The organism is uncultured Desulfovibrio sp. (assembly GCF_944324505.1).
Classification (GTDB): Bacteria; Desulfobacterota; Desulfovibrionia; order Desulfovibrionales; family Desulfovibrionaceae; genus Desulfovibrio.
Genome location: NZ_CALUWO010000001.1, coordinates 57672 through 168997, shown reverse-complemented (window position 1 = coordinate 168997; position 111326 = coordinate 57672). Strand labels below are relative to the sequence as shown.

The window sequence follows — 111326 nt, the reverse complement described above, 5'->3', positions numbered from 1 at the left end:
ACGACAACGATAAAGTCACCAAGATCCATGTGAGGGGCAAACTCGGGCTTGTGTTTGCCGCGCAGGCGATGGGCGATCTGGCTGGCCAGGCGACCCAGCACCTGATCCTGAGCATCGACCACATACCACTGGCGGTTGATGTCTTTGGGGGTAGGGCTGAACGTCTTCATGGGGATGAACTCCTCTGCAAATATCAGATGCCATAATGCGGCGGAAAATCCGTCATGCGACGTGCCGCCTAACGGGGATGACGACAGTATCGCTGTAAAGAGAAGGTTTTCTAGCCTATGGCGCGCAACATGTCAAGCGAGCCTTCCGGGAGGAAAACACGCCGGCGCTCCGCGCGCCTTGAGCTTTACCCCAGCTCGCCATATAATGCCAGCACTTTTTTGTTCATTCCGTCTCATGCAGCGGCGTGCCGCGGGGGCGCGACCGGGCGGGGCGGCGTCTTTGCTGCGCAGGGTGCCCGGCGCAGCGTGGGAGCTGTATGCCATCCATCCGCAAGAGTCTTCTGCAACTCACCTTTTCCGGCGCCTATCTGCTGCGCTGGAACGACAAGCTGCGGCCCGCCGAACTGGTGGAAATCGACAAGCAGGCCCACAAGATGCTGGTGGCCTGCGTGCTCTGGCACGAAAACAGCCGCCGCCTTCCCGAGGAACAACGGCTGGCCCTGGGCCAGGAGATCATCGAGGGCGGCCTGTTCGACTATTACTACCGCCTGATCATTACGGACATCAAGCCGCCGGTCTTTTATCGCATCAAGGAAAACCGCGAGCATTACCGGCAGCTTACCGAGCATGTCATGAAGCGCCTGGAGCCGGCCCTTGCCCCGCTGGGGGACTTCTGGCAGCGCATGCGGGCATGGCATGCCAGCGATACGGACAGCCTGGCCCGGCGTATCCTCAATGCGGCGCATTTGTATGCCTCGCAGTGGGAATTCCGCCTTATCCGACCCCTCAACGGCTTTGACGAGGAGATGGAGGACATTGCGCAGTCCTTCCGGGACCGCCTGAACAGCTTTCAGGATGTGAAGGGCATGCGCGACATCGTGGCCGGCCATACGGCGCTGGCCCGTTTGGCCAATATCTGCGGGCAGCTGCGCTTTCAGATCCGCTGGACGCAGGCCCCGCGCATTCCGGCCACTTCGGTGCTGGGGCATATGTTCATCGTGGCCACCTATGCCTATTTCTTCAGTCAGACCATCGGAGCCTGCCGGGCGCGGGCCATCAACAACTTTTTCTGCGGGCTGCTGCACGATCTGCCGGAGCTGCTCACGCGGGACATCATCTCGCCGGTAAAGCAGTCCGTGGAATGCCTGCCCGAAATTCTCCGCGAATACGAGGAACAGGAGCTGGAGCGCCGCATCTTTGCCCCGCTGCGCAGCGATGGCCTGGAAGACCTGGTGGGGCTGCTGTCCTATTATCTGGGCATGGAAACCGGCTCGGAATTCCATGAGACCGTGCGGGAAAACGGGCATGCCCGCCGAATCGCAGATTTTGACGCCCTGCACAGCCGCTGCAACGCCGATGCGCTCCAGCCCAAGGACGGCCGCCTCATCAAGGAATGCGACAAACTGGCCGCCTTCATGGAGGCCCACAGCTCCATCCGCAACGGGGTGTCCTCGCCGCACCTCCAGGAGGCGCAGGCCCGCCTCAGGACAGACCTGAGCCAGAGTCCCCTGGGCTGCCTGCATCTGGATGCCCTGCTGGCTGACTTTGACTGAACGCCACGCCGGAAAAGTCCCGGATACAGGCCCGGATACAGGTGCGGCGTCAGGCCCGGCGGCAGTCCCGGATACCGGCCCGGCGGGTGGTGCCGGTGCGGCCCTGCGGGCAATCCTGGCCGCTCAGCTGTCCTGTGGCTTCTGCGTGTCCGGGGCGTCATGCTCCAGATAGTTCTGGATAAGATCGGAAATGACCTCCACCAGCGGCGAGGGCTGACGGCCGCGATGCTCCACGCGATAGAAGGTTCTGCCGATGCGTATGTCCGACAGGGGCACTTCCCACAGCTCCTGGGCTTCCAGTTCCCGCTGCACGATGAAGCGGGAAACGCAGGCCAGCGTGCCCGGCTTGTGCAGCAGAATCTTGATGGGATCATAGTGATTGAATTCCAGAAAGTCCCTGGGCCGGATGCCCAGTGGCGTAATGGCGGCCAGAAAGGCCTCCCGCGCGCCGGACCCCTGCTCGCGCAGCAGCCAGCGCCGCTGCATGAGTTCGCGGATGGATACCGGCCCGGCCGCCGCGCTTTCCCTGTCGCCGGAAACCACCAGCAGGCGCTCCTGGGCCAGGGGGCGCACATTGAGGGCCAGGCTGCGTACCTGCCCTTCCACAAAGCCCACATCCAGCAGGCCGTTTTCCACATCGCGCAGAATGTCGTGCGTATTGCCCGATTCGCAGCGTATGCGCACATTGGGATGCGTGCTGTGAAAGTCGTAGAGAATGACGGGCAGCACAAAGTCTGCCAGGGTGGTGGAGGCGCCGATGGTCAGCCTGCCTGCCAGCGTGGCATAGGTGGTGAGGTCCAGCACGTTTCTGAGTTCGGCATAGATGGGCGCCAGGCGTTTTTCCAGCAGGCGCCCCTTTTCGTTGAGCAGCAGGCCGCGCCCGGCCCGCACGAAGAGCTGGCTGCCCAGCTCGTCCTCGAAGCCCCGCAGGGCGGAAGAGACCGCCGCCTGGGACACACAGAGCAGCTCGGCCACCTCCCGCATGTTGGGATTGCGGGCCAGTGCCAGGAAGACTTCCATATGCCGCAGCGTCATGCCGCCCCCTCACCGATAAGAAAAAGTTGTTGATGCCAAAAAGGATTTCCGTTTGTACGCCTGTGCGCACGGTGCTACCCCAGAATCACGAAGTTCAGCATTTTTAGCAAGGGGAGTTCACCATGTTTTCCATTCAGGCCCTTCGTAACGAACGCAATGTGCAGCTGCTCAACGGCCTTGTCTTTGTTGCCCTTTTTGCCAGTGTGGCCTTTCATCTGGTGGAGCTTCCCTTTCTGACTGCCCTGGGCATCAGTCCGCTCATCGTGGGTATTGTGGTGGGCATGTGCTACGGCAATACCCTGCATGTGCATATGCCGGCCTATCTCAAGCCCGGCATTCTCTTTTCCTCCAAATCGCTGCTGCGGCTGGCCATCATCCTTTACGGCTTTCGCCTCACCTTCCAGGACCTGGCGCAGGTGGGCCTGCGGGGTGCGGCCCTGGCGGCCTGCATGCTCTGTTCCACCTTTCTGCTGGGGTCCTGGCTGGGCATTCGCGTGTTTCGCCTGCCCCGCCGTCTGGCCCTGCTGACGGCTGCCGGCAGCTCCATCTGCGGGGCGGCCGCCGTGCTGGCCGTGGAACCCGTGGTCAAGGCCGAAAATCACGAAAGCAGCATCGCCGTGGGCACTGTGGTGGTCTACGGTACGCTGGCCATGCTGCTGTATCCGCTGCTGTTCAGCCACGGGCTGCTGCCCATGTCTGCCGAGGTCTATGGTGCCTTTGCCGGAGCCACCCTGCATGAAGTGGCCCATGCCGTGGCCGCCGGGCAGGCCGTTTCCGCCGATGCGGGCAATACGGCCGTCATCGTGAAGATGATGCGGGTCATCATGCTGGCGCCCCTGCTGGTGGTGCTGGGCTTCTGGCTGCGCCGGGCTGCCGGTGCCGCTGCCCGCACCGGCGACAGCAGCACTCCCATGAAGAGCTTTCCCTGGTTTGCCGTGCTCTTTGTGGTGACCATCGGCATCAATTCCCTGGGCATCATTCCTGCGGCAGTGGTCAATGCCATCAACGCCTTTGATGTCTTTCTGCTGACCATGGCCATGTGTGCCCTGGGCATGGAAACCAGTCTGGAAAAAGTGCGCAAGGTGGGTCCCCGGCCCTTCCTGCTGGCCGGCATTCTGGCCGTCTGGCTTGGGGTGGGCGGCTACTTTGCGGCCGGCTTCTTCATGGGGTAGAGGAGCGGCAGCACGCCGTCAGGGGACAGGGGGCCGATGGCCTTCTGTCCCCTTTGTTGTGGCATGGCTGAAGATGGGGACAGGGCGGGAAGATTCCCGGCTGCCGGTGGTGCGGGGGGCGGGGACGGCCTGCTGCCTAGCCTTTGGGCCGCAGCGGGAAGAACCAGCGGCCGTCCTTCTGAAAGGGCTGGGCGGCAAAGACGTATTCGCCGTCGTAGGCATTGTCCCGGAAGAGAAAGATGCGCCGTTTCCGGTTTTCGTAGCAGGTGTACAGGGTCCTGTTGCCATAGATGAGCCGCTGGGGGCCTTCACCGGTATTCTGCCCCTGATAGTACAGGATGCCGCGCCGCTCCTCGTTGTGATAGGGACCGGAACTGCGCAGGCAGAGCACCACGTTGCCGTCCCGCAGCTCGTTGATGCCGTAGATGCGCTCATTCACGAAGGGAAAGACGGCCCGTTTCTGCCGGTCGTTGCAGACCTGCCCCTTTTGCAGGGGAATGTCCGTTTCTGCCGTACTCCGGCCAAAAAGGCTGAAATGCCGCTCCGGCCGGCGTTCGGGCAGGTCCCGGCACAGGCGCCGGGCCTCGGTGGTCAGCTGCTCATAGAGATCGGGACAGTCCTGCTGCGTAAAATAGAGGCCCAGTTCGTCGTTATTGGTCTGGCTGTAGTCGTAGAGATTCATGCTGCCCAGCAGGGCGGCCTGTTCGGTCAGAAAGCACTTGGCGTGCAGGTTCTGCCGCCGGAAGACGGCCGTGGGCAGGCGGTATTCCGCAAAGTACTCGCGGTGCACCACCGTAATGGTGACGCCCGCGGCCTTCTTTTCTTCCAGCAGGTCACGCAGGCGCATGCCCAGCCGGATGTAGGGCGAGATGATGCAGATCCATTGCCGCGCCTGCTTGAACATGGTTTCCAGGCGAAAGTTGATGCCTTCGGTGGTGACCAGTTCCGGGCCGCTGCCCGCTTTTTCAAACAGTCCCAAAAATCCCATGGCAGTCTCCGGCGGCAAGAAAGGCGGCCCGCCGCAGGGTATCGGAAGGAGAATCAGCCCTGCTGCTGGATTTCTCCGTCCAGCACGCCGGCGATTTCCACATCTTCCTTGCTGGCCTTGTTGTAGATGGTGCCCATGACGGTGCCTGCCACATACATGCGCGAGGTGGCATCCACATAGACGTTGCCCGCCACCATGCCCTTGACGATGAAGGTGGTGTCGTTGCGCAGATGCACATCACCGTGAATCATGCCGTCCAGCTCGAAATATTCGTTGTCAAGAACCACGGTGCCTTCGTGCATGCCGTTGGAATTGGCGAAGATGGTTTTGGGCGAAATCATGCAGACTCCTTTGCGTGCGCAGGGGGAGAGACGATAGCGCTTATATAAAATGGCGGGGGCGGGGGCGTCAAGGCGGCCGGCGCGGGCAGGGCTTGAAGGGACCATGGGCGTGGACTATGCTCTGGGCAGCGCCGGGAGAGGGCGCGCAGCCAAGGAGGAAGCCATGCGCAACGTGCTGCAACGTATCCACGTGGTGGAAGGGGATATTACCAGGGAGCAGGTGGACGCCATTGTCAATGCTGCCAATGAAGGCCTGCTGGGAGGCGGCGGCGTGGACGGCGCCATCCACCGGGCTGCGGGGCCTGAGCTGCTGGCAGCCTGCCGTCTGCTGGGCGGCTGCCCCACGGGCGGCGCCTGCATCACGCCGGGCTTCCGGCTGCCGGCCCGCTATGTCATCCATACGGTGGGGCCTGTCTGGCATGGCGGTTTTCAGGGAGAACCCGGCCTGCTGGCTTCCGCCTATCGCTCCTCGCTGCTGACGGCCGGGGACAATGCCTGCCGCACGGTGGCCTTTCCGGCCATTTCCACGGGGGTCTACGGCTATCCGGCGGACATGGCGGCCCAGATTGCCGTCAAGACCATTGCTACCTTTCTGGCCGAACAGCCCGACGACGGCTTCCCGCAGGAGGTTCGCCTGGTGGCCTTTTCCGCCTCTTCCCGCCAGGTGCTGGAAGAGGCCCTGCACGCCCTGGCGCGGCAGGAGGGACCGTGGCAGGCCTAGGACCTGATGCCGGCATGCTCTGTCCTGCCGCCGGCAGAACGGACCTGGCCGTGCTCATCCCGGCTGCGGGCGAAGCCCGGCGCATGGGGCGCTGCAAGGCTGTCCTGCCGCTGGGCAGCGGGCAGAATGCCGGGTCAGCGCTGGACCGCCTGGCCCGCCTCTGGGCCGGGGGACCGTACAGGCTGGTGGTCACGGGCTTTCATGCGCCGCTGGTGGAGGCGGCCTGTGCCGCCAGCGGACTGGGAACGGTGCGCAATGCCGCGCCGGAACAGGGCATGTTTTCCTCTGTGCGGACCGGGCTGGAGGCCATCCTGCGCCAGGCGCCCCGGGTGGTGGGCATTCTGGTGCATCCCGTGGACGTGCCGCTGGTGCGCCCGCTGACGGTGCGGGCCGTGCTGGAGGCTGCGCAGGCGCAGGACGAGGCCGTGCTGGTGCCTGTTTTTGCGGGCCGGGAGGGGCACCCCGTTTTTCTGCCCGCCAGCGTGGCCCGTCAGGTGCTGACCTTTGCGGGCGATGGGGGGCTGCGTGCCGCACTGCGGCCCTTTCCGCTGCGGCATGTGCCGGTGGCGGATGCCCTTATGCTGCATGACATGGATACGCCGCAGGACCATGAGCGACTGAGCGCGCTGGCCCGGCGGGCCGACTGCCTGCTGCCCGGGGAGGCGCAGGAGCTGCTGCGTCTGCATGCCGTTCCGGACCGGGGGATGCGCCATGGCTTGGCTGTGGGCTGCGTGGCCCGGGCCTTGTGCGCGGCGCTGAACCGGGCGCGGTCCCGCCTGCCGGGGGCAGATCTGCCGGTGCTGGACGAGGAACTGGCCCTGGTGTGCGGCATGGTGCATGACATCTGCAAGAGCCAGCCGGAGCACGAAAGGGCCGGCGGACGCCTGCTGCGGGAGCTTTTTTTGCCGCGCATGGGAAGGATCATTGCCACGCATCGGGATATGGCGCCCGTGCCGGCCCGCTGCATGACGGAGCGGGAACTGGTGTTTCTGGCGGACAAGTACTGCCGGGGCAGCATGTGGGTCAGTGTGGCGCAGCGTTTTGAGGACAAGCTGGAGGCCTATGCGGCGGATGCGGTGACCTGTGCGGCCATTGTAGGGCGCAAGAGCAGAGCTTTGCGCATGGAAGCCCTGCTGGCGGCCGGTCTGGCAGAAGGCGGGGAAATGACTCCCCCGGCGGAGCTGGCCCGGCAGGCTGTGGCAGAAGCGGCTGCCCTGGCGGCGGCCGGAGGATGGGCGGCCTGCGGTGACGGCCGGGCAGGGGGAGATGCCTGATGCCGGAAGACGCGGGCATCTGGCTCATGCGGCACGGGGCCGTGGACGATCATTGGCAGCGTCGCCTGCTGGGACGCCTGGATGTGCCCCTGAGTGCGGCGGGGGAACGGCAGGTGCGCCGGGCGGCCCGTGCCCTGTGGCAGGACGCGCCGTGCGCACGGCAGCCTTCGCTGCTGGTGGTGTCTCCCCTGTGGCGCTGCCGGCGCAGTGCCGAGGTGCTGCGGGAGATGCTGGAGCCGCTGGCGGCACGGATGCTGCCTGTGCGCGTGGAAGAGGGATTGACGGAAATTGCCCTGGGGGCGTGGGATGGTCTGCCTGCCGCCGAGATACGGCAGCGGTATCCCCGGCAGTGGGCTGCCCGGGGCCGGGACCCTGCCCGGCAGGCCCCGCCGGGGGGCGAAAGTTTTGCCGCAGTGCAGCAGCGAGCGCTGGCGGTGGTGCGGCATCTGGTGCAGGCGGGGACAACGACCGCTGACGTCCCCCTGCTGCTGTGTCATGCGGGCGTTATCCGCGCGCTGCTGGCCGGGGCCATGGCGCTGCCGCTGGAACAGGTGCTGCGTCTGTCCGTGCCCTATGCCGCGTTGGTCTGGCTGCCGCTGTCGGCCCTGCCGCCCTGCTGAGGCCATGCGCCACAGAAGTCCCGTGGCCTGGGAAAGGGGGCGCGGCTTTGCGGGCTTATTTGCCGGCCTTCCTGACCTTTTTGTCGGGGCGGGGCTGGTCGGCGGCATCCACATAGAACCACAGGCCGCTGCCCAGGCGCAGGGGGCAGGCCGTGCCGTCAGGCCCCTTGAGGGGCGTGCCCGGCATTTCGGCCATGCAGCACCACCAGCCGGGGCGCGGCAGCACCAGTCCGAACTGTCCCCGCTCATCGGTGCGCACCACCAGTTCCTCGTGCCAGCGGGTGGGCACCTTCTGGCCGTCCGTATTGATGCGGCTGGCCCGTACTATCACGCCGGGGCGGGGCTGCCCGTGCTCCACCACCCGCCCGCTGAAGTAGCAGGGCGCCGTCAGGCCGAAGGGACGGCTCAGGGGCAGGATTTCCACCGGCAGCCCGGCGGCTTCATACCAGCCGTCCTCCACATCATAGACGGGCAGAAAACTCTTGATATAGTGCTGTTCGTAGCGCTGCGCCGCAGCATCCCACCACGGGCGCGTTTCGATGATGAACTGATACAGGCCGGGCTTGTTCAGGGCCACATTGGCGGCCCAGGCCTGCTTGTCCAGATAGGTGATCTCCTCCACATCGCCAAGCAGATCCATGCGTTCGGGCTGCGGCACATCGTTCTTGCGCGGCGTCTGGGCGTCAAAGCGCAGTACGGCAAACAGCTGCGGCATGCTCATGGCCTGTCCCTGCTGATGAAAGGGATCCATGCGGGTGATGAGCAGGTCCACTTCCTCGTCAATGGCCGGAGCGGCGGGCGTTTCCGCCGGCTGGGGGGCGTCCTTTTTTGCTGTGCCGGCCGCCGTGTCCGATGCGTTCTTCGGGGCCGCCGGGGCCTTGCCGGCATCGGCCTGTGGCGTGGCCGGGGCTTCGATGCTGATTTTTTCCGGGACCAGCAGGGTGACATCGGCCAGGGCGGGCGTGGCCGCAAACAGCGTGGCGCCAAGGGCGGCAAGGGCCAGCAGAGACGTACAGCGCGACATGATTTCCTCCTGAAGCGCAGCCAAGGTAGTATAAAAGCGGGATATTGTCATCTTGATGTGGTGCCGCTTCCCGGCGTTGCCGCATCCGCGGCGACATGGGGCGGCGTTCTGGCCGCCACCAGCAGGTCCACGGCGGCAGCGCCGGCGTCCAGCAGGGCGGTGCAGGCTTCCCGGGCCGTGCTGCCCGTGGTCATGACATCGTCCACCAGCCAGCAGCGCCGGCCTTCCAGGCGGCAGGGGCGCAGCGCAAAGGACTTGTGCACATTGGCCTGACGCTGCCGGGCATTCAGGCCGGCCTGCGAGGGTGTGGGCCGGGTTCGGTAAAGCAGAAAACCTTCCAGGGGCAGAGCGCACATGCGGCACAGGGCCGCGGCCAGCTCGTGGGCCTGATTGTAGCCGCGCCGGCGCAGATGGGCAGCATGCTGTGGCATGGGCAGCACCAGGTCCGGGACAGGCAGGGGGGAAGGCTGGCGGCGGAGCTGCTCTCGCAGCAGGCCGGCCAGCACTCCGGCCAGGGCCAGCTCGCCGCCGAACTTGAAGCGCAGCACCAGATCGCGTAGCGCTCCCGCATAGGGACCGCAGAACACAAGGTGCTGCCACGGGGGCGGACTGGTCAGGCACTGTCCGCAGGGCACGGCACTGAGCGCCTCGTCCGGCGGCAGGGCAGAGGGCAGGCCGCAGCGCGGGCAGAAGGGACTGTGCGGCGGGGCCAGCAGGGGGGCGCAGTCTGGACAGAAGAAGGCATTCTCCTGCCCCGGGTCAGGGCGGAAGGGACGCAGGCAATGGGCGCAGCGCTGCTCGTCCAGACCCAGCAGGCCGACGACCTGACGCAGGAGACGGCGCAGCGGAGCACGTGCGGGCGTTACCGCACGGCTGGTCCGGGCTGGTGCCGGATGAGCAGGGAGCAGCGGGGTGAAAGGACTGGGCATGTCAGGCGTGCACAGGGAGCGGCTGCGGCTGGAGCAGGCGCGCGGCCCACAGGGCGCCCCACTGGCGCAGCTCTTCGGCAGCGGGGCTGCGCAGCAGGTCTTCCGGCCGGTCCATGCCGCGCCAGTGGCGGGATTCCACAAGACGGCGGCCTAGGGCGGCAAAGAAGTATCTGAGGCCCAGTTCACTGCCCGAAAAGAGCTGCTCGCCACGGGGGCGCCCGGCGACCATGGCCGAAAGGGCCGGCGGCCGGGACCGGTCATCCGCGGCACGGGGGCGCTGCCAGCGGCTCTGGGCGCGATCCACCAGCGCCTTGGCCAGGGCAGGCAGGCCATAGAAATAGACAGGCCCGCAAAAAAGCACCAGCGGCGCACGTTCCAGCGCCTCCAGAATGCCCTCCGCCTCGTCGTCCGGGGCGAGGCGGCAGGCATGGGGCGGCCGGTCGCAGGCGCCGCAGTGGCAGCAGGGCCGGATGCGCTTCTGGCGCAGGGCCAGCAGCTGCACGGGCAGCCCCTCGCGGGCAGCGCCTTCGGCAAAGAGGCGGGCCAGCGTGTCGGATGTGCCGCCGGCACGCGGGCTGCCCAGAACGGCCAGGGCCGGCGCTGTCAGCACAGGTCCCCGCAGAAGGGATTTTCCCGGCGTTCGTCGCCAATGGTCGTGGATGGCCCGTGCCCCGGATAGACGCTTGTCTCGTCAGGCAGGGTGAAGAGCTGCTCGCGGATTCCGCGCAGCAGGGCGGCCTGATCCCCGCCGGGAAAGTCCGTCCGGCCGATGGAGCGGTAGAACAGGGCATCACCGGTGAAGACCGCATGTTCCGCCGGGTAGTAGAGGGAAATGCCGCCGGGGGTATGGCCCGGGGTTTCGCGGATGTCGAAATCCATGCCGCCCAGGGTCTGCGGTCCGGGGGGAAGGTCGGTGCAGCTGTAGTCCGGTACCGGAGGAAAGCCCCAGATACCGCCCTTGACGGCTTCCGTATTTTCCAGGCAGGCCTCGTGACGGGAGGCATAGACCGGCGCGCCCGTGACACGTGCCAGCTGGGCCACTCCGTAGGCATGGTCGAAGTGCCGGTGGGTCAGGCAGATGGCTGCCAGGGTAAGCCGATGTTCCGTGAGGTGCGCCAGCATGGGCGCGGGATCACCGCCCACGTCGATGGCAATGGCCTGATTGCCGGCATGCACGATATAGCAGTTCGTTTCCAGAGGGCCGAGAGCAAAGCGAGTGATGGGCATAGCGCTGGCATTCCTTTTTTTTTCGCACGATACGTTGCCTGCGCCTCGAGGGCAAGCAGGCTTTTTTGTAGATTTTTTCTAGACAAGCCGGCGGCGCGGAGAATATAGAGGAAGGATGAACGAAGATTCCTCCCTGCCCAGACTGCACCGCAGTGACCTTGTGGAAATGGATGCGCAGCTTTTTGCCGAGTTGCGGCGTTTTGTGCCCTGCACGGGCTATGCGCTGTATTTTCCCACCGGCGAGGTGGCGCCGGAACCGGAGCTGCTGGCCCGCGAGCATCGTCTGCTGCTGCCCCTGTTCCGGGACGGGGAGGCGCTGGCCGTGGCCATGCTGCATGGCGTCCGGGTGCGGGAGGCGCGGCGCGCTCTGCCGCTGCTGCCTGCCGTGGCCGCGCTGACCCTGGACATGCTGGCGCGCATCAAGGCCCAGCGCACCGATGCCGTGACCGGTCTGGCCACGGAGGACATCCTGTACGCCCGCATGGAGAGCGAGGCCGCCCGCGTGCGGGAACAGCTGACCCATCCCGCGCCGGAGGAGAGCCGCAATGCCCCTCTGCACCGCCTGTGCATGGGGCTGGTGATGCTGCGCATGACCAACGGCCGGGAACTGGCCGATCTGTACGGCTTCACCTTTACGGACCGCCTGCTGTGCCGGGTGGCGCAGGCGCTGCGGAAGGACATGGCCTCCGACGTTCTGGCTGCCCGCGTGGGCCGTTTTGGCATGGCCCTGCTGCTGCCGGCCATCAGCGGGCGCAAGGCCTGCCAGAAGGTGGCGGAAAGCGCCCTGCACCGCATGGAGCAGGTGGAGCAGGTCTATCGTGTGTCGCGGCAGGTGGTGCGGCCGCGCCTGTGCGCCGGGCATGCCATCTATCCGCAGGATATGGAGGGGCCGGAATTTTCCCTGAGCATGTATGAACAGTCGCGGCGTCTCATGGAACGCGCCCGCCTGGCCTCCCGCGAGGCGGCGCGCAGCGGTGAGGCCTCGCTGGTCATGCCCTTTGCCCGCATCCTGCAGGACGGGGGCGTCATTCTGGAAGGGCAGCGTCAGGGCCGGGTGCGCATCAGCCTGGGCAGACGGGCCAAGGCCAGGGAAGGGCAGCGTTTTGCCGTCTGGGAACGCCTGGCAGACGGCAGCCGCTACCGGGGCGAAATTGTGCTGTTGCAGGTGCGGGAGCATGATGCTGTGGCCGAAACCCTGCATCTGGCTGACGCCGCCTCCCCCCTTGTGCCGGGGCAGCGCCTGTCGCTGCTGGGAGATGATGCCAGCCGGGACTGGGGAGACGAAGAGGCCATGACCGATGCCCTGCTGGCGGCGCCTGAGGAACCGGCGGCAGCGGAGGTGACTGCCCCGGCAGGGAAGACGGATACCCCGGCCGGCAGGGACGACGGTGCCCCGGCAGAGGGCCGCGAAGCCTCTGGGCAGATTGTGACGGGGGAAATCTCCGGCCCTGCGCCAGCGGGTGAACGGGATGCGGTCAGCGCCGACAGACCGGTCCCGCTGGAACGGGGGCCGTTGCGCGGCTTCCACGGGCACGGGGACTTTGTGCGTCTGTTTGCGCAGCAGCGGGAGGCCTGTGCCCAGTTTGCCCTGGCGCTGCTGCGGCTGGATGTGGGCGACATGGCGGATCCGGCCCGGCAGCGCAATGATCTTGGGCATGCGGCGCAGCTCTGGAGGGCGCGCTTCGGCGAGGTTGCGGCGTCGTCCGTGCTGGCCGGCCTGTACGGGGGTAACAGTCTCATCTTTTTCCATCCCGCGGCAGAGGCCGCTGCCCTGCTGCCGGCCTACGCTGCCCTGTGTCAGGAGCTGGAGCAGGGCGGGCAGGGAGCGGCCTGCGGTCTGGCGGCCTATCCTTTTCTCCAGTTCCGCAAGGGGGAAATGCTGGAATGCGCCCTCAAGGCGCTGGACTATTCGCTGCTGCTGCCGTCCCCGCATGCGGGCCTGTGCAATTCCCTGGCCCTCAATATCAGTGCCGATCGGCGCTACAGCCTGGGGGATGTGTTCGGAGCTGTGGACGAGTACAAGCTGGCCCTGCTGGCCGATGACAATAACGTGCTGGCCCGCAATTCCCTGGGGGTCTGCATGGCCGCCATGGGGCGGCACCACGAGGCCCGGCGCCATTTTCTGGAAGCCTTGCGCCGCTGCCGTGATGCGGCCCAGACCGCCCAGACGCGCTACAATCTGGGAACGGTCTGCCAGCATCTGGGCGAGCGCCGGGCTGCTGCGCGCTATTATCGGCAGTGCCTTGCTGCGGTGCCGGACCATCTGTATGCCCATTTGCGCCTGGGGCAGCTGTGCGAAGAGGGCGGGCGACGCGCCGAGGCCCGCCGCCACTACGAAGAAGCCACCCGCATCGAGGATGCCCGCCAGGCGGCCGGCAGCAGTGCGGGCAGTCCCAGCGTGGCCCGGCGCTATCTGGCCCGCGTTGCCGTGCGCCAGCGGCGGGGCGGCGAGGCGCGGGAACTGCTGCACGAGGCCCTGTTGCGCGATCCCGAGGATGCCTCCTCCATGCTGCTCATGGCCAAGCTCTATCTGGATGGCAATGAAGACCCCGCCGTGGCCGAACTGCTGGCCCGCAAGAGCGTGCGCCTGCGGGATACGGCCGAGGGCTGGTGTGTACTGGCCCGTGCCCTGCGTGCCCAGAAGCGGGAAAATGAGGCCCGGCTGGCCGAAGCACGCGCCTTGCGTTCCTAAAAGGAGGCTTGTCTGCCTGCGGCAGGGCGGGGCTTTTGTACAGCGTGCCGGCAGGGCAGCGACGGTGCGACATGCCGACGTTGCCGGCGAAGAAATGCCGCGATTCGCGAAGGGCGCGCATCTGTGCGTCTGCCCTTGGGATGCGCGGATAACAGCTCGTTTCAGGGGGAAGGCCGCGGCCTTTTTCCGTTCCCGGCGCAGTTCGCCGGGAGAAGACGGTTGTGCGGGACCTGGGTGTGGTGTCCGGCAAGGGAGGGACGCTGCTGCCGCGTGCGGGGAGGCTGGCTTGCGTGCGCTGTCCTCCTGTCGCGGCCGCCCAACAGCGCCGGGACGAAACAGGTTTTTCACAATGGCAGAACCGGCAGCAGGTCGTCATGGCCTGCTGCCGGTTTTGCTATGTTTTCGCGTTTGTGTGGCGGGCCGCTTCTTCCCGCAGGATGTCCAGAAGCCGTGCTGCCAGGCGTTCGTCATCTTCCGTGCGGCGTCCGCTGACGCCCACGGCCAGCTGCACGCCCGTCTCACAGCACAGGGGCAGCCCGCCGCGCATGGCCGTAAGGCCCGGATCGCAGAAGTCCGCCAGCGTCAGCTCCTCGTCTTTCAGGCGTCGGGCCAGGGCTGCCGTGGGAGTCCCCATGCGTGCGGCCGTATAGGCCTTGCCCTGGGCAATGGCAATGACGCGCGCAGGCGCTCCGTCCATGCGCGAGAAGTGCAGCAGCTCCCCGTGCGCATTGCAGACAGCCAGGCAGACAGGGGGCAGGCCATCCTGCCGGGCTTCTGCCTCAAGCCGGGAGATTGCGCGGAAAATGACCGACATGGTGAAGGGGCATTGGGCAGGCATGACAGCATCCTAGAGCAGGCAGAGGGATATCTGCGGGATGTAGGTGATGGCCAGCAGGACAAGCAGCATGGCCACAAGGAAGGGAATGGCGGCACGGGATACCCGGGAAATCTTTTCCCCGGTGATGCCGCAGGCCACAAAGAGGTTGACGCCCACAGGCGGCGTCACGAAGCCGATGGCCAGATTCACCACCATGATGACGCCGAAGTGAATGGGATCCACCCCCACCTTGAGTGCCAGCGGCAGCAGAATGGGCGTCAGGATGACAATGGCCGCCAGGGCTTCCATGAAGGTGCCCACCCAGAGCAGCAGCAGGTTCACCAGCAGCAGGATGGCCAGCTTGTTCTGCGTAAGGGCCATGATGGCCGTGGCAATGCGCTCCGGAACATTTTCCAGGGTCATGACGTTGCCGAAAATGCTGGCCATGGCCATAAGCACGATGATGACCGCTGATGTGGAGGCAGATTCGCGGCAGCAGGAGCAGATGCTGCTGAAGGTCAGTTCCCGGTAGACGAAGATGCCCACGAGCAGCCCGTACAGGGCGGCAATGGCCGCTGCTTCCGTGGGCGTCATGATGCCGCCGTAGATGCCGCCAAGCACGATGACAGGTACCAGCAGTGCCCACTTTGCCTGCCAGGTGGCCGCCAGGACATTCTGGAGCCAGTGCTCCTTGCGCTCGCCGCGCCAGCCGTGGCGGCGGGCGATGAAGTAGGTGGTCAGCATGAGCACCAGACCCGTCAGGATGCCGGGAACGATGCCCGCCAGAAAGAGCTTGCCCACCGAGGCCTGTCCGGCGATGCCATAGACCACAAAGGGATTGCTGGGCGGAATCATGACGCCGATGGCACCGGCTGCGGCCACCACGGCCGCGGCAAAGAGGCGGTCATAGCCGCGTGCCACCATGGCCGGGATGGTCAGGGTGCCGATGGCCGCCACCGTGGCCGGACCGGAACCGCTGATGGCGGCAAAGAACATGCACGTGGCAATGGCGGCCAGAGCCATGCCGCCGGGAAGACCGCCCACCAGGGCATCCGCCAGCTTGAGCAGGCGTTCCGAAAGGCCGCCAGCCCCCATGAAGACCCCGGCCGCAATGAAGAAGGGGATGGCCATGATGGGGAAATTGTCGATGGAGGTAAAGGCCACGGAGGCCAGATAGTCTGCCGGCAGGGTATCGGCCCCCACGACGGTCATGAGGCCGGCCAGACCGAGGCTGAAGGCAATGGGCACGCCGATGGCCAGCAGGATGATGAAATAGCCGAACAGCAGCACAATGGCATTGCCGTCTTCCATGAGCATGGGCGGCAGAAAGAGCAGGACGGTCAGCCCCACGGCGCAGAGACTGTCCAGCAGGCCGCAGAGGCGCATCTGCTGTACAAGGTTCTGCACGGCGCGCAGGGCCATAAGGCCGAAGCCCACCGGCAGGATGAGATAGGGAATGTAATAGGGCAGGTGCAGGGCTGCCGTTATCTGCGGCATCTCTATCTGCATCTGCACATAGGAAGCGCCTTCGCGCAGCATGAACAGGCTGAGCAGCAGCAGGCACAGGTCCACCACAATCCAGCTTGCGGCCTTCAGGCGGTCGTTCAGGTGATCCACCAGCACGTCCACCCGGATATTGTTGCGCTGGCGGATGGCCAGCGGTATGGCCAGATAGGAAATCCAGATGAAGATGTAGCGGGCGCTTTCCTCGGTCCAGACGGCCCGCCCGATCAGGGTACCGGCATGTTCCCGCAGGGAAGAAAGGTCAACAATGTTGCCGAGCAGCCCCATGAAGAAGCCGGGATTTTCCAGCGCGGCGATGATGTGGGTAACGCTGTAGCGATAGATGGTCTGATAGGAGATGATGAAGATCATCAGCAGAAGGCCGATGACAAGAAAGGGCTTTTCGAGATTCTGGTCAAGACGGCGCAGCAGGCCGGGCTTTTCACTGGACATACCGACATCCTTCTGCAAGCACGGGGTGCCGTCCGCCGGAACGGACGGCACCCGGGAAGACTACTTCTGGGTATCAAGCACCATCTGCACGAGGTCGTCAGGAAGAACGTTCTTGAACTTGTCCCAGACGGGGCGCGTGGCCTTGCGGAACTCGTCAAGCTGTTCATCCGTCAGGTCAACGATGGTGATCCCTGCCTTGAGGAAGCCTTCGCGGGCTTCGCGTTCGTTCTTGGGATAGAGCACATCGCGCTGATACTGCAGAGCCTCGGCGGCCGCTTCACGGATGACCTTCTGCACGGAAGCGGGCTGCTTGTCCCACCACTTCTTGTTGGCCATCATGACCTGCATGCAGTAGTTATGATAGGTGGTGGCCGCATACTTGAGCACTTCGTGATGCTTGGCGCCGTACATGTGCGGGAAGGTATTGCCCTCGCCGTCCACGGTGCCCTGCTGCAGGGCGGTGTAGGTTTCGCCCCAGGCCACGGGGGTGGGGTTCATCTTGAGGATCTTGGCCACTTCCACTTCCACCGTGGAGTCGGTGGTGCGCATCTTCAGGCCGGCCAGGTCGGCAACCCCGCGGATGGGGCGCTTGATGCTCACAAAGTTGCGGTAGCCGTATTCGGCATACATGATGGGTTCCAGGCCGATATCATTGGCCACCTTGTGGAAGTAGTCCGCCAGCGGTCCCTTGTCGATGGCGGCATAGAACTGCTGCTGCTTGTCGGGGCTGGTGATGTAGGGCAGGTCAAACACCTGATAGAGCGGAGAAAAATTGGCCATATTGGGCGTGGAGCTGACGGCCATTTCCAGGCTGCCCTTCTGGGCGCCTTCCATGAGCACCCGGTCGCTGCCCAGGATGGCATTGGGGAAGATCTGCACCTTGATCTTGCCGTCGCTCTTCTGTTCCACCAGTTCCTTGAACTTCTCAAAGGCCAGGGTGATGTGGTTGCCGGGCGGCGTGGTATGTGCCACCCGGAACTTCAGCTTGGGGCCGTCATAAGCCGCCTGTGCGGGGCTGGCATGCCCCAATGTGCACAGACCGAGCAGGGCCAGCGCCATGGTCAGAACAAAAATCCTCTTCATAATGTTCCTCCGGGGTTTCCTGTTGCGGGAAGAAGGGAAACGTTTGTTCAAATATGCACAATTTCCGGGGAAAGGCCATCACTCCGGGAAGTATTTTGCGTTTCTTCTGGCTGCCTGATGCCCTCGTATGGCGTACCTCAAAGAGGTATTTGTTTGTAACAATTTGAAATAATACATAATATGTCTTCATATCGTTCGGCCGGTGCGGCTTGAAAAAGGAAGGAAGTCCGCGTACCCTGAAAAAAATTATTTTCGTCATGCAACGTACTCTATCCGTTTTTCCTCGCATTCTGCCCGTAATGGTACGCTGGGGGGCGCTGGCGGTCTGGTTCTGGCTCATGATTGGCGCAGAAACCTGCTTTGCCGACTACATGCGGGACAGACCGGCCGGCCAGATGGCGGGGCTGTTGCCGTTTGCAGCGGGCATGCTGGTGCTGCTGGGAAGCTGCCGGCGTCTGTATGGCAGGCTGTGTGCTCCGGGGCTGATGTGTGTGCTGCCGGCGCTGGGCATGCTGGCCGGGCTGGTGCCTCTGCTGTGGCCGGGGGCGGTGGCCGCTGCCGGCATATGGCCCTGTTGTCTGCTGGCCGGGGCGGGAAGCGGGCTGGCCCTGGCGGGACGGATACGGGAGCTGAAGGAGCTGTCGCCCCCGCTGTGTGCTGCCGTTGTGGGCGGGGGAATGCTGGGAGCCTGGCTGCTCGTCAACAGCATCCCGCAGGTGGCGCCGGGGACGCTGCTGTGCCTCTGGGCCGCTGCGGCACTGGTGGCCGGCATCACCGTCGGTTGTCCGCCGGAAAGCGCCCCTCCCCCGTCTGGCACGGCGGGGTATGGCTGGCTGGCGCTGGCCCTGTTCTGCTGCGTGATCAGCGGGCTGGGCATGGGGATATATGCCGCCCTGTGGGAAACCTTTGCTCCCCTTCTGGAGCTGACGGCGGGAGAGTGCGCGGTTTCCCTGCTGGTGGCCGCGGCCCCGGTGCTGGCGCTGCTGCCCGCATGGCGCAATGGCCCGCTGCTGCTTACCACGCTGCCCTTTGCCGTGGTGGCCTATACGGCCTGGCCCCTGTTCCACAGGGAATCGCCAGCCCTGTCGCTGCAAAGTCTGCATGTCTCCTATTTCCTGCTGCTTATCTGGATGCTTTCGCTGCTGGCCCCCCTGGGAAGGCGCCTGCCCGGCTGGCCGCGTCCTGCCCTGCTCGGCGCGGCAGCGGCCCTGACGGGGGGCATGCTGGGCAAGCTGATGCAGCCGCTGGTGGAGCAGTGTCTTATGCAGGGAACGGAGGTGAATGTTCTTTTTCTGCTGCTGGCTGTCCTGGCCCTGGTCTGCGTGGTGCTTTGGGGATATCTGTGGCAGACGCCAGCCGCTGCCCGGCAGGACATGCCGGAAAAGGAAGCGGAGGGAGAGGACAGGGAACATGCCGTGCCGCAGGACCTGGAAGCCTGCCGGCAGATTTTTCGTCAGCTGGGCCTGACGCCGCAACAGGCCCTCATTGCCGCCATGCTGGCCCATAAACGCAGTGATGCGGACATCTGCCTGCATCTCAGCATTTCGCCTGCCACGCTGAAAACGCACATTCGCAATATTCTGCGGCGCACCGGTATTAACAGCCGGCATGAACTGCCCTGGCTGCTCCTTTCCGTGCGTTCTGCTCAACATTCTGCCGACGAGCAGGGGACCGGCGCTCTACCAGGCCGTCTTTGCCGGGGACGGGATGTCTGATAGACGCAGAGCGCATGCACAAGCTGCTCACAAACACGTGCTGCCGTGCGGGAAGGCTGGTTTTTCCGGCTTTTCCGTGCTCCGAGTGCGTAGCGTTCACGAGATACGCCGGGGCCTTGCGCGGGTGTCTTCCCGCGTGCTTTGTCCTGGGGAGGCGCGGGATGCGGCAGGCAGCGCGAAACACGGAGAACGGGCACGGGTGCCGTCCGGCGGCGGGACGCAGACAGGGGCCCTTGGACTGTCGTGACGCATAGATGGATGAGAGGAAAGGCGAATGAGAAAAGGCCGGGAGTCATACTCCCGGCCTTTTGGCGTACAGGGGGGCCGGCGTGTCTGGCTGCGCCGCACGGCCGGATGTTCCGTGGGTGACGCAGGCAGCAGCGGCATGCGGGCAAGCGGGGCAGCCATGGGCAGCAACGCACGGGTAATGTCCGTTTTTTTGCGGGAGAGGGGAAACGTGGCTGCCCGGAGAAAAAAGAAGGGTCTGTGGTATGCCACAGACCCGTTCTTTCTGGTACCGGGAGCGAGACTTGAACTCGCAAGGTGTTGCCACCGGCGGATTTTGAGTCCGCTGCGTTTACCAATTCCACCATCCCGGCGCGTTTCCTGTTCAGACAGAGCCTTTTTTTCTTACGCCAAACCTGCGGTGAGCGTCAAGCCGGGGACCGGTTATTCGGTGGATTTGTCCAGAGAAAGCAGCAGAACGGCGCCCAGCACCAGGGCACTGCCCAGCCAGCCCATGGGTGTGAACTGCTCCTGCCAGAACAGCCAGACCCACAGGGTGCTGAGCACAGGCTCCAGATAGCAGGTGACGGCGGCCCGGACAAGGCCGATGCGCTTCAGGGCCAGTCCGTAGCAGAGATAGGCAAAATAGCTGGTGCATGCCCCGAGAATGAGCAGGCAGAACCAGATGCGCGGGGAGTGGTTCAGATGCACGGGCGAGACCATGCCCAGGGCCAGCAGGCCACCCAGAAGGGAATAGAAGTAGATGGTGGCGGCACTGTAGCGCTGCTGCCACCAGCGATAGAAGGGATAGTGCGAGGCATAGGTCAGGCCGATGATGATGCCGCAGGCTATGCCCACCCAGGAGCGTTGCCCCGGCAGGCTGCCGCCGGACAGGCAGACCAGCACCGTGCCGCCCAGGGCCACACCGATGGCCAGCATCTTGCGCGTCGTGATGTGCTCGCGAAAGAGCAGGTGTGAAAAGAGGGCAACCCAGATGGGGGCCGTATACATGAGAATGACCGACATGGCCGCGCCGCTGAGCTTGATGGCATACTGCGTGACGGAATAGAAGACGCCGATGCCCCAGATGCCGAAAAGAAAGAAGGAACCTGCCGCCCTGGGCGGGACCAGCAGCTCGTGATGCAGCAGGGTATGCAGCAGAAAAAGGACCAGTCCGAAGGCGGCGCGCCAGAAGGCCACCTCCAGCGGCTGCATGCCTTCGGCCATGCACTCCTTGGAGATAACGCCCACCAGGGACCAGAAGAAGGCCGTGAGCAGAATCCAGAAATAGCCGCTTTTCTGAACAAGCGGGGCAGCGGGGGTATTCATGGGCAGGAAACAGGGGGTATAAAAGAGCGTGAGCGGAAAAGGGGCCTACCAGTCTCCCCGGGCCGCCGGACCGTGTTCCGGGCGGCGGGGAAAGGCCAGCGCCGGGGCCTCGGCCCGGAGCTGCGATGCCGTGCAGCCCTGTACCGGGAAGGTGTCGCGCAGCCAGGTGAGAAACTGGCGGATGCGGCGCAGCACGGCATCGGCGGCGGCCTGGTCGGGCACATGGGGCGAGCCGCCGGGCAGCATTTCCGAGGAATGCCAGAACAGGCTGAGCACCCGGCCGCCGCGGGCACGGTGCAGGCGTACGGCCATGCGCATGGCGCGCGGCCCGTGCCAGAAGGGATTGGCACTCAGCGCGCCGAAAAAGTGAAAGCTGTCCAGCCAGGTCCGGGGGGCATGCCCGTACCACTGCCGGGCCAGGAAGGGCCACAGGGGCACCTGCGTAATGGGTACCTCCAGCAGAGGCGTCTGCCCGCTGCCTTCCACCCAGTAGGGATCGGCCGGGGCCAGGAAGTGGTCGGCGCCGCCGGCAAAGGCCCGCAGGGGGCAGACGGAGCTGTCCAGCGTAATACCCGCTTCGGCCAGCAGGGGGCGCACGCTGTTCTTGAGGTCCCAGCGCCCCATGCGAAAGCTGGTCAGCGGCGCGCTGTTGAAATCCTCGCCTTCGCGCAGCAGCGTCAGCAGGCGGCGGCGCAGCAGGTCCCGCGGCAGGGTGTCCGTGCGTGCGGGCTGTCCGGTGCTGTCCCCCTCGTCATCCAGGGGCGGCGTGCTCCAGTGATGCAGGTGGGCGCCAATTTCTGCCCCGTGGCGGTCGCGCATGACTTCCAGCGTCCGCCGGGCGGCGCCGTCGGCAAAGACGCTGTGGGCGCAGAAAAGCGTCAGCGGAAAGCCCAGCTCATGAGACAGGGGCGCAAGGCGCGGCAGCAGGGAGATATTGCGCACCCCGCAGCCGCTGCGGGCATAGTGGCCGGAAAACAGGCCCTCTTCTTCAACATCCAGACTGACGATGACGCGCAGGGGGGCCTCAGGACCGGAGGAAGGGACAGATACGGACATGCCGGCACCATAGCGCCTTTCCCGCCGGCTGGCAATGCGCCCTCTTGCCAAACGGCGCGGAATGCTGGAAAATACTCCCCATGTCCACAATTCTGCGCGTTCTCTTTCTTATGGAAGACCTTTGCTATGGCGGTACGCAGCGCCAGATGCTGGAACTGGCCAGACGGCTTGACCGCAGCCGCTTTGCGCCGGTCATGCTTACCCTGACCGGGCCCACGGACCTGGACGGGCTGGCCCGCGAGGCCGGCATCGAGGTGCAGCATCTGGGCCGTGACCGCCGCCTGGCGCCCTTCTTTTTCTGGCGTCTGCGTGCGGCGCTGCTGCGGCTGAGGCCCCAGGTGCTGGTGCCGTGCACGGCGCTGCCCAATATCTGGGGGCGCATCTGGGGGCGCTGGCTGGGATTGCCCGTGGTGGGCACGGTGCGCGGCGGGGGCGGCCCCCGGCGGCAGCATGAGCGATGGCTCTGGCGTCTGACGGAGCATATGATCTGCAATTCGGAAGCCCTGTATCAGGTGCTGACGGGGCTTGGCGTGCCCGCCGGCCATTTGACCTATATTGCCAACGGGGTGGATACGGCCCTGTATGCGCCGCCGCAGGCGCCCGTCTCGTCCCGGCCGCCGCAGCTGCTTTGCGTGTCCCGCCTTGCGGGAGACAAGGATCACCTCACCCTGTTTCGGGCATTTGCCCGGGTGCGCGCCCGCCATCCCGAGGTGCGCCTGTGTCTGGTGGGGGACGGTCCCGAGGAGGCCCGCCTCAAGGACTGGGCCGCGCGTCATCCCGAAGGGGCCGGGATAGACTTTTTCCCCGGCCGACCGGACGTGCGGCATTTCTATGCCCAGGCCCGTATCTTTGTGCTTTCCTCGGTGCGGGAGGGGCAGCCCAATGTGCTGCTGGAAGCCATGTCCAGCGGCCTGCCCGTCTGCGCTACGGCGGTGGGAGGCATTCCCCGTCTGGTGCGCGACGGCGAGAGCGGGCTGCTGTGCCCGGCCGGGGATGATGCCGCGCTGGCGGCGCATATCCTGCGCCTGCTGGACGATCCTGCCCTGGGCGATGGCATGGGGCAGGCGGGGCGCCGCCGGGCCGAGGCGGACTTTTCCTTTGCCGCCATGGTGGACGCCCATGAGGCCGTCTTGTCGGCCGTGGCGGCCCGGAGGCGGCCATGAACCTGCGGCAGGTCGCGGGCGTCTGCCTGCTGGGCGGGCTGCTTGCCCTGCCCGGAGTCGTCATGGCGGGCACCACCGGCAAGGTGGCTGTGCCTCCCAGACCCGGCGAGGTAACGGAAATGTGGGAAGGCGCGGTGCTGGGGTCCCGTTTCCGGGTGACCTTCTGCATCAACAGCCGGGGCGGAGTCCGCGGCGCAAGCCTGCTGCGCACCCGCAGCGGCCAGGTGGATGTCTATCACCTCAACGGAACGGTGAAAGACGGCTACCTTGAGGCAACGCATACTTCCGGCCACCGCTTTGCCGGGCAGCTGCGGGGCGACAGGGTAGAGGGATCGCTGCGCCTGCATAATGGCATGACATTCAACATTACCTCACGGCGCACGCGCAACGTGCCCGTGACAGAAGACTGCGCCCCGGTCCCTGAGGACGGCTGGCGCCTGAGCGAGGAATGATATGTGGGGACTTTTTCTGCTTCTGGCCATTGCCCAGGGGGTGCTGCTCTGGTGGCTCGGCCGGGTTGGTGAACGCCTTGCCCGTGAGGAAAAGGAAGAACTCATCGGACCTGCCACCGAGGCGGACTGGCCGCGCGCGGCGCTGATCATTCCGGCGGCGGGCAGTCATCCGCGCATGGAAGAGGCGCTGACTTCCCTGCTGGAACAGGACTATCCCGCCCTGCTGCCCGTGGTGGTGACGGCCACGGAGACGGAACCGGCGGCAGAGCTGGTGCAGCGCCTGCAAAAGACCCATCCCTCCCTGCGCCACGTGGTGGCAGGGGAGGCCAGGGGCTGCGGCCAGAAGAACCACAACAGCCTGAAGGCGGTGGAAGCGGTGGGCGATGCGGCCGATGTCTATGTTTTTTGTGACAGCACCCACATTGCCCGCCCCGACTTTGTGCGGCAGCTGGTGGGGCCGGTGGCCGTGGGCGTGGCATCGGTGACCACGGGCTATCATGAGGTCCGCCCGTATGATCAGGGGCTTGTGACCATGGCCTATGCCCTGTGCGTGCAGCTCATGCGCTATCTGCAGGGCCTGTCCCGCTTTACCCAGCCCTGGGGCGGTGCCATGTGCATGAGCCGGGAAAGTTTTGCCCGCTACAAGGTGCGCGAACTGTGGGAAGCCAATGTGGTGGACGACTGTTCGCTGGCCGGCGTGCTGCTGCGCGAGGGCGTGAGCGTGCGTCTGTGCCCCGGCGCCCTGCTGCGCACGGAGGCGGAGCAGCATCCCCTGGCCGTCTGGCAGGCCTGGATGGACAGGCAGGTGCTTTTTCTCAAGTTCTGCGTGCGTCAGCAGTGGTATCTGCTGGGCGGGCTGTGCGCCGTCATGGCCCTGCCGCCGCTGCTGACCGTGCTTTCGCTGCTGGCCCTGCTGCTGGGCGGGGGGGGCCTGGGCTGGACCACCGTGTCCTTTCTCTACCTCATTACCCTGGCGGCGGCCATGGGCCAGTGGCGCGGCCTGCTGGGCAACAGCTTTGCCCTGTGGCGCTGGATGCTGGCCTTTGGCGTCAGCGCCGCCATGTTTGCCCGCGTGTACGTGAACAGCCTGCGGGCCAGCGGCATTCTGTGGCATGGCATCTGGTATGAGGTGGGGCCGGGCGGCAGCGTGCGGGGCATGCGGCGCTAGCGGCGGACGGCGTTCCCCTTTGACAGTTTTTGGTGCGCAAGCTAAGTATCGCAGGACGTTTTTCCGGGAGGTACAGGCAAATTCATGATAGCCATGTCCGATCTCTGCCGCATCAGTGTGCGCCAGGTCGTGCGCCAGCGCGGCTTTGGTGTCATTCTGTCCATTGCGCTGGGCATAACGGCCTTCATTGCCCTTTCCGTGCTCGGCCAGGAGATTCGCTATAAGGTGGGGCAGGACATGGTGCTCATGGGCGGGGTCAATATTGTCCGCGTCTATATGGATGATGACCAGTATCCCGGCCAGCCCCTGCGGACCTTCTATCCCGAAACGGTGGAGGCCATACGCAACATTCCCGGCGTGGGCCTGGTCAGCCAGAATGTGCGCGGCAACATTGTCTTTAGCCTGCGGGGCATGCAGGAACGCACCATCCGCACGTCCTTTATCGGCGTGGACGAATACTTTGCGCCGGCCTACTCGCTGGAGCTGCTGGCCGGGCGCCTGCTTACCGTGGATGACGTGAAGCAGCGCAACCGCGTGTGCATGCTGGGCCGCGAGGGGGCCGAGGCCCTCTACGGGGATCCGGCCAAGGCCGTGGGCAAGCTGCTGGTGCTGGGCCGCGATGTTTTCGAGGTGGTGGGCGTGGTCACCGGCGTCATGCTGGGCAGCTGGAGCGAAGGCGGCTTCATGCCCTATACGGTCATGGTGGACCGCAACTGGGGCGGCGATGGCGTGACCCGCCTGTTTGTGCGCTGCATCGGCTGGGAAGACGTGGCTGGCGTGGTGCGCAAGCTGCCCGGTGTGGTACGGGCGCACCAGGATGCGCCCTATCTTGTCTGCGCCACCCAGGATGACCAGCTGGACCGCATCAAGATCACCTTCATGTGGGTGGAAGCCCTGCTCTGGCTGGGTATTGCGGCTTCGCTCATGCTGGGGGGCTTCGGCATCTGGTACGGCACCTTTGCCGCCGTGCGCGCCCGCACCCGTGAAGTGGGCCTGAAAAAGGCCATGGGCGGTTCCGATGTGGACATTCTGGCCCAGTTCCTGGCCGAGGCCCTGGTCAAGTCCGTGGCAGGGGGCCTGCTGGGTATCATCGTGGGGACCATTTGCGTGGAGCTGGGCGCGTGGGCGCTGGACACCGCCATTTCCTATCCGCTGCTGCTGGCCAGCAGTCTGGGCAGTATCTTCTTTTCCGCCGTCATCGGCGTGGCCGGCGGTCTGTATCCCGCCATCCAGGCCAGTCGCATGGATGTGGTCACGGCGCTGCGTTTCGAGTAGGTGCGTATGCCTCCGGTCATTATCGCCAAGGGTTTGTACAAGTGTTACGCAGGGTTTTCGCCGGTCCTGCGCGGGGTGAACATCGAGGTGGAGCCGGGAGAGCTGGTGGCCATCATGGGGCCGTCCGGCTGCGGCAAGTCCACCATGCTGCACGTGCTGGGCATGCTCCATGCGCCGGACGCGGGCACGCTGGAAATCCTGGGGCAGAATGTCCTTGCCTTTGACCGGGAGCAGACAGCGGCCTTCCGCCGGGGCAATATGGGCTTTGTCATGCAGGCCAGCAACCTTTTTGAGCATTCCACGGTTTTTGAAAACGTGGAATTTCCCCTCATCTACGAAAAGGTGCCGCCGTCGGAGCGCTGGGCGCGGGTCATCCGCGCGCTGGACCTGGTGCGCCTGTCCGCGCGCGTTCACTACCGCAGCAATCGTCTGTCCGGCGGGGAGCAGCAGCGCGTGGCCATTGCCCGGGCCATGGTCAACAATCCTCGCATTCTGCTGGCCGACGAACCCACCGGCGCCCTGGATGCCAAGACCAGCCGCGTCATCATGAACAACTTCCGCACGCTCTGCCATTCTGGCGGCGTTGCCATGATCATGGTTACCCATGACCCGGCCATGGCCGAATTCTGCGACAGCGTGTATACCCTGGATGACGGCATTCTCAACTGCCGCCGACGCGATTTTTCGCCCGACGAGGTCAACCTGGGCGGCAATCTGCTGGCCGGCGTGGCGCCGGTGGTGCGGGGCGCGCTGCTGGCCGAGACCTTTCCCGAGCCGTCGGGCCGCAGCCTCATGGAAAGCGCGCACACTATGCACGCGGCGGGGCTGCTGTCCCGCATCTATGCCCTGCGCGGCGGCAGCCTGCTGGGCAGCGAGGATCAGGGATATGCCCTGCCGTTGCCGGTGCGGCGTGTGGGGCGCTGGCGTCTGCCGTCCGTCATGGCGGCCGTGCAGCACTACCGCCGGCGCAATGACCCCCCGTGGGAAGAGCTGCGCCGTACCCTGAGCCGCACCCCGGGGCAGCGCTTTCGCCATCTCTGGGCCATGGATTGCGGGGCCATGCTGGCCCGCTGGGGCGAGGAGGATGACATAGAATTCTTCTACGCCTCCGGCGCACACGGTCCGGCCACGGCCGCCTGGATTGCCTCGCGCCTGCTGCGCATTCCCTTTGCCGTGGGGGTGCGCACCGCCGACATGGTGCGCCCCGGCAGGGACTGGGCGGTGAAGCTGGCCGATGCCGCCTTTCTGGCCTGTGATACCGAGGCCACGCGGCGCGCCCTGCATGAGCTGCTGCCGGCCATTCCCCTGAATCGCCTTGTGCTGCTGCGCGATCCCCTGACCCTCAGCCCGCCGGATGAGGACATCAGCCTGCCGCCCACCTCGACCCCGCAGCCCCTGCGGCTGCTGACGGTGGGGACCCTCTGTCCCCGCAAGGGGGTGGATGTGCTGCTGCGGGCCTGCACCCGCCTGGTGCAGCAGAATGTGGACTTCGAACTGCGCGTGGTGGGCAACGGGCCGTTGCGGCGGCGCCTCAAGTGGCTGGCCTTCCGTCTGGGGCTGCGTCGCAGGGTGGTGTTTACGGGGCACATTCCGCACGAAAACATGTCTGATCTGTACCAGCGTGCCGATGTGGTGGTCCTGCCGTCGCGCGTGGCTGCCGATGGCGACAGGGACGGCATGCCTTCGGCCCTTACCGAGGCCATGGCCTTTGGCTGCGCGGTGGTGGCCTCCCAGCTGCCGGGCATTGACGAGGCCGTGGAAACGGGGCAGAGCGGTCTGCTGGTTCCGCCTGACGATGTGGACGCGCTGGCGCAGGCCCTGCTGGAACTGGCGGCACGTCCCGAGGAGCGCAAGCGCCTGGGTCGGAATGCCTGGAAGCGCATCCGCGCGCTGCTGGACGAATCCGCCACGGAAGAGCGCCTGCTGGAGCTGTTTACCCATGCTGTCCGGGACAGCAGGCCGCCGGCAACGGCGGAGGCTCCCCTTTCCCTGCATGGATGAGGCACTGTCGGGACGCGGGACGCAGGCTTTGGGTCATTGCCATGGCACATTCCCTTCCGGCGCTGCCGGAGTGCAGGACAGGAGCGGCTCCCGGGCTGGCCGCAGGTGAATCGCCGGGCCGCGCTGCTGGCTGGTGTGCCGTTCGTCCGCTTCCTGACGCGGACATGCTGCCTGTCGGGCAGCACGGCACTCCCACGGGCAGGGAGCGACCTTGCCTGTGTGCGGCGATGTCCATGGTGCCGCGCCGCTGCGGCTTTCGCCGGAGCGCATGCTTCCTTCCGTAGAAAACGGCTGTGCGGGCTTCACGTCCGTCGTCTCCCGGCAGATGGTCCCGGTTTCCCCCAGGCAAGGCGCCGGCACGCGGTCGTGAGGCCGGGCAAGGTGGTCATGCAGGCAGGCTCTGGAGCAGATGCGCAGCAGGAGACGGATGCCATGAAGCAGGTGCTGGAACAGGTTTTTATGGCCGGTCTGGCGGCGGTGGCGCCGGATGCGGCCCTGTTGCGGCATGTGCGCCGCGAGGGGGACTGCCTGCTGGCCGGCGGGCGGGTGTGGCCGCTGCCGCGCGCCGGGCGGGTGCTGGCGGTGGGAGCCGGCAAGGGGGTGGCACCTCTGGCGCTGGCGCTGGAAAACGTGCTGGAAGACCGCCTGGACGGGGGGCTGGTCATTACCAAATACGGGCACGGCCTGCCCCTGCGGCGCATACGTCTGCTGGAGGCGGGGCACCCCGTACCGGATGCCGCTGGCGAGGCTGCCGCGGCGCATCTGCTGGCGGAGCTGGAGCAGGTCGGCGCGCACGATCTGGTCATCTGTCTGCTCACCGGCGGCGCCAGTGCCCTGATGCCGGCCCCGGCGCCGGGGCTGACGCTGGCCCATTTGCAGGACCTGACGGAACAGCTGCTGGCCTGCGGGGCCTCCATTCATGAGATCAATGCCCTGCGCAAGCACCTTTCCCGGCTGGGCGGCGGGCAGCTGGCCCGTGCGGCGGCGCCGGCACCTGTGCTGACCATCATGATTTCCGATGTCATCGGGGATGATCCCGGCGTCATCGGCTCCGGCCCCACGGCGCCGGACAAATCGACCTTTGTGGACTGTCTGGACATTGTGGCGCGTTATGGTCTGGCAGCCACGCTGCCGCCGGCTGTCATGCGGCATGTGCAGGAGGGCGCTGCCGGCCGTATGGCGGAAACGCCCAAGCCCGGCGATGCGCTGTTTGCGCAGGTGAGCAATGTGGTGGCGGCCAGCAACCGGCAGGCCCTGGATGCGGCAGCCGCCAGCGCGCGCGCCCTGGGCATGGCCGTGCAGATCAGTCCTGTTCCCATGCAGGGAGAGGCCCGCCAGGTGGCGGTGCAACTTGTGCAGCAGGCCAGACAGGCGGCAGCGTCCACGCACAGGCGCCCGTTCTGCCTGCTGGCCGGTGGCGAGACCACGGTGTGCCTGCACGGCAGGGCGGGCCTGGGGGGACGGAATCAGGAAATGGCGCTGGCAGCGGCCCTGGAGCTGGAAGGCGATCATTCTCTTGTGGCGCTGTTTGCGGGAACGGACGGAACAGATGGTCCCACGGATGCTGCCGGCGGCTTTGCCCATGCGGAAACCGTGGCTGCGCTGGGGGGCCGGGAGCGCGCACGGGCCTTGCTGGATGCGCATGACAGCCATACGGCACTGCGGCGCAGCGGCGATCTTTTCCGGACCGGACCCACACGGACCAACGCCATGGATATGGCACTTATCTGTGTGGTATGATATGGTATTTGTGCGTCAGGGGCTTGACAAAACCCGGCCTATCAGGAATAGTTATTGAAACTGGAGGCTGACATGGCGCAACCACAAACACGTATGACACGGCAGCGAGCCGTCATTCTTGAAGAACTGCGCAAAACCAAAACCCATCCCACGGCGGACGAGCTGTACGGCATGGTCCGGCAGCGCCTGCCGCGCATAAGTCTGGGCACAGTATACCGGAATCTGGACTTCCTGGCTGACAGCGGCACCATCCGCCGGCTGGAAGCCTGCGGCACCACCAAGCGCTTTGATGGTGATATTTCGGCCCATCAGCATATCCGCTGCGTGGTCTGCGGAAAGATTGGCGACATCATGCCGCCCCTGCCGGAACCTGCCGTGGAGGGCTTGTCCGTGCCCGGTTTTGACACGATCTATACGGCCCGTATCGAATTTGACGGACTGTGCGAGCAATGCGCCGCAGCTGCGGCGGAGAAACAGTAGTCCGTGGAACGGATTGCAGCAGAAGGAGAACTGTATGGCTGATCCCCATGATATGTGGCGGTGCCCTGTGGCCAATTGCGGCTATGTGTATGACCCGGATCGCGGAGATCGCCGCCGCAAGATTCCGGCGGGAACGCGTTTTGAGGACCTGCCCGATGACTGGTGCTGCCCGGTGTGCGGCGCCAGCAAGAAGAACTTCCGCCGTGTGAGTGACGAAAGCTAGCCTGGCCTGTGGCAAGGCCGCATGTGATGCCGCACCGTCTGTTCCCGACGGGGCGGACAGGAAAAAAAGGATTTCCGCAGCCATGTGGAAATCCTTTTTTTTCGTACAGACGGTTCCGGTCAGAGGAGCGTCAGGCGGAGCAGCCGCCGCCACAGGTCAGGAAGGCACGGCGGTTCTGGGTATTCGGTTCTTGGGGCTTCTGGTTATGGGGGCTTTCGGGCCATTGAGGATGTCCCCGTACCACCACGGGACCGGGCCATGTCAGCGGCAGTTGCCCTCCCGGTCGCCATGGTGCCGCCTTGTTGCCGGAGGCTGGCGGGTGGCCGTATCAGTTGTCGTCGCGGGTGAGGCGGGCATAGACCGCATGGGCGGCCGTCAGCAGGTCATCGGGCGCCAGGCAGAGCTGGACGCCGCGCTGGCCTGCGCTGATGTAGATTTCTTCACAGAGGATGGCGCTTTCGTCCACAAAAACCGGGTAGTCCTTGCGGGCGGCCAGGGGCGAGCAGCCGCCGCGCACATAGCCGGTGAGAGGCAGCACTTCCTTGAGGTGGACCATGTCCACATGCTTGTTGCCGGAGGCCACGGCCAGTGCCTTGAGGTCCAGTTCGGCCGCAGCGGGAATGCAGGCCATGATGACGCCCGTGCGATCGCCGCGGGCCACCAGGGTCTTGAAGACCGTGGCCGGGTCCACTCCCAGGCGGGCGGCCATGGTCACGGCGGAAAGGTCGCTGGCATCCACGGGGGCGCTGGCCATGCGGTAGGGGATGTGCAGCGTGTCCAGCAGGCGGGCGGCATTGGTCTTGGCGATGTGCGGTGTGCTATGGCTCATGGGTGTTCTGTGCAGGGGCACGGGATGGAGGAGCAGGGCGGCATGGGGGGACAGGGCGCGCAGGAGATTGCCCGCAGCTCGTGACGCAGGGCCGCGCGCGCCGCGTCCTGCCGCTGGTGCAGGTCAGTGAGCAGGGCCTGCACGGCCTCCTGCATCTGTTCCGGACTGCCGGTATTTTCTAGACAGAGGGCGCTGGCCGCAGCCTTGCGCTGTTCCGGCCACTGCCAGCTTTCCAGTTCATCAAAATGGGCGGCGCTCCAGCCGCGGGACATCATGACACGCTGACGGCGCATGGTCTGCGGGCAGGTGATGCAAAGGCAGAGCGGCTGCGGCACAAAGGTTTTCACGTGCCAGCCGCATTCGTAATACAGGGGAATTTCTGCGGCGGCCACGGCATGCCCCTGCGCTTCGGCCTCCTCCCAGAAGGCGGCCACGCGATCGCGCACCAGCGCATGGGCCATGTGCTCCACGTCCTTGCGCAGGACGGCATCCTGGCGCATGGCCGGGCGCAGCAGGGCGCGGTCCACGCTGCCGTCTTTTGCCAGCAGATCGTCCCGGCGGTGCGCCAGCCACTGACTCATGGCGCCGCGTGGGGCATAGAGTTCATGCACAATGGCATCGGCGCTGATCACGGGAATGCCGGCAGCGTCCAGCGCGGCACAGACGCTGGACTTGCCGCAGCCCGGATTGCCCGTGACCACCAGGCGCTGCATGCGGCTGGCCTGGATGACGGCCGTGTCCAGCATGTCCTGCGGCAGCGGGCAGGAAAAGTGCATGGGCCGGCCGCTCCAGGGATGGGCCAGGGCCATGTCCCAGGCATGCAGCATCTGGCGCGGCGCACGGCGGCGCACGGCCTCGGGGGCATAGAGGGCATCGCCCAGCAGGGGATGCCCCACGTGCTGCATGTGCACCCGTATCTGATGCGTGCGCCCCGTGTGGATGCGCACGGCCAGCAGGGCAAAGCTCCTGTCGGGGGCAGCCCACAGTACGCGCCACTGGCTGAGGGCCGCCTTGCCCCCGCGGGCTTCCGGCACCACGGCCATCTTGATTTTCGCTGTGGGGTGACGTCCGATGGCTTCGCGGCATTGGCCGCTGTCAGGGGGAACCCCCTGCACAAGGGCCAGATAGGTCTTGTGCACCTCGCGCCGGGCAAAGGCCTGGGACAGGCGCAGGCGGGTGGCCTCGTCCAGGGCCACCAGCAGCAGGCCGCTGGTATCCTTGTCCAGCCGGTGCACGATGCCCGGGCGCAGCCCGTCCAGCCTGGCCAGTTGCGGAAAGTGAAAGAGCAGGCGGTGCACCAGCGTTCCTTCTGGACAGGAAGGACAGGGATGCACCGTCAGCCCCGCGGGCTTGTTGCAGACCAGCAGGCGCTCATCGTGCCAGAGCACGTCCAGCTCTGCCGCTTCTGCCTGTAAGGGATTGCCGGCAGGGGGCAGCTCCAGGCGTACCTCCTGCCCTGCGCGCAGCTTGTAGGCGGCTGCCGTGACGGCCAGGCCATCAATGTGGCAGTGCCCGGCGGCAATGGCCTTTTGTATGGCGCCGCGCGAAAGCTCCGCAAGGCGAAGACTGAGCACGCGGTCAAGCCGCTGGCCGGCCTCGTTCATTACCTGAAAATGCAGTGTGGCTGTCATGTGCGCAAGACGGGAAGAGAGGTGACGGCGGGCCGGACGGCTGCCGGCCCGCCAGAAGACTACTGCCGGCCGGGCGGCAGGATGGTCAGGCTGCGCAGCCGGTCCGCAAAGGTGCTCTTGCGGTAGAGATTGCGCAGTTCCTGCCCCGGCGCAATGGAAGTAACCACGGCCCGCCCCACCACAAAGCGGTCATTGTCGTCATCACCATTGATGACGCGCAGGCCCCACAGATTGTGGAAAATGGCCGGTCTTCCTTTGTATTCGCCCACATAGAGCATGATGTGCCCGCGCATCCAGACCAGGCTGAGGAAGGGCACACCGTCTTGCAGCAGGCGGCGTTCCTTTTCGCGGGTGGACAGGCCATCCAGGGGAATGATGACGCCGGCGCGTCCCTGGCTGGAGGAATTGCGGCCGAGCCAGATGCCAAAGGGCGCCATGAGGTCGCGGGTGAGGGCGGAGCAGTCCCGGTCGCCGAACATGCCGCCCCAGCCGTAGCGCTGCCCCATCATCTCGTTGCCCAGCTGGGCCACGGCGGCAGGCGTCATGGGCAGCGGCTTGCGGGCTGCCAGCGAAAGCGGCACGGTAACGCGCGCCGTGTCGGCCAGGCTCCCCTTTCTGATCGGGACCAGCAGGTCCACCATACCGGGCTGCGAGGCCGTGCCGGCCAGGGGCAGGATGGTGCCGATGTCGCCCCGGGCGTTCTGGCTGCCGGGCAGGGGCACATTGTCGCGCAGAATGGCGGCGTAGTTTCCGTTTTCATAGCGGGCGCGGAAGGTGGCGTCCGCCAGCGCCACGTCGTTGGCATCCACCCAGCCGGCGGCCACGGAGCTTTCCACATAGTACCACTGGCGGTCGCGGCTCACATGGGCAATGAAAAGCGGCGTGCCCACGGGCAGCAGGGAATACTGGAAATAGTCAAAGGGATTGGCGCGGGGATTCGTGGTCGGCTCGCTGAAGCGCGGGCTGTGGGTGGGCATTTCGCGCAGGTCCGTCTGGCGGATGGTAATGGCCTTGTCCGCCGTATTGGGAAAGGTCTTCATGGCTGCATTGCGGGCCATGAGGTCCCATTCCTCCTGCGTCCAGCGAACGCTGCCCCGGTAGCCGCGCGCTTTGCCGAAGATGGCCGAAGCCGCCTTGCGCGAAATGGAGGTTCGCGCCATGTCCCACGGTTTGAAGAACATGCGGTTGAAGCGCGCGTCCTGACTGGCCTGCTCCCCTGCCGTGAGCAGGGGGCTGTCGGCGCCGGCCGCATGGGCAAAGGGCAGCAGGTCCTGGGGAAAGGTGCGCATGTCGCGCAGGGTGCCCATCCAGGGCGGCATGCTGCCGTCGCGCGGGGGAACGGGCTTGCCGCCCCCGCAGGCGGACAGCGCCAGCACCAGCGCAAGGCAGAGCAGCAGGTAGGGCAGGCGGCCCGACGCAGGGAGAAACCTCAGCATGATGCCGCCTCCAGGATGCGGACGCGGCTCTTGCGCACAAAGTCCGCGGGCAGATAGGTCATCTTGGCCTGGCGCAGACCTTCTTCATCCAGGTCCTGGGCACGGTTGAGCCGCTGGAAATCCGCACCGGCGTAGCGGGCAAACAGGCAGTTCATGGTCTGGTAAACGCCCTTGAAGCCGTTGAGACCTTTTTCAAAGTGGACGCCCAGGGTATTGTCATCCAGTTTTTCCCCCACGCTGAAGGCCACCATCTGGTCATTGACGTAGAGCGAGGCGCCCGTCAGTCCCTCAAACAGTTCCCAGTGGGACAGCACGCGGTTGATGGCCTCGTTCTCCGCCCGCAGGGAGGGGGAGTTCTCGCATTCGTGCCACTGGCACCAGGTGTCTTGCAGGGCCAGCACATCTTCCACCATGGCGTCGTCCAGCGGGCGGTAGTCCGGCTCGCCGTAGGTCTTGATATAGCTGTTTACGTGATTCTTTTTCTTGTGATAGCGGTTGCCGGGCAGGGTGGCCAGGGCTTCGCGGTCATAGAGGTATTCCCACTGGCCGCGGTCCTCGCTGATCTGCACCCGCCCCGGCAGGGCTTCCTGCCAGAGGGCTGCCAGTTCGTCCGGCACACGGATGACGGGCGCATCGGCCAGCTGGGGGAGCAGGGCGGGCCAGTCGGCGTGCTGCCAGTCGCCCACGGGTGCCCAGTACTGCCGCACGGGCAGGGTCTGGCATATCCAGCACAGGCCATGGGCAAAATGCCATTGCAGGCCGTAATGCCCCTGCCAGCCCCAGAGGTTGGCCAGGCTGTAGTCCAGGGAATGGCGCGGCGTCTGCTGCCACAGGGCATAATAGTCGGCGCGCTGCTCCAGTGAAACGGGAGTAAAGGAGTGCATCATGACTCTTCCTTTGCCGTTGCCTGTTGTGCGGCGGAAACGGCATGATCGTGATGAAACTTGTGGGCCTGCATGGCAAAACGCGTCCAGTCGCGGCACAGCAGGATATACAGCATGGTCAGGGCCTGCACGCACTGCGAGCAGAGCATGGCGGCAAAGACGCCCGTGGCCGTGCCCCAGAGCTGATGCCCCAGCAGCCAGCCCAGAGGCAGGCGGATGAGCCACAGGCCGCCGCCGAAAATCATGAGATTGTAGCGCGTGGCGCCCGCGCCGTTCATGACGCCGCCCATGACCGTGCTGGCGATGGAAAAGGGGGTGGAGATGAGGTTGAAGACCAGATAGTTCACAATCTGGGCCTGCGTGCCCGGATCATCGGTCATGAGGCAGGCAATGTTCTGGCGGAAGGGCCAGAGCGCCAGCGCCACCAGGCTCATGGCCACCGAGGCAATGAGCATGAGCTGCCAGGCAATGCGCCGGGCGCGTTGCGGCTGGCCGGCGCCCAGACAGTTGCCCACCAGCACCCCGGCCGTCATATTGAAGGCCATGCCCGGCATGAAGAGGATGGCCTCCACCCGCAGCCCTGCGGTGAGGCCGGCCAGGGCGGCAATGCTGTCGCGAGGCAGGGCGGCCACCAGCACAAAGAGCATGAGGTAGCCTGTCTGCCAGACAATCTGGGCCGCACCGGCAGGAATGGCCACCCGCAGCAGATAGGGCAGGCCCACGCGCAGCCAGCGCCGGTCGGGGATGGCCCGCCGGTGCAGATAGCGGGAACGGCGCAGCAGCAGGCAGTTGCAGAGGGCGCCCAGGCTCTGGGCTGCGAAGTTGGTCCAGAGGATGCCGTCCGCACCAAAGGCCGGCAGGCCGAAGCTGCCCAGGCCGAAGCCCAGGCTGCCCACCAGGGTCAGCAGACAGAGCAGGGCCGCCACCCAGAGCGGCGGCATGACCTGCCGCGTGGCCCGGAACATGACCCCTGTGGCCGCATAGATGTACTGGGCCGGCAGGGTCAGCATGACCACGTTCCAGAATTCGCGGCTCAGGGGCAGGATGCGTTCCGGCACGCGCAGCAGGGCCAGAATGGGATCAGCCAGCAGCCAGCCCGGCAGGGCCATGAGCAGTCCCAGCACGCAGCTGCCCAGCACGGTGGTGGTGACATAGCGCCGCGCCCTGTCCATGTGTCCCGCGCCCATGGACTGGCTGACGGCAGCCAGCGCGCCGCTGCTCATGGCCATGACAATGACCATGAGCAGCATGGTGCACTGCGTGACCATACCCAGGGCGGCCTGAACATCGGCGCTGATGTGCCCGGCAACCCACACGGTGATGAAGCCCATGATGAAGACAAGATACATCATGAGCAGCTGCGGCCAGGCCAGATGCCAGATGGCGCGGGGTGAGGTGCTGAGGTCGGGTTTGGTCATGGGCGAAAAAACGGGGCTGGCACGCGGTTTGGCCCGTCACGTGCGGTGGGATGAAAGCGGCCTGCAGGAAGCCTGCAGGCCGGTCTGTAACAAAGGAAAACATGCCTCCGCGCGGGCGGCATGCCGGGGCGCCCCGGTGTGCCGCGGCAGCGGCGGCGCGGTGGCGCTAAACGGCGTAGCAGCGGGCCAGGTCCTCGGGGGTTTCCCGGCGGCGGATGAGGCGGGCCTGCCCGTCCGCAGCGATGAGCACTTCGGCGCAGCGGCAGCGCTGGGTATAGGACGAGGACATGGAAAAGCCGTAGGCGCCGGCATCCAGAATGCCCAGGATGTCTCCCTCGTGCATGGCGGGCAGCAGACGCTTTTTGGCAAGAATGTCGCCGCTTTCACAGATATTGCCCACGATGGTCTGTTCCTTGTCCTCGCGGTGGCTGGCGCCTGCGGGACCGGCATAGATTTCCACATCGTGGAAGGAATCGTACATGGCCGGCCGGGCCAGCACATTGAAGCCCACGTCGGTACCCACATAGCAGGTATCCCCGTTGTACTTCACATTATTGACCGGCGAGAGGATGATGCCGCATTCGGCCACCACATAGCGGCCCGGTTCCACCAGAAAGCGGCCGGTATAGCCGGTTTTTTCCGCCCAGCCGCTGATGAGGGCATGCAGCTTGCGGCCCAGGTCGTCCATGTCCAGGCGGGGCTGGTTCTCATACTTGTGGTAGGGAATGCCGAAGCCGCCCCCGAAGTCGATGACGCTCATGCCGTGCAGCACCGCGGCGGGCAGGCGTTCGGCCAGGTGCAGCAGCACTTCGGCCGCGGCGATGTAGCCGTCCGCCTCCATGAAGAGCGAACCGATATGATGATTGATGCCGGCCAGCTGCATGTCATGGGCGCGGCAGATGGCCAGCACGTCGTCCAGCAGATCGGGGGTAACGCCGAACTTGGTTTCCTTGCCGGCGGTGATGACCTTTTGATGATGGCCTGCCCCGATGCCGGGATTGAAGCGCACCATGACGCGGCCACCCTTGTTGATGCGGCCCAGGGTTTCCAGCTGCGAGAGCGAGTCCACGCTGATGAGCAGGCCGGCGTCCAGGGCATGGCGCATTTCCTGCTGGGAAATATTGTTGGCAATATACAGAATCTCGCTGGGGGCAAAGCCGGCCATCCTGTCCAGGTACAGCTCGCCGGGACTCATGGCATCCACCACCAGGCCCTCTTCGCGGATGATGCCCAGCAGAACGGGATTGGCATTGGCCTTGACCGAATAGTTCACCATGTAGCCGGCATGGGACGACAGGGCCTTCAGCTCGCGGCAGCGTGCACGCAGCACGTTTTCATTATAGACATACAGGGGAAAGCCCCATTTTTCCACCAGCTCGGCCGGGCTGTGCTTGCCGAAGAAGTGGAGCGAATCGGTGTAACGGGAGCGGATGTCGGACATTATTGGTATACCTCAAAAGGACTGCGGGCGCGGTGCGTCCCGTGATACAGGCAGAAAACTATGCGTCGCTGCGGCCACCTTGTCAAGATAAGAATGCGTCTCAATAGGCGGCAGGCCGCGTCATTCAAGGAAAAGCGGTCTCTGCGCCGGAAATGCGACATTGACAGGCGTACATAATAATGCTTTGGTGTGCCGTTACCGCGTCCGGCGGCGCGCTGGTGTGCGCCGTGTCCGCCGCGGCCCATCTTTCTACAGCTTCGGGAGAAGATTGCTTATGGCCATCAAGAACGGCGATACCGTGCGTGTGCACTATACCGGAACTCTGGCTGACGGAACGGTTTTCGATTCCTCGCGCGGGCGTGAACCCCTCGAATTCGTCATGGGCAGGGGCATGCTTATTCCCGGCTTTGAAAAGGCCGTGCAGGGCCGCGACGTGGGCGACAGCGTTACCGTGACCATTGCCCCCGGAGACGCCTACGGCGAAAAGGACGACGACCTCGTGTTCACCATCGAGCGTTCCCAGCTGCCGGACCACATTCCCGCCGAGGTGGGCACGCCCCTGCAACTTTCCAGCGAGCAGGGCCGGATGGATGTGACGGTCACCGAGGTGACCGATACCCACATCACGCTTGACGCCAATCACCCGCTGGCGGGCAAGGAACTCACCTTTGCCATCGAGATCGTGAGCGTTGCCTAGGCGCCGCGGCTTCCGCCGGTCCCTGCCTCCGTGCAGGGGCTGACGGCGGCCTCTGGCTGTTTCTCAACGAACGGCAGGTCGGAAGGCGCAGGCGCCCGGCGTGCCGCAACGGATGCGTGAGGAGTGTTATGCGCAGCAATTCCGCCCGGCAGAATGCCATTCAGGCCATTACCACCTACAAGGCAGAGGCCAGCATCAATTTTGCCGAAAACAGACCCATGGACTTTTTCGGCTGCAATGTCTTTGACGACAAGGTCATGCGCGCCCGCCTGCCCAAGGACGTGTACAAGTCCCTGCGCAAGGCCATCACGCTGGGTGAGCGCATGGATCCGTCCATTGCCGATACGGTGGCGGCGGTCATGAAGGACTGGGCCATTGAAAAGGGCGCCACCCATTTTGCCCACATCTTCTACCCGCTCACCGGACAGACGGCGGAAAAGCACGACAGCTTCCTCATGCCCGACGGCTACGGCGGCGTCATTGCCGAATTTTCCGGCACCATGCTCATCCGTGGCGAGCCGGATGCCTCCTCCTTCCCGTCCGGCGGCCTGCGCTCCACCTTCGAGGCGCGCGGCTATACGGCCTGGGATGTGACCAGCCCGGCCTATATCATGGAAAATCCCAATGGCACCTTCCTGTGCATTCCCACGCTCTTTCTGTCCTGGACGGGCGTGGCCCTGGACAAGAAGACGCCCCTGCTGCGTTCCGGCCAGGCCCTCAACCGGGCGGCCCGGCGGGTGCTCCGCCTGTTCGGCATCGAGCCGGAGCTGCCCATCGTGTCCTTTGCCGGTCTGGAGCAGGAATATTTCTGCATTGACCACAATTTCAACTTTGCCCGTCCCGACCTCCAGGTGGCGGGGCGTTCGCTCTTCGGGGCACGTCCGGCCAAGGGGCAGGAATTCAGCGACCAGTATTTCGGCGTCATCCCGCAGCGCGTGCTCTCCTATATGATGGAAGTGGAGTATGAACTCTACAAGCTGGGCGTGCCCGTGCGCACCCGGCATAACGAGGCCGCGCCCAGCCAGTACGAGATCGCGCCGCTTTACGAGGTCAGCAATCTGGCGGTGGACCATAACCACATCATCATGTCCACCCTGCGCAACGTGGCCAAGCGCTACGGCCTCAAGTGCCTGCTGCACGAAAAGCCCTTCTACGGGGTCAATGGTTCGGGCAAGCACGTCAACTATTCCATCGGCAACCGCGAACTGGGCAGTCTCTTTGATCCCGGCGCCACGCCGCATGCCAATGCCAAGTTCCTGGTGTTCTGTTCGGCCATGATTCGCGCCGTCCACAGGTACGGCGGCCTGCTGCGGGCCACCGTGGCCAGCGCCAGCAACGATCACCGCCTGGGCGCTCACGAGGCCCCGCCGGCCATCATGTCCATTTTCCTGGGCGATCAGCTGACCGAGGTTTTCGAGGCCTTCCGTGCCGGGCGCGTGGAAGATGCGGACAACGGCAAGCCCGTGCGCGTCATGAACGTGGGCGTGGATACCCTGCCGCCCCTGCCCACGGATCCCGGCGATCGCAACCGTACCAGCCCCGTGGCCTTCACGGGCAACCGCTTTGAATTCCGCGCCCTGGGGTCCAGCCAGTCCGCCGCCGGCTCCATCACGGCCCTCAATGCCATGATGAGCGAGTCCCTCAACCATGCCGCCGACTTCCTGGAGCAGCAGCTGGCCGAAGGCAAGGACATGAACGAGGCCATCCAGCGCTATGTGCAGCATGTCATTGAGGAGCACAGCGCCATCATCTTCAATGGGGACGGCTATTCGGATGTCTGGCATCGCGAGGCCGTGCGCCGCGGTCTGCCCAATCTGCGCAATACGGTGGAGGCCCTCACCGAGCTGATCCGTCCCGACGTTATCGAACTTTACGAGAGTAACGGCATTCTCAACCGGGCGGAACTCAAGGCTCGCCATGACATCTATCTGGAGCAGTACTGCAAGACCCTGCGCACCGAGGCTACCCTCGTTGTCCGCATGGCCCGCACCATCATCTTTCCGGCGGGCATGCGCTATCAGGGTGAGCTGGCCGAAACGGCGGCCCGCATGCAGGCCATCGGCATGGACTTCCGGGTGGACATGCTGCGCGACATCACCGAACAGCTGCGCGGCATGCAGGATGCCGTGGCACAGCTGGACAAGCTGCTGTCCGGCATGGATGCGGAGGAAGACCTGGCCCGTCGCGCAAAGGGCTACTGCGAAATCATCCTGCCGGCCATGAACCGGGTGCGCCACTTTGCCGATCTGCTGGAAACCCGCGTGGCTGACGATCTGTGGGCCTTGCCCAGCTATCAGGAAATTCTTTTCGGCAAGTAGGGCGCTGCCCGTACTGTGCTGCCGCCGGGGGAGTCTGCTGCCCCCGGCGGGCTGTGGCGGGCCGGTACCCTTGCGCGGTGCCGGCCCGTGCCATCAGCAGCAGAGAATTTCCCCGTCTTCCGGGATATGCAGGCGCGGCATCAGACCTTCGGCCATGGCAAAGGCCCGCAGGCCGGCACGATCAAGGCAGGCATGGTTGACCGCATCCATATGCGTGGCAATGAGCGTGGCATCAGGGGCGGCAAGGGCCACCTCCCGTACGCCGTCAACGCCCATGAGGATGGGGGTACCGTCGTACATCTGGGCATTGGCCGCATTGAGGGCAATGACCTGCGGCCGGTAGGTCTGGATGGCCTGCTGCACGCCGGGGAACCAGAGCGTGTCGCCCGCCAGATAGAAAACCTTGTGGTTTTCCGCCCGAAAAACCACGCCGCAGGCTTCGGCAGGCAGGTTGAACTTCCGGTAGTAATAGGCGGCCGTCACGCCGTCGCCGTGCAGGGCGTCTGTCCGGTGCAGGGTCACGGAGGCAAAGCGAACCCCCGCGGCCACAAGGGGCGTGACCTGCTGAAAGCCCAGTGCCCGCATGTCTGCGGCTTCCTTTTCGGACTGTACAAAGACGGGCAGGTCCTTGGGCAGAGCCCGGGCGGCGGCCTCGTCAAAGTGGTCAAAATGGTGCATGTGCGTCACAATGACCGCATCCACGGCAATGAGGCTGTCCACGGGCAGCGGCAGGTCCACCAGGGGATTGGCCAGATTGTTGTACGGAGAGGGTACGGGCGGGCAGGAGCCGCGCGGGGCAAAGAAGGGATCAATAAGAAAGCGCCTGCCCCCGAAGGTGACAATGCTGGTAGCGCCGCGAATCTGCTGGAACTGCATGGGTTTTCTCCTTGTGCCTTGCCCCGGGCAGGCGTCTGGCGGGCGGGCAGAACAGCTTTTTCTGCGGGCACTGCGCAGGCCGCCATGCCGGAACGGGGCAGGGGATGGTTTTGGGCTAGTGTAACGCAGTGACGGGCTGATGCAAGAACGCACCCCGAATATAGCAAGTACCCTGGAGGATACTGCCATGAAACCATGCACGCCTCCTGTGACAGGCGCTTCGCCGGCAGACCTCCTGCCGCTGGAACGGCATTGCCCGGTGGCGGCCACGCTCCGGCTCATGGGCGGCAAGTACAAGGCGCTCATTCTCTGGAAGCTCATGGAGCATTCGCTCCGCTTTTCCGATCTGCGCCGGGAGGTTCCCTGCGCCACCCCCAAGATGCTCACCCAGCAGCTGCGGGAACTGGAAGCGGACGGCCTGCTCAGCCGGAAGGTCTATCCGGTCGTTCCGCCCAGGGTGGAATATTCCCTGACGGATTTCGGACGAAGCATCCGGCCGGTACTGGAGGCCATGGGCGTCTGGGGCAGTGCGTATCTTGCCCGTCTGCAACAGGAGGAAGCCCGTGCCGGCACGGCTTGCCCGCCGCAGCATCCGGCATGAGCCGTCCGGTACCGCAAGGGCGCATCGGCGGGCTATCTGTGGGTAGCCTGCACAGGTAAGCAGATTCGCACAAAAAAGTCTTGACAGTCGTCCGGGCCTTGTCTATCTCTTTTCTAGAAACAAACAGAACAGGTTCGTATCATGTCGTATTCCCCGTGCACCCAGTTCATCTTTGCCGCGTGGTGGTGGCTTTGTGAAGTACGCAAGGGGGACGTGCAGGTCTAGCCTGTCACTTTTTGGTATTCATGGTCACACCAAGGCGTCGTCCCCCGGGACGGCGCCTTTTTTTGTATCTTTTCACAGCGAGGCTTTTTCATGACCACCTCTTCACAACATCATGATCCTTCTGCCGCATCCGATCTGGCACCGCTGGTGCTGCAACAGCGGGCACGCTGGCTGCCTGCGGATACGGAGACCCCCATCAGTCTTTTTCTGGGCATGGTCGGGCAGGGCGACGGCATCCTGCTGGAAAGTGCCGAGGTGGACGGACGCTGGGGCCGCTACAGCGTGCTGGCCTGCGATCTGGCCCTGCGGCTGTCCTGCCATGACGGCCGACTGCGTGTGGATGTGCGGGACCCGCGCCTGGCGTCGCTGTCCTGTCATGACGGCCAGCCCTTTGTGGAGGGCGTGCGCGCGGTCATGCGCCGCCTGCAGGTTGTGGCGCCGGACAGCCTGGAAACGCCGCCCATTACCCGGGCGCTCTACGGCTGGCTGGGCTTTGGCATGGCGCGTCTCCTGCAGCCCGGTCTGGAATCCTGCATGCCGGAAAACGAGGCCGAGGCCGTTCTGGTACTGCCGGGCACGGTGCTGCTGTTTGACCATCTGTATAATCGCCTTTGTCAGATCAGCCTGGGCGAGCACCGGGAAGTCAGCGGCAGCCGGCGTGCGCCGGAAGCCATGCCGGCGCATGATGCACCTGTCACCGCCTGCCCCGACGAGGCAGGCTACAAGGCCGTGGTGGAGCGCATCCGCGCCATGCTGCATGCGGGCGAAGCCATTCAGGTGGTGCCGTCGGTGCATTTTTCCACGCCCTTTACGGGAGATGTCTTTACGCTCTACCGCCGCATGCGGCGCTACAATGCCTCTCCCTACATGTTTTATATGAAGATCGGGGACATGACGCTTTTCGGCTCCTCGCCGGAAGTGATGGTGCGCTGCACGCGCGGCAAGTTGCAGCTTTCGCCCATTGCCGGCACGCGGCGGCGGGGCCGCGATGATGCGGAAGATGCCCGGCTGGCGCAGGAGCTGCGGGATGATCCCAAGGAACGCGCCGAGCATGTCATGCTGGTGGACCTGGGCCGCAACGACCTGGGTCGCGTGGCCCGGCCGGGCAGCGTCACGCTGGAACGCTGCATGGAGGTGGAGCGCTTCTCCCACGTCATGCACCTGACCAGCCGTGTTACGGCCCAGCTGGACGAGGGAAAGGACGCGCTGGACGTGCTGGCGGCCACCTTCCCGGCGGGAACGGTAAGCGGTGCGCCCAAGGTGCGGGCCATGCAGATCATCCGCGAGGTGGAAGGCCGCGGCCGTGGTCCCTATGCGGGCTGCATCGGCTGGCTGGGGCTGGACAAGGATGCCGTGCATCTGGACATGGGCATCACCATCCGCAGCATGTGGCTCAGGAATGGGGAACTCAGCTGGCAGGCCGGGGGCGGCATCGTTCACGATTCTGACCCGGAACTGGAATGGAAGGAAGTCTGCAACAAGTCGGCCATCATGCGCCTTGCCCTGCGTAACGAGGAAGAATACCATGTTTCTGCTCATCGATAATTACGATTCCTTTACCTACAATCTGGTCCAGGCCTTTTATGCCCTGGGGCAAAAGCCGCTGGTGCTGACCAACGACGATCCGCGCATTCTGGAACTGGCGCGTGACCCTGACCTGCGGCAGGTCTGCATTTCGCCCGGACCGGGGCGGCCGGAAAATGCCGGCCTCTGCCCGCGTTTTCTGGAGCTGCTGTCTCCCCATGTTCCGGTACTCGGCGTCTGCCTGGGGCATCAGCTGCTGGGCCTGCATGCCGGGGCTCGGGTGGAGGTAGGCCCCTGCATCATGCACGGCAAGCAGTCGGAAATCGTGCATGACGGCAGCGGCCTTTTTGAAGGGCTGCCCAATCCCCTGCGGGTGGCGCGCTACCATTCCCTTGTGGTGCGGGATGACGGCCCCGTTGCCATTCCCTTCACCGTGACGGCCCGTGCGCCGGAAGGCGAGGTCATGGCCCTGCGTTATGATGACCGGCCGTGGGTGGGCGTGCAGTTTCATCCCGAATCCATTCTGACGCCGGAAGGGATGCGTCTGCTGGGCAATTTCCCGCAGGCCATCCTGCCGGCCGAGGAAAGCGCGCTGCACATGGACCGCATCCTCGAGCGTCTGGCCCGGCGCGAGGACCTGACGCCGGACATGGCGTCCTCGGCCTTTGCGGCCCTCATGGACGGCAAGCTCACGGCCGCCCAGGCCGGGGCCTTTCTGTTGGCCCTGCGCATGAAGGGCGAAAGCGCGCTGGAGCTGGCCCATGCCACCCGCGCCGCTCTGGCCCGCGCCGTGCGCGTGGACGGGGTGGGAGATGCCATTGACGTGGTGGGCACCGGCGGCGATGGCCGCCATTCCTTCAACTGCTCCACGGCCACCTCGCTGGTGCTGGCCGGCATGGGGCACAAGGTGGTCAAGCACGGCAACCGCGCCGTGTCCTCCACCTGCGGCAGTGCCGATGCGGTGGAGGCGCTGGGTATTGACCTCAATACCGATGCGGCCGCCGTGGCCGACATGGTGCGGGAGCGCAACTTTGCCTTTCTCTTTGCGCCGCACTTCCACCCGGCCTTCAAGAATATTGGTCCGCTGCGCAAGGAACTGGGGGTGCGCACTCTGTTCAATATCCTTGGTCCCATGATCAACCCGGCCCGTCCCAGCCATCTGCTCATGGGTGTGGCCCGTCCCGAACTGCTCCCGCTGGTGGCCGAAACCCTGGCCCAGTCGCCCCTGGAGCGGGCGGCCGTGGTCTGCGGGGCGGGCGGCTATGACGAGGTGACGCCCATGGGACCGGCGGATGTGCTGCTCCTGGAGCAGGGGAAAATTTCGCCTCTGGCTCTTGATCCGGCGGATTTCGGCATCCAGTCCTGCACCCCCGAAGACCTGGCTGTGCACAGCAAGGACGAGGCCGTGGCCGTGCTGCGCGAGCTGCTGGCCGGGCGCGGCAGCCGTGCCATGCGCGACATGGTGACGCTCAATGTGGGGCTGGCGCTCTATCTGCTGGAGGATGCGCCCACCCTGGAACTGTGCATGGCCCGTGCCCGCGAGGCCGTGGAATCCGGACTTGGCGGGAGGGTGCTCCATGCGGCTTGAGCGTTTTCTCTGGGCCAAGGCGGGCGAGGTGGCGGCCCTGCGCCGTCAGGAGCGGGAAGGGCGCCTGCCCGCGCCCTTTGCCGGACCGCGCGGCGATTTTCTCGCGGCCCTGCGTCGTCCCGCCGGCGGGGCACCGCTGGCAGTCATTGCGGAATACAAGCGGGCCTCGCCTTCCCGTGGCGTCATCTGCCAGGCGCTGACGGCCGCCGAGGTCGCCCGGCAGTACGCGCAGGCCGGGGCCAGCGCCCTTTCTGTCCTCAGCGAGGAACGTTTCTTTCAGGGGCGGCTGGCCTACCTTGGTGAAGCCCATGCTGCCCTTATGGATGCCGGCTGCCCCGTGCCCCTGCTGCGCAAGGATTTTCTCTTTGACCCGCTCCAGATAACGGCCACGGCCGCTACGCCGGCAGCGGCCCTGCTGCTCATTGTGGGCCTGACCCCGGACGTGGCCCTGCTGCGGCGCCTGCGCGAACAGGCCGAATCGCTGGGCATGCAGGCCGTGGTGGAAGTGTTTGATGCGGACGAGCTGGCGCTGGCCCGTGCAAGCGGGGCGCGCATCATTCAGGTCAATGCCCGTGATCTGGCCACCCTGCGCGTGGACTGTGCCGCCTGTCTCGACATCGCCCGGCGCTTCCCCCCGCAGGACGGGGAAATCTGGATTGCCGCCAGCGGCATGGAACATGCCGCCCAGCTGCGTGCCGCCGCCGAGGCAGGGTACCGTGCCGCCCTGGTGGGTACGGCCCTCATGAAGGACGGTCAGCCCGGAAAAGCCCTGCGCACCCTGCTGACCCCTGCGCCGTCCGTGGCGGGGAGCACCGCATGCGCGTGAAATTCTGCGGCCTGACCCGGCAGGAAGATGTGGACAGGGCCGTGGCCCTGGGGGCCGACATGCTGGGATTCATCTTTCATGCCCGCAGCCCCCGTGCGGTGCAGCCGGAGCAGGTGGCCCGCCTGCGCAGCGGGGGACTTGCGCGGGTGGGGGTTTTTGTGGAACAGGACAGTGAGGCCATTGCAGACATCATGCGCCGTGCCCGCCTGGACTATGCCCAGCTGCACGGCGCACAGGATGATGATGCCTGCGCACGCCGCATCGGAGCAGAGCGGATTATCCGGGTCTTCTGGCCGCAGCGCCATGCCGGCCTGGACGATCTGCTGCGGGCCATGCGCGCGGCAGCGCCTGCCTGTGCCTGGTATCTTCTGGATGCGGGCCTGCAGGGCGGCGGCAGCGGAAAGACCCTGAACTGGCAGGACCTTGCCGCGCTTTCGCGGGCAGACCTGCCGCGCCCCTGGCTGCTGGCCGGCGGTCTGGACCCGACCGGCGTGGCGCAGGCCCTGACCTGCTGCCGTCCCGATGGGCTGGACATCAATTCCGGTGTGGAGGATGCGCCGGGCATCAAGAATCACGAAAAAATGGCGGCAGTGCTGCGGGCCATGCGTCAGCCCGTTCCGCCGCTGGGAGGATAATCCATGAAGGAGAGCTATTTCGGAGAATTCGGCGGCTGCTTCGTTCCGGAGCTGCTCATGCCGCCGCTGCTGGAAGTGGAAGAGGCCATGCACAGCATTGTGCCCAGCCCCCGTTTTCAGGGGGAGTTGCAGTCCCTGCTGCATGACTATGCCGGGCGGCCCACGCCGCTGACCTTCTGCCCCCGCCTTTCGGAGGAACTGGGCATCGAGCTGTGGCTCAAGCGCGAGGACCTGCTGCACTCTGGGGCGCACAAGATCAACAATACCCTGGGCCAGGCCCTCATGGCCAAATACATGGGCAAGACGGCCCTGGTGGCCGAAACCGGGGCCGGTCAGCACGGGGTGGCCACGGCCGTGGCGGCAGCTCGCCTGGGCATGGAGTGCACGGTCTACATGGGCGCGGAAGACGTGGAACGGCAGGCCCCCAACGTCATGCGCATGCGCCTGCTGGGGGCCAAGGTAGTTCCCGTGGACAGCGGCACACGCACGCTCAAGGATGCCATCAACGAGGCCCTACGCGCCTGGATTTCCAGCCAGCAGACCACGCACTACTGTTTCGGCACGGCGGCCGGTCCGCATCCCTTCCCCACGCTGGTGCGTCTGTTCCAGCAGATCATCGGCCAGGAGACGGCCCAGCAGATGCGCGAAAAGGCCGGACAGCTTCCTGACGCGGTGGTGGCCTGCGTGGGGGGCGGCTCCAATGCCATCGGTATGTTTGCCCGCTTCATCGAGGAACCTTCCGTACATCTCATCGGGGTGGAGGCCGCCGGCACGGGCGAGACGGGCTGCTTCAATTCCGCGCCCCTCAGCCTGGGGACACCGGGGGTGCTGCATGGCTGCCACACCATGCTGTTGCAGAATCCCGACGGACAGATCGAGCCTTCCCACTCCATTGCGGCCGGTCTGGACTATCCCGGCGTGGGACCGGAACATGCCCATCTGCACAAGACGGGCCGTGTGCGCTATGTCATGGTACGCGACCAGCGCGCCCTGGCGGCCTTCCAGCGCCTGTGCCGCAGCGAAGGCATCCTGCCGGCCCTGGAATCCTCCCATGCGCTGGCCTGGGTACTGGACCATGCCGAGGAATTTGCCCCCGGCAGCAAGGTGGTGGTCAACCTGTCCGGTCGAGGAGACAAGGATATGGTCATCGTGCGCAAGGCGCTGAACATGCCCGAAGTCGGCGAACTGGCCTAGGAGGTTATCGGTATGCACATCCTTGAACAAAAGATTCGCGCTGCGCGCGAAGCCGGACGACTGGCCCTTATTCCCTTTGTGACTGCCGGATTCCCGGATGACGGCAGCTTCTGGCCCGCCATTCAGGAACTGGATGAAGGCGGTGCGGACATCATCGAGATCGGCATCCCCTTTTCCGACCCTGTGGCCGACGGCCCGGTGGTGGAGGAAGCCTCGCGCCGTGTGCTCAGCGACGGCATGAGCCTGACCCGGCTGCTGGGCGAGCTGGAGGAACGCAAGGATTTCTTCCATTGCGGCATGGTGCTCATGGGCTATTACAATCCCATTCTGCAATACGGGCTGGGCAAGTTTGCCGTGGATGCGGCCCGTGCCGGCGTTCATGGTGTCATCGTGCCGGATCTGCCCTATGAGGAGGCAGGCGAATTGCGCGCCCTGCTGGCCGCGCAGGGCATAGCCCTCATCGCGCTGGTAGGCCCCAATACTTCCGAGGAGCGCATGCGGCTCTATGCGGACGTGAGCCAGGCGTACGTCTATGTGGTGTCGGTCATGGGCACCACGGGGCAGCGCTCGCAGCTTGCGCCGCAGGTGGCGGAAACCATGCGCCGGGCACGTTCCGTCTTTTCCCTGCCGCTGGCGCTGGGCTTCGGCCTGTCCAAACCGGAGCAGATCGAGGATTTGCCGCCGGATGCCCGTCCCGATGCCGCCGTATTCGGCAGCGCCCTTCTGCGCTGGCTGGATGAGGGAAACAGCGCTGCGGACTTCATTGCCCGCTGGAAATAAACGGGTCAGCGCCTGCGCGCTGCGCAGGCAGGGAGGCGTCGTTATGCGGGGGCGCGGCGGCAAGGTGGCCGTCGCGCCCCCCATTTGTGCGGGAGAGGCTAGATAAGGCTGTCGTCAAGGCCGCAGGCCCGTGCCACGCCCGCGCCGTAGGCCGGGTCCGCCTTGGCGCAGTTGCGGATATGCCGCAGCTTGATTTCCGTGGGGGCATCGCCCAGCGCCCGGGCCGTATTGCCGAACAGGGCTTCCCGCTGTTCCGGCGTCATGAGGCGGAAGAGCCGCCCCGGCTGCTCGAAGTAGTCGGCGTCATCGCAAGGGTAGTCCCAGCGGGCCGCATCGCCGCTGATTTTCAGGGGCGGTTCCGCAAAGTCCGGCTGTTCCTTCCATGCGCCGTCACTGTTGGGTTCATAGCTTGTATGGCTGCCGTAGTTGCCATCCACGCGCATCTGGCCGTCACGGTGGAAGCTGTGGAAGGGGCAGCGCGGCCTGTTGACCGGAATCAGATGATGGTTGACGCCAAGGCGGTAGCGCTGGGCGTCCCCGTAGGAGAAGAGGCGCCCCTGCAACATCTTGTCCGGCGAGACGCCGATGCCGGGAACCAGATTGGCCGGATTGAAGGCCGCCTGTTCCACTTCCGCAAAGTAGTTCTCGGGATTGCGGTTCAGTTCCAGCACGCCCACTTCCATGAGCGGATAATCGGCATGGTACCAGACCTTGGTCAGGTCAAAGGGATGGTAGGGGAGTTTTTCGGCATCCTCTTCGGGCATGACCTGGAAATAGAGCGTCCAGCGTGGATAGTCGCCCTTTTCGATATGTTCATAGAGGTCGCGCTGATGGCTGTCGCGATCGCGCCCGATGAGTTCCTGGGCTTCGGCGTCCGTCAGATTCCTGATGCCCTGCTGGCTCTTGAAGTGGAACTTGACCCAGAAGCGCTTGTTTTCGGCATTGATCAGGCTGTAGGTATGGCTGCCGAAACCGTGCATGTGCCGGTAGCTGGCCGGAATTCCGCGATCGCTCATGACCACGGTGATCTGGTGCAGAGCTTCGGGCAGCAGGGTCCAGAAATCCCAGTTGTCCCTGGCGCTGTGCATGTTGGTGCGCGGATTGCGCTTGACCACATGGTTCAGGTCCGGGAATTTCAGCGGGTCCCGCAGGAAAAAGACGGGCGTATTGTTGCCCACCATGTCCCAGTTGCCCTGGTCCGTATAGAATTTGACGGCAAAGCCGCGGATGTCACGTTCGGCATCTGCTGCGCCGCGCTCCCCCGCCACGGTGGAAAAGCGGACAAATACCTCCGTTTTCTTGCCGATTTCGGCAAAAAGCGAGGCCCGGGTATAGGCCGTCACGTCCTGGGTGACCGTAAAGGTGCCGTATGCGCCGGACCCTTTGGCGTGCATGCGCCGTTCGGGAATGACCTCGCGGTCAAAATGGGCAAGTTTTTCCTGAAACCAGACATCCTGTATGAGCAGGGGACCACGCGGCCCGGCGGTAAGGGCATGATTGTTGTTGGCCACAGGTGCGCCAGCGTTATTGGTGAGAAGGTCTTTGCTGTCCGACATGATGCGTTCTCCTTGCGGTTATGGGTGAAGGGGAGCGAACAAGCGGTATGGCTACCGTTCGAGGCCAACATGGCACAAGGGTGAGTAAAAGTAAATAGTAATAATTACTATTATTGATAATAAAATTTAATGTTTATCAATGAATTTCGTATGGTTATGTGAATTATTCTTTTTTTATTGACAACTATCCGGGAGGTATATTCTGGACAGGCAGTCTGTGGCCAGGGGGTGTCGCCCGGAACGGGATACGATGCCGACAGACCCGTGACGGCGTGCGGACCGGCTGCTGCGGCAGGGGCAGACAGCCGGCCGGGATGAACATGTTTCTGCATGCCCGGCAACCTGGGCGGGGAAAGGGAGGCAGCGTCTGCCTGGCGCCGTTTTGGGCGCCGGGAACCGTGCGGCATGCCGCCACAGCGGCGTCTGTCGTCGTCCGGCGCCGTACCCGGTGGCAGGCCTGGGCAACGTGTCAGTGCCTCACGGAGGGCACGCCGCTGCGTCTGGTTCTAGCGCAGCAGAATCACCAGGCCGCCCAGTATGGGGCAGGCCACCATGCAGACCTTGAGGCAGGGCAGGGGGATACGCGGCGTCAGCTTGGCGCCCAGAAAGGCGCCGATCATCTGTCCGGCCAGCGTGGCGAGGAAAATGCCGGCATCCAGATGCCCCGTGCTCAGGAAGCCCGCGCCGCCCAGCAGGGCAATGGGCATGATGACAAGCATGGTGGTGCCAATGGTTTCATAGATGCTGATGCGGAAGATGGCCATGAGGCAGAACTGGAGAAAGGCCGCAGAGCCGACGCCGCACAGGGAGGCAACCATGCCGTTGAACAGCCCCAGAAGCATGCACAGCAGCCACAGGATGGCGGGCCGGTAGCTGATGCCGGCGCCACTGCCCGTGCTGGGGGGCCGCATGCGGAACACACGGTAGTAGATGAGAATGCCCGAAAGAAACTGGGCAGAGGCCGTGACAAGCAGCAGATGCTCTCCCCGTATATGCACGGCCAGATGGGCGCCCGTAAAGGCGCCCAGCGCGCCGAACAGCCCGATGCGGATGCCCAGGGCAGGCAGCACGCGGCCCCCCCGGAAATGGCTGAAGGTTCCCGAGGCCATGGTAAAGGCCATGACGGCCATGGATACGCCCAGGGCCGTATGCACCGGAACATGGAAGCCCAGACTCAGAATGATGACAGACAGACCGGAACCGCCGACACCCAGACAGCCGATGACGCCGCCGAGCAGCAGCATGGAAAGAAAGATGCTCATGGTCGTAACCTCCGCAACAGGCCAGTGGTGTATGCGCGTGCGGGGCACGGGACCTGCCTGAACGACAGGCGGTACGACAGGCGGAGAGCGGCAGGGACGCAGGGCGGGGAAGGAATCATCCGGCTGGCCCGCTGCCGTGGCGGGTGCCCCGTGTCGCGATCATGGTGCGTCAGCAGATATGGATTGTGGAGAGGGCAGGACAGGCCCGCCGGGCATCACCTCCGGGAAGTGCGCATGCCGCATGTAGCGCTGTGCCTGTCTGCATGAGGCAGCAGGCACAGTTTCAGGCCAAATCAGCCGGCCAGGGGCGAGGGCATGCCGTCGATATGAAAAGGACCGCCCCAGTCCGGCAGGCAGGCAAAGTGTGTGCCGTCCGGCAGGATGACGCGCAGGGCATGCAGCAACATGCGCTGATGGCGCGGCCCCCTGCCATATTTGGTATCTCCCAGCACGGGATAGCCCAGAAAGCCCAGCTGGGCGCGGATCTGATGGGTTCGGCCGGTATGCAGCAGCACCTGGAGCAGGCTGGCCTGGCGTTCCCGCCGCAGGGGCAGTACGGTCAGCGCAGCCACCAGGCCGTCGCCGGGCTGCTCGCTGACGCGCACCTTTTCGTAGCCGCCCTGTCCTTCCTTGCGCAGCCAGTGCGTAAAACGGCGGGCTTCGGCATACGGCCAGTGTCCGCTGACCCAGGTGAGATATTCCTTATGAAAATTGCGTTCCCGCAGGGCGCCGGTCATGGTGCGCAGCACGGTAAAGCTGCCGGCCACCAGCAGGATGCCGGATGTCCCCTTGTCCAGGCGGTGGATGGGCGTGGGAATGAAGGGCTGGCCGGCATAGTAGCGGGCCAGGCGCCCGGAAAGGCTGTCGTCATGGCCGGTGCCGGGCTGGCTGGGCAGGCCGGAGGGCTTGTTGAAGGCCCAGAGGTCCCCGGAGGTGCCGATGAGAGGCGGCAGGGGCGGACGCTCTGTCTGCGGTCTGGCCGGGGTGCTCTTGTGGGCCATGGACAGGGCAAAGGGAGGCAGGCGCACCATGTCGCCTGTATGTACAATGGCAAAGGCCTTGGCGCGGCCGCCATTGAGACGGACCTGCCCGGTGCGTATCCAGCGGTGCAGCAGGCCCTGGGGCAGGCCGAGGCGGCGCTGAAGCAGCTGGAGCAGCTTCTGGTCGCTTTCCGTGGCCTGTACGGTGAAACTGTTGGTGGCGTCTCCGGCGGAGACGCCGCGAGACGGTATGTCGGGGGAGTCGGACATGGGTGCGGCAACCTCTTGTGCCGTAGTGACGGGCGGTCTGCCCCGTGGCAGCCGTGCCCGCAGGGTATGACCGGAAGAAACTCCATAAAGGACCATAGCCACAGGCGGTCAACAGGTCAATGTCCCCGGCGCATGTTGCCGCCGACGTTTCAGCGGGGAAAGGGCCTGCCGCCTTGGCGCAGGATGTTCCTTTTTCTCGCGCCGTCTGGTCCCGCTCCGGCCTGCGCCTTTTCAGGAAAAGGCGGCCTTGCCGAAGGGATGCTGGTCCGTTCTTCCGGGCTGAGCCGCCGGAAGCCCGGGCAGAAAACGCTATGCGGGAGTGTCCTGTCCTGATGCCCGCCAGTGGGGCGAGCCGGCGCTAGAGGTCGTGCTGGTGGGGATCATTGCCGTGCGGATGGGCATGCAGATGACTGTGGGCAAAGCTGGGCGCACTGAAGCAGAGGCGGCGGTCCACGATAGTCATGAAGCGGCTGCTCACGCGGGTAAGAAAGTCCCAGTCATGGGAAATGGTGATGCGCGCTGTCGGCAGGGTGGCAAGGATGTCGGTCAGGCGCTGGCGGGCTGCGGCATCCAGAGTATTGGTGGGTTCATCCAGCAGCAGGGCTTCCGGGCGCATGGCCAGTACCCCGGCCAGGGAAACCAGCTTTTTTTCTCCGCCTGACAGGCGATGGGTCTGGCGCTTTTCAAATCCCTCCAGCCCCAGGGCGGTCAGAGTTTCCAGCGCGCGCTCCCGTGCCTCCCGGGGCGAAAGTCCCAGATTCAGCGGGCCAAAGGCCACATCCTCCAGCACTGTGGGGAAAAACAGCTGATCCTCCGCCTGTTGCAGCACAAAGCCCACGGCGCAGCGCAGGGCGTGATAGTCCTCCTCGCGCTGGAGAATCTGGCCATGAAAGCGCACAATGCCGCGCCGGGCACGGTGCAGACCGGTGATGCAGCGCAGCAGCGTGGTCTTGCCGCAGCCGTTGGGACCATACAGGCCAATGTGCTCGCCCGGCAGCAGGGAAAGGTTCACCTCTTCCAGCACCGGCAGAGCCGGCGCCGGCTCGTGGGCAATGCTGACGTTTTCCAGACTGAAAATGGGCTGTGTCATGGGCGTCCTTCATACTCCAGCCAGATGAGGGCCGCAAGGCCCAGCAGGGCCAGCAGGCAGAAGACCGCATCTGCCGGGCGAAAGCGGAAAACGGCCACGGTATGAAAATGGTTGCGGAAGCCGCGCAACAGCATGGCCTCGCGCACGCGCTGTGCCCGGTCATAGCCGCGCAGCAGCAGCAGGCCCAGCAGAGAGGCCAGGGTGCGGTAGGTGTGGGCATTGCAGCGGGGCCGGAAGCCGCGCAGGCGGGCCGCGGTCTGCAAGGTGCGCCATTCGTCGGCAATGTCAAACACATAGCGCCCGGCAAAGAGCAGCAGATAGACCAGGCGGGCCGGGCAGTGCAGGCGCTCCAGGGCATAGCCGGCCGTGGCAACGGGCAGGCTGGCCACCAGCGCCAGCAGGATGCCGCCAATGGCATTGGACTTGACCCAGAGCAGCAGGGCCAGCTGCAGCCCCTCGCGGCTGAGCGCCAGCGGCCCCCAGTGCCAGAGCGTGGTGCCCGGCAGGCTGAACGGGGTCAGCAGACAGAGAAAGAGCAAAAAGACGTTGATGGCCGCCAGACGCCGGCACAAGACCCCCACCGGCGGGCGCAAGGCTCCCAGCAGCAGCACGGCCAGGCCCAGACCCGCGAGGGCGGCGGGCAGGCTCCGGCTCAGGGCCAGGCAGAGGGAAAGGGCCATGGCCACCACCAGCCTGGCACGCGGGTCCAGACGATGGACAAGGCTGTTGCCATCGGCAAGGGGCTGGCCCAGCACGGTTCAGCTCCGGCGGGATGCGGGCAGGGGCAGCACCTCCGGCCGCACACGCAGCAGAAAGCGCACGGTCAGCAGGGTAATGACGCCTTCGGCCAGCATGATGGGCAGATGGGCCAGCAGCAGCAGCCTGGCTGCGGGCACAAAGGCTTCGCCGGACAGGGCCAGGGCGCCGGAGGTCAGCAGGGCGGCAATGAGCACGCCGGCCGCCCCCCCGGCAAAGCCTCCTGCTGCCGGTCCCCAGGACGGGATGCGGCAGCAGGCCCGGAACAGGTAGTGGGCCAGTATGCCGCCCGTGGCCATGGTGGCCACGTTGACGCCCAGCACGGTCAGTCCGCCGAACTGAAAGAGCAGAGCCTGCAACAGCAGGGCCGTCAGCAGGGCGGGAAAAACCGCCCAGCCCAGCAGGACGCCCAGCAGGCCGTTGAGCAGCAGGTGCGCACTGCCCAGTCCCACGGGCACATGCACCAGCGATCCCACAAAGAAAACGGCACTGAGAATGGCTACCTGCATGAGCCGGTCATAGTCCAGGCGGCGCAGACCAATATAGGTGCCTGCTGCCGCCACCACGGCCCCCGCTCCCAGTACGGCGGGCGAAAGGACCCCTTCGGAAATGTGCATGCGTTCTCCCCGGCGGGCTGTTGCGTACGCTCCGCCTGTGCCGGCAGAACGTAGCACGATATATAAAAAAGTGGCAAGCGTCTTTTGACAGGGGCGGGGAAGCCCGCGGACAGAGCCTGCGGCCTGAAGGAGGCCGGATGCCGCGGGCAGGCGGGGCGGCGGCAGGGGAGAGGGCCTCCCCCGCCGGAAAACTATGGCCGTTAGTGCAGCACCAGACCGGGATAGTCCGTGCTCTTGAGGCCGTTGCGGAGCAGGGAAAGGCCGGCTTCGGTATCGCCGGCAAGGGAGTAGACGATGAACAGGCCCTTGTCCTCGGCGATCCAGAGGCGGCCGCTTACCGCATCCTTCTGGAAGGAGGTGGTATAGAAGTGGTCCTGCCGTTCCAGCGGCAGTTTGGCCTGGAACATCTGCGCAAACATGGAGGCAATGATTTCCATGTCCGCATCATGGGTGGGGCCGATGATGATGGTGATATCGGCCTTGCCGTCGTTGCGGGCCACCTTCAGGCTGACGCTCTGCCCCTCCCAGCGGGGGGCGATGTCCACCTTCCAGTCCTGCGGCAGGTCAAGCGTATAGTAACGGGCATCCAGCTGCTGGCCCTGGACAGGCAGACAGGACAGCAGCACAAAGAGGCAGGCAAGCAACACAGTTCTCATGATGGTATCTCCTCAGCACATGATGGGGCACACCATAAACAGGCTTGTGCTGGCTGGCAAGTCCGTTGTGATGTCTTGCGCCGGCGGGGGCAAGCGGCTACAAGAGGGCACCCCGTGTGCGGGGCCTGCGTGGACCGGGAAGTGTCCACAGGAGGGCAATAAGGTTATGAAAGCGGAAATCATTGCCGTGGGCACCGAGCTGCTGCTCGGCCATACCATCAATTCCGATGCGGCCCATGTGGGGCGGGCGCTGTCGGCACTGGGCATCGATGTCTACCATTCCTGTGTGGTGGGGGACAATCCCCACCGTCTGGAAGAGGTGCTGCGCGAGGGCCTGGAACGGAGCGACCTGCTCATCACCACGGGCGGACTTGGCCCCACCGAGGACGATCTGACCAAGGAAACGGTGGCTGCCGTGCTGGAAATGCCGCTGGAAGAGCATGCGGACAGTCTGGTGCGCCTGAAGGAATACTTCGGCACGCGCCCCATGGGGCCGAACCAGTACAAGCAGGTGCTGCTGCCGCGCGGTTCACGGGCGCTGCCCAATCGCATCGGCACGGCGCCGGGCTGCTATGCCCGCCGGGCTGACGGCAGGGCCGTAGCCATGCTGCCCGGCCCCCCGCGAGAGCTGCTGCCCATGCTGCACGAACAGCTGGTGCCGCTGCTGGCGGAGCAGACCCAGGCCTGCATCTGCTCGCACATGATCCGCACCTTTGCCCAGGGCGAGGGCGACGCCGCCCTGCGCCTGGCCGAGCTGACAGGCCGGGCCAATCCCTCCACGGCCACCTATGCCACGGATGGCGAAATGTTTGTGCGGGTGACGGCCAAGGCACAGGATGCCGCTGCGGCCGAGGCGCTGGCCGCTCCCGTGGTGGCCCGTGTGCAGGAGCTGCTGGGCGATGTGGTCTATGGCGTGGATGTGGACAATCTGGAAAGCGTGGTGGTGCCCCTGCTCATGCAGCGGGGGCAGAGCGTGGCCACGGCGGAATCCTGCACCGGGGGCCTGCTGGCCAAGAGGCTTACGGATGTGCCCGGGGCCTCGGCGGTCTTTCAGACCGGGCTGGTCACCTATGCCAACAGCACCAAGACACGCCTGCTGGGCGTGCCCGAAGCCATGCTGGCGCGGGTGGGCGCCGTGAGCGAGGAGGTAGCCCGCCACATGGCATCTGCCGTGCGCCAGCGCAGCGGCAGCCACTGGGGCCTGGGGATCACGGGGGTGGCCGGGCCTGATGGCGGGACGGCAGAAAAACCCGTGGGGCTGGTCTATATTGCCCTGGCCGATGACCGGCGGACCTGGCTGCGGGTCATGCGGCCGCAGGGGCGCTACATGGGCCGTGCCTGGACCCGTCACCGGGCAGCAAGTCATGCGCTGGATATGCTGCGCCGGGCGCTGCTGGGTCTGCCTGTGGAAATGACGGCCACGGCGCGGGGCCGGTTCTGAGCCGTTCGGCAGGACGCTGCCGCAGAAAAGGAGAAGGGGCCGCCGCAGAGCGGCCTTTTTTCGTTCAGGCGACGGCGTTTCTGCCGGCTGCCACGCCGCTGGCCCAGGCCCAGTGCAGATTGTAGCCGCCCAGCAGACCGGTGACATCCAGCACTTCACCGGCCAGAAACAGGCCCGGCACCAGGCGGCTTTGCAGGGTGCGCGGGTCCACCTCTCCGGTATGGATGCCGCCCCGGCAGACTTCGGCCTTTTTGTAGCCGGCCCGGCCTGATGGCGTCAGGCGGCGGGCATGAATGGCCGTGCAGATTTCCTCCCGGGCCGCACGGGAAAGTTCGGCCACCCGGCGCTGAGCCAGCGCCGGCGGCAGCAGCGTGTCTGCCAGACGCTGCGGCATGTGCCGGCGCAGCAGACTGCGCGGGGTCTGCTTGCCGGCTGTCGGCGCATCCAGCAGGCTGCGGAAGGCCGTGTCCGGCAGAAAATCCACTTCCAGCGGCTGCCCGTCTTCCCAGAACAGGGATGCCTTGAGTGTGGCCGGTCCGCTGATGCCCTCGTGGGTAAAAAGCAGGTCATCCTGCCAGAGGGGGTCACGGGCCAGCTCCGGGGCCAGCTGCGCCTCGGGCAGACGCATGCGCACGGGCAGACTGATGCCGGCAAGGCTGTCGTCCTGGGCAGGGACCTGCGTACAGGACGGCGCAGGAGCAGGGCGGGCCGGTCTTCTGGTGCCGGCGGGGCGGGCGGCGGCAGGGAAAGCGCGTTGCGCTTCATGGGGCTGCTGCCGGACCGGGAGGGCATCTGCCGGGAGCAGCAGGGGAGTCAGGGCCGGGCGGGGCGGCACCAGCGTATGCCCCAGCGCCTGGGCCAGGCGAAAGCCCGCGCCGGTGGCGCCGATCTGGGGCCAGGCCGGCGACCCCATCGCCAGAATGACGGTACGCGCATGGTAGGTCCCTGTATCGGTTCGCACGCAAAAGCCCGGCTGGAGAGCCTCCAGGGCCTGCACCGTGCAGCCCGTGACAAGGCGAACGCCGCGTTCCCGGCAGTCCGCCCACAGGCAGTGCAGCAGGCTGCGGGCCGGGACAGTGAGAAAGAGCTGGCCGTGGCGGCGTTCTTCCACGGGCAGGCCCCAGCGATGCACCAGGCGTTCCATGACAGCCGGCGAAAAGGCCCGCAGCACCGGTGCGCAGAAGTCCGGCGTGGTGCAGCGGTAATGCCGGGGGGCCAGATGCCGGTTGGTGAAATTGGCACGGCCGCCTCCGCTGATGCAGAGCTTGCGCCCCGGTTCCTGCTGGCGTTCCAGCACCAGCACGCGGCGGCCGCGTCCGGCAGCCTCGCGGGCGGCCATGAGACCGGCCGCACCGCCGCCCAGCACCAGCACGTCAGCCGGCGGAAGCACGGCGGACGGCGGGTCGCTGCGGTTTGACAGCGTTTCAGGCCCGGAGCTACAAAAAGAGATTGCGCACATGCGCCGAACATACACGAGGGGGCGGACCATGCCAATACTGCACAGTACCTATGTGGCGCCCTGCTGGGCGCGCAATGCCCATGTCAATACCATCTGGGCAGCCAAGATGCGCCGGCTGCACTATCCTGATACGGTGCAGGCCGCGGCCATCCGGCGCATCCGCCTGGAAACGCCGGACGGGGATTTCCTGGATGTGGATGAGCACCGTCCCACGGGGCTGCCCCGCGCGGTGGTTGTGGTGTCCCACGGGCTGGAAGGGCACAGCCGTCGCCGTTATGTGCTGGGGCTGGCTGCGGAACTGCTGCGGCGCGGCAATCTGGTCATGGCCTGGAACATGCGTTCCTGTTCGGGCGAGATGAATCGCACGGACAGGCTCTATCACATGGGGCAGACGGACGATCTGGCCTGTGTGGTGGCGCATGCCGTGCAAACGGGTCTGCCCGTGCTGCTGGCCGGTTTCAGCATGGGCGGCAATCAGATCTGCCGCTATCTGGCCGGTCCGGCGGTGCCGGAGGCCGTGCGCGCGGCAGCCGTGGTTTCCGTGCCCTGCGATCTTCCGGCAGCGGCGCGCGTCATGGACGGACCGTCCTGCCGCGTGTACATGCGCTATTTTCTGCGCACGCTCTGTGCCAAGGTCCGGCAGAAGGCGGCCCGTTTCCCGCAGTTTCCCTCTGTGGAAGGCATCGAGCACTTCCGCACCTTCAGCGAATTCGATGCCCGCTTTACGGCGCCGCTGTACGGCTATGCCGATGCCCTGACCTACTGGCGCGAAAACAGCGCCCTGCCCGTGCTGCCGCACCTGTGCGTGCCCACCTATCTGCTCATGGCCGCAGATGATCCCTTTTGTGCGCCCACCTGCTATCCCTGGCAGATCGCCCGGCATTCTGCCCGCCTGTTTCTGGAAGTGGCGCCCCATGGCGGGCATGTGGGCTTTGTCACTGCCGGCAGTCCCTATTACAGCGAGGCCAGGGTGGCGGACTTTCTGGACAGATACCGCTAGACAGGGCGCGACCGTCTGCGGCCGGGCTGCCGGCGGCCTCACGGGTGCCGCTGCCGGAACGATGCGGACGGCAGCGCCTGGCGCGGGTGTCCTGCCCCGTGCCCGGCAAAAGCCTGCCGCGCTGCGTACACAAGGCATGCGTTCTGTCCCTGCCGGCCCTGCCGGGGCACGCCGTGTTACGGGCGCACGGGAGAAGATGCGGCAAACGGTCTCTTTCCGCCTGTTTTGCGACCCCTGCCGGGTTCAGGCACGGCTCAGGGCATCGATGCGCTGCAGCAGGGTGTCCGTCATGCGCTGCATGAGGGCGGCATCACCGCGGGATTCCACGTTGAGGCGCAGCAGTGGCTCGGTATTGGAGGCGCGCAGGTTGAAACGCCAGTCCGCAAAGGTCAGGGAAAGGCCGTCCACATGTTCCTCGCTCAGGGCCTGGGGGGCGAATTCAGCACGGATGGCCGCCATGACGGCGGCCGCATCCCGGACGGAGCGGTTGATTTCGCCGCTGCACGGATAGGCGGCCATGCGTTCGCGCACCATGTCGCGGAGGCTTCTGCCCGTGCGGGAAATGAGGCGGGCCACCAGCAGCCAGGGCAGCATGCCCGAGTCGCAGTAGGCAAAGTCGCGGAAAAAGTGGTGGGCGCTCATTTCCGCGCCATAGGCGGCGTCGCAGGCGCGCATGGTTTCCTTCATGAAGGCGTGGCCGGCCTTGGAGATAACGGGCTGCCCGCCGGCAGCGCGGACCATTTCCTGCGTATTCCAGTACAGGCGGGGATCGTGCACGATCCGGGCGCCGGGGGTCCTTTCCAGGGTGGCCTGCGCCAGCAGGCCCACCAGATAGTATCCCTCGATGAAGGTCCCCTGGTCATCATAGAAGAAGCAGCGGTCAAAGTCGCCGTCCCAGGCAAGGCCCAGGTCTGCCCCGTTCTGGAGCACGCCGCGGGCTGCGGCCTCGCGCCGTTCGGGCAGCAGGGGATTGGGAACACCGTGGGGAAAGTGCCCGTCCGGTTCCGCATTGCTGATGGTCAGGCGGTAGGGCAGGTGCGGGGCCAGCTCGCGCAGCACCAGCCCGGCGCAGCCATTGCCCACCTCGCAGTGAATGGCCAGGGGGCGCAGGCCGTCCGTGCCCCCGGAAAGACGCAGCAGATGGGCCACATAGTCCGCACGGAAGCAGGCCGTGTGCAGGGGCGGCAGGTCCGCTTCGCGGGGCAGGGCACGGGGGGACGGGGCGTCCAGCTCTTCCCCCGTGCGCCGGCGGATCTGGTCCAGGCCCGAATCGCCGCTGATGGGAATGGCGCCGCCGCGGACCATCTTGAGGCCGTTTTCCTGGGCCGGATTGTGGGAACCGGTGATCATGATGCCGCCATCAAAGGGCTGGGCAAAGGCCGCGTAGTAGATTTCCTCCGTGCCGCACATGCCGATGTCGGTCACTTCGGCGCCGGCCTCGCGCAGGCCCAGGCAAAGCGCATCGCGCAGCAGCGGCCCGGAAAGGCGGGCATCCCGGCCCACAACCACATGATGTGCGCCTGTTTCCGCCACAAAGGCGTGCCCGGCCGCACGGACCAGTTCCGGAGAAAGCACGTCGGGAACAGCGCCGCGCACGTCATAGGCCTTGAAGCAGGAAAGGTCTGCCATGATGCCTCCTTATGGATACCTGGATGAGGATGGCCTGCCGGCCGGCGGCACGGCACATGGCCGGCGCGGCGTCAGGCTGCCGCTGGTTTTCTAGCCCAGGCAGGGGAAAAGGCCAAGATGTTTCTGCTGTCCGGGCGGCGGTCCGGCCCGCTTCTTGACAGGGCAGGGGGCCTGTGGGAGAAGCGCCAACGTGCCGGGGCGTTCGCCGTGCGAAGATGTCTGCCCCGGACAAGGAGAAGTCATGTCCTATTTTGCTCCCCGCCAGGCCCAGACCACGCTGCCCTGTCCGCACTGCGGCAAACCCATGCTGATTGTGCGCACCTGCCATGAGGCGCATATGTACTGCGAGCACTGCCGGCAATCATATGATCTGGCCCGCTTCATCACGCAGGCGGACGACGCCATGGAAACCTTTCTGGCCGGCTTGTACATGGACCGCATCTGACGAACGAAAAAGGGCAGGTATTCTGCCGAGATAGGAGGGATTTTCCGGGGCATGCCCCGTGCCCGGCAAAATTTTTTCTGGAGAAGTGAAAAAAAAACTTGCCAAAGCCGGGCGAAGTGCGTAAATACCCTCTTGCTGCGAGTGTGAAGGCTCTGTGCCCGGCATCGCAGCCCACGACACCCTGATGAAAGTGCGTCAGGTAGTGTGGAGGGGTTCCCGAGTGGCCAAAGGGAACAGACTGTAAATCTGTCGTCGTAAGACTTCGGTGGTTCAAATCCACCCCCCTCCACCACAGAAAATGTGGTTTGTTTTGGAAAACTGCCTTGACTGTAGGAGACAGCACGCTGTCGGGAACTACGGTGCAGCGGTTGGGAAGACTGGTTCGACGGATGCGTCGCAATCCACTGCCCAAAGAGCATCGCTGGTATGCGGGAATAGCTCAACGGCTAGAGCATCAGCCTTCCAAGCTGAGGGTTGCGGGTTCGAATCCCGTTTCCCGCTCCATTTTTCTGCGCTTCCCGCCAGCCCTTATCCCGTCAAGCACGTTCCCTGGCAACCAGGGATTCTGCGGGCGAATTCCTTTTGGTCTTCGCTCTGGTATCAAATACTTAAACGCAAAAAAATTTCTCCAGGGAGACGTACAATGGGCAAGGAAAAATACACCCGCACGAAGCCCCATGTGAACATCGGCACCATCGGTCACATCGACCACGGCAAGACCACGCTGACCGCCGCCATCACCAAGATTGCCGGTCTGAAGGGCGAAGGCAAGTTTATCTCCTACGACGAAATCGACAAGGCTCCTGAAGAAAAGGAACGTGGCATCACCATCGCCACCGCCCACGTCGAATACGAAACCGACAAGCGCCACTACGCTCACGTGGACTGCCCCGGCCACGCCGACTACATCAAGAACATGATCACCGGTGCTGCCCAGATGGACGGTGGTATCCTGGTGGTGGCCGCTACCGACGGTCCCATGCCTCAGACCCGTGAACATATCCTGCTTGCTCGTCAGGTGGGTGTGCCGCAGCTGGTGGTCTTCCTGAACAAGTGCGACCTGGTGGACGACGAAGAACTGCTGGAACTGGTGGAACTGGAAGTGCGCGAACTGCTGTCTTCCTACGACTTCCCCGGCGACGACGTTCCGGTGATCCGCGGTTCCGCCCTGAAGGCTCTGGAATGCGACGATCCCAACGCTCCCGAAGCCAAGTGCATCATCGATCTGCTGAATGCCTGCGATACCTTCATTCCTGAACCGCAGCGCGACATCGACAAGCCCTTCCTGATGCCCATCGAAGACGTGTTCTCCATCTCCGGCCGTGGTACCGTGGTGACCGGCCGTGTGGAACGCGGTGTCATCAAGGTTGGCGACGTGGTGGAAATCGTGGGTATCAAGCCCACCGCTCAGACCACCTGCACGGGCGTGGAAATGTTCCGCAAGCTGCTTGACCAGGGCCAGGCCGGCGACAACATCGGCGTGCTGCTGCGCGGCACCAAGCGTGACGAAGTGGAACGCGGTCAGGTTCTCGCCGCTCCCAAGTCCATCACGCCCCACAAGAAGTTCAAGGCTGAAGTGTACGTTCTGTCCAAGGAAGAAGGTGGCCGTCATACCCCGTTCTTCTCTGGCTATCGTCCCCAGTTCTACTTCCGTACCACTGACATCACCGGCGTGATCAACCTGCCCGAAGGCGTGGAAATGGTTATGCCCGGCGATAACAGCCAGTTCATCGTCGAACTGATCGCCCCCATCGCCATGGAAGCCGGTCTGCGCTTCGCCATCCGTGAAGGTGGCCGCACCGTGGGTTCCGGCGTGGTGACCGAAATCATCGAGTAATATCATGAGAGTCAACATCATTCTGGCCTGCACCGAGTGCAAGCGTCGCAACTACAGCACCGTGAAGAACAAGCGTAATACCACGGGCCGCCTGGAGATGAAGAAGTATTGTCCTTGGGACAAGAAGCACACGCTGCACCGGGAAACCAGGTAACAATTCTTCCGCCGGGGGGAGACCCCTCCCCCCGGACGGTACGCAGGGCAGTAGCTCTAACGGCTAGAGCGGCGGTCTCCAAAACCGCAAGTTGGGGGTTCGAATCCCTCCTGCCCTGCCATTTTCATATCTTTGGGTAAGCATCATGGCGAAGAAAGCGGTTCAAACCGGCGAGACCAAGGCTGAAAACACTCCCAACCCCATTGCCCGCTTTGCACGATATGTGGAAGATTCCCGTGCAGAGCTGCGCAAGGTCACCTGGCCGACCATGAAAGATACCCGCAAGTCCACCCTTGCGGTGCTCTTTTTCGTAGCGGTCATGGCTGTTGTTCTGGGCCTTGTCGATCTGGGGCTTTCCTCCCTCATCAAGTTCATCCTCTCCTAGGGTTCCCATGAAAGACGCTGTTGTCATTGATGAAAATTCCGAGCTGAGCAAAAAGTCTCGCTGGTACATTGTGCACACCTATTCGGGTTTTGAGCAGCGTGTGCAGAAGACCATCAACGAGATGATTCGCACCGGCCAGGATGAGGGACTCATTCAGGAAGTGGTGGTTCCGACCGAAAAGGTCATGGAGCTGGGCAAGGGCGGAGAAAAGCGCACGACCACGCGCAAGTTCTATCCGGGCTATGTGATGGTCAAGATGATCATGACCGACCTTTCCTGGCATCTGGTGCAGTCCATTTCAAAGGTAACCGGATTTGTGGGTGGCAAAAACCGCCCCACTCCCATGCGCGACAGTGAAGCCGAGCGCATTTTGTCGCTGATGGAAAGCCGTCAGGAAACGCCGCGGCCCAAGTTCAACTTTGACCGTGGCGACGAGGTGCGCGTTATCGACGGGCCCTTCGGCGGTTTCAACGGCGTTGTGGAAGATGTGAACTACGACAAAGGCAAGCTGCGCGTCTCTGTCTCCATTTTCGGTCGGCAGACCCCGGTGGAGCTGGACTTCGTGCAGGTTTCCAAGGGCTAGTCTAGACTGGGGACCACGTTCGGGACCCGGTGATAAAAGGATTACAGAACATGGCCAAGAAAGAAGTTGCCAAAATCAAGCTGCAGATTCCTGCCGGCGCAGCCAACCCTTCTCCGCCGGTCGGTCCTGCTCTTGGTCAGCATGGTCTGAACATCATGGGCTTCTGCAAGGAATTCAATGCCCGTACGCAGGACCAGAAGGGCATGATCATCCCCGTGGTGATCACTGTCTATGCTGACCGCTCCTTCACCTTCATCACCAAGACCCCGCCGGCCGCCGTGCTGATCATGAAGGCCGCCAAGATCGAGAAAGGCTCCGGCGAACCCAACCGCAACAAGGTGGGCAGTCTGACCATGGCCCAGGTTGAGGAAATCGCCAAGGTGAAGCTCCCCGACCTGAACGCCGTGACTCTCGAAGCTGCCGTCAAGTCCATCATGGGCACCGCGCGCAGCATGGGCATTGAGGTGAAGTAAGGATAACACGGTTATCCCAGGCGGCAGGTTTGCCTGCCCTCGTTGAAATCAATTGTACTGCCGCCGGCACGCAAGCTGCTGTCCGGCAGGAGATAAAACGACAAGGAATCCAGCATGCCCAAGCATGGTAAAAATTTCCGCAAGGCGCTTGAAGGAGTGAACCTCCAGGAGCGCTTCTCCATCGAAGATGCCGTGAGCAAGTCTCTGGGCGCTTCGTATGCCAAGTTCGACGAAACCGTGGATGTGGCCATCCGCCTTGGCGTCGATCCCAAGTATTCCGACCAAATGGTGCGCGGCGCCGTGACCCTGCCTCATGGCCTGGGCAAGACGGTGCGCGTGGCCGTGTTCTGTAAGGGTGAAAAGCAGGCCGAAGCGAAGGAAGCCGGTGCGGACTTCGTGGGTGCCGAAGACCTGGTGGCCAAGGTCAAGGAAGGCTGGCTCGATTTCGATGCCGCCGTGGCCACTCCGGATGTCATGGCGCTGGTGGGCCAGATCGGCCGTCAGCTTGGTCCCCGCGGCCTCATGCCCAATGCCAAGACCGGCTCCGTGACCTTTGACATTGCCAAGGCCGTGAATGAACTCAAGGCCGGCCGTGTTGACTTCAAGGTTGACAAGGCCGGGGTGCTGCATGCACCTCTCGGCAAGGTCTCCTTTGGTCCTGAAAAGATTCTGGGCAACCTCAAGGCGCTGCTTGAGACCGTCAATCGTCTGAAGCCTTCCGGTGCCAAGGGCACCTACATGCTGTCCATGGCGGTGTCCACCACCATGGGCCCCGGCTTCAAGGTTGACATGGCCCAGGTAAAGAAATTCCTCGAAGGCTAAGTCCTTTGAAGATGTTTGCCGGAATGTCCCCGTGGCATTCCGGCGGACTTTGGCTAAGGCAAGGAATTACGAGTCGAAGACGACAGGGGGACCCTGGGTCCGTAACCTTCCTGTCCAGACTATCTTTGGCTCGGCATTCCACACGGCAACCCCGAACGTGAGGAGTATCACGTGGATAGGTCTCAGAAAGCAGCCGTTATCGAAGCCATCAAGGCTCGTGCCGATCAGGCTTCCTTTGCGGTGCTGACCGACTTCAAGGGTATGACGGTGGAAGAGCTGACGAGCCTCAGGGACAGCCTGCGCAAGGCTGGCGGCGAATACTACGTCGTCAAAAATACCCTGGCTCGTATTGCGTTCACCGGTGGCCCGCATGATGTTGTCAAGGACAAGTTCCATGACAACTGCGGTATTGCCCTTGGTTTCGATGACCCGGTGGCGGTGGCCAAGGCTGTGAGTGATTTTGCCAAGAAGAGCAAGCTGTTCAGCATGCGCGTGGCAAGCCTGGAAGGCAAGGAAATGACGCCTGACCAGGTGGACGCGCTGGCGACGCTGCCTTCCAAGGAACAGCTGCTTGGTCAGCTGCTCGGCACCATGAACGCCGTACCCACCAATTTTGTTTCTCTGTTTGCCAATGTCATCCGTGGCATGCTCTATGCGCTTAAGGCCATTGAAGAGCAGAAGGCCAAGGCTGCCTAACGGTATAGCAGTTCCTCTCAAAACGACTATCTGCCAAAGATCAGGAGAATACCATGTCTGAAGTGACCAAAGAACAGGTTGTTGAGTTTATCTCCAACATGACCGTGCTGGAACTGTCCGAGTTCATCAAGGAACTGGAAGAAAAGTTCGGCGTGTCTGCCGCTGCTCCCGCTGCCGCCATGGTGATGGCTGCTCCTGCCGCCGGTGCCGGCGCTGAAGCCGCTGAAGAAAAGACCGAATTCGACGTGGTGCTGAAGGAAGCCGGCGCCAACAAGATCGGCGTCATCAAGGTGGTGCGCGCCCTGACCAGCCTGGGCCTCAAGGAAGCCAAGGAAAAGGTTGACGGCTGCCCCTCCACCCTCAAGGAAGGCGTGTCCAAGGAAGAAGCCGAAGAAGCCAAGAAGCAGCTCACCGAAGCCGGCGCCGTGGTCGAAATCAAGTAAGTTTTCCCACACAATGGCTGTTGAGGCGGGGCGTCAGCCCCGCCTTTTTTTATGCCCGTGTACGGCCGGGGCTGAACTGGTGCGCGGCAGGGCGCCATGTGGGGCATCCGGTACGGGGAAGACCGCTGCTGCCGCACGACAGTCTGAAAAAAAGGCCGCCCTGGTGGGCGGCCTTTGTCACGTTACAGAATCTGCCGTAGGCTTAGGCGAGCTTTTTCACGGCGTCCAGCACGGCGGCGTAGTCGGGTTCGTTGGTCACTTCGGGCACCAGCTGGCTGTAGGCCAGCGTGCCGTCAGGCGCAATGACAAAAACCGAGCGGGCCAGCAGGCGCAGTTCCTGAATGAGGATGCCGTAGTTGCGGCCGAGGCTCACGTCCTTGTGGTCCGACGCGCTTTCCACGGCCGAAACCCCCGCAGCACCGCACCAGCGGGCCTGGGCAAAGGGCAGGTCGCAGCTCACGGCCAGAATATGCACTTTGTCGGAAAGGGCGGCAGCCTCGGTATTGAAGCGGCGCACTTCCATATCACACACAGGGGTGTCCAGCGAGGGCACGCACACCAGCACCAGCACCTTGCCGGCATAGTCCTTGAGGCTGCGCGGCGTCAGATCATTGGCAAGAACGGTGAAATCGGGGGCAGCTTTGCCCACTTCGGGCAGAGAACCTTCGAGGTGCAGCAGATTTCCCTGAAAGGTAACGGTTTTCATGGCAGAACTCCTCGTCTTGGTTTTTTTGCAGCCTACAGATGGTCAGCTCAGCTGTCAAGAATACTTCCTGATAGAATGCGATTCCAGCGGTCAGGGGGCAGCTTGCCGCCGGCGCGGTCGTCAGCGGGCAGGGATGTCATCCCAGATCAGGGCGCACCATTCCCCGTCCACCATACGGCGGGCCGCCGGCAGACCGCAATTCCGGTAGGCTCGTTCCACGCCCTCGGCCTGAATTTCCAGCAGGCCGGACAGCACAAGGCAGCCTCCCGGGGCGCAGGCCCGCACAATGTCCGGCGCCATTTCGGTGAGCGGACGGGCAAGAATATTGGCCAGCACCAGGTCATACTGCTGCTGCACGCATTCCATGCTGCCCTGGGCCAGCACAAAGGCCTCCGGGGCAATGCCGTTCCCCTGACGGTTTTCCTGGGCGTTGTCCACAGCCAGCGGGTCAATGTCCAGCCCCTGACCGTGCAGGCCGGAGAGGCAGCAGCCCACTCCCAGCACGCCGCTTCCCGTGCCAAGGTCCAGAAAGCTCTTGCCGCCTGTCAGTTTTCCGGCATCCAGCAGATCGCTGATCACGTGCAGGCACAGGGCCGTGGTGGCGTGGTGCCCCGTGCCGAAGGCACTCTTGGGTTCAATGAGAATGGGGGTTCGTCCGGGAAAATCATGCTCGGCCTGGTCGGCCAGCCACGGGGGCAGGACCACGAAACGGCTGCCGCAGCAGACCGGCGTAAAAAATTCCCGCCAGGCTGCCAGCCAGTCCTGTTCTTCCACAGGGGCCAGCACACAGACGGCGTCGGGCAGCTGGTGCCCTATGGTTGCCTGGAGCTGGCGCAGCAGGTCTTCCCGCTCGCAGTGAATGCGAAAACGGGTTTCGCCGGTGGGCAGGCTTTCCTCTTCCCAGCCAGAGGACACTTCCAGGGCGAGCAGCCCGGACAGGCGCTCATAGGCGTCTTCCGGAGCGGTCACCTCAAGTCGGTAGATGGTTTTCATGTCTTGTTCGTAGACGGCGGCCTGCCCCCTGTCAAGGGCGGTTCTTGCCTTGCGGCACAAATGCGGGTAAGAGGCTCGCATACCTTATGTACTGGAGCAACCATGAGTCAGACTTCGGACCGGGCCGGGCAGCTGCCGGCGCTGGACGACCTGCTTGCCGAAATCGGCAAGACCTTTGAGGTGGCCTTTGAGCCGCTGGTCGTTGACGATCTTTCCTTTGATGTTCTTTCCATCCGCAATATGCAGGCCTATCTGGACGGCATGCTGGCCCGCAAGGCCATTCGTGATCCGCTCAAGGACCTGCCGCTCTGGGCCAAGGTCTGGCCCGCATCCTTTGTGCTGGGGCGGTATCTGCGCCGCTTTGACCCGCAGGGCAAGAGTCTGCTGGAACTGGGCGCCGGTTGCGGCACCCTGAGCCTGGTGGCTGCGCATTACGGATTTTCGCGCATTGTCTGTAGCGATATCGTGCCCCAGGCCCTGCGCTTTGCCCAGGCCAATGTGCTGCGCAATGCGCTGGAAAAGATCATTACCGTCACCTCGGTGGATGTGACCAGGCCGGGCAGGGACCCGCGCTTTGCCGAGGGCTTCGACATGATTGCCGCGTCGGAAATCCTGTATCTGGACGAGCTGCACCGGCCGCTGCTCAAGTTCATTGAGCGCCACCTGGCGCCCGGCGGCAAGGCCGTCTTTGCCACGGACCTGGCCCGCGCCAAGCCCCATTTCGGCAAGCTGGCCGCCAAGACGTTTCATGTGGACGAACGGCGCATCGGCCTGACCAGTCGCGATCAGGAGGGCAAGGAACAGCGCCGCGCCTATTCCATTCTGGTGGTGGAACGCGCATGATCCCGTCCATCACACTGCATTCCTGTCCCAAGGCCTATACCCGTGATCTGGACAAGAGCGTCAGCCCGGAACAGACCGTGGCCCGCGTGCGGACAACGCTGGCTGCCTCCGGCCTGGATGTGCTCGCCGAAACGCGCCGCGTGGACACGGGGCGCCTGGGGATTCCCGTATATCTGAGCGTGTGCGGCAAGGATGCCCGCCGCATCATGCCCACGCGCAAGCAGATGGGCAAGGGATCGTCCGCCGAACAGGCGCAGGCATCGGCGCTCATGGAACTCATGGAACGCTTTGCCTTCTTCAGCTTCTGGGAGGCCAGGCCCCACATGATCATGGTGACCTGGCAGGAAGCCGAAGCCCGCTTCGGGCAGGACCTCATGCCGGTGGAAGAAATTCTGCGTTCGGTGGATGACCACCTGGACCCGCAGGCCGCCCGCCGCGTGCTGTCCACCGTGCGCTGGTCCTTCTATCCTGCCACGCGCCTTCTGGATGGGCGCACCGTCTGGACGCCTCTGGACTGGTTCAAGCTGCTGGGCGAGTTCAATGGCACCTCTGCCGGCAACAGTGCGGAGGAATCCCTCCTTCAGGGGCTGAGCGAGCTGGTGGAGCGGCACGTCTGCTGCCTGGTGGACAGAGAACGCCGGCAGACGCCCACCATCCGCACGGACAATCTGGCCAATCCTACCCTGGCCGATCTGGTGCAGCGTTTTGCCGCTCAGGGGATCCGGCTGATTCTCAAGGATTTTTCGCTGGGCATGCCGCTGCCCACCGTGGCCGCCCTGGCCTGGGACCCCGCCACCCTCCCCGCGCATTCGGAAATTGTCTTTACGGCCGGCACGGCTTCCAGCGCGGCCAAGGCAGCCATCCGCGCCGTTACCGAGGTGGCGCAGCTGGCCGGCGATTTCTGCACCAATGCCTGCTACGAGGCATCGGGCCTGAGCAAGTTTGAACGACTGGAGGATATCCGCTGGCTGCTGGACGGTCCCGAAGTGACGCTGGACAGTCTGCCGTCGGTGGAAGCGCCCGACATTCGCGACGAGCTGCTGGCCGCCCTGCGCGGTCTGGAGCCGCTCACGGCCTATGCCGTGGACGTGAGCCATCCCCGGCTGCGCATTCCCGCCCATTACATGATGGTGCCGGGCCTGGCCTTTCGCGAACGTGACCGCAATCAGAGCCTGGGCCTGTTTGTGGGGCGCAAGCTGGCCGAGGAAGCCGATGCCGAGGAGGCCCGTGCCGGGCTGGCCCTGCTGGAAGAATGTTATCCCCAGGCCCATTTTCTGCCGTTCTTCCAGGGCATGCTGGCTCTGCGGGGGGATTGTTACCAGGAGGCGCGCCAGCTCTTCCTGCAGGCAGCCACCTGCCAGCCGGAAGCCGAGGCCACGGCACTGGCCCATTTCTATGCCGGCTATGCGGCAACGCTCATGCAGGACTGGGAAGGCGCACTGCCCGGCCTGCGTGAAGCCCATGCCCTGTGCCCGGACATGAAGGAATATGGCAACCTGCTGGGGGTGGCCTATTTCAAGACACAGCGCTATGCCCAGGCGGCCGAAGCCTTTCGGGCCGTGCTTAAGGTGGATAAGGGTTCCGCCATGGATATGGCCAATCTGGGCCTGTGCCTTGCGCAGCTTGGGCAGCGGGATGAGGCGCGGCACTATCTGGAAGCCGCGCTGGAGCTGGACCCCTCGCTGGACTTTGCCCGCCAGCGTCTGGCGGCACTGACGGACGCGGACGATTGATGCCCCGGGGCATGGTCAGGCTCCCCCTGTTCGTCATGACGAGAGGGGAGAGGCTGGCCACGGTCTGTTCCCGGCAGGGGACGCCGCCGGGGAGCGGTGGCGACGCTGCTCAGGGCGAGGTGTCCTCGGTCTGTTGTGAGGCAAGTGAAAAGAGGCAACGCTCAGGCTGTCCCGCGGCCTGGTGCGCAGCAACGGAACAAACAGCGGGCAGAGACCGCGGGCTGGCCCGTCGCAGGTGGCGCTTGTGTCTGCCCGCGGGGCGATTCCCTGGAGATGGCTGGAGGAAATTCATGATTGTGCGCGTTCTGGTGCTGCTCGTGCTGGCAGGCATGCTTTGTGGGTGCGGCGCCCGCCCTGTCACCCTCGTGGACGAAAAAGGCTTTGTGGAAATGAGCCGCCGCATGCCCAAGGAAATGCAGGCCCGGCAACTGCTGACCGACGACGGCGCCTATGTGCAGCGTCTGTCCGGCAGCAGCGCAACGTATGGCGAGCTGCTCTATACGACGCTGTCGCCGGATTTTCTCTTTGATGATACGGGCGGGCAGCATGTGTACCTTGGGGAAACCTTCCGCGATACGCGCACGCCGTCCAGTTTTGTGCATACCAGTGCCACGGGATTTACCATTCAGCATCCCACGCAGCGCATTACCCTGCGCATGCTGGCCATTCTGGACTGGGATGATGACGGACAGGACGAGTGGATGCTTTCCTGCAAGGTGGAGCCGCTGCGTGGTTCCCGGGTGCGCACCTATTATGTCCTTGTGACGCCGCCCAGCCGCAGCGGCCAGCGCCTCAAGGGCACGGTGGCGGCCCTGTGTGAATGCTATGGCCTGGTCTGCAATACCTACGTGAACAAGGCGCGCGTGCTGGATCGCAACGGCAATGACAAGAGCGCGCCGGCAACGCCGGTGCAGGACAGCGTGCCCGGGCTGGAGCAGGTGACCGAACCGCCCAGGGGCCCGGCACCTGCTGCGCAGGGAAAGGACGTGACCACGGAATCCGGCCTGGTGGAACGCAGCCTGTAGGCCGGTATGTCCTGCCTGCCCCCGGACGTCATTGCCGGGGGCTTTTTTTGTCTGCGGCGATGGAGCATCAGGCGCCATCGGGCTGCACGCGGGGCAGCGATCGGGACGTTTGCCCGTGCATGGGAAGCGCCTGGCCGGAATGCGCATGCAGGAAGAGCTGCTTGCGGGCATCTGGGCAGAGGGCATGCGGCAGCCGCTCTGGGCAGGCTGTACGCGGTTGTATCGGCCATGCCGGGCAGCGGCAGCCTTCGGAACCGTGCTGCGGCGCTTGCCGAGGGGCTGGTGTGTGCGCCGAAGGGCGGTGGCACCGCGCCTTCAGCTCAGAGAACCAGCCAGGCAATGAGCAGATAGCGCCCCAGCTTGGCCGCAAACACCAGCAGCAGGAAGGTGGGCAGGGGTTCGCGCAGCAGGCCGGCAGCCAGGGTCAGGGGATCGCCGATGACAGGCGCCCAGCTCAGCAGCAGGCTCCAGCGGCCGTAGCGCCGATACCAGCCTTCGGCCCTGTCCAGGGCCTGGGGGGATACGGGAAAGAAGCGATGGTGACGGAGGCGGTGCGCCCACAGCCCCAGCAGCCAGTTGATGCAGGACCCCAGCACATTGCCCAGGGTGGCCACCGCCACAAGCAGGACGGGAGGAGCGGCCTTGCCCGCCAGCAGGGCAGCCAGGGCCAGCTCGGATTGCGCGGGAAAGAGCGTGGCAGCCAGCAGGGAGGAAAGAAAAAGACCGGTCAGGCTCCAGAGCATGCGTGTTTTCCAGACAGGGGGAGGGCAGACCTGCCGAAAAAAGGCCCGGCGGCACGGAAGCCACCGGGCGGCGAGGCAGGAGAGGAATACGGCTATTGGGGCAGGGGAATATCGGTCTGGAAGCCGGTGGACATGCAGCGGGCCACCAGGCGCCCCTCGGCGTCGTGTACTTCCACCTGATAGCTCTGGATATGCGCCCCGTGCCGGACCAGACGGGCCTCGGCCGTGAGCGGGCTGGCCTTGCCCGGGCGCAGAAATTCAATGGCGGCGTTCAGGCTGACAACGCCGTGTTCCTGGTCCGCATTGGCGGCGGCCCCGAAGGCCACGTCGGCCATGGCAAAGATGGCACCACCATGGGCAACGCCCATGCCGTTCACATTGGTATTGGTAATGGGCATGCTGACACGGGAATAGTCGCGCGTGGCTTCCTCAATGGTGATGTTCAGAAGACGGACCAGTTTATCGTGCTTGGCAACGTAGTTAACCTTGTTCATGGGACCTCGGGGTGTTTGGGCTAAAGACGGTTTGGGCACATTGCGGGGAAAGGGCTTTTTGCCTGCATCCGTTTGCGCCGGGAAAAGAAGCAGGCCGCTTGCGCGGCCTGCGGAGAGTTAGGCTATCTGCTGGATGCCGTCCAGCTTCCACATGCCGCCGTTCTGCTGCCTGACGAAATGCCAGATTTCGCGGGCATTGGTGGGCGTGGGCTGATCGGGACTTTCCCGCAGAAGCACATCAAAATAGACCTGTGCGCGTTCATCGCTGCCATCGGTGCTTACCTCCAGCAGCTGGGCATTGACCAGCATGATCTCGGTGTGGCTGGTGCCCGGTTCCTGAGCCATTTGCTCGCGCACGGCATCCAGAACGGCAGGCGTGGCAAACTGGGCAATATCGTCCAGATCGCGCTTGTCCCAGGCAGCCTGCAGACGGGTATAGGCCATTTTGGCGCCGCGCAGGAATTCTTCTGTGTCAAAACCGGCAGGCACATGGGCCTGCGGCTCCTGCGGCGTCTGCGCCGCATCGCTGCGCAGCGCGCCCCAGGCATCCTGACCGGCGTGCATGTCCTGCTGCGGCGGCATGGGGGTGCGCAGCATGCCGCCTTCGGCGCCGGCAGCGGCGGCAGGCGCCGGGGACGACGCGCGGCGGCGGGCAAAGAGCTTGAGGCCCAGGAAGACAAGCAGGCCGATGATCAGAATGTCAAGGAAGCCGCCGCCGGAGAAACCGGCGCCGGAGAGCAGCGAGCCGAGGAGGGTGCCGGCCAGCAGGCCTCCCAAAATACCGCCCATGCCGCCCAGGAAGCCCTTGCGGGCGGGCTGCTGGGCCTGTGCGGCATTCTGCCGCTGAGCGGACTGGGCAGGACGCTGCACCTGCGGCTGGGGCGCCGGGGCACGCATGGCAGGCTTGCTGCCAAAGGAACGACCACCACCAAGGCGCGCGGCTTCGCTGTAGTCGGGCATGGTAATGGCACAGGTGGCAAAAAGGAGGAAAAAGGCGGTGACAAGGGCTTTAAAAGACATGGTCAGCTCCCGGATGGGGGGTTGCGGGGCGCCGGAGCGCCGAAGTTACTCCAAGGTCCCAACAATATAATATCTGCTGTTCTCATGGCAAGGGGCCGGGGCCGGTAAAAGCCGTTGGGGAAGCGGCGGGGCTGCCGTGCGCCCGCAGCCGCGTCGCGCTGCATGCGGGGGCGGAAAACGCGTCGTGCGGGATGGCAGCATCCGAAGGCGGCGGGGTGCGCCACCAGGGAAGGGCGCTGCGGGGCAAACCGTATGGGATAAAAATACTATTGATGAGTAACTGTATGAAATAACTGTCATTCAGATGTTGCTGGCGACGGGGGCGCGGGTTTTGTCTTGCTGTTTGTGAAAAAGTATGTATTACTGTCTGTAAGAGAAACGGGAATTTCCTGCTGTGGTGCATCGTGATGCCCCGAAGGTGCCAGCGCACTGCCACGAGGATATGCGTATACCCGCAGACAAGGTCTTGCTGGTGCCATCTTCGGCGAAATGTCACGATCTGCGTCTGTGACGAGTATGTATTTCGTATATATTCCGAAGGAAACGCCCGTTATCCGGCTGATGTCACAATGCCGTTGCTGCCTCTGCCACCACATGTCCGATCATTCGTTTCGGCTGCGGGCAGGCGGGAAATGCAGGGCACGTGCTGCCGGGCCGGCGGTTGCGGATGCGGCGATGAGAACAGGGCGGGTTTCTCCCTGGCGAAACAGCATCATCCCTGCCGGGGCCAGATGACAGAGCCGGATTCAGGCGCCTTTCCGTGGTCTCTTTGCTGCCGGTGCATCATGGTGCACACCGGAACGGGAAGGCCGGCAGAAGGGCGGTATCCGGGAGCCGAGGGCATGGACAGGTGCCTGCTGACGGGGATACGGCAAAAGGCTTTCCCCGACGGGTGTTGGCAGTTCACCCATGGGGAGCATCATCCGTCTGTGCGGTGCCGCTTTCCCATGGCTGACTGAGGGTTTTCCTGAATCGTAAATGACCTGCAATAGTTGACAGAACGTGACTGTCGCCTGTGTCTGTGGACAGAACGTCTGTGCGATTTCCGGGCGAATGGGCATGGCATGCAATGAGCATGTGCGTATTTTTCATGTATGCGTGAAAGAATATATTGCATATTCGCTTGACAATTTCGGGGGAAGGGTAAAAAAGGAATCGTCCAAAGAATCACAATATCGGCAGCAATGCCGGTGGCCGATGCGGGCGATTTGCCAGGTATCTCCGACCGGCAGGATCCGTGGGAGGAGCAAAAAACGGGTCCGTTGCCGGCACGTGCAGGGCAGCCTGCCTCGAGCGGGTTTCAGGTCAATCTAATCTGAGGAGTTGGGATATGACAACGAAAGCAACTTTTAATGAAGATAAGGTTGCGCTGCTTCTCGGCAGCATTATCTTCATACTTGCCATCGGCAAGTTTGTCGGCCTTGACGTGCTGGGCTGGGCACTGAAGATGGGCATGTGGGTGGGTGATCCGCTCAAGTGCTGGAGTTCCGCCAGCAAGATCATCCCCGGCGTGGGCGCCCTGTTTGCCACCTATGCCTTTGTGGCGGCGCTGCTCTGCTTTGGCGTGAAACTGATGAACGGCAACGTGGGGCGCTTCTTTGCCGCCTTCACGATCATCTTCTTCATTGCCGTGGCCTGCTACACCGTGGGCGCCAATGCCTACATTGCGGCTAACCCCACCCAGCTGGCCAAGCAGGGTATCCCGTGGGCACTGGGCCTGAGCACGGAAGCCGGCCTGATCCTGGCCCTGCTTGTGGGCCTGCTGATCGGTAACTGCACGCCCGGTTTCGCCAACTGGCTGCGCGACGCCTGCCGCCCCGAACTGTTCGTGAAGATTGCCATCGTGGTTCTTGGTGCCGAACTGGGCGTCAAGGCTGCCGGTTCCGCCGGTTATGCCGGTCACGTCATCTTCCGAGGCCTGTGCGCCATCGTGGAAGCCTACCTGCTGTACTGGGCCGTTGTGTACTATGTTGCCCGTAAGTACTTCAAGTTCAACAAGGAATGGGCGGCTCCTCTGGCCTCCGGTATCTCCATCTGCGGTGTGTCCGCCGCCATTGCCACCGGTGGTGCCATCCGCGCCCGGCCGGTGGTGCCGATCATGGTTTCCTCTCTGGTCGTGGTCTTCACCTGCATTGAAATGCTGATCCTGCCCTTCATCGCCCAGCAGTTCCTGTACACCGAACCCATGGTGGCCGGTGGCTGGATGGGTCTGGCCGTGAAGTCCGACGGTGGCGCCATCGCTTCCGGTGCCATTACGGAAGCCCTCATTCTCACCAAGGTTGCCGGTCTGAACGGCACGCAGTACGAACCCGGCTGGATCGTGATGGTGACCACCACCGTCAAGGTCTTCATCGACATGTTCATCGGTATCTGGGCGCTGGTGCTGGCCTACATCTGGACGGCCAAGTTCGACAAGACCCGTGGCGAACGCACCATGACCTGGGGCGACGTGATGGAACGCTTCCCCCGTTTCGTCCTCGGTTACCTGGTGACCTTCCTGATCATGCTCTTTGTGGGTCTGTCCTCCGGTGAACTGCACAACATCGGCAAGAGCGTGTCCGGTGTGGCCAACTGCTTCCGCGTGATCTTCTTCCTGCTCACCTTCTTCAGCATTGGCGTGGTTTCCAACTTCCACAAGCTGCGTGAAGAAGGCATCGGCCGCCTGGCTATTGTGTACGTGGTCTGCCTGTTCGGCTTCATCATCTGGGTCGGTCTGTTCATCTCCTACGCCTTCTTCCACGGCATGACCCCGCCGATCATCGGCGCCTAATGCCGGCCCATATTAAGGAGAACTCTCATGGAAGATAAAGAAGTCAAGCTGCACGAAGAAATTCAGAAGATGGAATATGAGCCTCTGGATGAGACGGAAATGAAGCTCATCCACTGGAGCTGGGGCCTGGGTGTGGTTCTGCTGGTGGTGCTCTTCCTCATCAGCAAGTTCGTCATGACGACGCACTAGGCCAGGGATACACCTGATTGAACAACCGGGAGGGGTTTTCCCCTCCCGGTTTTTTTCTCCAAGGATCATCGCATGCCACGTTACCATCTGCGCTTTCTCAAAGGCCCCAACTATACACTGAATCTGGAATACGAAGCCACGGTGGAGGCCGATTCCTTTGTGGATGCCCTGCGTCCGCATACCAACTGGCCCATTACCGAAGCCTATGACCATGCCACGGCCACGGCCTGGAACCCCGGAACCTGCATGTATTATCAGGAAATGTGGGAAGCCGAGCTGCTGCCGGACGAGGACGACAAAAAGGACACCAAGGCATGACCCGCTATGTTGTCAGCGGCTGTCTGGCCGGGCTTTCCTGCCGGTATGATGGCGGCAGCAAGCCCTGCGAGCCGGTCCGTCGTCTGGTGCTCGCCGGGCGTGCCGTTACGGCCTGTCCGGAAACGCTTGCCTGTCTGCCTGTGCCGCGTCCTCCCTCCGAGCAGCGGGATGGCCGTGTCGTGTCCCGCGATGGCAAGGACCTGACCGAGGCCTTCGAGCGGGGGGCCTGCCGAGCCATGCGCATTGTTCAGGAGCATGGCTGCACGGCGGCCATTCTCAAGGCCCGGTCGCCGGCCTGCGGGTGTGGCCGTATCTATGATGGGACGTTCAGCGGCGCCCTGTGCGATGGTGACGGGGTGTGGACCCGCAAACTGCGTGAGGCTGGCCTGGAGCTGTATACGGAAGACAATCTGCCGGACGACGTGATGTAAGAGAACGTCTTGCCGCTGGCCATGGGGCCGTGGCCAGAGATTACAGCAGGGAGGAGGGGAAAGCCCGTGAGGCGGCTTCCCCTCCTCCCTGTTTATTCAGGTCGTTTTGTGTCGTGTGCGGCAGCCGGCGATGTGCGGACGGGCCGGATTTTTCCTGCAGTACTGGCCTGGTGGTGGATGTCCGTTGTCAGGAAAGGCGGCAAGGGCCAAGGCCCCAGGGGCAAGGGTCACGGGACGGTTTGCATATGCCCGGCAGGGAAGCGACGGGGCGGGCCGCCTGCCCCGTGCGGTCATACGAGCCGGAACGGCATGGCGTCTGGCGCGAAAATGCGCATCAGCAGGCTGTGGCCACAATGCCGCGCCGGGCCAGCTCGTTGACGGCTTTCTGACAGAAGACGGGCAGCATGGCCTCGGCCTGGGGGCTGATCTGCATGATCATGCTCTGGTAATCAAAGGGTTGCAGACCAAAGGCAATGGTGTCGGGCCGGTGTCCTGCCAGTTCGCAGGTGGCCAGCGTATCCAGAAGGTCGGTCTGGTGCATGGAGTCGCGGAAGCTGTGGCTTTTGCGCAGGTCATCATTTTCCAGCAGATAGACCGTTCCGGGGGCCTCGCCGCCCAGCACAACATCAAGCACCACAAGCAGATCGCAATCCTGTATTTCCGGCATGAGCATGATGCCGCCGGTTTCTCCGGCCAGAAAGTGCACATTTTCCGGCCAGCGGTAATGATCCTGCATGTACTGGACGGCCCGGACGCCGAAGCCCTCGTCGCAGAGCAGCACATTGCCAACGCCCATGATGAGGACGCGGGGAGCAGTAGGGGACATGGGTTCTCCTTGCTAGGGAAGAAGATGGCGGACGCAGGCGCTGTGCACGGCAGAGGGCCGGGCGGCGTGCCCAGGCGCGCCAGCAGCAGGCCGTGCATCCGCACAGACAAAAAAACGGGGGCCGAAGCCCCCGTTGCAAGCGCGTGTCAGGTTAGAGAACCTTGAACGTGTGCACTTCGTTGCTCTGACCGTCAATGACGTGAACGGCACAGGCGATGCACGGGTCAAAGGAATGGATGGTGCGCAGGATTTCCACCGGACGCTTGGGATCGGCCACGGGCGTACCGATGAGGGCATGTTCCGCAGCGCCCATGACGTCCTTGCCGTCCCGCGGGCCAAGGTTCCAGGTGGTGGGCACCACCAGCTGGAAGTTGCCGATCTTGCCGTCTTCGATGCGCAGCCAGTGGGACAGACCGCCACGGGGGGCGTTCACAAAGCCGGCGCCGCGGGCTTCCTTGGGGATTTCGCAGTCTTCCACGATCTGCTGATCCTTGGTGATGTTGTCCTGGTAGGCCTTGAGCCACTGATCCATCTGCTGGGCGATGGCCAGGGTTTCGATACCGCGGGCGGCGGTACGCCCCAGAGTGGAGAAGAGGGCATCGGGGCCGACATTGAGGGCCGAGAGCACATGGTCCACCAGAGGCTTTACGGTCTTGTGGCCCTGACCATAGGCCACGAGCACCTGGGCCAGGGGGCCGGTTTCCACGGAGATGCCGTCGTAGCGGGGGGCCTTGAGCCAGGAATAGCGGTCCGTGTCACCCATCTTGGTGAACTTGGGAATGGTCTGGCCGTCGTAGGGGGGCAGGGGCTTGTCGCCTTCAAACCAGCTGTGGCGCACATGTTCGGCAATCTTGGCAGGATCAAAGCCCTGCACATGGGCCACATCCCGCTTCAGGATGACGCCGGGCTTGAGCCAGCGGCTGTCAAGCTGGCGTTCGCCGCCCGGAGCCGGGAATTCGCCAAAGGCCATGAAGTTTTCCGTGCCGCCGAAGGCCGCCCAGTCCTTGTACACGCCGGCCACCATGAGCAGGTCGGGGATGTAGACCTGTTCGATGAAGTCGCGGGTTTCCTTGTACAGGTCCGTGAATTCCTTGATGCGCGCCGGCGTCAGGGATTCGTAGCAGGTCACGCCGCCGGCCACGAGGAACTGCGGATGCGGATTCTTGGCGCCAAAGGCGGCCATGGCACGGGCCGTTTTCACCTGAACGCGCAGGGCTTCCAGGTAGTGGGCCGTGGCCACGAGGTTGGCTTCCGGCTCCAGATAGTAGGCCGGGTGGCCGCCCAGGAAGTAGGCATTGGTGAAGGGGCCAAGCTGTCCGGAGGCCACAAAGGCATTGAGCTTGTCCTGCACGGCCTTGAAGTCTTCGGCCTTGGCCGGACGCGGCGAGATGGAGGAGGCCAGCTTGGCCGCCTTGACCGGATCAGCCTTGAGGGCGGAGGTCACGTCCACAAAGTCCAGGGCATGCAGGTGATAGAAGTGCACCAGATGGTCATGCAGGAACTGCGCGCCCAGCACCAGATTGCGGATGTAGGTGGCGTTGGCGGGCACCTTTACCTTGATGGCATCTTCCAGGGCGCGGGTGGAGGCCAGGGCGTGGGTATAGGTGCACACGCCGCAGGTGCGCTGGGTGATGTGCTGGGCATCGCGGGGATCGCGTCCCTTGAGGATGGTTTCCAGACCGCGGAACAGGGTGCCGCAGCTGCGGGCATCCTTGATCTTGCCGTTTTCAACTTCCACTTCGATGCGGAGGTGCCCCTCGATACGAGTCAGGGGGTCCACCACAACAGGGCCGGTATAATTGCTCTGAGGGGTTTTTTTATCGCTCATGTGGTGCTCTCTCCCTAGTTCTGATAGAAGGGCGTCATTTCATCCCAGAAGCTGGGTTCGCTGCAACCGATGCAGGGATGCCCGGCGCGGACAGGCCAGTTGGTTTCATTGAACAGGGCCTTGGGGCAGTTGTTGAAGGTATTGGGACCCTTGCAGCCCAGTTCATACAGGCACCAGCCCTTGCGGGCTTCTTCCGAATTGAAGGAAGGCGCAAATTCGCCGGCTTCAAAGTGCTTCAGGCGTTCGCACTGCTCATGCACCGACTTGCCGTAGAACATGATGGGACGGCCATTGTCATCCAGTTCAATGGGCTTGCCCGTGAGATAGGCCACGATGGTCCCCACCAGGTTCAGGGGATTGGGCGGGCAGCCGGGGATGTTGATGGCCTTGATGCCCAGATCGGCGTAGCATTCGTTGACGCCCTTGGCCTGGGTCGGATTGGGGGCAGCCGCCTGCACGCCACCGTAGGCGGCACAGGTGCCCATGGTGATGACGGCCTTGGCCTTGGGCAGGATGCGCTTGCCGATGTCATACATGGTGTGGCCGGCCACATAGCCGAATTTGCCCATATCGGCGGTGGGCACGGCGCCTTCCACAACGCAGATGAAGCCGTCGGGATTTTCCACGGCCTTGTTCAGGGCATCTTCGGCAGCTTCGCCGGCGGCGGCCATGATGGTTTCATGGTAGTCCAGCGAAATGGTGTCGAGGATCAGGGAATCAAGGAAGGGTTTGTAGGTGCGCAGCAGGGCTTCGGAGCAGCCCGTGCATTCGGCAAAGTGCAGATAGACCACAGAGGGGCGCTTGCCCGTAAGGGCGGCGGCCACTTCAGGCGCAAAGGCCGGCCCCATGCCCATGGTCACGGCCACCGCCGTACAGAATTTCATGAAGTCGCGGCGGCTGACGCCAGCGCCTTCCAGGCGCTTGTCCGCATCGTTTTTGCCCAGTCCCACGGCAATACGCATAAGAGCCTCCTGGCAAATGGTGAGAATCTTCAGGCTGAATCCGGTGCGCAGCTGGGGCAAACGGCCTGCACGCACCCTGCGGCTCCTGCCGGTGCGCACATGCGCACGGCGATGGCCGCTTCTCTGGATTACCTGACACTACCCTTGTGGAAAAGATAGGTCAATAGCTACCGGCGGTTTGTTGTGGTGCGGACAAACTTTCACAAGGTTTTTGCCCGTTGCGTTGCACCGGCGACTGACGTAAGATGCGCCCTCAGCTCATTTTTTTGCCGCATGAGGTTGATATGAAACAAGAAAGCCAGTGTCTCTATGCCGGTTACACGCCGGCCAACGGCCAGGCCCGCGTCCTGCCCATTACGCAAAGCACCACCTTTACCTATGCGTCCACCGCCGAGGTCAGCAAGCTTTTTGACCTTGAGGTCGAGGGCTTCTTCTACACCCGTCTCGGCAATCCCACCGTGGATGCCGTGGAACGCAAGATTGCCGCGCTGGAAGGCGGCGTGGGCGCCCTGTGCACCTCGTCCGGTCAGGCTGCTAATCTGCTTGCCATTCTCAATGTGGCAGCCTGCGGCGACCATGTGGTCAGCACCAGCAGCATCTATGGCGGCACCTTCAACCTCTTTGCCGTGACCCTGCGCCGCATGGGCATCGAGGTCACCTTTGTGGATCAGCATGCCGATGACGCCACCATAGCCGCTGCCATCCGGCCGGAAACGCGGGCCATCTTCGGCGAGACCCTGGCCAATCCTTCCATGGATGTGCTGGATATTGAACGGCTGGCCCGTATTGCCCATGCCCACGGGCTGCCCCTGGTGGTGGACAATACCTTTGCCACGCCTGTGCTCTGCCGGCCCTTTGACTTCGGGGCGGATATCGTGACCCATTCCACCACCAAGTATATGGACGGGCACGCCGTGCAGATGGGGGGCGTGATTGTGGACAGCGGCAACTTTGACTGGGCCGCTTCCCCGCGCTTTGCCGAGTTTGTCCAGCCTGACGCATCCTACCACGGCCTGATCTACACCCAGGCCTTCGGCAAGGCGGCCTATATTGTCAAGGCCCGCGTGCAGCTCATGCGCGATCTGGGCTGCTGCCAGACGCCGCAGGGAGCCTTCTATATCAATCTTGGCCTGGAGACCCTGCCGCTGCGCATGCGCAAGCACTGTGAAAATGCCCTGGCCGTGGCCCGCTGGCTGGAGGGGCGCCCCGAGGTGGAAAGCGTGCTGTATCCCGGCCTGGAAAGCAGCCCCTGCCATGCCCTGGCCTGCAAGTATCTGCCGCAGGGCAGCAGCGGCGTGGTGTCCTTTTCGCTGCGTGGCGGTCGCGATGCCGGCGCCCGCTTCATTGACAGCCTGAACATGATTTCCCTTCAGGTGCATGTGGCGGATATCCGCAGCTGCGTTCTGCATCCGGCCAGCTCCACCCACCGGCAGCTTTCGGACGAACAGCTGGTGGCCGCGGGCATCACGCCCGGCATGGTCCGCCTTTCCGTGGGGGTGGAAAACCTGGAAGACATCCTGACGGACCTGGCTCAGGCGCTTGACCGGGCCTAGCGGCAGCCGGACATCTTCGAGAAGGGGAGGCCTTTGCAAAAGGGCCTCCCCTTCTCTTTCTTGCAAAAATCGATGAATGCCTGTTGCTTATCCCCCCCCTCTTCTGCTAATGTCCCCATTGGAAAAAAGGTTAGATGCGTTGGTTTGCTATGTTGGATTGTGCGAAATGGCACATTAAGAAATGATGCGAGATGTGAAAAATTTCTTATTCCTGCAATACTGCTGTCTATCATATACAAAGAAGCACGCTGCCGCAGAAGTACACGTTCACCATATGCAATACTAATAAGAAAATGTGATTCATGTCCATGTGTGTAATACATAAATTACGTTGTATTACAATACGAGGAAAAGTTATGCAAACTTCCATGTCCATCCGTCTGCCCAAGGAGCTGGCCACGCAGCTGGGAGAGCTGGCCGAAGCCACGGGGCGCACCAAGAGCTTTCTTGCCGTGCAGGCACTGCACGAATTTGTGGAACGCGAGTCCTGGCAGGTCGCAGAAATACAAAAGGCCCTCCGCGAAGCCGAGGAAGGCGACTTTGCCCCTGATGAAGACGTGGCCGCGCTTGACCAGAAGTGGAGCTACCATGCGCATTAGATGGCTTCAGCATGCCCTGGCAGCCGTTGATGCCGAAATGAGCCGCATAGCACAGGAAAATCCGGAACTTGCCGTTCGCATGTATGCGCATATCCGCGAGCGTGTGACCAGCCTTGAGCGCTATCCCGATGCGGGAAGGCCGGGTCGTATCTTTGGCACGCGTGAGCTTGTTCTTGATCACTACCAGTATATTGTACCGTACAGCGTCAAAGACGGAGTTGTGGAAATTCTGGGATTCTTTCATGCCTGATGGCAGCAGTACTGGCAAGGTAACTGTTGTATGTCTGTATTCGTAAAGGATATCCCACAACTGCGCACAAATAATTCCATTATGTAATGTCGTTCCGTAAAATTGAACTAACAGCAGTTCAGGAGGTTATGTGTTATGGCACTTGAAGATGAAGAATCTGTCACATCCAGCACTAAATGGTGGAAAATATTTCTTCCTATAGCGTTATTCTGCTTTTTGCTGTACCTGCCGCCCACAGCATTTGGCATCAATAACCTGAGCGTGGTGGAGCAGCGCGTCATCGCCCTGTTCTTCCTTGCTGCCTCGCTCTGGATTCTGGAGCCTATTCCCATCTTTGCCACGTCAATGCTGGTCATTGTTCTGGAACTGCTCATGATATCCGACAAGGGGCTTTTCCTGTTCATGATGGACGAAGGTTCCGAAGGATTCGGCCAGGTTCTTCCGTCCGCGCATATCATGGCAACGCTGGCGTCGCCCATCATCATGCTGTTCATTGGCGGCTTCTTTCTTGCCATTGCCGCCACCAAGTATCGCCTTGACGTCAACCTCGCCCGCGTGATGCTCCGCCCCTTTGGCACCAATCCCAAGTTCATCATGCTGGGGCTGATGATCATCACCGCCATCTTTTCCATGTTCATGAGCAACACGGCCACCACGGCCATGATGCTGTCCATTCTGGCGCCCGTGCTTGCCTCGTTTGACGTTTCCGACCGTGCCCGTGTTTCCTACACCCTGTCCATCACCCTGGCGGCCAATATCGGCGGCATCGGCACCCCCATCGGCACGCCCCCCAATGCCATTGCCTATGTGTACATCTCGCAGCTGATGCCGCTGTCCTTTGGTGAATGGATGCTGTTTGCGGTGCCCTTTGTCTTTGCCCTTATCTTCTTTTCCTGGTGGATGCTTGTCCTCTTTTTCCCCATCAAGAAAAAGCGCATCGAACTGCAGATCGAGGGAACCTTTGAAAAGGGCTGGAAGGCCTATGTGGTGTATGGCACCTTTGTGGTGACCATTCTGCTGTGGGTGCTTGGTGACCTGCACGGCATGGACTCCAATGTGGTTGCCATGATTCCTGTTGCCGTATTTCTTTGTACGAATATTATTACAAAGAATGACCTCAAATACATTTCGTGGGATGTGCTCTGGCTGGTTGCCGGCGGCATCGCGCTGGGCTATGCCTCGGAAAAGACGGGCCTTGCCTCGCACATGGTGCACAGCATTCCCTTTGAAACCTTTGCCCCGTACCTGGTGCTGGCCTCGGCCATGATGCTGAGCCTGGTCATGGCAAACTTCATGTCGCATACGGCAACGGCCAACCTGCTGCTGCCGCTCATGGTGGCCTTTGCGTCCAGCCTGAGCGGCCTGAGCGCGGTGGGCGGGGCCGTGGGCCTGCTCATCGGGGTGACCTTTGCTGCATCACTGGGCATGTGTCTGCCCATCAGTAATGCGCCCAATGCCCTTGCCTATGCCACCGGCATGATAACAACCGGCGACATGGCCAAGACGGGCCTGGCGCTGGGCGTATTCGGCGGTTTGCTGGCCGTGGTCATGCTTTACGTGTCCCACCTCTGCGGCATCTTCTAGCATTCTGAAAACAAAAAACCGCACTGCCGGACAGACAGGAGTCTGACCGGCGCAGTGCTGAAAACGGGCCGGCAGGGAACCATCCCTGCCGGCCCGTGTGCGTTTTCGGGGGAAAAGCCATGGGTAGCAGGCCGGCTCTGCATGAGCTTTCGTCTTTCCGCAGGCCCTGCTTCTCATGAAGCTAGCTGATTTTTTTTGAAAAAATACGGATGAAAATCAAAGCCTTCCGGCAAAAGGCGCTCGGCATGTGCTGAAAGGCCATGACGGATGTCATGGCCGTGTGATGCGTGCCGTGAACGCCTGTTTGTTCCGGCAGGAAACGCCGTTTGTTGGCATGGCAGGATGTGCAGCGGCGCAGGGAGGAAGGCGCGCGTCCTGCCGTTTTTCATCCGGTCCGGCAGGCGGCCGGCCAGGCGGCCTGTCGTCCTTTAGCGCCGCTGATGCCGGCGCAACAGCAGGTTGACCAGCACGCACAGCAGGCCGATGCCGCACATGACCGGAAAGGTTGTGCCCAGGACCATGCTGTGGGACAGCAGCAGGCGGTAGCCCACAAAGCCCACCAGCCAGAGCAGCATATTTCTGACATTGCATCTGGCGGAGACATCGCGGCGCCCGAAGATGAAGAAATCCACCAGCAGGATGGCAAAAAGCGGGGCAAAGACCGAGCCGATGAAATAGAGAAAGTTTTCATACTGGCTCATGGGCACAAACAGGGCCACCAGGCTGCCCAGCACGCAGACCAGGCGGCCCACAGTGCGGGCATTCAGGCGGGGATTGATGTTCAGGGCGCTGATGCCGGAGGAATGCGCATCCAGAAAGGTATTGGTCAGGGTGGAAAAGGCCACGATGAACAGGCCCGCCGTGCCCAGGCCGGCGGTAAGAAGCATGCTGCTGATATCTGTGCAGCGGGTCTGGATTGCGGCGCCCAGACCCAGACTGAACATGAGCATCCCCCCGAAAATGTAGCCGCATACCCCGCAGACCGTGCCGCGTACGGGCTGACGCAGGGTGCGGGTGTAATCGGAAATGAGGGGCAGCCAGGAAAGGCACATGGTCACGTTAAGTTCCACAGCCGCACCGAAGCTCAGGCCGCCACTGGGCGGAAGGGGCTGCGCCGGCGCGGTGACAATCTTCCAGGCCAGCACCATGAGGCAGGCAAAAAGGGCCACAACCACCAGCGTATGCAGTCGAAAAATGGCCATGAGGCCGCGTGATATCCAGAGAAAGATCAGCCCGCCGATGGCTATTACCCACACGGCCTCGTTCTGCCAGCCCAGGACCACGCCGGCAATGGCGTTCAGAGTCTGGGCGCCGCAGATGATCATGACCGCGGTCCAGCCCAGCAGTTGCAGCATATTGAGCACGGTAAAGAAATAGGAACCATAGCGGCCAAAGGAAATGCGAAAGGATGCCGTGGCCGAAAGGCCGCTTCGGGCGCCCACAAGGCCGGCCAGCAGCAGCACAAAGCCACCGATGGCATGGCCCAGCAGGATGGCCGTCAGCCCTGTGGTCAGGCCCAGCGGGGCCAGCAGGGTGCCGGTAAGTATTTCGGCAATGGAAATGGACGCGCCAAACCAGAGAATGGTGTGGTTACGGGTACTGAACGTGCGTTCTGCGGACACCGGCTTTCCTCCCGGGCTGAAGGTGCTGCGGACATGCTGCCCGCGGGAAGACGGATGTAGCACGGCAGAGCCGTTCTGACCAGTCCCGTCACAACATTTCTGCCTCCTTTCGGGACGGGACCGGCATGGCGCCTGGGCCAGCGGCGGCGCAGGGCATGCGGCGTACGGCCGGTATGCGGCAGCGGGCAGGGGGCGGTCTGTGCCTGGCTTCCTGATAACGGTCCGCCCCGGCTCCGCCTTTCTGCGGTTTTGCCGGTCCTGTCCCGACGTCAGGCGAGCCGGATCCGGTGTGCTCTCCGCCGCTGCCGGAGGATGCTGCAGCGGGGAACAGCCGTCACGTCCGTGCTTGCTGGACCAGGGGAAAGAACGTCATTTCGTAAAAAAAGGGACCAGTACCGTCTCAGGTACCGGTCCCTTGCGCTGGGGGGAAGCAGAATGGCCGCAGGCTACCGCCAGAGGGCTTGTCCGCAGGCCTGAAGATAGGCGTTGATGGCTTCCTTGCCGCCCATGTCGTCAGCCACGCTGGGCCAGACGCGTTGCAGGGCGATGTCCTTCCACCTGGCTTCGTCGGTCAGTTCGGAAACCTGAAGCCCCTTGGCAATAAGGCCCTGCTTGGCAATTTCCGTCATGGTGGCATGATAGCGGAAAGAAGCCTCCTGGGCATACTTGCCGGCATCCACCATGATCTTCTGCAGCTCGGGCGACATGCGGGAAAAGACGCGTTGGCTGATTACCAGGGGCTGGAGCTGGAAGGTGTAGTGGATTTCGGTGAGGTACTTCTGGCCCACATCCAGGAACTTCATGCCCCTGAAGGAGGCATAGTCGCAGCACTGGCCGTCCACCAGGTCAAATTCCAGGGCCTTGTAGGTCATGTTCCAGGCCAGGGTGGAGGGGATGGCACCAAAGGCCCGGTAGGTTTCGATCATGGCCACGCTCTGCGGCACGCGGAAGCGCAGGCCGCGGATATCTTCCAGCCGGGTGATGGGGTGCTTGGAATTGCTCATGTAGCGGAAGCCGGAAATGGTCCAGGTAAGAATGCGCAGCCCGGCATCCTGGGCATAGCTGTTGAGCAGTTCCCCGGCCTTGCCGTCAATGCCGGCCATGACCTGGGAGATGTCGCTGAAAAGATAGGGCAGGGTCAGCACGCCAAGGCGCTTGACCATGGGTTCCAGGTTGGCAATGCCGCCCAGGGCCATGTCCAGCTTGCCGGTCTGGACCCTGCGGAACTGCACGCCCTCGTCCTCGCCAAGACCGCCGGCATAGAAGAGTTCCACCTCCACGGTGCCGTTGGTCTTTTCTTCCACATAGTCCTTGACGGCATTGGCCACAACGCCCATTTCGGCATTGTCCGGGTCGCCCAGGGACATGCGCAGCACGGTTTTGGGTGAGGCGGCCAGGGCTGCTGTGGCGGCAAGCAGCAGCATGACCAGAGCCAGAGCAGAAATCTTTTTCACAATATGTCTCCTTTGGCGGTAGAAAGGGGCCGGCGATGCCCGAAGACAGCGCCGGCGCGCAATGCAGGCCCCTAGGGCGCAGCGGCATCCATGAGGCTGGGCAGCCAGAGCACGAGGTCCGGGAAGATCACCAGCACCACGATGGCAGCAATATTGCTGATGACCATGGGAATGGCCTTGAGGGAGATGGCCTCCAGTGACTGATTGGATATGCCCGAGGCAATGAACATGTTTTCACCCAGCGGCGGTGTGGAAAAGCCGATGCCGCAGCAGCAGATGAGCACCAGACCGAAGTGGATGGGATCCACGCCGTAAGAGGTCATGATGGGCAGCAGCACCGGGGTCACCAGCATGATGATGGCCAGGGTTTCCATGAACATGCCCAGGAAGACCAGCAGCAGCACCACAAAAACCCAGACCACGTACACATTGTCCGTAAGGCTGAGCACCATGGTGGCGATTTCATTGGGAATGCGGTGCGAGGTCAGCAAAAAGCCAAAGGATGTGGCGGTGAAGACCAGCACCAGCACGCGGCCGGAAAGCCAGGACGTGGTCTTGAGCGAGGCCATGATGCTGCGCAGCTTCAGTTCGCGGTGAATGAACAGGCCCACCAGCAGTGTGTAGAAGATGGCCACCACGGCGGCTTCCGTGGGGGTGAACCAGCCAGCATAGATGCCGCCAAGAATGATGAGCGGCGCCAGGATGGACCAGAAGCCGTCCTTGAGGGAAAAGAGCAGATTCCTGGCATTCCAGGACATGCCTGCGGTGGAAATGTCCTTGCAGCGGAAATAATGCACCACACACAGGGAAATGGCAATGAGGATGCCAGGGATGAAACCGGCCATGAACATCTTGGAGATGCTCACCTGCCCGGTCACCCCGTAGATGACCATGGGAATACTGGGCGGAATGATGATGCCGATGCCGCCGGCCGTGGATGTGGCGGCAGCGGCATAGGCTGTATTGTAGCCGCGGCGGGTCATGGCCGGGATCATGAGCATGCCCACGGCGGCCGTGGTGGCCGGGCCGGAACCGGAAATGGCGCCGAAGAACACGCAGGACAGCACCGTGGAGATGGCCAGACCGCCGGGAATGGGGCCGACGATATTTTCGGCAATATTCACGAGGCGTCGTGATATGCCTGAGGCTTCCATAAGCGCTCCGGCAAGGACAAAGGCCGGCAGGGCCATGAGGGGGAAGGCCGTCAGGGAGGCGAAAGCGCGCTCCACCATGATGCTGAGGTCAATGTCCAGCAGGATAAAGCAGGCCATGGTGGCCATGCCCAGGCCCACCATGATGGGAGCACCGATGAGGAGCAGGGCAAAGAAGATGACGAACAGCAGTCCACCGATGGCAAGAGGGGTCAGAGCTTCCATCAGGCCTTGCCTCCTTCATTTTGGGAGTCTTCATCGCCGAGCAGGGCACTCTGGCTTTCCTTGACGGATTCCTGGTCCGGGTCGGCAATTTCAATGTGCAGGATGAACTTCATGACGTTCACCTGAACGATGCGAATGGCCATGAGCAGGAAGCTCAACGGGAAAACAAGGTAGACCATGCCCAGGTCCCAGTCCAGGGCCGGGGTGGCGTAGGGGAATTCACGCAGGTCCATGACGGCGCGGTAGCCTTCATATGCCATGATGAGGCTGAAAATGAACCAGGCAATATCACTGAGCAGCAGACAGAGATCGGACAGCCACTTGGGGGCATTCATGAACTGAACGGTCACGCGATTCAGGGCGCACAAACGTGTGGCGTAACAGGCACCAAAAAGAATAAACCACAAAAAGGCAAAACGGGCGATTTCTTCGGTCCACGGCAGGGACATGTTAAGGGCACGCAAAATAATCTGCATGAAGACGACCACAACAAAGAACACCAGCAAAAGCTGACACAAATAGCTTTCAAAGTGGTCAAGAAGGGCGGAGATGAACTTTTTCACGCTTCCTCCAACGCTTCGTGCGTCTTGCGTCACTGCCCGGAAAGGGCAGACAGACGGCTAGAGAAAAGGCGGGCCGGAATCGTCATGCGGTTCCGGCCCGGGCATCAGGTTAGCTTACTTCCATTCGGGCTTGCCGCACGCCTTGAGGTAGGCGTTGATAGCGGCCTTGCCGCCCACGAAGTCGGCCATTTCGGGCCAGACCTTCTCCATGGCGGCCTTCTTCCACAGTTCTTCGTCCTCCAGCTGGTCAACCTGCAGGCCGGCAGCGATGAGGTTCTTCTTGGCGATGGCGCCGTATTCCTTCTGGTACTTCAGCACTTCGTTCTGGGCGTACAGGCCGGCGTCAACCACGAGCTTCTTCATTTCGGGCTTCATCTTGCGGTAGACGCGCTCGCTCATGACGATGGGCTGGAGCTGATAGGTATAGTGCACTTCGGTCAGGTACTTCTGGTTGGCTTCCAGGAACTTCATGGCTTCAAAGCCGATGTAGCCGTAGCACTGACCATCCACCACACCCTGCTGCAGGGCGGTAAAGGTTTCGGCCCAGGAAATGGGGGTCGGGCTGCCGCCGAAGGCCTTGTAGGAGGCGATCAGCACGGCGCTCTGGGGCACGCGGAACTTCAGGTCCGCGATGTCGGCCATCTTCTTGATGGGATGCTTGGAGTTGGAGATGTAGCGGAAGTCCGTATAGGTCCAGCACAGCACGCGGAAGCCGGCCTTCGTGGCATAGCTGTTCAGCAGTTCGGCGGGCTTGCCGGTGGTTCCGGCCACCACTTCGTCCAGATTGTCAAAGAGGTAGGGCAGCGTCAGGATGCCGAGGCGCTTTTCAAAGGGCACCAGGTTGGCAATGCCGCCCACGGCAAAGGGCTGGGACCCCTTCTGCACATTGCGGAAGACTTCGCTTTCGTCACCGAGGCTGCCGCCGAAGAACAGCTGCACTTCGACTTTGCCGCCGGACTTTTCTTCCATGTACTTCTTGAAGGCCTTAGCGGCATAGCCCTGTTCGGAATCTTCAGGGTCGCCTACGGCCACACGGTAGATTTCTGCTGCGGAGGCGCTGGTGGTCCACAGAAACAGCGCGGCCAAAACCAGGGAGAGAACTCTTCTAAACCCCATCTTCTACTCCTTTTGAGTAAGGTTAGTAAGCACCTATTGAGAAATATAGCGCAAGTGGCAAAAGAAATCCAGAATTGACACCATATTTATTTTTGGCATAATAACGCACCGTATTTGGGTGTATTCTCATGGTATAAATAGCTATCATCCTGTTTTTATTGGTAAAATTTTTATTTTTGCCGTGAAGTGACGGCTTTTTTCCCGTGCCGGCTGTGTCAGCAGCCGGCTTTTTTGGGCCAATTGGCCAGAGATAGAGGGGAAAAATCTCCCCAGAGCAGCCGTATTGCACCATGTTTTCCTTGAGAAAAAAAGTACATTCCTGTTGTATCCTGTGTGCCCTGAACAGCGCAAGCAAAAAATACGGCTGATTTTGCCAGAAATTTCTGATCAAACATACAGCGTTTTGAATGTTCGTACAATGGGATTTTCTCAAGTCTGTTCATTATGGCGCAAGAGATATGCTTGCATATCTATTGGCAAAAACAGAAACGGCACTGCCATGGCAGTGCCGTTTCGTTTATCAGGAACGCGGGAAGGAACAGGATCAGATGGCGGGGGCGGGCTGTTCCGGCGAAGCCGGTTGGGCGTCGGGGGTGGCGCCTGCCTCCGGTGCCGCCTGTTCCGTCGGCGCAGGCTGCGCCGCAGTATCCGTTTCACTGTTCGGCGCCTTGTCCGTTGCGCTGTCCGCTGCGGGGGCGTCTGCCGTGGCGGCAGCATCGGCAGCGGCGTTGTCCGTGGCCGTGGTGGCGGGGGCTGCCGCAGGTTCGGGGGTGGCGCTGGGCTGCGCGTCTGCTGCTGGCGTATCCGCCGGCGCAGGCGCCGTGCTCTGCGCCTGATCAGGGGCAGCCGGTGCCGCCGCTTCGTCCTGTGCCGGGGTGGCGGGAGCGGCGTCTTCTGCGGCCGGCGCTGTGGCTGCGTCGGCAGGCGCGGCAGGAGCTGGCGTCTTGCCGTAGCGGGCCATGAGGGCGGCGGTACTCAGGAGCTTGCTGTCCTGAACAGCCGCCATCTGGGGCGCCAGCAGCAGATGGGCGGGCTGGGCCAGCAGGCAGGCAAAGGCGACGCAGGCCAGCAGCGCGCCGCAGGGCCAGGCGCGGCGCACGAAGCGGAAGAGCAGCACGGCCATGATGATGCAGAGCACGCCCAGCACCGGCAGACCGGAAAGCGAGAGTACCTGTGCCTGCTGATCAGGCGTCAGCGGCAGAGAGGTCAGCGCCACCAGCCATTCCAGCGAGAAGCCGAAAGCGCAGGCGGACAGCATCAGACCGGCATGCAGGAGCAGCAGTGCCACAATAATATAGAAGAAGCGGCTGCCCAGGGAGGACAGGCGTTCCAGCGAGCGGCCCAGCAGAACCGCCAGCAGGCAGAGCAGGGGGCCGCTGCCGCTGACGCCGGGAGCCAGCAGGCTCAGCAGCGCGGCCAGCAGGATGGCAATCCAGATGAAGGACACACCGCTGTTTTCGCGGCGGCTGGCCAGAATGGCGCGGGGCAGGCCGCGCAGCACGCGCGGCCAGGACACGCCCAGAACCAGCAGCAGCCAGGGGCAGACGCCCAGAAAGCCCACGGCCAGGGGCAGCCACCAGCGATCGGCCAGCGGGAAGGGCCAGGCCAGGATGCGGTCAAAAACGGAGCGGGTATAGCTGCCGTTATCCAGGAACAGGATGAGGGCCAGCAGCCAGACGGCCACCAGCAGCAGCATGATCAGGAAGCCCAGAATGGCGTCCAGTTCCTGCGCACGGCCAAAACGCAGCCGCCAGACAAGCCAGATCAGGCTGGTCAGGGGCGGCAGCAGCAGGTAGACCAGGCCACCGGTGAGACCGGCCAGCGCGGCCAGAATGAAGCCCAGCGGCAGCAGCAGATAGGCGCTTTCCTTCTGGAAGCCGCGGCAGAGACAGGCCAGCGAAAGCAGGGTCAGGCCGGTAGCCAGGGCCTGCGTGCCCATGAAATGGGCCATGAAGGGAAAGACCAGACAGCTCAGCAGAATGAGTCCTGTGGCAAAGGCTGCCATGCGGCCGAAACCGGCGGCGCGGCTCAGGCCCCAGGCGCCGAGCAGGGCCACGGCGCCGCCCAGAACTGCGGTGAGGGGCAGCACCACCAGCGGGGACAGTCCAACGAGGGTCACCAGTTTGTACAGCCCCCACATGAGCCAGAACATGAAGGGCAGCTGGGCGCCTTCGGGGCCGGTGGGGCAGATCCACTGCCCGCTGTCCAGCAGGGCCAGGGCCGTGGAGGCGGCAGGCAGTTCGGCCGGGCAGTAGTTGCCGCCCTGCCAGAACAGGGGCCAGACCTGCACAAGGAGCAGGGCCAGCAGGGCCAGCGGCGCTACCCGTGACAGGCAGTCAAAGCATTTCTGCGCCCTGCCGGCCTGGGCGGGGCGGCCCGCCTGAGGCAGGGGAACATCGGGAATATCCTCGTCTTCGGGAGATACCGGCGCAATGGGCGGCAGCGTGTCGCCGTCATCAGCCTTCTGGGCGGAGGCATCCTTGCCGGCATTGTCCGGTGCGGCAGCGGGCGCGGTGCCGTCCGCCGCTGTGGCCCCGGATGCCCCGTTTTCCGGGGATGGGGCCGGGGTGGCCTCTGTCACGGCAGCCTGTTCGGATCCGGTGCTGCCACCGGACGCGGCGCGCACCTCGGCGTCATCGCGTTTGTCACCGCTGGCCGGCTGTTCGTTCTGATGTTGACTCATGGGCAGACTCCTCTTGTCTTCCATCGTTTGTCGCGGCGCGGGCATCCATGACCAGGTGGCGGGCTTCGCGCGGTGCGAGCGTCAGGGCAAGATGGCCGTCCCCCTGCAGGGACTGGCCGCTAAACACATCCAGCAGACTTCCGCCCTGAACGGGCAGGCGCAGCGCCATGCTGCGCTGACTGCCGGAAAAATTGAGAACCGTCATCCAGTAGCCGCCCTCCGGCAGGGCGGAGCACAGGGTCAGGCAGCCATCTGGACCGTTGCTGACGGAAAGCAGCCTGCCGCGGGCCAGGCCGGCAGCACGGCGGGCCAGCAGCAGGCGCGCGGTCATGAGCAGAAAACTGTCCTGATCGCCAAGCTGCCGGGACAGGGGGCCAAAGGCCAGGTCCGCTGCCGGGGCGCTGCCGTCGCCGGCGCTGTCGTCCCGCAGGGGCACAAGGCCGCGGCTGGCCAGCACGTCTCGCGAGACCTGGCGCGGAATGTCCAGCGCGCCGGTGAGTTCCTGCAGGCTGATGAAGAGCGGTCCAGGCAGGCCGGCCCGGCAGGACAAAAGCGTCAGGGCTGCCTGGCGCAGCTGGGCGCGCTGCTCCGGCGTGGCCGTAGCCGGTGTGTGCAGGCCAAGGGCACGGGCGGCCAGAGAGGCGGGTGTGGACCAGCAGCGGCTTTCGCCTTCCGGCAGGGAACAACGGGCCAGGGCATTGCGGTACAGGGCCTCGCCATGGGGCAGGTCCCGCAGCAGGCGCCAGTCCACCCCCTGCCAGCCGTGCAGGCCGCGGGCCAGACGATGCTGGGGCAGGCCCTCATCCAGGGCGCGCCGCAGGGCCGCGCCCAGCGGGGCGGCATCGCCGGAAAGCAGGGCATATTCCGCCAGCGGGGCCGTGAGCGTGTCGCGGGAAAGATCGATGCCGGTACGCAGCACCGCTCCCAGCAGGGAAGGGGGCAGGGCATCGGCCTGTACGGCCCAGCCGCCATAGCGATGCACTTCGCGGCCGGTTTCGGCCAGTGCCCCGAAGCCGGGCGTCAGGCGCTGGCGCAGCTGGGTCCGGGCATCACCGGGGGTGTCACCGCTGCCCTCTGCGGGGGGAACATCCAGCCCCATGAGCGCTTCCAGGCGCAGACCGGCCAGGGTCTGGCCCTGAAGGCCCGTATGCCGGATGATGGCGGCGGAAAGCAGACGGCGTGCCTGGCCGGAGGGGTCCTGCCAGAGCAGGACGGGGCGCAGGGCATCGTCGGCATAGCGGTAGACCCAGCGCCGTATCTGGCCGTCGGCGCCGCGCACCTCGCCCGTGGCTGCCCAGCCGCCTGGTGTGGCCCAGGGCAGCTGCTGGCGCAGCAGGGCAGGGGGAAGCAGCCCCTTTTGTTGCAGGGATGCCACGGCCTGCGGGCGCAGGGGCAGGCATTCCCATTCGGCAGGGACGGACGGCAGCAGGTTCCAGAGGTTTTGCGGCACGCTGATCATGGCATACAGGCCGTCAAAGCGCGGTGCATGCCGGGCTTGCAGCATGAAGTCCGGTCCCAGGCCCGTGGCGGCGGGGGGCAGCTCGCCGCCCAGCTGCATGTGCAGTCCTTCCAGACGGGCATGCAGGGCGTCCAGTTCCTTTTCGCTGCCCACGTGCTGGTCAAGGTGCAGTGAGGCCACATTATCCGCCGTGCCCGGACGGGGCCGGGCCTGCCAGATATCGCCACGTTCACCGGTGGGGGCCAGATAGATGCCGCCCACGCCCAGCTGGGCCAGCAGCTCGGCAAAGCCCGGCGCGGCCAGAGCCTGAAGCACCGAACCCGGGGCGGCAACGGTATACGGGTCCACTTCCAGCCAGTTGGGCGCGGCATCCAGCAGCAGATTCAGGCCGGGGCTGGCGGCGCTGCCGCTCCAGATGCGCGGTGAACCGGAGACCTGGGCCGCCAGACCGGGAGCGGCACCCAGCATGGATTCCCGTTCCAGCCATTGCAGATAGCCGGGGTCGGCCCGCAGCAGGCGCTTGTCCGCGGCGGGAGCGGCGGCCCGCTGTGACGTGCAGGCGGCGGCAAGGCAGATGAAGAGCACTGCCAGCAGCAGGGCTGCCAGCTGGCGCACGGCATGCCTTCGGCCCGGGAGCAGATGCCTGCTCCGGTGTTTCCGCCGCATGTCTCCGCAGAAGGGCGGCAGCGGAGCGGAAAGGGCAGAAGGAGGACGCATGCCCCTGCTCCTCTACTCGGCACCCTGCGGCTTTTCTTCCGCCTTGGCCTGGTTCCAGAGTTCGTCCTTTTCGTCCAGGGTCATGTCGGGCAGGTCACGGCCCTGCTGGCGGGCCAGTTCTTCCATGCGGGCAAAGCGCTTGAGAAAGCGGGCATTGGCAAAGTCCAGTGCCTCGCTGGCCTTGATGCCCTTGCGGCGCCCCAGTTCGGCAATGCTGAACAGCAGGTCGCCCAGTTCGTGCTTCTGGGCTTCCTGATCCGTGCCGGCAGAGGCATCCAGCCATTCCAGCCATTCGGCTTCCACCTGCTGTTCCACCTCTTCATCCTCATCCCAGGTAAAGCCCACACGGGCCGCCTTGGAATGGATGCGGTAGGCCTTGGTCAGGGGGGGCAGGCTGTCGGGCAGGCTGTCAAACAGGCCCTTGGGCTTGCCGTCCTCCGCCGCATGCTCGGTGCGCTTGATCTGTTCCCAGGTCTTGAGCTGTTCGTCCTGCGTGGCAAAGTGGGCATCCGCAAAGACATGCGGATGGCGGCGGATCATCTTGGCGGCATTGTTGGCCAGGGCGTCATCCAGAGAAAACTTGCCCTGCCGTTCGTACAGGCGGGCAACAAAGATCAGCAGAAAGGCCACGTCGCCCAGTTCTTCGCGCACGTCGTCGTCACTGCCGTAGCGGATGGCACTGACCAGCTCGTGGCTTTCCTCGATGATGTATTCTGTCAGGCTTTGCGGGGTCTGGGTCTTGTCCCACGGGCAGCCGTCGTCGGCGATGAGACGGTCGAGAACGTCCTGCAACTGTTGAAGAGCATTTTTTTCCATGACACGCTATCCTTGCGGGGCACAGGGCCGCCGCGCGACTAGAAGTTGAAGCGGGAAACAAGGTCCGGCGGCAGCCAGGCCCGTATCTGTTCGATAAGTGATGTAAAGTAGGGCAGGGCGCGCGAATGCTGGAGGAAGGGCATGTCGCCCAGCAGCTTCTGCAGGAGCAGCAGCACCACGGAACAGAGCAGCACACCCTTGGCCAGTCCCAGCAGGCCGCCGGAAAGGCGGTCCACCCAGGTGACAAAGCTGAAGGAAAGCACTTTTTGCAGGATGCGCGCCAGAATGCCTACCAGCAGCACCACTCCCACGAAGATGAGTACATAGGAGGCGATGTGCCGCCAGGCCGGCTCGGCAATGAATTGCAGATGCTCCGACAGCAGGGGGTGAAAGCGGTGTGCCGCCCAGAAGCCACCCACCAGCGACAGCAGGCCGGCCACTTCTCCCACAAAGCCGTTCAGAAAGCCGCGGATGCTGAAGAATACCAGCACCAGCACGATGATGACGTCAAAGATATCCTGTCCCATGCTTGCCTCGAAAAAGAAGTGGCAAGAAAGTATCAGAAGCCGGCGACAGATACAATGCCGAAGCCGCTTTGCGGCCCGCGCACTTTTTTCCGGGCTGCCCCGCAGGACGGCATCCCGTGCCATGGGGCGGCACCTGTGGCGGGGTGGCTGTACAGAAAGCGGGCAATGCGGTATGCTGGCGGGCGTGAAAGCGACATCTTCTCTCCGTGACGCCGGCAGAACGGCAGCCTGCACGGGACAGGCCCATGTGGACCCCGGCGACAGCGCGCATATTCATGTGGAGGTCTGCGGGCGGCACTGGCTTTTGCAGCGTGCGGCCAATCTTGAGGAACTGTGGGAGGCCATGACCGAGGACCCCCGCAATTTCGAGGATGAGCGCCTTCCCTACTGGACCGAGCTGTGGCCGTCGAGCATTGTGCTGGCCCAGTGGCTGGAGCAGCGGCGCGGGGAAATCGCCGGTCGTCCCTGTCTGGACATGGGCTGCGGTCTGGGGCTGACAGCCCTGGTGGGGCAGTTTCTGGGAGCGCGTGTGCTGGCCCTGGACTACGAGGCGGAAGCCGTGCGCTTTGCCGCCGGCAATGCCGAGGTCAATGGCGTGCATCCGGCGCCGCTCTGGGCCGTCATGGACTGGCGGCATCCTGCCGTGCGCCGGGGCAGCGTGGCGCGCATCTGGGGCGGCGACATCATGTATGAAAAGCGTTTTGTGGCGCCGCTCATGCGTTTTCTGGAGCATGCCCTGGCGCCGGATGGCGTGGCCTGGGTGGCGGAGCCTGGGCGTACGGTTTACGAGGCCTTTTTGCAGGCCCTGCACGGCGGCGGCTGGGAAGGGCGGCGCGTTTTCGGCGCCACGGTGGCGCCGCTGTATGCCCAGCCCGTTCCCGTTACCGTCCAGGTCTGGGAAATTTCCCGCCGGCGCGTGCTCCGCTGAGACGGCGGGCAGCGTGCCCCGTGCCGCGGGGCGGGCAAGACGCTCACAGATGCTTGGAGGCAGCAATGGGCAAGCTGACGCGCTTTGGTGTTTCGCTGGACGAGGACCTGCTGGAACCCTTTGACGCCCTGTGCCGGCGCAAGGAATACGGCAACCGGTCCGAGGCTATCCGCGACCTTATCCGCAAGGCGCTGGTGGAAGATGAATGGACAAGCCAGGGGGACGCCCCCGTGGCAGGCACGCTCACCCTGGTCTACGATCATCATCGCAACGATCTGGCCCGGCGGCTCATGAATATGCAGCATGATGACCACGACATCATCGTGACCACCATGCATGTGCATCTTGATCATCACAACTGCCTTGAAGTGCTGGTACTCAAGGGCGATTCCGGTCGCGTGCGTACCCTGGCCGACCGCCTGCTTTCCTGCAAGGGGGTCAAGCACGGCACCTTCAGCGGCACCACAACAGGACAGGACTTGGCCTGACATGGAAGACGTACAGAGGCACGCGCCGCAGGTGGCGCTGAGCATAGATACCGTGGGGGTGCGTGGCATCACGCTGCCGCTGCTGGTGCGCGACCGCGCCGAGGGCAGCCGCCAGACCGTGGCCCGTGTGGACATGGGCGTGGATTTGCCCAGCTCCTTCAAGGGAACGCACATGAGCCGCTTTGTGGAAGCGCTGGAACAGTGGAACGAGACCATCAGCTACCAGTCGGTGCGGCGTCTGCTGGCAACCATCAAGGAACGACTGGAGGCACGCCGGGCCTATGTGCACTTCAGTTTTCCCTATTTTGTGCGCAAGAACGCGCCGTCGTCCGGCAGTCCGGGCGTGGTATCCTACGACTGCCGCCTTACCGGCGAGCTGTCCGATGAGGGGCAGGTCTTTGTGCTGGACGTGGCTGTGCCGGTGATGACGGTCTGCCCCTGCTCCAAGGCCATCAGCCGCGAGGGGGCGCACAGCCAGCGGACCATGGTGCACCTTTCCGTCAGGATGCGGCACTTCTGCTGGATCGAGGATTTCATCGAAATAGCCGAGGCGGCCGGCTCCTCTCCGGTGTATACCCTGCTCAAGCGCGAAGACGAAAAATACGTGACCGAGCATGCCTTTGCCCAGCCTACCTTTGTGGAGGACGTGGTGCGCAACGTGGCTCAGAGCCTCATGGATCACGGGCAGATCACCTGGTTCCGCGTGGAGGTGGAGAGCATGGAGTCCATCCACAGCCATAATGCCTTTGCCTGCATCGAACGCACGCTGCCGGAATAGCCTGCCTCCGGGCGCGGCAGCCGTGAAAAAAGGTTTTTGCACTTTTCCCGCTTTTGGGCTATAGACTGAAGATGAGACCGGGGCAGAACGGCTGACGGCCGCTCTGCCCGCAGGTAACGGGAGGCGCGTGCGCCGCGGTCCTTTCTGCTGCTGTGGTTTCCGGCAGCGGGAAGGCCGCCGTTTCACGCCCTGGCCGGGCAGGTTTTTCCGGTACGCATCCCCGCGCAGGAGGCCGGAAACCGGCGCGGCCGTCAGGCGTCTCCCTTCTTTTTTCATGTCATGGTGCTGCCGGAATGTGGTGTGGCGTCAGGCGTCTGCCGGTCCTGCCCGTTTTGGCGCATGCCTCCCTCTGGAGAACGAATGCACAAAATTCTGCTACTGCTGAGCCTTTTTTGCGTGGCCGGGCTGCTGTCCGGCTGCGGTTCGCGGCAAGTGGATGATACCGAATACATGCACGCCCGCTACCGTCAGAATTATATAGAGGCCCTGCATCTGGAAGATGCGGACCGCGAGAACAGGGACGTGAGCGACGGCAGCCAGAACTTTACGGTTTCGCCGGTACGGGGGCGCCAGGTCGTGAGCCGTGCCCAGTCGGCCATTGGTACGCCCTATGTGCCGGGAGGACGCAATCCCGGCGGCTTTGACTGTTCCGGGCTGGTGCAGTGGGCCTATCAGAGCGTGGGCGTCAAACTGCCCCGCACGGCCCGTGAGCAGTCGCTGGTGGGCAAGCGCATCACCAATATCGAAAACATGCGCGCCGGTGACATTGTGGCCTTCCGCCATCCCCGTCGGGGATACCACACAGGCATCTACGTGGGCGACGGCAAATTTGTGCACAGTCCGCGTCGGCGCACACGGGTACGCATCAATTCCCTTTCCGATCCCTACTATCATGAGACCTTTCTGGGGGCGCGTCGTCTGCCGGGCAATGCTGCCGGCATGGACCTAGTGGCCCAGGTGGAAGACCGCATGAAGCAGTATTCCGGCGAGCGCACGGCACGAGAAGCCAAGAAGGCCCGTACCCGGGTCAGCAAGGAAAAATCCCGCCCGGAAACCCGCAAGTCCAAGGCGCGTTCCCGGGCCACCAAGGATACAGGGCGCTCGCGAGTCGGCAAGGACAAATCCCGCGCTGGGGTCAGCAAGGCCAAGGCCCGCCCGGAAACACGAAAGGCCCGGGCAGGCTCCCGGGCCGGCAAGGCCAAGGCCCGAACACAGGCCAGCAAATCGAAAGCCCGAACACAGGCAAGCAAGTCCACAGCCAGGGCAAAGGCCGGCAAGGCCAAGGCCCCACAGGCGGCCGCATCCAAGGCGCGCTCCGGCAGCAAAAAACAGGCAGGTTCTTCTCGCAACTCCTCCAAAAAACGGAAAGACAAGTAAGATTTTCGGGCTGGCTGCGTAGCGCGCCGCCCCTGGTTTTTCCGCCTTTTTATGTCATTGCCGGACGCCCTGCTGGGCGTTTTTTTGTACTCTGAACCTGTGAGGTGTGTATGCTGCCGATCCTTTCTCCCGCCGAGGCGTACCAGCGTTTTCAGAACGGAGAAGTCCGCCTTGTGGACATTCGCGAGGTTGAGGAACTGGAAGCGCTCTCTGTGCCCGGTGCTCAGGTGCTTCCCCTGTCGCTGCTCCGTTACGTGCAGGCCGATCCCGGCGGGGAGCAGGATAAACCGGTTGTTTTCATGTGCAATTCCGGCAGGCGCACCAGCGACAACAGCGATCTGCTGGAACGTGTGGCCGGAGGACCGGCCTGGCAGGTGTCCGGCGGGGTCGCCGGCTGGGTGGAAGCCGGCCTGCCTGTCCGGCGGGGCAAGGGTAAAAGGCGTCTGCCCATGGCCCGCCAGATTCAGATCGGCGCCGGATCGCTGGTGCTGCTGGGTCTGCTGGGCTCGCTGGTGGTTCCGGCCTTTGCGCTGCTGAGCGCTTTTGTGGGGGCCGGTCTCATCTTTGCCGGGGTGACCGGTTTTTGCGGCATGGCGCTGCTGCTGCAGAAAATGCCCTGGAACAGGGACTAGCATGTGCTGTGGAAATGGCGGGCGCGGCGGTGTCCGCCTGCGTACCGCCGCCGTGAGGGAGGGGAGGCATGCCCGCTGAAGAAAGCCTGCCGGTTGCGCAAAAAGGGGAGCAGCCTGTTCTGCCTGTGCGCGGGCGTCTTGCCCCCAGCCCCACGGGGCAGATACACCTGGGCAATGCCTGGGCCTTTCTGCTGGCCTGGTGGGCGGCCCGGTCCGCCGGTGGCAAGGTGGTGCTGCGTCTGGAGGATATTGATCCGCAGCGGGCAAGGCCAGCGTTTTCCCGTCAGCTGCTGGAGGACCTGCTCTGGCTGGGGCTGGACTGGGATGAAGGGCCGCGCCTGGCCCCTGACGGCAGCCTGCATGACGATGGCCCGCATGCTCCGTATGAGCAGAGCCGCTGCGGCGCGCTGTATGCCGCGGCGTTGCAGCGGCTGGAGGCCGGAGGCCGTGTGTATCCCTGCTTCTGCACGCGCAAGGAGCTGCGCGCCCTGGCTGGCGCCCCGCATGTGGATGACAGGGGCGCCCCGTATCCCGGCACCTGCCGGCATCTGAGTGACGCACAGCGGGCGGCCCTGCTGGCACAGGGTCGCCGGGCCTGCCTGCGCTTTCGGGGAAACGGGGAGGCCATTGTCTTTCAGGATATCTTGCAGGGCCGGCAGTGCGCTCGCCTGGAAGACTGCGGCGGGGATTTTGCCTTGCAGCGTTCCGACGGAGTGGTGGCCTACCAGCTGGCCGTGGCGGTGGATGATGGCCGCATGGGCATTACCCAGGTGGTGCGCGGGCGGGATATTTTGCCCTCCACGCCGCGCCAGATTGCCCTTTTGCGTTTTTTGGGCTATCAAAACCCTGTATACGCGCATATTCCGCTGCTGTGCGACAGTGAAGGACAACGGCTGGCCAAGCGCCATCGCAGTCTGTCGGTGCAGGCATTGCGCGCGGAAGGGGTGCCGGCTGCCCGCTGTGTGGGGCTGCTGGCCTGGCTGGCCGGCTGTAATCCCGACGGCCGCGACATGACGCCGGCGGAAGGTCTGGCACATTTTTGTCTGGCAGCCTTGCCGCGCCATGATCTGCTGCTGGATGGCGACATGCTGGACTGGCTGCGGCACGGGAAAGCCCGCCATGGAGCGGCGGGCGTGCGGTGCTGAAATATGCGCCGTTGCGGGTTTCATGCGTTCATGCGGTTACTTCTCTGCCTGTGGAGGAATATATGACGTTGGATCAGGAGTTTCTGGATACGGTGTTCCCTGCCGAGCGGACCGATGCCTTTTTTGACGCCCTGTTTGGCGGTGCGGAAGAGGGCGCCTACGACATTCGGCTGGTATGCCGCAAGGTGGAGGACAATAAGGCGGAGCTGGCCTTTGAGCTGCATCAGCGCCCCGGCAAGTGTCTGGCCTGCAACCTCACCTATGGTCTGCCCCAGGTCTTCCAGCGGCATCCCGTGCTGGATGTGCCCGGCACAGTGAAGGCTGTGGCCGCCAGGCTGGGCTGGCCGGAAAACAGTCCCTGGAAGCTGGGATCGACGCAGGAATACAGCCGGGAGCTGCACTGCATCCCGCTGTTCATACAGCGGGGCTGAGCCGCGGGCATGATTTCAGCAGGGCTTGTCACATCGCGGACAGGCCCTTTTTGTTAGGTATCTGTCCAGGAAGGGGACATGCCGTCATGACCGGAGCCGCAGAGACGCGGTGAGGCATGTCCTGTCATTTCATCCACAGGCCTGCGGGGGGTTCCGTGCCACTGCCACCAACACGCTTTGAAAATAATGCCTTTCTGGGGCTGCTGTTTGTCACCTCCCTGGCGTTCCTGTGGATGCTGCGCCCGTTTTTTGACGATATTTTCTGGAGTGTAGTCATTGCACTGCTGTTCACCCCGTTTTACCGGAGGGTGCAGCGCTGGGGGCTGGGAAGCACCACGGCAGCCCTGCTCACCATCCTGCTCAGTCTGGCCCTGATCATTCTGCCGGCAGCCTATCTGTTCTATACCTGCGCCTCGGAGCTGAGCCAGCTGTATCAGCGCCTGTCCGGCAATCAGCAGGAACTGCTGGACAGGCTGGACCGCCTGCGGCAGGCCCTGCCCGGGGTGGTGACCTGGCTGGATCAGTTCGGCTACGGTCCGGAAAAGCTCAAAAGCATGATTTCCGGGGCAGCGGTGAATATCAGCGGTTTTCTGGCCCGGCAGACCGTAAGCATCGGCGGCGGTACGGTAAACTGGTTCATTGATCTGGCCATCGTGCTGTATCTGGGCTTTTTTCTCGTGCGGGATGGGGAGCGTATCCGCACGCTGCTCATCCGTGCTCTGCCTTTCGGCGACCATCGCGAGGAAATGCTCTTTGCCCGCTTTGCCCAGATGCTGCGGGCCACCGTACGCGGAACGCTGCTGGTGGCCATTGCCCAGGGCACGCTGGGCGGCATCATCTTTGCGCTGCTGGATATTCGCGGTCCGGTGCTCTGGGGCGTCATCATGACGCTGCTTTCCCTCATTCCCGTGGTGGGGGCCGCCGTGATCTGGCTGCCTGTGGCCGGCTACCTGCTGGCCACGGGAGAATACGCATCCGGGGCCATTCTCATGGCCTACGGTGTCTGCGTCATCGGTCTGGCAGACAATGTGCTGCGGCCCGTTCTGGTGGGCCGCGACACCAAGCTGCCCGACTTCATGGTGCTGCTGTCTACCCTGGGCGGTTTTGCACTGTTCGGCCTGGACGGCTTTATCACCGGTCCGGTGCTGGCCGTGCTTTTTGTGACCATCTGGCAGATATTTATGGATGAATTCACCGGCCGTCCTCCCCTGGTGACAGAGCCTTCCGCCGACGGCACCAACGCGGACGGCGGCGTGGGGAGCCTGCACTCCTGACGCGGCCGGCAGGGCCGCAGAGGTATATTTCCCGGCCCTGCCGCGAAATGCGGGGAGCTGCTGCTCATACAGGCAGCGCGGTAAACCGGACGTCTGTCCGCAGATGAGCAACGGAGGTGGCATGGCGGCTGCGCGTGACCATTTTTCATCCCGTCTCGGCGTGTTGGCCGCGACGCTTGGCTCTGCCGTGGGGCTGGGCAATATCTGGAAATTTCCGGCCCTGGTGGGGCAGAACGGTGGCGCTTCCTTTCTGGCGCTGTATGTGCTGGCCACATTGTGCGTGGGCCTGCCGGTCATGATTGCCGAACTGAGCATCGGCCGGGCGGGACGGAGAAATGTGGTGGAGGTTTTTCGGGTGCTGGCGCCCCGCAGCGCCTGGTGGCTTGTGGGGCTGGGCGCAGTGGTGAGCTGCGTGGTTATCCTGGGCTACTATGCCGATGTGGCAGGCTGGGTATTTGCCTATGTGGTCAGGTCGGCTTCCGGCAGCGTGGCCACCACGGACCCGGCCGTGGCGCAGGCCAGCTTTGACGCGCTGGTGAGCAGTCCGCTGGAATCGCTGGGCTGGCAATGGCTGGTACTGCTGCTCGCGGGAACCGTAATCATGCGCGGCGCTTCCGGGGGCATTGAAAAGGTGACGCGGGTGCTCATGCCGCTGCTTTTTCTGCTGCTGGTGGGCATATGCGTGCGCAGTCTGCTGTTGCCCGGCGCCGTGGAGGGGCTGCGCTTTCTTTTCATGCCCCAGTGGGACCGCATTACCGGCGACGTGGTGCTGCTGGCCATGGGCCTGGCCTTTTTCAAGATGTCTGTGGGCATGGGCTGCATGCTCATCTACGGCAGTTACTTCCGGGACGACGTGCACATTCCCCTGATGGCCACGCGCGTCATGATCTGCGATCTGCTGGTGTCGCTGCTGGCAGGCATAGCCATTTTTCCGGCCGTGTTCAGCTTTGGCTTTGAAGTCAGCCAGGGGCCGGCCCTGCTGTTCATGACCATACCGGCGGTCTTTGCCGCCATTCCCGGGGGCAGCATCTTTGCCACGCTGTTCTTTGTGCTGTCGGCCATTGCTGCCACGGGGGCCATTCTCTCCCTGCTGGAGGTGACGGTCTCCTGCCTGGCCGAACGCTTCTGCCTGTCGCGAAAGCGGGCCGTACCGCTGGTACTGCTGGGGCTGGCTGTGGTGGGCCTGCCGGCCACCCTGTCATTCAGCAGCCTGAAGGGGGTGGAGGTACTGGGGTACAGTTTTTTTGCGCTGTATGATGTCATGTCCTCGGCCTTTCTCATGCCGGTATGCGCCATTGCCACCAGTCTCTTTGTGGGCTACGCCTGGGGGCGTGAAAAGGCCCTGGCCGCCATGGGCAACGGTGCCTCAGCCCTGGCCGTATGGTGGCTGTGCCGTACCCTGACGCCGGTGCTGATCGCCGTGGTGCTGCTGCACGGCCTGGGCATGCTGTAGCAGGCGTGACCGCGCGTACGCCGCTGCCTGCGGTGCGGAACAGAAAAACCCGCAGGATCTGCGCTTTCTGCTTGACAGTCAGCCTTCTTTCTGCGACAAAAAACATCGCGCCAGCTTAGCTCAGTTGGTAGAGCAGCTGATTCGTAATCAGCAGGTCAAGAGTTCAAGTCTCTTAGCTGGCTCCATAAATTTCAGGGGGTTAGATGAAAATCTAGCCCCCTTTTTCTGCACCAGACTGCACCAAATCGAAGCCCTGCACCATGAGCGTGATGCAGGGCTATTTTTTTGCCGGGTGTAACGCGTCAGATACATTTGTGTACAGTGTCACATAGTTTTGGCATGAGAAAATGGGAGACCCTGCCATATCGGATATGGAAAACGTGCCGCAGCAGCATTGCCGGGTACGTTTTTCCTGGTCTCTTAGCCTTCAATGAGCCATCCGGTGCAGTCGCCAAAGCGGAAGGCTTCCACGGCGTCCACCCCCAGCTCGCCAGGGTAAAGAGGGCGCTGTCTGCCGGAGAGGCCAGCTCTTTTTTCACCACTGCTTCGGGCTCCGCCCCCTGATCCAGCTTGGACGCCTAGGTCAATCTTGCCAGTACCGTAGCCGGATAGCCACCGGGCGGCGCCAGCTTGTCAAAGATGATGATTGCCCCGCCGGGTCGCTGCTGCCGCAGACGGGTCAGCAACTTTCGTCGGGGCGGGGACAGCCTGGAACATCAGTGCCAGAAAGGCCACCGCCACACATCGAAGGGGTTGTCGTTAAACCGGATTCTGTCGGCCCGCAGCACCCGGCCTGGTGCGTTGTACGCCTCTACCATATCAGGGCATTCATCCCGTGCCATCAGCCGCGCATAGCGCGTTTCAAGCGTAGGTGCTACACCCCGGGGTAGCCGTGGACGCCTCCAGATCATAGACCTTGAGTCCCTTCAAAATGTGCTGCCTGGCGCCCCATAGCCGCACTGGCCAGCTCATACCAGGGGAGCTGTTCTCTGACATGTCCGTCGAACACTTTGGCGAATCCGTAAAAAGTCCAGTCGGAATCGTGAATCATACATCCTCCAGAGACAACCCAAGGCGCTTGGAAAATGCATCCAAGGCCAGTCTGGCAAGCCTCATGCTTTTTCCATCCGGGTAAGGCTGGTTGCATTCAAAGCACAGACGTTCAGCCAGATCTCGCGGATGCAGGAGGGATTGTGCGTGGAGTTGTGTCAACGAGCAGAATCTGATATATATGAGAGCGTAACATAGTAAAAACAATTTAACAAACGATATGAAAAAAGCTTATAGTAAGGTGGTTATGTGCAAGAAATCTATCAAAGTTGGATTTTCTGATTTTTGGGCTGGATTTTCTGAAGAAGATAATATTTTTACTCGCATTTTAAGTGATAGATATGATGTTGTTGTTGATAATGGTAGCCCGGATTACTTGTTTTGTTCTACTTTTTCGAAAAAACACTTGTTATATGATTGTGTGAAAGTATTTTATACAGGAGAAAATATCACGCCAGATTTTAATTTATTTGATTATGCTATAGGTTTTGATTATATTAATTTTGATGATAGATACTATCGTTTGCCGCTATACAGGCTGTACCAAGTTGAAGAAGATGGGAGGCAAAAAGAAAAAGAATTCTGGAATAAAGAAATATTGCAGAAGAAAAAATTTTGTAATTTTTTATACTCAAATAACAGCACAGCAAATGCGTTCAGAATTCAGTTATTAGAAGCGCTTGATAGCTATAAGCATGTTGCGTGTGGAGGCAAGATACGCAATAATATTGGAGGGCGCGTAAAAAATAAGGATACGTGGCTGCGGCAATTCAAATTTTCCATTGCCTGTGAAAATTCCTCAAAGCCAGGTTATGTCACAGAAAAAATTTTTGAAGCATTACGTGCTAACAGTATTCCAATTTATTGGGGAGATCCTCTTGTAGGGCGCGAGTTTAATCCTAAGCGGTTCATCAATTGCCATGCGTATGAAAGTCTTGATGGCGTGGTGGCAGAAGTTCGACGGCTTGATAACGACCCAGAAGCATATTTATCCATGCTGAGGGAACCGTGGTTCACAGGTGGCACTCCGTCGCTACCAGAGCATGACATATCACTTAAGAAATTTTTATACCATATCGTTGAACAGGGGACTGAAGCCTCGCGCAGGACAATACGTGATGGCTTTGTGCGACATTACATTGCTCAGCAGGCTAGGTTGTCAGAGTCGCGGTGGGGCCCCCTTTCTCGCCTTTGGCGGGGCTGGAAGCAAGGAATCCATTCCACATTGGGTAAGAGGGACAAATAATCTCCTGTCATTTTGCTAATTACAGATGCCGCCAACGTTCACGGAACATGCGCCAGCGGTATCGAGCAGCCGGGCGCCCTTTGCGCAGCGCCTCCAGTGGTAGCATACACAACGGATATAGAACATTTGCGCAGCGGAACCAGAGCGGGAAGGCATGTTTTTTGAGTAAAAACATACGCCCGGCCGCGTAGGCGGTGATTTTGGCCTCCGAAGGTAAATGCGTGTCGGGTGAGGGGTGGAAGACGCGGATGGACGGGCAGCGCCACACCGGGGCGCGCTTGTGCACTTCCAACAGATAATCCGTATCTTCGCCGCAGCCGTAGGGTAGCCCCGTCCCGGGGCCGAGGCGAGGATCGAAGCGTATTCCTTTGACGGCTTCGGCCCTGAAGAACTGCACGCAGGTTCCTCCTTGTGAGAACATGGCAGTAGCAGAAAGAAGCTGTTCCCTCCCGTTGGGTTTGGGAAGATTTGGGAAGGGGGTCCAGAAGCCTAAGATGCCTCCGGCATCGGGATGCCGCCGAAACGCTTCTACTGCTTGGGCCAGGGTATCCGGCGCATACCAGCAGTCATCATCAGGGAAGGCGAGAAACGTGCCGCGTGCAAGGGAAATGATGGCATTGCGCGCTTGCGAGACTCCCTTGTTGGGAACCCTGACTGCCTGGATGGGCAAATCGGAAAATTCCGTATAGATGTCCTGCAACAGGGCAGGGGGGTTCTGGTCGGCAATGAGGATTTCCATATCGCGCAGAGTTTGTCCGCGCAGGGACCGCAACAGACGTTCCAGCTCGGCATGTCTCCTGACCGTCGCTATGAGCAGCGAAAATAAGGGGGTAGAAGTCATTGGTTGCCTGCAGTGTCTGGAGATGGGCGCGAACTGCCGGCAAGATACGGACGCAATTCCTCAATGACTTCGGGGCGTCTCATTTTTATTGCCAGCTTTCGCAGAGGTTGCAGATAGTTTTCCGTGTAGAGCGGATCTGTCAGTATAGCCCGCAGCAGCATCTTTACGGCCTGTGGCAGATGTCCCGGCAGCTTGGCCAGCAGCACAGCAGTATGGAACAGGAAGGCGGAACGGGCACGGCGTCGTACCCACTCCGGCACGGAGGGATCCTCAAGGTAGCGGGCAAGGAAGGTTTTTTCATCTTTGAGAAATGCCTCGACGTTGCCGACGGCGCTTCCGGCTCGTTGTCGGTAGTAATGCACGATATGGGGAACGTGCTGTGTTGTGCAGCGTTGTAAAAGGCGGATGAGCCAATCCCTGTCTTCGCAGATCCGCAGCCGGGTATCAAAAGGAATACCATTGGCCTTTTCCGCTCTAAAAAGAAGTGCGCCGAACTGCAAAAAGTTGGTAATCAGAAGATTTTGCCAGAAAATTTTTGTCTGCTTCCAGTCATGTAGCGGGCTGGGACGGGCAATGCCGCTGCCGTCGGCAAAGCGC

General features: G+C 63.4%; 106 protein-coding genes and 5 tRNA genes (2 of these 111 cut by a window edge). 60 read left to right on the top strand and 51 right to left on the bottom strand.

What is annotated here, in order from left to right; genetic code table 11:
• Positions 1 to 170, bottom strand: the beginning of a protein-coding gene (gene rplM, locus Q0J57_RS00795) for a 50S ribosomal protein L13 (protein ID WP_297215786.1). 265 nt of this gene lie to the left of the window's left edge; only the first 170 of its 435 coding nucleotides appear in the window; it begins with the start codon at positions 168 to 170; its stop codon lies beyond the left edge, outside the window.
• A 317-nt stretch (positions 171 to 487) separates the two neighbouring features.
• On the opposite strand from rplM, the gene Q0J57_RS00790 reads away from it, so the two are divergent.
• Positions 488 to 1723, top strand: a complete 1236-nt coding sequence (locus Q0J57_RS00790) for an HD domain-containing protein (RefSeq protein ID WP_297215784.1) — start codon at positions 488 to 490, stop codon at positions 1721 to 1723.
• Positions 1724 to 1846: 123 nt separating this feature from the next.
• On the opposite strand, the gene Q0J57_RS00785 is transcribed toward Q0J57_RS00790, so the two are convergent.
• Complete coding sequence (locus tag Q0J57_RS00785; protein ID WP_297215781.1) at positions 1847 to 2758, bottom strand: LysR substrate-binding domain-containing protein; 912 nt, start codon at positions 2756 to 2758, stop codon at positions 1847 to 1849.
• 122 nt (positions 2759 to 2880) lie between these two features.
• Here Q0J57_RS00785 and Q0J57_RS00780 point away from each other — a divergent pair, with 122 nt between their 5' ends.
• Positions 2881 to 3930: a YeiH family protein gene (locus Q0J57_RS00780; protein ID WP_297215778.1), complete on the top strand. Its 1050-nt coding sequence runs from the start codon at positions 2881 to 2883 to the stop codon at positions 3928 to 3930.
• A gap of 136 nt (positions 3931 to 4066) precedes the next feature.
• Here Q0J57_RS00780 and Q0J57_RS00775 read toward each other — a convergent pair whose 3' ends face one another.
• Positions 4067 to 4918 carry a phospholipase D family protein gene (locus Q0J57_RS00775; protein WP_297215775.1) on the bottom strand — a complete coding sequence of 284 codons (852 nt, stop codon included), beginning with the start codon at positions 4916 to 4918 and terminating at the stop codon, positions 4067 to 4069.
• A gap of 53 nt (positions 4919 to 4971) precedes the next feature.
• Positions 4972 to 5259, bottom strand: a complete 288-nt coding sequence (locus tag Q0J57_RS00770) for a hypothetical protein (RefSeq protein ID WP_297215772.1) — start codon at positions 5257 to 5259, stop codon at positions 4972 to 4974.
• A gap of 163 nt (positions 5260 to 5422) precedes the next feature.
• Between Q0J57_RS00770 and Q0J57_RS00765 the strand changes: the two genes are divergently transcribed.
• The 3 genes from Q0J57_RS00765 to Q0J57_RS00755 are packed head-to-tail and all read left to right on the top strand — an operon-like array spanning position 5423 to position 7874.
• On the top strand, positions 5423 to 5980 hold the full coding sequence (locus tag Q0J57_RS00765) for an O-acetyl-ADP-ribose deacetylase (protein WP_297216774.1): 558 nt from the start codon (positions 5423 to 5425) through the stop codon (positions 5978 to 5980).
• The gene (locus tag Q0J57_RS00760; RefSeq protein ID WP_297215767.1) at positions 5968 to 7254 is read left to right on the top strand and encodes a DVU_1551 family NTP transferase; all 1287 of its coding nucleotides are present in this window, start codon (positions 5968 to 5970) and stop codon (positions 7252 to 7254) included. The genes Q0J57_RS00765 and Q0J57_RS00760 overlap by 13 nt, the downstream gene beginning before the upstream one ends.
• Positions 7254 to 7874: a histidine phosphatase family protein gene (locus Q0J57_RS00755; RefSeq protein ID WP_297215764.1), complete on the top strand. Its 621-nt coding sequence runs from the start codon at positions 7254 to 7256 to the stop codon at positions 7872 to 7874. Before Q0J57_RS00760 ends, Q0J57_RS00755 begins: the two co-directional genes overlap by 1 nt.
• A 55-nt stretch (positions 7875 to 7929) precedes the next feature.
• Here the strand turns inward: Q0J57_RS00755 and Q0J57_RS00750 are convergent, their stop codons facing one another.
• Genes Q0J57_RS00750 through Q0J57_RS00735 form a run of 4 tightly spaced genes read right to left on the bottom strand, consistent with a single transcriptional unit; the run spans position 7930 to position 11054 of the window.
• Positions 7930 to 8898, bottom strand: coding sequence for a DUF4198 domain-containing protein (locus tag Q0J57_RS00750; protein ID WP_297215761.1), 969 nt, complete (start codon positions 8896 to 8898; stop codon positions 7930 to 7932).
• Positions 8899 to 8945: 47 nt separating this feature from the next.
• Positions 8946 to 9827, bottom strand: a complete 882-nt coding sequence (locus Q0J57_RS00745; RefSeq protein WP_297215758.1) for a ComF family protein — start codon at positions 9825 to 9827, stop codon at positions 8946 to 8948.
• Position 9828: 1 nt separating this feature from the next.
• Positions 9829 to 10437 carry a flavodoxin family protein gene (locus tag Q0J57_RS00740; protein ID WP_297215755.1) on the bottom strand — a complete coding sequence of 203 codons (609 nt, stop codon included), beginning with the start codon at positions 10435 to 10437 and terminating at the stop codon, positions 9829 to 9831.
• Positions 10431 to 11054, bottom strand: coding sequence for an MBL fold metallo-hydrolase (locus Q0J57_RS00735; RefSeq protein WP_297215752.1), 624 nt, complete (start codon positions 11052 to 11054; stop codon positions 10431 to 10433). Before Q0J57_RS00735 ends, Q0J57_RS00740 begins: the two co-directional genes overlap by 7 nt.
• A gap of 115 nt (positions 11055 to 11169) precedes the next feature.
• Between Q0J57_RS00735 and Q0J57_RS00730 the strand changes: the two genes are divergently transcribed.
• Positions 11170 to 13746, top strand: coding sequence for a tetratricopeptide repeat protein (locus tag Q0J57_RS00730; protein WP_297215749.1), 2577 nt, complete (start codon positions 11170 to 11172; stop codon positions 13744 to 13746).
• Positions 13747 to 14140: 394 nt separating this feature from the next.
• Here Q0J57_RS00730 and Q0J57_RS00725 read toward each other — a convergent pair whose 3' ends face one another.
• From Q0J57_RS00725 to Q0J57_RS00715, 3 genes are read right to left on the bottom strand one after another with little or no spacing between them, the layout of a single operon-like run.
• Positions 14141 to 14584, bottom strand: coding sequence for a heme-binding protein (locus Q0J57_RS00725; protein WP_297215746.1), 444 nt, complete (start codon positions 14582 to 14584; stop codon positions 14141 to 14143).
• Positions 14585 to 14593: 9 nt separating this feature from the next.
• Positions 14594 to 16519 carry a TRAP transporter large permease subunit gene (locus Q0J57_RS00720; RefSeq protein ID WP_297215743.1) on the bottom strand — a complete coding sequence of 642 codons (1926 nt, stop codon included), beginning with the start codon at positions 16517 to 16519 and terminating at the stop codon, positions 14594 to 14596.
• Between the two features lie 60 nt (positions 16520 to 16579).
• Positions 16580 to 17602 (bottom strand): TRAP transporter substrate-binding protein, encoded by a 1023-nt coding sequence (locus Q0J57_RS00715; protein WP_297215740.1) that lies wholly within the window; start codon positions 17600 to 17602, stop codon positions 16580 to 16582.
• A 299-nt stretch (positions 17603 to 17901) separates the two neighbouring features.
• Here Q0J57_RS00715 and Q0J57_RS00710 point away from each other — a divergent pair, with 299 nt between their 5' ends.
• Positions 17902 to 19317, top strand: a complete 1416-nt coding sequence (locus Q0J57_RS00710; protein ID WP_297215737.1) for a helix-turn-helix transcriptional regulator — start codon at positions 17902 to 17904, stop codon at positions 19315 to 19317.
• A 512-nt stretch (positions 19318 to 19829) separates the two neighbouring features.
• On the opposite strand, the gene Q0J57_RS00705 is transcribed toward Q0J57_RS00710, so the two are convergent.
• The 3 genes from Q0J57_RS00705 to Q0J57_RS00695 all read right to left on the bottom strand — a co-directional run bounded on the left by Q0J57_RS00705 (position 19830) and on the right by Q0J57_RS00695 (position 21927).
• Positions 19830 to 19916 (bottom strand) — tRNA-Leu (locus Q0J57_RS00705).
• A 70-nt stretch (positions 19917 to 19986) separates the two neighbouring features.
• A complete protein-coding gene (locus Q0J57_RS00700; RefSeq protein ID WP_297215733.1) occupies positions 19987 to 20871 on the bottom strand; it encodes an EamA family transporter in 885 nt (294 codons plus the stop codon).
• A 45-nt stretch (positions 20872 to 20916) separates the two neighbouring features.
• Positions 20917 to 21927, bottom strand: a complete 1011-nt coding sequence (locus Q0J57_RS00695) for a hypothetical protein (RefSeq protein ID WP_297215730.1) — start codon at positions 21925 to 21927, stop codon at positions 20917 to 20919.
• 80 nt (positions 21928 to 22007) lie between these two features.
• Between Q0J57_RS00695 and Q0J57_RS00690 the strand changes: the two genes are divergently transcribed.
• From Q0J57_RS00690 to Q0J57_RS00655, 8 genes are all read left to right on the top strand, one after another.
• A complete protein-coding gene (locus tag Q0J57_RS00690; RefSeq protein WP_297215727.1) occupies positions 22008 to 23090 on the top strand; it encodes a glycosyltransferase in 1083 nt (360 codons plus the stop codon).
• Complete coding sequence (locus Q0J57_RS00685; protein WP_297215725.1) at positions 23087 to 23542, top strand: hypothetical protein; 456 nt, start codon at positions 23087 to 23089, stop codon at positions 23540 to 23542. Before Q0J57_RS00690 ends, Q0J57_RS00685 begins: the two co-directional genes overlap by 4 nt.
• Before the next feature lies 1 nt (position 23543).
• Positions 23544 to 24710, top strand: a complete 1167-nt coding sequence (locus Q0J57_RS00680) for a glycosyltransferase family 2 protein (protein WP_297215722.1) — start codon at positions 23544 to 23546, stop codon at positions 24708 to 24710.
• A gap of 84 nt (positions 24711 to 24794) precedes the next feature.
• Complete coding sequence (locus Q0J57_RS00675; RefSeq protein WP_297215718.1) at positions 24795 to 25985, top strand: ABC transporter permease; 1191 nt, start codon at positions 24795 to 24797, stop codon at positions 25983 to 25985.
• Positions 25986 to 25991: 6 nt separating this feature from the next.
• Positions 25992 to 27986, top strand: a complete 1995-nt coding sequence (locus Q0J57_RS00670) for a glycosyltransferase (protein ID WP_297215715.1) — start codon at positions 25992 to 25994, stop codon at positions 27984 to 27986.
• A gap of 432 nt (positions 27987 to 28418) precedes the next feature.
• Positions 28419 to 29726 carry a DUF4147 domain-containing protein gene (locus Q0J57_RS00665; RefSeq protein WP_297215712.1) on the top strand — a complete coding sequence of 436 codons (1308 nt, stop codon included), beginning with the start codon at positions 28419 to 28421 and terminating at the stop codon, positions 29724 to 29726.
• Between the two features lie 72 nt (positions 29727 to 29798).
• Entirely contained in the window at positions 29799 to 30206 is a 408-nt protein-coding gene (locus tag Q0J57_RS00660; RefSeq protein WP_297215710.1) for a transcriptional repressor, read from the top strand.
• A gap of 34 nt (positions 30207 to 30240) precedes the next feature.
• The gene (locus tag Q0J57_RS00655) at positions 30241 to 30429 is read left to right on the top strand and encodes a rubredoxin (protein ID WP_297215707.1); all 189 of its coding nucleotides are present in this window, start codon (positions 30241 to 30243) and stop codon (positions 30427 to 30429) included.
• Positions 30430 to 30757: 328 nt separating this feature from the next.
• Here the strand turns inward: Q0J57_RS00655 and ybaK are convergent, their stop codons facing one another.
• The 6 genes from ybaK to lysA all read right to left on the bottom strand — a co-directional run bounded on the left by ybaK (position 30758) and on the right by lysA (position 38068).
• Positions 30758 to 31258, bottom strand: a complete 501-nt coding sequence (gene ybaK, locus Q0J57_RS00650; RefSeq protein WP_297215704.1) for a Cys-tRNA(Pro) deacylase — start codon at positions 31256 to 31258, stop codon at positions 30758 to 30760.
• Complete coding sequence (gene coaE, locus Q0J57_RS00645) at positions 31255 to 32889, bottom strand: dephospho-CoA kinase (RefSeq protein ID WP_297215701.1); 1635 nt, start codon at positions 32887 to 32889, stop codon at positions 31255 to 31257. Before coaE ends, ybaK begins: the two co-directional genes overlap by 4 nt.
• Positions 32890 to 32948: 59 nt before the next feature.
• Entirely contained in the window at positions 32949 to 34325 is a 1377-nt protein-coding gene (locus Q0J57_RS00640) for an NlpC/P60 family N-terminal domain-containing protein (protein ID WP_297215698.1), read from the bottom strand.
• Positions 34319 to 35212 (bottom strand): phosphatidylglycerol lysyltransferase domain-containing protein, encoded by an 894-nt coding sequence (locus Q0J57_RS00635; RefSeq protein WP_297215696.1) that lies wholly within the window; start codon positions 35210 to 35212, stop codon positions 34319 to 34321. Before Q0J57_RS00635 ends, Q0J57_RS00640 begins: the two co-directional genes overlap by 7 nt.
• A complete protein-coding gene (locus tag Q0J57_RS00630; protein ID WP_297215693.1) occupies positions 35209 to 36627 on the bottom strand; it encodes an MATE family efflux transporter in 1419 nt (472 codons plus the stop codon). The genes Q0J57_RS00635 and Q0J57_RS00630 overlap by 4 nt, the downstream gene beginning before the upstream one ends.
• Before the next feature lie 166 nt (positions 36628 to 36793).
• Positions 36794 to 38068, bottom strand: coding sequence for a diaminopimelate decarboxylase (gene lysA, locus Q0J57_RS00625; RefSeq protein ID WP_297215690.1), 1275 nt, complete (start codon positions 38066 to 38068; stop codon positions 36794 to 36796).
• A 274-nt stretch (positions 38069 to 38342) separates the two neighbouring features.
• Between lysA and Q0J57_RS00620 the strand changes: the two genes are divergently transcribed.
• Positions 38343 to 38765, top strand: a complete 423-nt coding sequence (locus tag Q0J57_RS00620; protein ID WP_363315444.1) for a peptidylprolyl isomerase — start codon at positions 38343 to 38345, stop codon at positions 38763 to 38765.
• Between the two features lie 128 nt (positions 38766 to 38893).
• Positions 38894 to 41083, top strand: coding sequence for a glutamine synthetase III (locus Q0J57_RS00615; RefSeq protein WP_297215687.1), 2190 nt, complete (start codon positions 38894 to 38896; stop codon positions 41081 to 41083).
• A gap of 93 nt (positions 41084 to 41176) precedes the next feature.
• Here the strand turns inward: Q0J57_RS00615 and Q0J57_RS00610 are convergent, their stop codons facing one another.
• Positions 41177 to 41959 carry an MBL fold metallo-hydrolase gene (locus Q0J57_RS00610; protein ID WP_297215684.1) on the bottom strand — a complete coding sequence of 261 codons (783 nt, stop codon included), beginning with the start codon at positions 41957 to 41959 and terminating at the stop codon, positions 41177 to 41179.
• 187 nt (positions 41960 to 42146) lie between these two features.
• Between Q0J57_RS00610 and Q0J57_RS00605 the strand changes: the two genes are divergently transcribed.
• The 7 genes from Q0J57_RS00605 (at position 42147) to trpA (ending at position 49332) form a co-directional block, all read left to right on the top strand.
• Complete coding sequence (locus Q0J57_RS00605) at positions 42147 to 42560, top strand: helix-turn-helix domain-containing protein (protein WP_297215682.1); 414 nt, start codon at positions 42147 to 42149, stop codon at positions 42558 to 42560.
• A gap of 315 nt (positions 42561 to 42875) precedes the next feature.
• The gene (locus Q0J57_RS00600; RefSeq protein WP_297215680.1) at positions 42876 to 44330 is read left to right on the top strand and encodes an anthranilate synthase component I family protein; all 1455 of its coding nucleotides are present in this window, start codon (positions 42876 to 42878) and stop codon (positions 44328 to 44330) included.
• Positions 44311 to 45897, top strand: coding sequence for an anthranilate phosphoribosyltransferase (gene trpD, locus Q0J57_RS00595; protein WP_297215677.1), 1587 nt, complete (start codon positions 44311 to 44313; stop codon positions 45895 to 45897). Before Q0J57_RS00600 ends, trpD begins: the two co-directional genes overlap by 20 nt.
• A complete protein-coding gene (locus Q0J57_RS00590) occupies positions 45887 to 46723 on the top strand; it encodes an indole-3-glycerol-phosphate synthase (protein ID WP_297215673.1) in 837 nt (278 codons plus the stop codon). Before trpD ends, Q0J57_RS00590 begins: the two co-directional genes overlap by 11 nt.
• Entirely contained in the window at positions 46714 to 47358 is a 645-nt protein-coding gene (locus Q0J57_RS00585) for a phosphoribosylanthranilate isomerase (RefSeq protein WP_297215671.1), read from the top strand. Before Q0J57_RS00590 ends, Q0J57_RS00585 begins: the two co-directional genes overlap by 10 nt.
• A 3-nt stretch (positions 47359 to 47361) precedes the next feature.
• Complete coding sequence (gene trpB, locus Q0J57_RS00580; RefSeq protein WP_297215668.1) at positions 47362 to 48552, top strand: tryptophan synthase subunit beta; 1191 nt, start codon at positions 47362 to 47364, stop codon at positions 48550 to 48552.
• A 12-nt stretch (positions 48553 to 48564) separates the two neighbouring features.
• Positions 48565 to 49332: a tryptophan synthase subunit alpha gene (gene trpA / locus Q0J57_RS00575; protein ID WP_297215666.1), complete on the top strand. Its 768-nt coding sequence runs from the start codon at positions 48565 to 48567 to the stop codon at positions 49330 to 49332.
• A gap of 98 nt (positions 49333 to 49430) precedes the next feature.
• On the opposite strand, the gene Q0J57_RS00570 is transcribed toward trpA, so the two are convergent.
• The 7 genes from Q0J57_RS00570 to Q0J57_RS00540 form a co-directional block, all read right to left on the bottom strand.
• Positions 49431 to 50888, bottom strand: coding sequence for a catalase (locus Q0J57_RS00570; RefSeq protein ID WP_297215663.1), 1458 nt, complete (start codon positions 50886 to 50888; stop codon positions 49431 to 49433).
• A gap of 506 nt (positions 50889 to 51394) precedes the next feature.
• Positions 51395 to 52150 (bottom strand): sulfite exporter TauE/SafE family protein, encoded by a 756-nt coding sequence (locus Q0J57_RS00565; protein ID WP_297215659.1) that lies wholly within the window; start codon positions 52148 to 52150, stop codon positions 51395 to 51397.
• 293 nt (positions 52151 to 52443) lie between these two features.
• Positions 52444 to 53400 carry an RluA family pseudouridine synthase gene (locus Q0J57_RS00560; protein ID WP_297215656.1) on the bottom strand — a complete coding sequence of 319 codons (957 nt, stop codon included), beginning with the start codon at positions 53398 to 53400 and terminating at the stop codon, positions 52444 to 52446.
• 358 nt (positions 53401 to 53758) lie between these two features.
• On the bottom strand, positions 53759 to 54490 hold the full coding sequence (locus Q0J57_RS00555) for an ABC transporter ATP-binding protein (RefSeq protein ID WP_297215653.1): 732 nt from the start codon (positions 54488 to 54490) through the stop codon (positions 53759 to 53761).
• Positions 54487 to 55245, bottom strand: a complete 759-nt coding sequence (gene cbiQ / locus Q0J57_RS00550) for a cobalt ECF transporter T component CbiQ (RefSeq protein ID WP_297215650.1) — start codon at positions 55243 to 55245, stop codon at positions 54487 to 54489. The genes Q0J57_RS00555 and cbiQ overlap by 4 nt, the downstream gene beginning before the upstream one ends.
• Before the next feature lie 3 nt (positions 55246 to 55248).
• On the bottom strand, positions 55249 to 55863 hold the full coding sequence (gene cbiM, locus Q0J57_RS00545; RefSeq protein ID WP_297215647.1) for a cobalt transporter CbiM: 615 nt from the start codon (positions 55861 to 55863) through the stop codon (positions 55249 to 55251).
• A 200-nt stretch (positions 55864 to 56063) separates the two neighbouring features.
• On the bottom strand, positions 56064 to 56519 hold the full coding sequence (locus tag Q0J57_RS00540) for a hypothetical protein (protein WP_297215644.1): 456 nt from the start codon (positions 56517 to 56519) through the stop codon (positions 56064 to 56066).
• 166 nt (positions 56520 to 56685) lie between these two features.
• On the opposite strand from Q0J57_RS00540, the gene Q0J57_RS00535 reads away from it, so the two are divergent.
• The gene (locus Q0J57_RS00535) at positions 56686 to 57960 is read left to right on the top strand and encodes a competence/damage-inducible protein A (protein ID WP_297215641.1); all 1275 of its coding nucleotides are present in this window, start codon (positions 56686 to 56688) and stop codon (positions 57958 to 57960) included.
• A gap of 64 nt (positions 57961 to 58024) precedes the next feature.
• Here the strand turns inward: Q0J57_RS00535 and Q0J57_RS00530 are convergent, their stop codons facing one another.
• Entirely contained in the window at positions 58025 to 59350 is a 1326-nt protein-coding gene (locus Q0J57_RS00530) for an FAD-dependent oxidoreductase (RefSeq protein WP_297215638.1), read from the bottom strand.
• 97 nt (positions 59351 to 59447) lie between these two features.
• On the opposite strand from Q0J57_RS00530, the gene Q0J57_RS00525 reads away from it, so the two are divergent.
• Positions 59448 to 60419, top strand: coding sequence for an alpha/beta fold hydrolase (locus Q0J57_RS00525; RefSeq protein ID WP_297215635.1), 972 nt, complete (start codon positions 59448 to 59450; stop codon positions 60417 to 60419).
• A gap of 243 nt (positions 60420 to 60662) precedes the next feature.
• On the opposite strand, the gene Q0J57_RS00520 is transcribed toward Q0J57_RS00525, so the two are convergent.
• The gene (locus tag Q0J57_RS00520) at positions 60663 to 62048 is read right to left on the bottom strand and encodes a phosphomannomutase (RefSeq protein ID WP_297215633.1); all 1386 of its coding nucleotides are present in this window, start codon (positions 62046 to 62048) and stop codon (positions 60663 to 60665) included.
• 241 nt (positions 62049 to 62289) lie between these two features.
• Between Q0J57_RS00520 and Q0J57_RS00515 the strand changes: the two genes are divergently transcribed.
• From Q0J57_RS00515 to rplL, 12 genes are all read left to right on the top strand, one after another.
• A complete protein-coding gene (locus tag Q0J57_RS00515) occupies positions 62290 to 62493 on the top strand; it encodes a dual CXXC motif small (seleno)protein (RefSeq protein WP_297215630.1) in 204 nt (67 codons plus the stop codon).
• A 206-nt stretch (positions 62494 to 62699) separates the two neighbouring features.
• Positions 62700 to 62785: transfer RNA gene (locus Q0J57_RS00510), tRNA-Tyr, on the top strand.
• 136 nt (positions 62786 to 62921) lie between these two features.
• Positions 62922 to 62997: transfer RNA gene (locus tag Q0J57_RS00505), tRNA-Gly, on the top strand.
• A 139-nt stretch (positions 62998 to 63136) separates the two neighbouring features.
• Positions 63137 to 64330, top strand: coding sequence for an elongation factor Tu (gene tuf / locus Q0J57_RS00500; RefSeq protein WP_297215627.1), 1194 nt, complete (start codon positions 63137 to 63139; stop codon positions 64328 to 64330).
• Positions 64331 to 64334: 4 nt separating this feature from the next.
• Positions 64335 to 64484 (top strand): 50S ribosomal protein L33, encoded by a 150-nt coding sequence (gene rpmG / locus Q0J57_RS00495; RefSeq protein WP_297215622.1) that lies wholly within the window; start codon positions 64335 to 64337, stop codon positions 64482 to 64484.
• 44 nt (positions 64485 to 64528) lie between these two features.
• Positions 64529 to 64605, top strand: a tRNA-Trp gene (locus tag Q0J57_RS00490).
• Positions 64606 to 64629: 24 nt separating this feature from the next.
• Positions 64630 to 64869, top strand: a complete 240-nt coding sequence (secE, locus tag Q0J57_RS00485; RefSeq protein ID WP_297215619.1) for a preprotein translocase subunit SecE — start codon at positions 64630 to 64632, stop codon at positions 64867 to 64869.
• 7 nt (positions 64870 to 64876) lie between these two features.
• Positions 64877 to 65452, top strand: coding sequence for a transcription termination/antitermination protein NusG (gene nusG / locus Q0J57_RS00480; RefSeq protein ID WP_297215616.1), 576 nt, complete (start codon positions 64877 to 64879; stop codon positions 65450 to 65452).
• A gap of 50 nt (positions 65453 to 65502) precedes the next feature.
• Positions 65503 to 65925: a 50S ribosomal protein L11 gene (rplK, locus tag Q0J57_RS00475; RefSeq protein WP_297215612.1), complete on the top strand. Its 423-nt coding sequence runs from the start codon at positions 65503 to 65505 to the stop codon at positions 65923 to 65925.
• A gap of 114 nt (positions 65926 to 66039) precedes the next feature.
• On the top strand, positions 66040 to 66747 hold the full coding sequence (gene rplA / locus Q0J57_RS00470) for a 50S ribosomal protein L1 (protein WP_297215609.1): 708 nt from the start codon (positions 66040 to 66042) through the stop codon (positions 66745 to 66747).
• A gap of 171 nt (positions 66748 to 66918) precedes the next feature.
• On the top strand, positions 66919 to 67443 hold the full coding sequence (gene rplJ / locus Q0J57_RS00465; RefSeq protein ID WP_297215607.1) for a 50S ribosomal protein L10: 525 nt from the start codon (positions 66919 to 66921) through the stop codon (positions 67441 to 67443).
• A gap of 53 nt (positions 67444 to 67496) precedes the next feature.
• Positions 67497 to 67886: a 50S ribosomal protein L7/L12 gene (gene rplL / locus Q0J57_RS00460; protein ID WP_297215605.1), complete on the top strand. Its 390-nt coding sequence runs from the start codon at positions 67497 to 67499 to the stop codon at positions 67884 to 67886.
• Between the two features lie 202 nt (positions 67887 to 68088).
• Here the strand turns inward: rplL and tpx are convergent, their stop codons facing one another.
• Complete coding sequence (gene tpx / locus Q0J57_RS00455) at positions 68089 to 68592, bottom strand: thiol peroxidase (protein ID WP_297215602.1); 504 nt, start codon at positions 68590 to 68592, stop codon at positions 68089 to 68091.
• A gap of 120 nt (positions 68593 to 68712) precedes the next feature.
• Complete coding sequence (locus tag Q0J57_RS00450; RefSeq protein WP_297215598.1) at positions 68713 to 69585, bottom strand: 50S ribosomal protein L11 methyltransferase; 873 nt, start codon at positions 69583 to 69585, stop codon at positions 68713 to 68715.
• A 102-nt stretch (positions 69586 to 69687) separates the two neighbouring features.
• On the opposite strand from Q0J57_RS00450, the gene Q0J57_RS00445 reads away from it, so the two are divergent.
• The 3 genes from Q0J57_RS00445 (at position 69688) to Q0J57_RS00435 (ending at position 73186) form a co-directional block, all read left to right on the top strand.
• On the top strand, positions 69688 to 70428 hold the full coding sequence (locus Q0J57_RS00445) for a 50S ribosomal protein L11 methyltransferase (RefSeq protein ID WP_297215595.1): 741 nt from the start codon (positions 69688 to 69690) through the stop codon (positions 70426 to 70428).
• Complete coding sequence (locus tag Q0J57_RS00440) at positions 70425 to 72161, top strand: YcaO-like family protein (RefSeq protein ID WP_297215591.1); 1737 nt, start codon at positions 70425 to 70427, stop codon at positions 72159 to 72161. Before Q0J57_RS00445 ends, Q0J57_RS00440 begins: the two co-directional genes overlap by 4 nt.
• A 290-nt stretch (positions 72162 to 72451) precedes the next feature.
• Entirely contained in the window at positions 72452 to 73186 is a 735-nt protein-coding gene (locus Q0J57_RS00435) for a hypothetical protein (RefSeq protein WP_297215588.1), read from the top strand.
• Between the two features lie 320 nt (positions 73187 to 73506).
• On the opposite strand, the gene Q0J57_RS00430 is transcribed toward Q0J57_RS00435, so the two are convergent.
• From Q0J57_RS00430 to Q0J57_RS00420, 3 genes are all read right to left on the bottom strand, one after another.
• Positions 73507 to 73929, bottom strand: coding sequence for a YqaA family protein (locus Q0J57_RS00430; protein ID WP_297215585.1), 423 nt, complete (start codon positions 73927 to 73929; stop codon positions 73507 to 73509).
• A 92-nt stretch (positions 73930 to 74021) separates the two neighbouring features.
• On the bottom strand, positions 74022 to 74423 hold the full coding sequence (locus Q0J57_RS00425; RefSeq protein WP_297215580.1) for a PaaI family thioesterase: 402 nt from the start codon (positions 74421 to 74423) through the stop codon (positions 74022 to 74024).
• A gap of 117 nt (positions 74424 to 74540) precedes the next feature.
• Positions 74541 to 75443 (bottom strand): Tim44-like domain-containing protein, encoded by a 903-nt coding sequence (locus Q0J57_RS00420; RefSeq protein WP_297215577.1) that lies wholly within the window; start codon positions 75441 to 75443, stop codon positions 74541 to 74543.
• A gap of 1330 nt (positions 75444 to 76773) precedes the next feature.
• Between Q0J57_RS00420 and Q0J57_RS00415 the strand changes: the two genes are divergently transcribed.
• The 4 genes from Q0J57_RS00415 (at position 76774) to Q0J57_RS00400 (ending at position 79151) form a co-directional block, all read left to right on the top strand.
• Positions 76774 to 78213: a putative sulfate exporter family transporter gene (locus Q0J57_RS00415; protein WP_297215574.1), complete on the top strand. Its 1440-nt coding sequence runs from the start codon at positions 76774 to 76776 to the stop codon at positions 78211 to 78213.
• 27 nt (positions 78214 to 78240) lie between these two features.
• Positions 78241 to 78402: a bacteriocin-type signal sequence gene (locus Q0J57_RS00410; RefSeq protein WP_297215571.1), complete on the top strand. Its 162-nt coding sequence runs from the start codon at positions 78241 to 78243 to the stop codon at positions 78400 to 78402.
• Between the two features lie 72 nt (positions 78403 to 78474).
• Positions 78475 to 78720, top strand: a complete 246-nt coding sequence (locus Q0J57_RS00405) for a hypothetical protein (RefSeq protein ID WP_297215568.1) — start codon at positions 78475 to 78477, stop codon at positions 78718 to 78720.
• Complete coding sequence (locus Q0J57_RS00400; protein ID WP_297215565.1) at positions 78717 to 79151, top strand: DUF523 domain-containing protein; 435 nt, start codon at positions 78717 to 78719, stop codon at positions 79149 to 79151. Before Q0J57_RS00405 ends, Q0J57_RS00400 begins: the two co-directional genes overlap by 4 nt.
• A gap of 334 nt (positions 79152 to 79485) precedes the next feature.
• Here Q0J57_RS00400 and Q0J57_RS00395 read toward each other — a convergent pair whose 3' ends face one another.
• From Q0J57_RS00395 to Q0J57_RS00385, 3 genes are all read right to left on the bottom strand, one after another.
• Positions 79486 to 79977, bottom strand: coding sequence for a HyaD/HybD family hydrogenase maturation endopeptidase (locus tag Q0J57_RS00395; protein ID WP_297215562.1), 492 nt, complete (start codon positions 79975 to 79977; stop codon positions 79486 to 79488).
• 151 nt (positions 79978 to 80128) lie between these two features.
• A complete protein-coding gene (locus tag Q0J57_RS00390) occupies positions 80129 to 81805 on the bottom strand; it encodes a nickel-dependent hydrogenase large subunit (RefSeq protein WP_297215559.1) in 1677 nt (558 codons plus the stop codon).
• Positions 81806 to 81819: 14 nt separating this feature from the next.
• Positions 81820 to 82767 carry a hydrogenase small subunit gene (locus Q0J57_RS00385; RefSeq protein ID WP_297215556.1) on the bottom strand — a complete coding sequence of 316 codons (948 nt, stop codon included), beginning with the start codon at positions 82765 to 82767 and terminating at the stop codon, positions 81820 to 81822.
• Positions 82768 to 83051: 284 nt separating this feature from the next.
• Here Q0J57_RS00385 and Q0J57_RS00380 point away from each other — a divergent pair, with 284 nt between their 5' ends.
• The 4 genes from Q0J57_RS00380 (at position 83052) to Q0J57_RS00365 (ending at position 86753) form a co-directional block, all read left to right on the top strand.
• The gene (locus Q0J57_RS00380; protein WP_297215553.1) at positions 83052 to 84320 is read left to right on the top strand and encodes an O-acetylhomoserine aminocarboxypropyltransferase/cysteine synthase family protein; all 1269 of its coding nucleotides are present in this window, start codon (positions 83052 to 83054) and stop codon (positions 84318 to 84320) included.
• A 356-nt stretch (positions 84321 to 84676) separates the two neighbouring features.
• Positions 84677 to 84919 (top strand): CopG family ribbon-helix-helix protein, encoded by a 243-nt coding sequence (locus tag Q0J57_RS00375; RefSeq protein ID WP_297215549.1) that lies wholly within the window; start codon positions 84677 to 84679, stop codon positions 84917 to 84919.
• Complete coding sequence (locus Q0J57_RS00370; RefSeq protein ID WP_297215546.1) at positions 84909 to 85169, top strand: type II toxin-antitoxin system RelE/ParE family toxin; 261 nt, start codon at positions 84909 to 84911, stop codon at positions 85167 to 85169. The genes Q0J57_RS00375 and Q0J57_RS00370 overlap by 11 nt, the downstream gene beginning before the upstream one ends.
• Positions 85170 to 85304: 135 nt before the next feature.
• On the top strand, positions 85305 to 86753 hold the full coding sequence (locus tag Q0J57_RS00365; protein WP_297215543.1) for an SLC13 family permease: 1449 nt from the start codon (positions 85305 to 85307) through the stop codon (positions 86751 to 86753).
• Between the two features lie 428 nt (positions 86754 to 87181).
• On the opposite strand, the gene cytX is transcribed toward Q0J57_RS00365, so the two are convergent.
• From cytX to Q0J57_RS00315, 10 genes are all read right to left on the bottom strand, one after another.
• Positions 87182 to 88375 (bottom strand): putative hydroxymethylpyrimidine transporter CytX, encoded by a 1194-nt coding sequence (cytX, locus tag Q0J57_RS00360; RefSeq protein ID WP_297215540.1) that lies wholly within the window; start codon positions 88373 to 88375, stop codon positions 87182 to 87184.
• Between the two features lie 446 nt (positions 88376 to 88821).
• Positions 88822 to 89829 carry a TRAP transporter substrate-binding protein gene (locus Q0J57_RS00355; protein WP_297215537.1) on the bottom strand — a complete coding sequence of 336 codons (1008 nt, stop codon included), beginning with the start codon at positions 89827 to 89829 and terminating at the stop codon, positions 88822 to 88824.
• Positions 89830 to 89900: 71 nt separating this feature from the next.
• A complete protein-coding gene (locus Q0J57_RS00350; RefSeq protein ID WP_297215534.1) occupies positions 89901 to 91205 on the bottom strand; it encodes a TRAP transporter large permease in 1305 nt (434 codons plus the stop codon).
• The gene (locus Q0J57_RS00345) at positions 91205 to 91768 is read right to left on the bottom strand and encodes a TRAP transporter small permease subunit (protein WP_297215531.1); all 564 of its coding nucleotides are present in this window, start codon (positions 91766 to 91768) and stop codon (positions 91205 to 91207) included. Before Q0J57_RS00345 ends, Q0J57_RS00350 begins: the two co-directional genes overlap by 1 nt.
• A gap of 114 nt (positions 91769 to 91882) precedes the next feature.
• Positions 91883 to 92884 carry a TRAP transporter substrate-binding protein gene (locus Q0J57_RS00340; protein WP_297215528.1) on the bottom strand — a complete coding sequence of 334 codons (1002 nt, stop codon included), beginning with the start codon at positions 92882 to 92884 and terminating at the stop codon, positions 91883 to 91885.
• A gap of 22 nt (positions 92885 to 92906) precedes the next feature.
• Positions 92907 to 93317: a hypothetical protein gene (locus Q0J57_RS00335; protein ID WP_297215525.1), complete on the bottom strand. Its 411-nt coding sequence runs from the start codon at positions 93315 to 93317 to the stop codon at positions 92907 to 92909.
• A gap of 111 nt (positions 93318 to 93428) precedes the next feature.
• Positions 93429 to 95567, bottom strand: coding sequence for a hypothetical protein (locus tag Q0J57_RS00330; RefSeq protein WP_297215523.1), 2139 nt, complete (start codon positions 95565 to 95567; stop codon positions 93429 to 93431).
• Positions 95530 to 97641, bottom strand: a complete 2112-nt coding sequence (locus tag Q0J57_RS00325; protein WP_297215518.1) for a hypothetical protein — start codon at positions 97639 to 97641, stop codon at positions 95530 to 95532. Before Q0J57_RS00325 ends, Q0J57_RS00330 begins: the two co-directional genes overlap by 38 nt.
• 114 nt (positions 97642 to 97755) lie before the next feature.
• On the bottom strand, positions 97756 to 98559 hold the full coding sequence (mazG, locus tag Q0J57_RS00320; RefSeq protein ID WP_297215514.1) for a nucleoside triphosphate pyrophosphohydrolase: 804 nt from the start codon (positions 98557 to 98559) through the stop codon (positions 97756 to 97758).
• Between the two features lie 38 nt (positions 98560 to 98597).
• Positions 98598 to 99086: a CvpA family protein gene (locus Q0J57_RS00315; protein WP_297215511.1), complete on the bottom strand. Its 489-nt coding sequence runs from the start codon at positions 99084 to 99086 to the stop codon at positions 98598 to 98600.
• Between the two features lie 277 nt (positions 99087 to 99363).
• Between Q0J57_RS00315 and Q0J57_RS00310 the strand changes: the two genes are divergently transcribed.
• From Q0J57_RS00310 to Q0J57_RS00265, 10 genes are all read left to right on the top strand, one after another.
• Positions 99364 to 100014 carry a 50S ribosomal protein L11 methyltransferase gene (locus Q0J57_RS00310; RefSeq protein ID WP_297216771.1) on the top strand — a complete coding sequence of 217 codons (651 nt, stop codon included), beginning with the start codon at positions 99364 to 99366 and terminating at the stop codon, positions 100012 to 100014.
• Positions 100015 to 100079: 65 nt separating this feature from the next.
• Positions 100080 to 100502 carry a nickel-responsive transcriptional regulator NikR gene (nikR, locus tag Q0J57_RS00305; RefSeq protein ID WP_297215505.1) on the top strand — a complete coding sequence of 141 codons (423 nt, stop codon included), beginning with the start codon at positions 100080 to 100082 and terminating at the stop codon, positions 100500 to 100502.
• 1 nt (position 100503) lies between these two features.
• Complete coding sequence (gene folE2, locus Q0J57_RS00300; protein WP_297215502.1) at positions 100504 to 101280, top strand: GTP cyclohydrolase FolE2; 777 nt, start codon at positions 100504 to 100506, stop codon at positions 101278 to 101280.
• Positions 101281 to 101640: 360 nt separating this feature from the next.
• On the top strand, positions 101641 to 102657 hold the full coding sequence (locus tag Q0J57_RS00295; protein WP_297215499.1) for an NlpC/P60 family protein: 1017 nt from the start codon (positions 101641 to 101643) through the stop codon (positions 102655 to 102657).
• Between the two features lie 110 nt (positions 102658 to 102767).
• Positions 102768 to 103289 carry a rhodanese family protein gene (locus tag Q0J57_RS00290; RefSeq protein ID WP_297215496.1) on the top strand — a complete coding sequence of 174 codons (522 nt, stop codon included), beginning with the start codon at positions 102768 to 102770 and terminating at the stop codon, positions 103287 to 103289.
• A 68-nt stretch (positions 103290 to 103357) separates the two neighbouring features.
• Positions 103358 to 104434, top strand: coding sequence for a tRNA glutamyl-Q(34) synthetase GluQRS (gene gluQRS, locus Q0J57_RS00285; protein WP_297215493.1), 1077 nt, complete (start codon positions 103358 to 103360; stop codon positions 104432 to 104434).
• A gap of 62 nt (positions 104435 to 104496) precedes the next feature.
• A complete protein-coding gene (locus Q0J57_RS00280) occupies positions 104497 to 104865 on the top strand; it encodes a hypothetical protein (protein WP_297215490.1) in 369 nt (122 codons plus the stop codon).
• Between the two features lie 155 nt (positions 104866 to 105020).
• Positions 105021 to 106139 (top strand): AI-2E family transporter, encoded by a 1119-nt coding sequence (locus Q0J57_RS00275; RefSeq protein ID WP_297215486.1) that lies wholly within the window; start codon positions 105021 to 105023, stop codon positions 106137 to 106139.
• A gap of 121 nt (positions 106140 to 106260) precedes the next feature.
• Positions 106261 to 107592 carry a sodium-dependent transporter gene (locus tag Q0J57_RS00270; RefSeq protein ID WP_297215484.1) on the top strand — a complete coding sequence of 444 codons (1332 nt, stop codon included), beginning with the start codon at positions 106261 to 106263 and terminating at the stop codon, positions 107590 to 107592.
• Positions 107593 to 107701: 109 nt separating this feature from the next.
• Positions 107702 to 107777, top strand: a tRNA-Thr gene (locus tag Q0J57_RS00265).
• A 722-nt stretch (positions 107778 to 108499) separates the two neighbouring features.
• Here the strand turns inward: Q0J57_RS00265 and Q0J57_RS00260 are convergent.
• Entirely contained in the window at positions 108500 to 108643 is a 144-nt protein-coding gene (locus Q0J57_RS00260; protein ID WP_297215481.1) for a hypothetical protein, read from the bottom strand.
• A 219-nt stretch (positions 108644 to 108862) separates the two neighbouring features.
• On the opposite strand from Q0J57_RS00260, the gene Q0J57_RS00255 reads away from it, so the two are divergent.
• Positions 108863 to 109888, top strand: coding sequence for a glycosyltransferase family 10 (locus tag Q0J57_RS00255; RefSeq protein WP_297215478.1), 1026 nt, complete (start codon positions 108863 to 108865; stop codon positions 109886 to 109888).
• 19 nt (positions 109889 to 109907) lie between these two features.
• On the opposite strand, the gene Q0J57_RS00250 is transcribed toward Q0J57_RS00255, so the two are convergent.
• Positions 109908 to 110729: a glycosyltransferase family 2 protein gene (locus tag Q0J57_RS00250; RefSeq protein ID WP_297215476.1), complete on the bottom strand. Its 822-nt coding sequence runs from the start codon at positions 110727 to 110729 to the stop codon at positions 109908 to 109910.
• A protein-coding gene (locus Q0J57_RS00245) for a glycosyltransferase family 2 protein (RefSeq protein ID WP_297215473.1) crosses the window boundary here: on the bottom strand, positions 110726 to 111326 show its 3' portion. It continues 350 nt past the right edge of the window; only the last 601 of its 951 coding nucleotides appear in the window; its start codon lies off the right edge, out of view; the stop codon is at positions 110726 to 110728. Before Q0J57_RS00245 ends, Q0J57_RS00250 begins: the two co-directional genes overlap by 4 nt.

What these genes read in the sequence shown, in the direction of transcription:
- Q0J57_RS00440 (WP_297215591.1), top strand. Translation starts at nt 70,425, where the DNA reads ATGATCCCGTCCATCACACTGCATTCCTGTCCCAAGGCCTATACCCGT.
- Q0J57_RS00610 (WP_297215684.1), bottom strand. Translation starts at nt 41,959, where the DNA reads ATGCAGTTCCAGCAGATTCGCGGCGCTACCAGCATTGTCACCTTCGGG.
- Q0J57_RS00430 (WP_297215585.1), bottom strand. Translation starts at nt 73,929, where the DNA reads ATGCTCTGGAGCCTGACCGGTCTTTTTCTTTCCTCCCTGCTGGCTGCC.
- Q0J57_RS00410 (WP_297215571.1), top strand. Translation starts at nt 78,241, where the DNA reads ATGGAAGATAAAGAAGTCAAGCTGCACGAAGAAATTCAGAAGATGGAA.
- Q0J57_RS00340 (WP_297215528.1), bottom strand. Translation starts at nt 92,884, where the DNA reads ATGGGGTTTAGAAGAGTTCTCTCCCTGGTTTTGGCCGCGCTGTTTCTG.
- Q0J57_RS00415 (WP_297215574.1), top strand. Translation starts at nt 76,774, where the DNA reads ATGACAACGAAAGCAACTTTTAATGAAGATAAGGTTGCGCTGCTTCTC.
- Q0J57_RS00725 (WP_297215746.1), bottom strand. Translation starts at nt 14,584, where the DNA reads ATGCCTGCCCAATGCCCCTTCACCATGTCGGTCATTTTCCGCGCAATC.
- Q0J57_RS00400 (WP_297215565.1), top strand. Translation starts at nt 78,717, where the DNA reads ATGACCCGCTATGTTGTCAGCGGCTGTCTGGCCGGGCTTTCCTGCCGG.
- Q0J57_RS00615 (WP_297215687.1), top strand. Translation starts at nt 38,894, where the DNA reads ATGCGCAGCAATTCCGCCCGGCAGAATGCCATTCAGGCCATTACCACC.
- Q0J57_RS00700 (WP_297215733.1), bottom strand. Translation starts at nt 20,871, where the DNA reads ATGAATACCCCCGCTGCCCCGCTTGTTCAGAAAAGCGGCTATTTCTGG.
- Q0J57_RS00635 (WP_297215696.1), bottom strand. Translation starts at nt 35,212, where the DNA reads ATGATGCACTCCTTTACTCCCGTTTCACTGGAGCAGCGCGCCGACTAT.
- nusG (WP_297215616.1), top strand. Translation starts at nt 64,877, where the DNA reads ATGAAAGACGCTGTTGTCATTGATGAAAATTCCGAGCTGAGCAAAAAG.
- Q0J57_RS00660 (WP_297215710.1), top strand. Translation starts at nt 29,799, where the DNA reads ATGGCGCAACCACAAACACGTATGACACGGCAGCGAGCCGTCATTCTT.
- rplK (WP_297215612.1), top strand. Translation starts at nt 65,503, where the DNA reads ATGGCCAAGAAAGAAGTTGCCAAAATCAAGCTGCAGATTCCTGCCGGC.
- Q0J57_RS00640 (WP_297215698.1), bottom strand. Translation starts at nt 34,325, where the DNA reads ATGCTGAGGTTTCTCCCTGCGTCGGGCCGCCTGCCCTACCTGCTGCTC.
- Q0J57_RS00375 (WP_297215549.1), top strand. Translation starts at nt 84,677, where the DNA reads ATGCAAACTTCCATGTCCATCCGTCTGCCCAAGGAGCTGGCCACGCAG.
- Q0J57_RS00785 (WP_297215781.1), bottom strand. Translation starts at nt 2,758, where the DNA reads ATGACGCTGCGGCATATGGAAGTCTTCCTGGCACTGGCCCGCAATCCC.
- Q0J57_RS00710 (WP_297215737.1), top strand. Translation starts at nt 17,902, where the DNA reads ATGGTACGCTGGGGGGCGCTGGCGGTCTGGTTCTGGCTCATGATTGGC.
- Q0J57_RS00270 (WP_297215484.1), top strand. Translation starts at nt 106,261, where the DNA reads ATGGCGGCTGCGCGTGACCATTTTTCATCCCGTCTCGGCGTGTTGGCC.
- Q0J57_RS00690 (WP_297215727.1), top strand. Translation starts at nt 22,008, where the DNA reads ATGTCCACAATTCTGCGCGTTCTCTTTCTTATGGAAGACCTTTGCTAT.
- trpB (WP_297215668.1), top strand. Translation starts at nt 47,362, where the DNA reads ATGAAGGAGAGCTATTTCGGAGAATTCGGCGGCTGCTTCGTTCCGGAG.
- Q0J57_RS00585 (WP_297215671.1), top strand. Translation starts at nt 46,714, where the DNA reads ATGCGCGTGAAATTCTGCGGCCTGACCCGGCAGGAAGATGTGGACAGG.
- Q0J57_RS00620 (WP_363315444.1), top strand. Translation starts at nt 38,343, where the DNA reads ATGGCCATCAAGAACGGCGATACCGTGCGTGTGCACTATACCGGAACT.
- gluQRS (WP_297215493.1), top strand. Translation starts at nt 103,358, where the DNA reads ATGCCCGCTGAAGAAAGCCTGCCGGTTGCGCAAAAAGGGGAGCAGCCT.
- Q0J57_RS00670 (WP_297215715.1), top strand. Translation starts at nt 25,992, where the DNA reads ATGCCTCCGGTCATTATCGCCAAGGGTTTGTACAAGTGTTACGCAGGG.
- trpD (WP_297215677.1), top strand. Translation starts at nt 44,311, where the DNA reads ATGTTTCTGCTCATCGATAATTACGATTCCTTTACCTACAATCTGGTC.
- trpA (WP_297215666.1), top strand. Translation starts at nt 48,565, where the DNA reads ATGCACATCCTTGAACAAAAGATTCGCGCTGCGCGCGAAGCCGGACGA.
- Q0J57_RS00745 (WP_297215758.1), bottom strand. Translation starts at nt 9,827, where the DNA reads ATGCCCAGTCCTTTCACCCCGCTGCTCCCTGCTCATCCGGCACCAGCC.
- nikR (WP_297215505.1), top strand. Translation starts at nt 100,080, where the DNA reads ATGGGCAAGCTGACGCGCTTTGGTGTTTCGCTGGACGAGGACCTGCTG.
- Q0J57_RS00350 (WP_297215534.1), bottom strand. Translation starts at nt 91,205, where the DNA reads ATGGAAGCTCTGACCCCTCTTGCCATCGGTGGACTGCTGTTCGTCATC.
- Q0J57_RS00565 (WP_297215659.1), bottom strand. Translation starts at nt 52,150, where the DNA reads ATGAGCATCTTTCTTTCCATGCTGCTGCTCGGCGGCGTCATCGGCTGT.
- Q0J57_RS00515 (WP_297215630.1), top strand. Translation starts at nt 62,290, where the DNA reads ATGTCCTATTTTGCTCCCCGCCAGGCCCAGACCACGCTGCCCTGTCCG.
- Q0J57_RS00665 (WP_297215712.1), top strand. Translation starts at nt 28,419, where the DNA reads ATGAAGCAGGTGCTGGAACAGGTTTTTATGGCCGGTCTGGCGGCGGTG.
- folE2 (WP_297215502.1), top strand. Translation starts at nt 100,504, where the DNA reads ATGGAAGACGTACAGAGGCACGCGCCGCAGGTGGCGCTGAGCATAGAT.
- Q0J57_RS00780 (WP_297215778.1), top strand. Translation starts at nt 2,881, where the DNA reads ATGTTTTCCATTCAGGCCCTTCGTAACGAACGCAATGTGCAGCTGCTC.
- secE (WP_297215619.1), top strand. Translation starts at nt 64,630, where the DNA reads ATGGCGAAGAAAGCGGTTCAAACCGGCGAGACCAAGGCTGAAAACACT.
- Q0J57_RS00520 (WP_297215633.1), bottom strand. Translation starts at nt 62,048, where the DNA reads ATGGCAGACCTTTCCTGCTTCAAGGCCTATGACGTGCGCGGCGCTGTT.
- Q0J57_RS00445 (WP_297215595.1), top strand. Translation starts at nt 69,688, where the DNA reads ATGAGTCAGACTTCGGACCGGGCCGGGCAGCTGCCGGCGCTGGACGAC.
- Q0J57_RS00395 (WP_297215562.1), bottom strand. Translation starts at nt 79,977, where the DNA reads ATGTCCCCTACTGCTCCCCGCGTCCTCATCATGGGCGTTGGCAATGTG.
- cbiM (WP_297215647.1), bottom strand. Translation starts at nt 55,863, where the DNA reads ATGCACATTTCCGAAGGGGTCCTTTCGCCCGCCGTACTGGGAGCGGGG.
- Q0J57_RS00570 (WP_297215663.1), bottom strand. Translation starts at nt 50,888, where the DNA reads ATGTCGGACAGCAAAGACCTTCTCACCAATAACGCTGGCGCACCTGTG.
- Q0J57_RS00405 (WP_297215568.1), top strand. Translation starts at nt 78,475, where the DNA reads ATGCCACGTTACCATCTGCGCTTTCTCAAAGGCCCCAACTATACACTG.
- Q0J57_RS00600 (WP_297215680.1), top strand. Translation starts at nt 42,876, where the DNA reads ATGACCACCTCTTCACAACATCATGATCCTTCTGCCGCATCCGATCTG.
- Q0J57_RS00540 (WP_297215644.1), bottom strand. Translation starts at nt 56,519, where the DNA reads ATGAGAACTGTGTTGCTTGCCTGCCTCTTTGTGCTGCTGTCCTGTCTG.
- Q0J57_RS00370 (WP_297215546.1), top strand. Translation starts at nt 84,909, where the DNA reads ATGCGCATTAGATGGCTTCAGCATGCCCTGGCAGCCGTTGATGCCGAA.
- ybaK (WP_297215704.1), bottom strand. Translation starts at nt 31,258, where the DNA reads ATGAGCCATAGCACACCGCACATCGCCAAGACCAATGCCGCCCGCCTG.
- Q0J57_RS00775 (WP_297215775.1), bottom strand. Translation starts at nt 4,918, where the DNA reads ATGGGATTTTTGGGACTGTTTGAAAAAGCGGGCAGCGGCCCGGAACTG.
- Q0J57_RS00770 (WP_297215772.1), bottom strand. Translation starts at nt 5,259, where the DNA reads ATGATTTCGCCCAAAACCATCTTCGCCAATTCCAACGGCATGCACGAA.
- Q0J57_RS00730 (WP_297215749.1), top strand. Translation starts at nt 11,170, where the DNA reads ATGAACGAAGATTCCTCCCTGCCCAGACTGCACCGCAGTGACCTTGTG.
- Q0J57_RS00685 (WP_297215725.1), top strand. Translation starts at nt 23,087, where the DNA reads ATGAACCTGCGGCAGGTCGCGGGCGTCTGCCTGCTGGGCGGGCTGCTT.
- Q0J57_RS00525 (WP_297215635.1), top strand. Translation starts at nt 59,448, where the DNA reads ATGCCAATACTGCACAGTACCTATGTGGCGCCCTGCTGGGCGCGCAAT.
- Q0J57_RS00280 (WP_297215490.1), top strand. Translation starts at nt 104,497, where the DNA reads ATGACGTTGGATCAGGAGTTTCTGGATACGGTGTTCCCTGCCGAGCGG.
- Q0J57_RS00590 (WP_297215673.1), top strand. Translation starts at nt 45,887, where the DNA reads ATGCGGCTTGAGCGTTTTCTCTGGGCCAAGGCGGGCGAGGTGGCGGCC.
- Q0J57_RS00315 (WP_297215511.1), bottom strand. Translation starts at nt 99,086, where the DNA reads ATGGGACAGGATATCTTTGACGTCATCATCGTGCTGGTGCTGGTATTC.
- Q0J57_RS00535 (WP_297215641.1), top strand. Translation starts at nt 56,686, where the DNA reads ATGAAAGCGGAAATCATTGCCGTGGGCACCGAGCTGCTGCTCGGCCAT.
- Q0J57_RS00250 (WP_297215476.1), bottom strand. Translation starts at nt 110,729, where the DNA reads ATGACTTCTACCCCCTTATTTTCGCTGCTCATAGCGACGGTCAGGAGA.
- Q0J57_RS00675 (WP_297215718.1), top strand. Translation starts at nt 24,795, where the DNA reads ATGATAGCCATGTCCGATCTCTGCCGCATCAGTGTGCGCCAGGTCGTG.
- coaE (WP_297215701.1), bottom strand. Translation starts at nt 32,889, where the DNA reads ATGACAGCCACACTGCATTTTCAGGTAATGAACGAGGCCGGCCAGCGG.
- Q0J57_RS00790 (WP_297215784.1), top strand. Translation starts at nt 488, where the DNA reads ATGCCATCCATCCGCAAGAGTCTTCTGCAACTCACCTTTTCCGGCGCC.
- Q0J57_RS00385 (WP_297215556.1), bottom strand. Translation starts at nt 82,767, where the DNA reads ATGCGTATTGCCGTGGGACTGGGCAAAAACGATGCGGACAAGCGCCTG.
- Q0J57_RS00655 (WP_297215707.1), top strand. Translation starts at nt 30,241, where the DNA reads ATGGCTGATCCCCATGATATGTGGCGGTGCCCTGTGGCCAATTGCGGC.
- Q0J57_RS00715 (WP_297215740.1), bottom strand. Translation starts at nt 17,602, where the DNA reads ATGAAGAGGATTTTTGTTCTGACCATGGCGCTGGCCCTGCTCGGTCTG.
- Q0J57_RS00755 (WP_297215764.1), top strand. Translation starts at nt 7,254, where the DNA reads ATGCCGGAAGACGCGGGCATCTGGCTCATGCGGCACGGGGCCGTGGAC.
- Q0J57_RS00420 (WP_297215577.1), bottom strand. Translation starts at nt 75,443, where the DNA reads ATGTCTTTTAAAGCCCTTGTCACCGCCTTTTTCCTCCTTTTTGCCACC.
- Q0J57_RS00365 (WP_297215543.1), top strand. Translation starts at nt 85,305, where the DNA reads ATGGCACTTGAAGATGAAGAATCTGTCACATCCAGCACTAAATGGTGG.
- Q0J57_RS00680 (WP_297215722.1), top strand. Translation starts at nt 23,544, where the DNA reads ATGTGGGGACTTTTTCTGCTTCTGGCCATTGCCCAGGGGGTGCTGCTC.
- Q0J57_RS00330 (WP_297215523.1), bottom strand. Translation starts at nt 95,567, where the DNA reads ATGAGTCAACATCAGAACGAACAGCCGGCCAGCGGTGACAAACGCGAT.
- Q0J57_RS00435 (WP_297215588.1), top strand. Translation starts at nt 72,452, where the DNA reads ATGATTGTGCGCGTTCTGGTGCTGCTCGTGCTGGCAGGCATGCTTTGT.
- Q0J57_RS00380 (WP_297215553.1), top strand. Translation starts at nt 83,052, where the DNA reads ATGAAACAAGAAAGCCAGTGTCTCTATGCCGGTTACACGCCGGCCAAC.
- Q0J57_RS00765 (WP_297216774.1), top strand. Translation starts at nt 5,423, where the DNA reads ATGCGCAACGTGCTGCAACGTATCCACGTGGTGGAAGGGGATATTACC.
- tpx (WP_297215602.1), bottom strand. Translation starts at nt 68,592, where the DNA reads ATGAAAACCGTTACCTTTCAGGGAAATCTGCTGCACCTCGAAGGTTCT.
- Q0J57_RS00260 (WP_297215481.1), bottom strand. Translation starts at nt 108,643, where the DNA reads ATGATTCACGATTCCGACTGGACTTTTTACGGATTCGCCAAAGTGTTC.
- Q0J57_RS00630 (WP_297215693.1), bottom strand. Translation starts at nt 36,627, where the DNA reads ATGACCAAACCCGACCTCAGCACCTCACCCCGCGCCATCTGGCATCTG.
- Q0J57_RS00295 (WP_297215499.1), top strand. Translation starts at nt 101,641, where the DNA reads ATGCACAAAATTCTGCTACTGCTGAGCCTTTTTTGCGTGGCCGGGCTG.
- Q0J57_RS00290 (WP_297215496.1), top strand. Translation starts at nt 102,768, where the DNA reads ATGCTGCCGATCCTTTCTCCCGCCGAGGCGTACCAGCGTTTTCAGAAC.
- Q0J57_RS00555 (WP_297215653.1), bottom strand. Translation starts at nt 54,490, where the DNA reads ATGACACAGCCCATTTTCAGTCTGGAAAACGTCAGCATTGCCCACGAG.
- rplA (WP_297215609.1), top strand. Translation starts at nt 66,040, where the DNA reads ATGCCCAAGCATGGTAAAAATTTCCGCAAGGCGCTTGAAGGAGTGAAC.
- Q0J57_RS00750 (WP_297215761.1), bottom strand. Translation starts at nt 8,898, where the DNA reads ATGTCGCGCTGTACGTCTCTGCTGGCCCTTGCCGCCCTTGGCGCCACG.
- Q0J57_RS00255 (WP_297215478.1), top strand. Translation starts at nt 108,863, where the DNA reads ATGAAAAAAGCTTATAGTAAGGTGGTTATGTGCAAGAAATCTATCAAA.
- Q0J57_RS00720 (WP_297215743.1), bottom strand. Translation starts at nt 16,519, where the DNA reads ATGTCCAGTGAAAAGCCCGGCCTGCTGCGCCGTCTTGACCAGAATCTC.
- Q0J57_RS00735 (WP_297215752.1), bottom strand. Translation starts at nt 11,054, where the DNA reads ATGCCCATCACTCGCTTTGCTCTCGGCCCTCTGGAAACGAACTGCTAT.
- mazG (WP_297215514.1), bottom strand. Translation starts at nt 98,559, where the DNA reads ATGGAAAAAAATGCTCTTCAACAGTTGCAGGACGTTCTCGACCGTCTC.
- Q0J57_RS00425 (WP_297215580.1), bottom strand. Translation starts at nt 74,423, where the DNA reads ATGAACAAGGTTAACTACGTTGCCAAGCACGATAAACTGGTCCGTCTT.
- rpmG (WP_297215622.1), top strand. Translation starts at nt 64,335, where the DNA reads ATGAGAGTCAACATCATTCTGGCCTGCACCGAGTGCAAGCGTCGCAAC.
- Q0J57_RS00450 (WP_297215598.1), bottom strand. Translation starts at nt 69,585, where the DNA reads ATGAAAACCATCTACCGACTTGAGGTGACCGCTCCGGAAGACGCCTAT.
- Q0J57_RS00390 (WP_297215559.1), bottom strand. Translation starts at nt 81,805, where the DNA reads ATGAGCGATAAAAAAACCCCTCAGAGCAATTATACCGGCCCTGTTGTG.
- lysA (WP_297215690.1), bottom strand. Translation starts at nt 38,068, where the DNA reads ATGTCCGACATCCGCTCCCGTTACACCGATTCGCTCCACTTCTTCGGC.
- tuf (WP_297215627.1), top strand. Translation starts at nt 63,137, where the DNA reads ATGGGCAAGGAAAAATACACCCGCACGAAGCCCCATGTGAACATCGGC.
- rplL (WP_297215605.1), top strand. Translation starts at nt 67,497, where the DNA reads ATGTCTGAAGTGACCAAAGAACAGGTTGTTGAGTTTATCTCCAACATG.
- Q0J57_RS00605 (WP_297215682.1), top strand. Translation starts at nt 42,147, where the DNA reads ATGAAACCATGCACGCCTCCTGTGACAGGCGCTTCGCCGGCAGACCTC.
- Q0J57_RS00560 (WP_297215656.1), bottom strand. Translation starts at nt 53,400, where the DNA reads ATGTCCGACTCCCCCGACATACCGTCTCGCGGCGTCTCCGCCGGAGAC.
- Q0J57_RS00695 (WP_297215730.1), bottom strand. Translation starts at nt 21,927, where the DNA reads ATGTCCGTATCTGTCCCTTCCTCCGGTCCTGAGGCCCCCCTGCGCGTC.